The sequence below is a fragment of the Litorimonas cladophorae genome, assembly GCF_014652455.1.
In the GTDB taxonomy this organism is placed as follows: Bacteria; Pseudomonadota; Alphaproteobacteria; order Caulobacterales; family Maricaulaceae; genus Litorimonas; species Litorimonas cladophorae.
The window spans coordinates 576,717-692,059 of sequence record NZ_BMYV01000001.1 but is presented as its reverse complement, the minus strand read 5'-3'; the positions used below and the strand labels follow the sequence as shown (position 1 = coordinate 692,059).

General features: G+C 52.0%; 106 protein-coding genes, 4 tRNA genes and 1 pseudogene (2 of these 111 cut by a window edge). 71 read left to right on the top strand and 40 right to left on the bottom strand.

Going from position 1 to position 115,343, the window contains the following annotated elements:
* From IE073_RS03370 to IE073_RS03290, 17 genes are all read left to right on the top strand, one after another.
* Nucleotides 1-158: the final stretch of a beta-ketoacyl-ACP synthase III gene (locus IE073_RS03370; protein WP_189581269.1), read on the top strand. The gene continues 799 nt to the left of window position 1, outside the view; 158 of the gene's 957 nt are visible here — the last part of the coding sequence; its start codon lies beyond the left edge, outside the window; its stop codon occupies nucleotides 156-158.
* A gap of 74 nt (nucleotides 159-232) precedes the next feature.
* Nucleotides 233-556, top strand: a complete 324-nt coding sequence (locus tag IE073_RS03365; protein WP_189581265.1) for an integration host factor subunit alpha — start codon at nucleotides 233-235, stop codon at nucleotides 554-556.
* A gap of 53 nt (nucleotides 557-609) precedes the next feature.
* Entirely contained in the window at nucleotides 610-1,182 is a 573-nt protein-coding gene (locus IE073_RS03360) for a MerR family transcriptional regulator (RefSeq protein ID WP_189581262.1), read from the top strand.
* A 69-nt stretch (nucleotides 1,183-1,251) separates the two neighbouring features.
* Nucleotides 1,252-1,328, top strand: a tRNA-Pro gene (locus IE073_RS03355).
* Nucleotides 1,329-1,399: 71 nt separating this feature from the next.
* Nucleotides 1,400-2,416, top strand: a complete 1,017-nt coding sequence (locus IE073_RS03350; RefSeq protein WP_233349778.1) for a COX15/CtaA family protein — start codon at nucleotides 1,400-1,402, stop codon at nucleotides 2,414-2,416.
* A 142-nt stretch (nucleotides 2,417-2,558) separates the two neighbouring features.
* Nucleotides 2,559-3,029 (top strand): 50S ribosomal protein L13, encoded by a 471-nt coding sequence (gene rplM / locus IE073_RS03345; RefSeq protein ID WP_189581255.1) that lies wholly within the window; start codon nucleotides 2,559-2,561, stop codon nucleotides 3,027-3,029.
* 4 nt (nucleotides 3,030-3,033) lie between these two features.
* Complete coding sequence (gene rpsI / locus IE073_RS03340) at nucleotides 3,034-3,549, top strand: 30S ribosomal protein S9 (protein ID WP_189581252.1); 516 nt, start codon at nucleotides 3,034-3,036, stop codon at nucleotides 3,547-3,549.
* 79 nt (nucleotides 3,550-3,628) lie between these two features.
* A complete protein-coding gene (gene argC, locus IE073_RS03335; protein WP_189581249.1) occupies nucleotides 3,629-4,666 on the top strand; it encodes an N-acetyl-gamma-glutamyl-phosphate reductase in 1,038 nt (345 codons plus the stop codon).
* A gap of 59 nt (nucleotides 4,667-4,725) precedes the next feature.
* Nucleotides 4,726-5,115, top strand: coding sequence for a hypothetical protein (locus IE073_RS03330; RefSeq protein WP_233349776.1), 390 nt, complete (start codon nucleotides 4,726-4,728; stop codon nucleotides 5,113-5,115).
* Nucleotides 5,116-5,140: 25 nt separating this feature from the next.
* Nucleotides 5,141-6,361: an LL-diaminopimelate aminotransferase gene (locus IE073_RS03325; protein ID WP_189581243.1), complete on the top strand. Its 1,221-nt coding sequence runs from the start codon at nucleotides 5,141-5,143 to the stop codon at nucleotides 6,359-6,361.
* 108 nt (nucleotides 6,362-6,469) lie between these two features.
* Nucleotides 6,470-8,239 carry a single-stranded-DNA-specific exonuclease RecJ gene (recJ, locus tag IE073_RS03320; protein ID WP_189581240.1) on the top strand — a complete coding sequence of 590 codons (1,770 nt, stop codon included), beginning with the start codon at nucleotides 6,470-6,472 and terminating at the stop codon, nucleotides 8,237-8,239.
* 67 nt (nucleotides 8,240-8,306) lie between these two features.
* A tRNA-Glu gene (locus IE073_RS03315) sits at nucleotides 8,307-8,381 on the top strand.
* Between the two features lie 92 nt (nucleotides 8,382-8,473).
* Nucleotides 8,474-8,944, top strand: coding sequence for a DUF192 domain-containing protein (locus IE073_RS03310; RefSeq protein ID WP_189581237.1), 471 nt, complete (start codon nucleotides 8,474-8,476; stop codon nucleotides 8,942-8,944).
* A gap of 83 nt (nucleotides 8,945-9,027) precedes the next feature.
* Nucleotides 9,028-9,104, top strand: a tRNA-Pro gene (locus tag IE073_RS03305).
* A gap of 88 nt (nucleotides 9,105-9,192) precedes the next feature.
* Nucleotides 9,193-11,136, top strand: a complete 1,944-nt coding sequence (locus IE073_RS03300; protein WP_189581234.1) for an ATP-binding protein — start codon at nucleotides 9,193-9,195, stop codon at nucleotides 11,134-11,136.
* Between the two features lie 47 nt (nucleotides 11,137-11,183).
* Complete coding sequence (locus tag IE073_RS03295; RefSeq protein ID WP_189581231.1) at nucleotides 11,184-11,489, top strand: NADH dehydrogenase ubiquinone Fe-S protein 4; 306 nt, start codon at nucleotides 11,184-11,186, stop codon at nucleotides 11,487-11,489.
* 13 nt (nucleotides 11,490-11,502) lie between these two features.
* Nucleotides 11,503-11,579, top strand: a tRNA-Arg gene (locus IE073_RS03290).
* 4 nt (nucleotides 11,580-11,583) lie between these two features.
* Here the strand turns inward: IE073_RS03290 and IE073_RS03285 are convergent.
* The 3 genes from IE073_RS03285 to IE073_RS03275 are packed head-to-tail and all read right to left on the bottom strand — an operon-like array spanning nucleotide 11,584 to nucleotide 14,920.
* Nucleotides 11,584-12,777 (bottom strand): glucuronyl esterase domain-containing protein, encoded by a 1,194-nt coding sequence (locus tag IE073_RS03285; protein WP_189581228.1) that lies wholly within the window; start codon nucleotides 12,775-12,777, stop codon nucleotides 11,584-11,586.
* The gene (metC, locus tag IE073_RS03280; protein WP_189581225.1) at nucleotides 12,761-13,915 is read right to left on the bottom strand and encodes a cystathionine beta-lyase; all 1,155 of its coding nucleotides are present in this window, start codon (nucleotides 13,913-13,915) and stop codon (nucleotides 12,761-12,763) included. The genes IE073_RS03285 and metC overlap by 17 nt, the downstream gene beginning before the upstream one ends.
* A 3-nt stretch (nucleotides 13,916-13,918) precedes the next feature.
* Nucleotides 13,919-14,920 carry a cysteine synthase A gene (locus IE073_RS03275; protein ID WP_189581222.1) on the bottom strand — a complete coding sequence of 334 codons (1,002 nt, stop codon included), beginning with the start codon at nucleotides 14,918-14,920 and terminating at the stop codon, nucleotides 13,919-13,921.
* A gap of 261 nt (nucleotides 14,921-15,181) precedes the next feature.
* Between IE073_RS03275 and tkt the strand changes: the two genes are divergently transcribed.
* From tkt to IE073_RS03230, 9 genes are all read left to right on the top strand, one after another.
* Complete coding sequence (gene tkt / locus IE073_RS03270; protein ID WP_189581219.1) at nucleotides 15,182-17,173, top strand: transketolase; 1,992 nt, start codon at nucleotides 15,182-15,184, stop codon at nucleotides 17,171-17,173.
* 4 nt (nucleotides 17,174-17,177) lie between these two features.
* Nucleotides 17,178-17,606: a protein tyrosine phosphatase family protein gene (locus IE073_RS03265; RefSeq protein ID WP_189581216.1), complete on the top strand. Its 429-nt coding sequence runs from the start codon at nucleotides 17,178-17,180 to the stop codon at nucleotides 17,604-17,606.
* A 46-nt stretch (nucleotides 17,607-17,652) separates the two neighbouring features.
* Complete coding sequence (locus IE073_RS03260) at nucleotides 17,653-19,398, top strand: SulP family inorganic anion transporter (RefSeq protein WP_189581213.1); 1,746 nt, start codon at nucleotides 17,653-17,655, stop codon at nucleotides 19,396-19,398.
* 112 nt (nucleotides 19,399-19,510) lie between these two features.
* Nucleotides 19,511-20,689 (top strand): Ppx/GppA phosphatase family protein, encoded by a 1,179-nt coding sequence (locus IE073_RS03255; RefSeq protein ID WP_189581210.1) that lies wholly within the window; start codon nucleotides 19,511-19,513, stop codon nucleotides 20,687-20,689.
* Nucleotides 20,679-21,443 (top strand): RlmE family RNA methyltransferase, encoded by a 765-nt coding sequence (locus tag IE073_RS03250; RefSeq protein WP_189581207.1) that lies wholly within the window; start codon nucleotides 20,679-20,681, stop codon nucleotides 21,441-21,443. Before IE073_RS03255 ends, IE073_RS03250 begins: the two co-directional genes overlap by 11 nt.
* Before the next feature lie 100 nt (nucleotides 21,444-21,543).
* The gene (gene guaB, locus IE073_RS03245; RefSeq protein WP_189581204.1) at nucleotides 21,544-23,001 is read left to right on the top strand and encodes an IMP dehydrogenase; all 1,458 of its coding nucleotides are present in this window, start codon (nucleotides 21,544-21,546) and stop codon (nucleotides 22,999-23,001) included.
* Nucleotides 23,002-23,081: 80 nt separating this feature from the next.
* Nucleotides 23,082-24,365, top strand: a complete 1,284-nt coding sequence (locus IE073_RS03240; RefSeq protein ID WP_189581201.1) for an RsmB/NOP family class I SAM-dependent RNA methyltransferase — start codon at nucleotides 23,082-23,084, stop codon at nucleotides 24,363-24,365.
* Nucleotides 24,362-25,933, top strand: a complete 1,572-nt coding sequence (gene guaA / locus IE073_RS03235) for a glutamine-hydrolyzing GMP synthase (RefSeq protein ID WP_267905560.1) — start codon at nucleotides 24,362-24,364, stop codon at nucleotides 25,931-25,933. Before IE073_RS03240 ends, guaA begins: the two co-directional genes overlap by 4 nt.
* Nucleotides 25,924-26,331, top strand: a complete 408-nt coding sequence (locus IE073_RS03230; protein ID WP_189581198.1) for a hypothetical protein — start codon at nucleotides 25,924-25,926, stop codon at nucleotides 26,329-26,331. The genes guaA and IE073_RS03230 overlap by 10 nt, the downstream gene beginning before the upstream one ends.
* A gap of 2 nt (nucleotides 26,332-26,333) precedes the next feature.
* On the opposite strand, the gene IE073_RS03225 is transcribed toward IE073_RS03230, so the two are convergent.
* Complete coding sequence (locus tag IE073_RS03225; protein WP_189581195.1) at nucleotides 26,334-26,510, bottom strand: hypothetical protein; 177 nt, start codon at nucleotides 26,508-26,510, stop codon at nucleotides 26,334-26,336.
* A 453-nt stretch (nucleotides 26,511-26,963) separates the two neighbouring features.
* On the opposite strand from IE073_RS03225, the gene IE073_RS03220 reads away from it, so the two are divergent.
* The 3 genes from IE073_RS03220 (at nucleotide 26,964) to IE073_RS03210 (ending at nucleotide 32,032) form a co-directional block, all read left to right on the top strand.
* A complete protein-coding gene (locus tag IE073_RS03220; RefSeq protein WP_189581192.1) occupies nucleotides 26,964-30,275 on the top strand; it encodes an SdrD B-like domain-containing protein in 3,312 nt (1,103 codons plus the stop codon).
* A 69-nt stretch (nucleotides 30,276-30,344) separates the two neighbouring features.
* On the top strand, nucleotides 30,345-30,950 hold the full coding sequence (locus tag IE073_RS03215) for a glutathione S-transferase family protein (protein WP_189581189.1): 606 nt from the start codon (nucleotides 30,345-30,347) through the stop codon (nucleotides 30,948-30,950).
* Nucleotides 30,947-32,032: an alpha/beta fold hydrolase gene (locus IE073_RS03210; protein WP_189581186.1), complete on the top strand. Its 1,086-nt coding sequence runs from the start codon at nucleotides 30,947-30,949 to the stop codon at nucleotides 32,030-32,032. The genes IE073_RS03215 and IE073_RS03210 overlap by 4 nt, the downstream gene beginning before the upstream one ends.
* A gap of 5 nt (nucleotides 32,033-32,037) precedes the next feature.
* Here IE073_RS03210 and IE073_RS03205 read toward each other — a convergent pair whose 3' ends face one another.
* The 11 genes from IE073_RS03205 to IE073_RS03155 form a co-directional block, all read right to left on the bottom strand.
* On the bottom strand, nucleotides 32,038-33,924 hold the full coding sequence (locus tag IE073_RS03205) for a DEAD/DEAH box helicase (protein WP_233349775.1): 1,887 nt from the start codon (nucleotides 33,922-33,924) through the stop codon (nucleotides 32,038-32,040).
* A gap of 103 nt (nucleotides 33,925-34,027) precedes the next feature.
* Nucleotides 34,028-35,260: an amidohydrolase family protein gene (locus IE073_RS03200; RefSeq protein ID WP_189581183.1), complete on the bottom strand. Its 1,233-nt coding sequence runs from the start codon at nucleotides 35,258-35,260 to the stop codon at nucleotides 34,028-34,030.
* Nucleotides 35,257-36,612 (bottom strand): amidohydrolase, encoded by a 1,356-nt coding sequence (locus IE073_RS03195; protein WP_189581180.1) that lies wholly within the window; start codon nucleotides 36,610-36,612, stop codon nucleotides 35,257-35,259. The genes IE073_RS03200 and IE073_RS03195 overlap by 4 nt, the downstream gene beginning before the upstream one ends.
* A 31-nt stretch (nucleotides 36,613-36,643) precedes the next feature.
* On the bottom strand, nucleotides 36,644-37,171 hold the full coding sequence (gene aat / locus IE073_RS03190) for a leucyl/phenylalanyl-tRNA--protein transferase (protein ID WP_233349774.1): 528 nt from the start codon (nucleotides 37,169-37,171) through the stop codon (nucleotides 36,644-36,646).
* 65 nt (nucleotides 37,172-37,236) lie between these two features.
* Nucleotides 37,237-37,740: a sterol desaturase family protein gene (locus tag IE073_RS03185; RefSeq protein ID WP_189581177.1), complete on the bottom strand. Its 504-nt coding sequence runs from the start codon at nucleotides 37,738-37,740 to the stop codon at nucleotides 37,237-37,239.
* Complete coding sequence (locus tag IE073_RS03180) at nucleotides 37,737-38,462, bottom strand: fatty acid desaturase (RefSeq protein ID WP_233349773.1); 726 nt, start codon at nucleotides 38,460-38,462, stop codon at nucleotides 37,737-37,739. Before IE073_RS03180 ends, IE073_RS03185 begins: the two co-directional genes overlap by 4 nt.
* Nucleotides 38,463-39,557 (bottom strand): ABC transporter permease, encoded by a 1,095-nt coding sequence (locus tag IE073_RS03175; RefSeq protein WP_189581174.1) that lies wholly within the window; start codon nucleotides 39,555-39,557, stop codon nucleotides 38,463-38,465.
* Nucleotides 39,554-40,513: an ABC transporter ATP-binding protein gene (locus tag IE073_RS03170; RefSeq protein ID WP_189581171.1), complete on the bottom strand. Its 960-nt coding sequence runs from the start codon at nucleotides 40,511-40,513 to the stop codon at nucleotides 39,554-39,556. Before IE073_RS03170 ends, IE073_RS03175 begins: the two co-directional genes overlap by 4 nt.
* On the bottom strand, nucleotides 40,494-41,408 hold the full coding sequence (locus IE073_RS03165) for a polyprenyl synthetase family protein (RefSeq protein ID WP_189581168.1): 915 nt from the start codon (nucleotides 41,406-41,408) through the stop codon (nucleotides 40,494-40,496). The genes IE073_RS03170 and IE073_RS03165 overlap by 20 nt, the downstream gene beginning before the upstream one ends.
* Before the next feature lie 81 nt (nucleotides 41,409-41,489).
* Entirely contained in the window at nucleotides 41,490-43,688 is a 2,199-nt protein-coding gene (locus IE073_RS03160; protein ID WP_189581165.1) for an exonuclease domain-containing protein, read from the bottom strand.
* A 122-nt stretch (nucleotides 43,689-43,810) separates the two neighbouring features.
* Nucleotides 43,811-45,889, bottom strand: a complete 2,079-nt coding sequence (locus tag IE073_RS03155; RefSeq protein ID WP_233349772.1) for a lytic transglycosylase domain-containing protein — start codon at nucleotides 45,887-45,889, stop codon at nucleotides 43,811-43,813.
* A 114-nt stretch (nucleotides 45,890-46,003) separates the two neighbouring features.
* On the opposite strand from IE073_RS03155, the gene dapA reads away from it, so the two are divergent.
* Both dapA and smpB read left to right on the top strand, forming a co-directional pair.
* Nucleotides 46,004-46,879 carry a 4-hydroxy-tetrahydrodipicolinate synthase gene (gene dapA / locus IE073_RS03150; protein WP_189581159.1) on the top strand — a complete coding sequence of 292 codons (876 nt, stop codon included), beginning with the start codon at nucleotides 46,004-46,006 and terminating at the stop codon, nucleotides 46,877-46,879.
* A gap of 1 nt (nucleotide 46,880) precedes the next feature.
* Nucleotides 46,881-47,375: an SsrA-binding protein SmpB gene (gene smpB, locus IE073_RS03145; RefSeq protein ID WP_189581156.1), complete on the top strand. Its 495-nt coding sequence runs from the start codon at nucleotides 46,881-46,883 to the stop codon at nucleotides 47,373-47,375.
* Nucleotides 47,376-47,531: 156 nt separating this feature from the next.
* On the opposite strand, the gene IE073_RS03140 is transcribed toward smpB, so the two are convergent.
* From IE073_RS03140 to IE073_RS03130, 3 genes are all read right to left on the bottom strand, one after another.
* A complete protein-coding gene (locus tag IE073_RS03140; protein WP_189581153.1) occupies nucleotides 47,532-48,164 on the bottom strand; it encodes a hypothetical protein in 633 nt (210 codons plus the stop codon).
* A 302-nt stretch (nucleotides 48,165-48,466) separates the two neighbouring features.
* A complete protein-coding gene (locus tag IE073_RS03135; RefSeq protein WP_189581150.1) occupies nucleotides 48,467-49,111 on the bottom strand; it encodes a uracil-DNA glycosylase in 645 nt (214 codons plus the stop codon).
* Complete coding sequence (locus IE073_RS03130; protein WP_189581147.1) at nucleotides 49,101-49,658, bottom strand: LabA-like NYN domain-containing protein; 558 nt, start codon at nucleotides 49,656-49,658, stop codon at nucleotides 49,101-49,103. Before IE073_RS03130 ends, IE073_RS03135 begins: the two co-directional genes overlap by 11 nt.
* A gap of 47 nt (nucleotides 49,659-49,705) precedes the next feature.
* Between IE073_RS03130 and folK the strand changes: the two genes are divergently transcribed.
* The 11 genes from folK (at nucleotide 49,706) to parC (ending at nucleotide 60,229) form a co-directional block, all read left to right on the top strand.
* Entirely contained in the window at nucleotides 49,706-50,176 is a 471-nt protein-coding gene (folK, locus tag IE073_RS03125; protein WP_189581144.1) for a 2-amino-4-hydroxy-6-hydroxymethyldihydropteridine diphosphokinase, read from the top strand.
* 85 nt (nucleotides 50,177-50,261) lie between these two features.
* The gene (gene rpoZ, locus IE073_RS03120) at nucleotides 50,262-50,636 is read left to right on the top strand and encodes a DNA-directed RNA polymerase subunit omega (protein ID WP_189581141.1); all 375 of its coding nucleotides are present in this window, start codon (nucleotides 50,262-50,264) and stop codon (nucleotides 50,634-50,636) included.
* Between the two features lie 87 nt (nucleotides 50,637-50,723).
* A complete protein-coding gene (locus IE073_RS03115; RefSeq protein ID WP_189581138.1) occupies nucleotides 50,724-52,961 on the top strand; it encodes a RelA/SpoT family protein in 2,238 nt (745 codons plus the stop codon).
* A gap of 3 nt (nucleotides 52,962-52,964) precedes the next feature.
* Complete coding sequence (gene pyrE, locus IE073_RS03110) at nucleotides 52,965-53,552, top strand: orotate phosphoribosyltransferase (protein ID WP_189581135.1); 588 nt, start codon at nucleotides 52,965-52,967, stop codon at nucleotides 53,550-53,552.
* The gene (locus IE073_RS03105) at nucleotides 53,549-54,304 is read left to right on the top strand and encodes a pyridoxine 5'-phosphate synthase (protein WP_189581132.1); all 756 of its coding nucleotides are present in this window, start codon (nucleotides 53,549-53,551) and stop codon (nucleotides 54,302-54,304) included. The genes pyrE and IE073_RS03105 overlap by 4 nt, the downstream gene beginning before the upstream one ends.
* Nucleotides 54,301-54,714 carry a holo-ACP synthase gene (acpS, locus tag IE073_RS03100; RefSeq protein WP_189581129.1) on the top strand — a complete coding sequence of 138 codons (414 nt, stop codon included), beginning with the start codon at nucleotides 54,301-54,303 and terminating at the stop codon, nucleotides 54,712-54,714. Before IE073_RS03105 ends, acpS begins: the two co-directional genes overlap by 4 nt.
* On the top strand, nucleotides 54,711-55,487 hold the full coding sequence (gene lepB, locus IE073_RS03095; protein WP_189581127.1) for a signal peptidase I: 777 nt from the start codon (nucleotides 54,711-54,713) through the stop codon (nucleotides 55,485-55,487). Before acpS ends, lepB begins: the two co-directional genes overlap by 4 nt.
* Nucleotides 55,484-56,185 carry a ribonuclease III gene (rnc, locus tag IE073_RS03090; protein WP_189581124.1) on the top strand — a complete coding sequence of 234 codons (702 nt, stop codon included), beginning with the start codon at nucleotides 55,484-55,486 and terminating at the stop codon, nucleotides 56,183-56,185. The genes lepB and rnc overlap by 4 nt, the downstream gene beginning before the upstream one ends.
* The gene (gene era / locus IE073_RS03085) at nucleotides 56,182-57,135 is read left to right on the top strand and encodes a GTPase Era (RefSeq protein ID WP_308428339.1); all 954 of its coding nucleotides are present in this window, start codon (nucleotides 56,182-56,184) and stop codon (nucleotides 57,133-57,135) included. Before rnc ends, era begins: the two co-directional genes overlap by 4 nt.
* 3 nt (nucleotides 57,136-57,138) lie before the next feature.
* Complete coding sequence (gene recO / locus IE073_RS03080; protein WP_189581118.1) at nucleotides 57,139-57,879, top strand: DNA repair protein RecO; 741 nt, start codon at nucleotides 57,139-57,141, stop codon at nucleotides 57,877-57,879.
* A 76-nt stretch (nucleotides 57,880-57,955) separates the two neighbouring features.
* Nucleotides 57,956-60,229 (top strand): DNA topoisomerase IV subunit A, encoded by a 2,274-nt coding sequence (gene parC / locus IE073_RS03075; protein WP_189581115.1) that lies wholly within the window; start codon nucleotides 57,956-57,958, stop codon nucleotides 60,227-60,229.
* Nucleotides 60,230-60,318: 89 nt separating this feature from the next.
* Here parC and IE073_RS03070 read toward each other — a convergent pair whose 3' ends face one another.
* From IE073_RS03070 to IE073_RS03055, 4 genes are all read right to left on the bottom strand, one after another.
* Nucleotides 60,319-60,756 (bottom strand): bactofilin family protein, encoded by a 438-nt coding sequence (locus tag IE073_RS03070; RefSeq protein WP_189581113.1) that lies wholly within the window; start codon nucleotides 60,754-60,756, stop codon nucleotides 60,319-60,321.
* Complete coding sequence (locus IE073_RS03065) at nucleotides 60,746-61,963, bottom strand: M23 family metallopeptidase (RefSeq protein WP_189581110.1); 1,218 nt, start codon at nucleotides 61,961-61,963, stop codon at nucleotides 60,746-60,748. The genes IE073_RS03070 and IE073_RS03065 overlap by 11 nt, the downstream gene beginning before the upstream one ends.
* Before the next feature lie 135 nt (nucleotides 61,964-62,098).
* Nucleotides 62,099-62,905 (bottom strand): ferritin-like domain-containing protein, encoded by an 807-nt coding sequence (locus IE073_RS03060; RefSeq protein WP_267905558.1) that lies wholly within the window; start codon nucleotides 62,903-62,905, stop codon nucleotides 62,099-62,101.
* A gap of 1 nt (nucleotide 62,906) precedes the next feature.
* Nucleotides 62,907-63,395 (bottom strand): peroxiredoxin, encoded by a 489-nt coding sequence (locus IE073_RS03055; RefSeq protein WP_189581104.1) that lies wholly within the window; start codon nucleotides 63,393-63,395, stop codon nucleotides 62,907-62,909.
* 78 nt (nucleotides 63,396-63,473) lie between these two features.
* Here IE073_RS03055 and IE073_RS03050 point away from each other — a divergent pair, with 78 nt between their 5' ends.
* Nucleotides 63,474-66,968 carry a YhdP family protein gene (locus IE073_RS03050; RefSeq protein ID WP_189581101.1) on the top strand — a complete coding sequence of 1,165 codons (3,495 nt, stop codon included), beginning with the start codon at nucleotides 63,474-63,476 and terminating at the stop codon, nucleotides 66,966-66,968.
* Between the two features lie 13 nt (nucleotides 66,969-66,981).
* Here the strand turns inward: IE073_RS03050 and tyrS are convergent, their stop codons facing one another.
* Nucleotides 66,982-68,253, bottom strand: a complete 1,272-nt coding sequence (gene tyrS / locus IE073_RS03045) for a tyrosine--tRNA ligase (RefSeq protein ID WP_189583753.1) — start codon at nucleotides 68,251-68,253, stop codon at nucleotides 66,982-66,984.
* A 46-nt stretch (nucleotides 68,254-68,299) separates the two neighbouring features.
* Between tyrS and IE073_RS03040 the strand changes: the two genes are divergently transcribed.
* Nucleotides 68,300-69,397 carry an anhydro-N-acetylmuramic acid kinase gene (locus IE073_RS03040; protein ID WP_189581099.1) on the top strand — a complete coding sequence of 366 codons (1,098 nt, stop codon included), beginning with the start codon at nucleotides 68,300-68,302 and terminating at the stop codon, nucleotides 69,395-69,397.
* On the opposite strand, the gene IE073_RS03035 is transcribed toward IE073_RS03040, so the two are convergent.
* Complete coding sequence (locus IE073_RS03035; protein WP_189581097.1) at nucleotides 69,394-70,074, bottom strand: alpha/beta hydrolase; 681 nt, start codon at nucleotides 70,072-70,074, stop codon at nucleotides 69,394-69,396. The genes IE073_RS03040 and IE073_RS03035 overlap by 4 nt on opposite strands.
* Nucleotides 70,075-70,262: 188 nt before the next feature.
* On the opposite strand from IE073_RS03035, the gene IE073_RS03030 reads away from it, so the two are divergent.
* From IE073_RS03030 to IE073_RS02975, 12 genes are all read left to right on the top strand, one after another.
* Nucleotides 70,263-70,697 (top strand): Rrf2 family transcriptional regulator, encoded by a 435-nt coding sequence (locus tag IE073_RS03030; RefSeq protein WP_189581095.1) that lies wholly within the window; start codon nucleotides 70,263-70,265, stop codon nucleotides 70,695-70,697.
* Entirely contained in the window at nucleotides 70,694-71,830 is a 1,137-nt protein-coding gene (locus tag IE073_RS03025; protein WP_189581093.1) for a cysteine desulfurase family protein, read from the top strand. Before IE073_RS03030 ends, IE073_RS03025 begins: the two co-directional genes overlap by 4 nt.
* A gap of 11 nt (nucleotides 71,831-71,841) precedes the next feature.
* Nucleotides 71,842-73,338: a Fe-S cluster assembly protein SufB gene (sufB, locus tag IE073_RS03020; protein WP_189583750.1), complete on the top strand. Its 1,497-nt coding sequence runs from the start codon at nucleotides 71,842-71,844 to the stop codon at nucleotides 73,336-73,338.
* On the top strand, nucleotides 73,338-73,847 hold the full coding sequence (locus IE073_RS03015; protein ID WP_189581091.1) for a hypothetical protein: 510 nt from the start codon (nucleotides 73,338-73,340) through the stop codon (nucleotides 73,845-73,847). Before sufB ends, IE073_RS03015 begins: the two co-directional genes overlap by 1 nt.
* A 12-nt stretch (nucleotides 73,848-73,859) precedes the next feature.
* A complete protein-coding gene (locus IE073_RS03010) occupies nucleotides 73,860-74,255 on the top strand; it encodes a Rid family hydrolase (RefSeq protein ID WP_189581090.1) in 396 nt (131 codons plus the stop codon).
* Between the two features lie 74 nt (nucleotides 74,256-74,329).
* Complete coding sequence (locus IE073_RS03005) at nucleotides 74,330-74,701, top strand: cupin domain-containing protein (RefSeq protein WP_189581088.1); 372 nt, start codon at nucleotides 74,330-74,332, stop codon at nucleotides 74,699-74,701.
* Entirely contained in the window at nucleotides 74,701-75,051 is a 351-nt protein-coding gene (locus tag IE073_RS03000; RefSeq protein WP_189581085.1) for a hypothetical protein, read from the top strand. Before IE073_RS03005 ends, IE073_RS03000 begins: the two co-directional genes overlap by 1 nt.
* The gene (gene sufC, locus IE073_RS02995; RefSeq protein WP_189581081.1) at nucleotides 75,044-75,790 is read left to right on the top strand and encodes a Fe-S cluster assembly ATPase SufC; all 747 of its coding nucleotides are present in this window, start codon (nucleotides 75,044-75,046) and stop codon (nucleotides 75,788-75,790) included. The genes IE073_RS03000 and sufC overlap by 8 nt, the downstream gene beginning before the upstream one ends.
* The gene (gene sufD / locus IE073_RS02990) at nucleotides 75,771-76,805 is read left to right on the top strand and encodes a Fe-S cluster assembly protein SufD (RefSeq protein ID WP_189581078.1); all 1,035 of its coding nucleotides are present in this window, start codon (nucleotides 75,771-75,773) and stop codon (nucleotides 76,803-76,805) included. Before sufC ends, sufD begins: the two co-directional genes overlap by 20 nt.
* A gap of 199 nt (nucleotides 76,806-77,004) precedes the next feature.
* Nucleotides 77,005-78,222 (top strand): cysteine desulfurase, encoded by a 1,218-nt coding sequence (locus IE073_RS02985; protein WP_189581075.1) that lies wholly within the window; start codon nucleotides 77,005-77,007, stop codon nucleotides 78,220-78,222.
* Between the two features lie 36 nt (nucleotides 78,223-78,258).
* Nucleotides 78,259-78,723 carry an SUF system Fe-S cluster assembly protein gene (locus IE073_RS02980; protein ID WP_233349766.1) on the top strand — a complete coding sequence of 155 codons (465 nt, stop codon included), beginning with the start codon at nucleotides 78,259-78,261 and terminating at the stop codon, nucleotides 78,721-78,723.
* On the top strand, nucleotides 78,720-79,109 hold the full coding sequence (locus IE073_RS02975; RefSeq protein ID WP_189581068.1) for a HesB/IscA family protein: 390 nt from the start codon (nucleotides 78,720-78,722) through the stop codon (nucleotides 79,107-79,109). Before IE073_RS02980 ends, IE073_RS02975 begins: the two co-directional genes overlap by 4 nt.
* 400 nt (nucleotides 79,110-79,509) lie before the next feature.
* Here IE073_RS02975 and IE073_RS02970 read toward each other — a convergent pair whose 3' ends face one another.
* The 7 genes from IE073_RS02970 to IE073_RS02940 form a co-directional block, all read right to left on the bottom strand.
* Nucleotides 79,510-80,355 (bottom strand): hypothetical protein, encoded by an 846-nt coding sequence (locus IE073_RS02970; RefSeq protein WP_233349765.1) that lies wholly within the window; start codon nucleotides 80,353-80,355, stop codon nucleotides 79,510-79,512.
* Entirely contained in the window at nucleotides 80,342-81,178 is an 837-nt protein-coding gene (locus tag IE073_RS02965) for a COG1470 family protein (RefSeq protein WP_189581062.1), read from the bottom strand. Before IE073_RS02965 ends, IE073_RS02970 begins: the two co-directional genes overlap by 14 nt.
* A 214-nt stretch (nucleotides 81,179-81,392) precedes the next feature.
* The gene (locus IE073_RS02960) at nucleotides 81,393-81,845 is read right to left on the bottom strand and encodes a hemerythrin domain-containing protein (protein WP_189581060.1); all 453 of its coding nucleotides are present in this window, start codon (nucleotides 81,843-81,845) and stop codon (nucleotides 81,393-81,395) included.
* 58 nt (nucleotides 81,846-81,903) lie between these two features.
* Complete coding sequence (rpoH, locus tag IE073_RS02955) at nucleotides 81,904-82,791, bottom strand: RNA polymerase sigma factor RpoH (protein WP_189583747.1); 888 nt, start codon at nucleotides 82,789-82,791, stop codon at nucleotides 81,904-81,906.
* A 146-nt stretch (nucleotides 82,792-82,937) separates the two neighbouring features.
* Nucleotides 82,938-83,981: an RluA family pseudouridine synthase gene (locus IE073_RS02950; protein ID WP_189581056.1), complete on the bottom strand. Its 1,044-nt coding sequence runs from the start codon at nucleotides 83,979-83,981 to the stop codon at nucleotides 82,938-82,940.
* A 60-nt stretch (nucleotides 83,982-84,041) separates the two neighbouring features.
* Complete coding sequence (locus IE073_RS02945) at nucleotides 84,042-86,111, bottom strand: coiled-coil domain-containing protein (RefSeq protein ID WP_189581054.1); 2,070 nt, start codon at nucleotides 86,109-86,111, stop codon at nucleotides 84,042-84,044.
* 334 nt (nucleotides 86,112-86,445) lie between these two features.
* Nucleotides 86,446-87,612 carry a CPBP family intramembrane glutamic endopeptidase gene (locus IE073_RS02940; protein WP_189581052.1) on the bottom strand — a complete coding sequence of 389 codons (1,167 nt, stop codon included), beginning with the start codon at nucleotides 87,610-87,612 and terminating at the stop codon, nucleotides 86,446-86,448.
* A gap of 43 nt (nucleotides 87,613-87,655) precedes the next feature.
* Here IE073_RS02940 and IE073_RS02935 point away from each other — a divergent pair, with 43 nt between their 5' ends.
* A complete protein-coding gene (locus IE073_RS02935) occupies nucleotides 87,656-88,024 on the top strand; it encodes an Hpt domain-containing protein (RefSeq protein ID WP_189581050.1) in 369 nt (122 codons plus the stop codon).
* Nucleotides 88,025-88,119: 95 nt separating this feature from the next.
* Here the strand turns inward: IE073_RS02935 and IE073_RS02930 are convergent, their stop codons facing one another.
* Entirely contained in the window at nucleotides 88,120-88,995 is an 876-nt protein-coding gene (locus IE073_RS02930) for a hypothetical protein (protein ID WP_189581048.1), read from the bottom strand.
* 249 nt (nucleotides 88,996-89,244) lie between these two features.
* On the opposite strand from IE073_RS02930, the gene IE073_RS02925 reads away from it, so the two are divergent.
* Together IE073_RS02925 and pbpC are read left to right on the top strand one after the other, a co-directional pair.
* Complete coding sequence (locus IE073_RS02925) at nucleotides 89,245-94,161, top strand: alpha-2-macroglobulin family protein (protein WP_189581046.1); 4,917 nt, start codon at nucleotides 89,245-89,247, stop codon at nucleotides 94,159-94,161.
* Between the two features lie 5 nt (nucleotides 94,162-94,166).
* The gene (gene pbpC, locus IE073_RS02920) at nucleotides 94,167-96,212 is read left to right on the top strand and encodes a penicillin-binding protein 1C (RefSeq protein WP_189581044.1); all 2,046 of its coding nucleotides are present in this window, start codon (nucleotides 94,167-94,169) and stop codon (nucleotides 96,210-96,212) included.
* Here pbpC and IE073_RS02915 read toward each other — a convergent pair.
* The gene (locus IE073_RS02915; protein ID WP_189581042.1) at nucleotides 96,180-96,782 is read right to left on the bottom strand and encodes a uracil-DNA glycosylase family protein; all 603 of its coding nucleotides are present in this window, start codon (nucleotides 96,780-96,782) and stop codon (nucleotides 96,180-96,182) included. The two genes, pbpC and IE073_RS02915, sit on opposite strands and share 33 nt — an antisense overlap.
* 99 nt (nucleotides 96,783-96,881) lie before the next feature.
* Between IE073_RS02915 and IE073_RS02910 the strand changes: the two genes are divergently transcribed.
* From IE073_RS02910 to IE073_RS02895, 4 genes are all read left to right on the top strand, one after another.
* Nucleotides 96,882-98,075 carry a glycine C-acetyltransferase gene (locus tag IE073_RS02910; protein WP_189583745.1) on the top strand — a complete coding sequence of 398 codons (1,194 nt, stop codon included), beginning with the start codon at nucleotides 96,882-96,884 and terminating at the stop codon, nucleotides 98,073-98,075.
* An 8-nt stretch (nucleotides 98,076-98,083) separates the two neighbouring features.
* Nucleotides 98,084-99,118: an L-threonine 3-dehydrogenase gene (gene tdh / locus IE073_RS02905; RefSeq protein ID WP_189583739.1), complete on the top strand. Its 1,035-nt coding sequence runs from the start codon at nucleotides 98,084-98,086 to the stop codon at nucleotides 99,116-99,118.
* A complete protein-coding gene (locus tag IE073_RS02900; RefSeq protein ID WP_233349763.1) occupies nucleotides 99,115-99,777 on the top strand; it encodes a nitroreductase family protein in 663 nt (220 codons plus the stop codon). Before tdh ends, IE073_RS02900 begins: the two co-directional genes overlap by 4 nt.
* Before the next feature lie 134 nt (nucleotides 99,778-99,911).
* Nucleotides 99,912-101,117 carry a multidrug effflux MFS transporter gene (locus tag IE073_RS02895; protein WP_189583736.1) on the top strand — a complete coding sequence of 402 codons (1,206 nt, stop codon included), beginning with the start codon at nucleotides 99,912-99,914 and terminating at the stop codon, nucleotides 101,115-101,117.
* Here IE073_RS02895 and IE073_RS02890 read toward each other — a convergent pair whose 3' ends face one another.
* Complete coding sequence (locus IE073_RS02890; RefSeq protein ID WP_189581039.1) at nucleotides 101,118-101,741, bottom strand: trypsin-like serine peptidase; 624 nt, start codon at nucleotides 101,739-101,741, stop codon at nucleotides 101,118-101,120.
* Between the two features lie 73 nt (nucleotides 101,742-101,814).
* Entirely contained in the window at nucleotides 101,815-103,443 is a 1,629-nt protein-coding gene (locus IE073_RS02885) for a long-chain-fatty-acid--CoA ligase (RefSeq protein ID WP_189581036.1), read from the bottom strand.
* Between the two features lie 81 nt (nucleotides 103,444-103,524).
* On the opposite strand from IE073_RS02885, the gene IE073_RS02880 reads away from it, so the two are divergent.
* From IE073_RS02880 to IE073_RS02845, 8 genes and pseudogenes are all read left to right on the top strand, one after another.
* The gene (locus IE073_RS02880) at nucleotides 103,525-104,505 is read left to right on the top strand and encodes a threonine ammonia-lyase (protein WP_233349762.1); all 981 of its coding nucleotides are present in this window, start codon (nucleotides 103,525-103,527) and stop codon (nucleotides 104,503-104,505) included.
* A pseudogene (locus tag IE073_RS02875) lies at nucleotides 104,495-104,836 on the top strand (beta-galactosidase); the annotation flags it as partial. The gene IE073_RS02880 and the pseudogene IE073_RS02875, both read left to right, overlap by 11 nt.
* A gap of 335 nt (nucleotides 104,837-105,171) precedes the next feature.
* Nucleotides 105,172-106,308 (top strand): S-(hydroxymethyl)glutathione dehydrogenase/class III alcohol dehydrogenase, encoded by a 1,137-nt coding sequence (locus IE073_RS02870; RefSeq protein ID WP_189581029.1) that lies wholly within the window; start codon nucleotides 105,172-105,174, stop codon nucleotides 106,306-106,308.
* Nucleotides 106,308-107,156, top strand: coding sequence for an S-formylglutathione hydrolase (gene fghA / locus IE073_RS02865; protein WP_308428338.1), 849 nt, complete (start codon nucleotides 106,308-106,310; stop codon nucleotides 107,154-107,156). Before IE073_RS02870 ends, fghA begins: the two co-directional genes overlap by 1 nt.
* Before the next feature lie 677 nt (nucleotides 107,157-107,833).
* Nucleotides 107,834-109,465, top strand: a complete 1,632-nt coding sequence (locus tag IE073_RS02860) for an alpha-D-glucose phosphate-specific phosphoglucomutase (protein ID WP_189581026.1) — start codon at nucleotides 107,834-107,836, stop codon at nucleotides 109,463-109,465.
* A 32-nt stretch (nucleotides 109,466-109,497) separates the two neighbouring features.
* The gene (locus IE073_RS02855; RefSeq protein WP_189581023.1) at nucleotides 109,498-110,460 is read left to right on the top strand and encodes a KpsF/GutQ family sugar-phosphate isomerase; all 963 of its coding nucleotides are present in this window, start codon (nucleotides 109,498-109,500) and stop codon (nucleotides 110,458-110,460) included.
* Nucleotides 110,453-111,250, top strand: coding sequence for a 3-deoxy-manno-octulosonate cytidylyltransferase family protein (locus IE073_RS02850; RefSeq protein ID WP_189581020.1), 798 nt, complete (start codon nucleotides 110,453-110,455; stop codon nucleotides 111,248-111,250). The genes IE073_RS02855 and IE073_RS02850 overlap by 8 nt, the downstream gene beginning before the upstream one ends.
* Nucleotides 111,247-111,840, top strand: coding sequence for a histidine phosphatase family protein (locus IE073_RS02845; protein WP_233349761.1), 594 nt, complete (start codon nucleotides 111,247-111,249; stop codon nucleotides 111,838-111,840). Before IE073_RS02850 ends, IE073_RS02845 begins: the two co-directional genes overlap by 4 nt.
* Here IE073_RS02845 and IE073_RS02840 read toward each other — a convergent pair.
* The 5 genes in view from IE073_RS02840 to IE073_RS02820 are tightly spaced (at most 5 nt apart) and all read right to left on the bottom strand, a layout consistent with a single transcriptional unit that may run on beyond the window.
* Complete coding sequence (locus tag IE073_RS02840) at nucleotides 111,830-112,642, bottom strand: MBL fold metallo-hydrolase (RefSeq protein WP_233349760.1); 813 nt, start codon at nucleotides 112,640-112,642, stop codon at nucleotides 111,830-111,832. The genes IE073_RS02845 and IE073_RS02840 overlap by 11 nt on opposite strands.
* Nucleotides 112,643-112,647: 5 nt before the next feature.
* Nucleotides 112,648-113,445: a TatD family hydrolase gene (locus IE073_RS02835; protein ID WP_189581017.1), complete on the bottom strand. Its 798-nt coding sequence runs from the start codon at nucleotides 113,443-113,445 to the stop codon at nucleotides 112,648-112,650.
* Nucleotides 113,445-114,509, bottom strand: coding sequence for a DNA polymerase III subunit delta' (locus tag IE073_RS02830; RefSeq protein ID WP_189581013.1), 1,065 nt, complete (start codon nucleotides 114,507-114,509; stop codon nucleotides 113,445-113,447). Before IE073_RS02830 ends, IE073_RS02835 begins: the two co-directional genes overlap by 1 nt.
* On the bottom strand, nucleotides 114,510-115,160 hold the full coding sequence (gene tmk / locus IE073_RS02825) for a dTMP kinase (RefSeq protein WP_189581010.1): 651 nt from the start codon (nucleotides 115,158-115,160) through the stop codon (nucleotides 114,510-114,512). It lies immediately after the preceding gene.
* Between the two features lie 2 nt (nucleotides 115,161-115,162).
* Nucleotides 115,163-115,343: the end of a D-alanyl-D-alanine carboxypeptidase family protein gene (locus tag IE073_RS02820; protein WP_233349759.1), read on the bottom strand. Its footprint extends 956 nt past the window's final position; the window shows 181 of its 1,137 coding nt (coding positions 957-1,137); the start codon falls outside the window, past its right edge; the stop codon is at nucleotides 115,163-115,165.

Below are 115,343 nucleotides of genomic sequence, written 5' to 3'. Positions count from 1 at the left end.
TCTCGACAGTCGGTGACCATGCGAATACGTCCGCAGCCTCAGTGCCCCTTGCGATGGATTGCGCCGTTAAGGATGGACGCATAAAAAGAGGCAATTTGGTGATGCTGGAAGCATTTGGTGGCGGTTTCACATGGGGCGCTGCGTTGCTGCGTTATTAGGCGTCGTAAAATAATCTAACAATTATCAAAGTCTTAGCTTGCGCTATGGCGCTTAGATTTGCTTTAATGCGCGCATGGCCGGATCAACTGCAAACACACAGACCGTTACACGACAAGATTTGGCCGAGGCCGTTTATCGGGAAATCGGCTTGTCACGCTCGGAAAGTTCGACGTTGGTCGAATCTGTAATCGACCACATCGGCGACTCACTCGAAAAAGGTGAGCACGTTAAGCTAGCAGGATTCGGAACATTCTCTTTGCGAGATAAAAGCGAGCGTATTGGTCGAAACCCGAAGACAGGTGAAGAAGTTCCAATCACACCGCGCCGCGTTTTGGTCTTCAAACCTTCGCAAGTTCTGCGTGAACGCGTCGATTCGGCATTATCCACCAAATCGTGATAGCCTGCGACTCGCAGTCGAACGATTCGGCGTAGCGGGATGATGCAGCGAGAATGAGCCAAGCAAAAACAACACGAGCGTTTAGAACCATCAGCGAAGCTGGCGAAGAGCTGGGTTTGCAGCCACATGTCTTGCGTTTCTGGGAATCTAAGTTCTCCCAAATCAAACCAATAAAACGTGGGGGAGGACGTCGTTTTTACCGACCCGAAGATATCGAATTCATTCGCGGTATCAAAAAGCTCCTCCATGATGAGAAACATCCGATAAAAGATGTTCAAAAGCTAATTCAGAAAAAGGGTGCGAATCGCATCATTGAGCTTGGGCGCTCTGTTGAGAAAGCGGCTAAAGATCGACCCGTTGCAGAGACAGACCTTCTTCCGAAGCGTATTAAATCCGCCGATCGACCCGCAGCACCACTGTCAAAGCCAAGCGTCGCCACTCCTCCGAGGCCAGCGAAGGTCGTATCAGAACCCATTATACGGCAGACCGTTCAGCCTGAACGCCCGCTGGCGCCACCCGCCACCCCCAAGACCTCTGATCAAGATGCCCTTAGAGCCGCCCTCGAAAGTTTGCAGGGCCTAAAGTCGCGGTTGGCCGCTTTCCGCGAAGACGGTAAATCCTCATAACATTAGCAGGTAATCACTCCTTGCTTGCCTCATCGGTATTTTCTATAGCGCCACTCACGAGATGGACGGCGGAGTATGGCGCAGTCCGGTAGCGCACACGCCTGGGGGGCGTGGGGTCGTAGGTTCGAATCCTACTACTCCGACCATCTCGTTTTTTCTTCAGACTGCGACTGATTTGACGCGTCGACTCTGGCGTCTCTCGCGCTATATGCGTTCTATGACCGAGACACGTTCCAAATCTGTGGAGTATTGGCTCCTATTCATGATGTTTTTAGTTGCCGCGATGATTGTCGTGGGTGGCGCGACGCGACTGACAAACTCAGGTCTTTCCATCACTGAGTGGGCGCCAATTCGCGGCGCGCTGCCCCCCCTGTCAACAGAGGCGTGGAAGGCTGAATTTGAAAAATATAAACTTATTCCAGAGTTCGAAGCCGAGCATCCTGGAATGGACCTTGAGGGGTTCAAATTTATCTATTTTTGGGAGTGGGGGCATCGCCAGCTAGGTCGATTTATTGGATTGGCTTATACGCTGCCACTTTTCTTTTTCCTCCTGCGCGGGAAATTCGCGAGCGGCCATAGGTGGAAATTTTTCTCCGTCGCATTGCTAATTGGCATGCAGGGTGCAGTAGGCTGGTGGATGGTTCACAGCGGTCTTCAGGAGGGTATGGTCAGCGTCAGTCAATATCGTCTAGCGACCCATTTGGGCATCGCCTTCATTATCTTGGGTGTTCTCTATTGGCTATATAAGCGGCAGGCGAGTGGTTGGGATCGTGCCCCGAGTATGTTGGGGCGAGGGCGAACGAAACTACTTGCTGGTCTCGTTTATCTTCAGATTATCGGTGGGGCATTCATGGCGGGTACATATTCTGGCCATACTTATAATGAATGGCCGCTGATGGATGGTGACTTTATTCCGCAAGGTTACGGAATACAGACCCCATTCTGGCGCAATATGTTCGAGAACTCTGCTGCAATTCAATTCAACCACCGGACTCTGGCATATATATTACTGGCCGTCGCGATTTGGGTGGGGTGGTCGATGCGGCGAAGTCGTGCGGTTCAGCCGGCTATGGTCGTCTTTTTTGCGGTCTTGCTCTGGCAGGTAGGATTAGGAATCTGGACCTTATTGGCAGTAGCTCCTCTCAATTTGTCGCTTTTGCACCAGTTCTCTTCGATCTTCGTCTTTCTGGCTGTTATTGGCGTTAATTGGCGCTCTCGATATACGGTAAAATAATACCTATTTCTTAACCCGTTGTTTTAAAATAGCTTTTTAACAAGGGTCCCTGATTTGGCCTGTTGACGATAGGGTTTGCCTTGCGTAGGTAGCGCCATCGCAGTTCGGCCCACTTTGGGTCGTACACATTCTAAGGTTTATCATGAAAACGACAAAGTTTTTGAAAACCGCTGAGATTGAGAAGAAATGGATTCTCGTCGACGCGGAAGATGTCGTCGTCGGTCGTTTGGCTACATTTGTTGCCATGCGCCTTCGCGGAAAGCATCGCCCCGACTACACGCCACACATGGATTGCGGCGACAATGTTATTATCATCAATGCTGACAAAGTTCACCTCACAGGTAAAAAGCGCGCTGACAAAGTTTATTATCGTCACACGGGGCATCCGGGTGGTTTGAAAGAAACAACAGCTGGCAAAATCCTCGACGGGCGCTTTCCTGATCGCGTGATGCGCAAAGCTGTGCAGCGTATGCTGCCGAAAGAAAGCCCGCTTGCCCGCAAGCAGCTCTCCAACTTGCGCGTTTATGCTGGTGCGGAACATGAGCACACGGCGCAGACGCCAGAAGTTATCGATTTCGCATCGATGAGCCCTAAAAACGTGAAGCGAGGTTAAGACCATGGCTGACACAGATACAGTACAGTCCCTTGCGGACCTCAAAAACGTTGTTGACGGAACTGTTGGCACTGCCGGCGGTGACGTTAAGGCCATCGATCCTGCGACATTACCTGAGCCAAAAATTGACGAACTTGGCCGTGCTTATGCTACGGGTAAGCGTAAGAACTCCATCGCCCGCGTTTGGATCAAACCTGGCAATGGCAAGATCACGGTAAATGGCCGCGACGTCGAAGTATATTTCGCACGTCCAGTTCTACGCCTTATCATTGCTCAGGCTTTCCAAGTCTCTGATCGTGTTGACTCCTATGACGTCATGGCGACTGTCAAAGGCGGCGGTTTGTCCGGTCAAGCGGGCGCTGTGCGTCACGGCATCACAAAAGCTTTGACGTATTATGAGCCAATTCTTCGCGCGCCACTCAAGGCGGCTGGCTTTATCACACGTGACTCGCGTGTTGTTGAACGTAAGAAGTATGGTCGTGCCAAGGCGCGTAAGAGCTTCCAGTTCTCCAAGCGTTAATCGTTTACCGACCTTTTTGGTCTATGTTTTCAGGCGCTTCGGAATTCCGAGGCGCCTTTTTTTTTGTGGGTGATTTAAGATGAAAAATGCAGCTGTTTTAGGCGCGTCGGGATACACGGGCGCAGAAGCCGTGCGCCTTATTCTTGGCCATCCAAAGCTAAAACTAACGGCTTTGACGGCCTATAGTCGTGCGGGCGAAGTGTATTCGGATGTTTTTCGAAACTTTGCGGGGCAGGATTTACCCGCTTTGGTGACCGCCGATGAGGTCAATTGGGACGAGATTGATGTCGTCTTCGCCTGTTTGCCGCATGGCGCCAGTCAGGAAACGATTGCTAAGATTTATAACCGAGTTGAAACGGTCATCGACCTCTCAGCTGATTTCCGTCTGTCTGACCCAGAGCTTTATGCCGATACTTATGGGCGGCCACACGATTTCACGGAACTTCTATCGCAACGGGTTTATGGCCTGAGCGAGTTTGCACGGGACCTGCTCAAAGGTGCGAAGCTCGTGGCGTGTCCGGGGTGTTATCCAACGTGCACGATGCTGGCGCTATTGCCGGGTCTCGCAGAGGGACTCATTGACCCAGAGCGCCTCATTGTGGACGCGAAATCTGGCGTTACTGGAGCAGGGCGCAAAGCGTCCCTGAGTTTTGCTTATTCAGAAACAACGGATGGTGCGCAAGCCTATGCCATTGGAGCGCATCGTCATGCGCCAGAGATGGACCAAGCCATGAAAGACTTCGCCGGCGTTAGTGCCAAGGTCCGGTTCACGCCGCATCTTCTGCCGATGAACCGGGGTATGATCGCGACCTGCCATGTGGAGCTTTCGGACGGCGTGAGCGTGGATACGCTGCGTGCGCATTATGAAGACACATATAAGTCTGAACCGTTCGTCCATGTCCTGGCCGCAGGACAAGTTCCGCAAACACGTCACGTTCGCGGCAGTAATCATTGCCAGATCGGCGTATTCGCAGACCGCACCCCCGGATCAGCTGTCATCGTTTCTGTTATTGATAATTTGACCAAGGGGTCATCTGGTCAAGCCATTCAGAACTATAACTTGACCCAAGGTTGGGATGAAACGTTAGGCCTGACAGGTGTTGGCGTATTCCCATAAATCTGGACGATTATTAGGATGACGTTCAGGCCGCTTTGTCGCATAAGAAAAACATGATCATGCAACCAAAAAATTTTCGGATTCTTCTGGCTCCCCTTTTGGGGCTGACATTGGCGGCTTGTCAGACTGTATCAATGCCGAAAATTGACTTGATGAAGTCTTCCGAATTTAGCGAAGAAGCAAAAAACATTGAGACGAGTTATCCGAGGGTCAAAGATGCACCTTTAGCACCAGACGATATTCGTTCGGCGGAGCAATGGGATCAAGATGCCATTGCACTGCAGAGGCTACGCGATGAAAATGGCCAATATAGTTTGGTGTCTGGCCCCGATCCCGAACAATCCAAAGCAGATTTCGACGCTTTGAAAGCCAAAGTTCAGGCGTACAAGAAAGATGATCCCGCGACGGGACCCATACAGGGCTTCCCTGCATACAAACCGAGACAATAAATTCAGGCTATAGGGAAACGCCCCCATGCAGACCAATCCAAAACTTTCAGCGGACGAGTTTTATCGTATCAAGCGTTTGCCGCCTTACGTGTTTGCCGAGGTTAATAAACTAAAGGCGGAGCTGAGGGCTGAGGGTCACGATATCATAGACTTCGGGTTCGGGAACCCAGATTTGCCCACACCTAAGCATGTGATCGATAAGTTAGTCGAAACGGTTCAAAAGCCAAAGACGACAGGCTATTCGGCATCACGCGGCATCAAGGGGCTGCGTCAGGCGTGTTCACGCTACTATGACCGACGGTTTGGAGTGGAGCTTGATCCTGAAGACCAAATTATCGCGACGATCGGCTCGAAAGAAGGGTTCGCAAATTTGGCGCAGGCCATAACCGCGCCCGGCGATGTCATCTACGCTCCAGACCCATCATATCCTTTACACGCCTATGGATTCATTATTGCGGGTGCCAAAATACAGGGGATCCCAGCCATCACCGCTGATGAGTATTTGGCCGGGGTCAAAGCCGCATTGGCCACAGCGGACAAGCCGCCTATGGCTATTGTCGTTTGCTTTCCATCAAACCCAACTGGAGAGATGGCTGATCGTGCTTTCTATGAAGAGATCATTCAGATCGCGAAGGCCAATGATATTATTATCCTGTCTGACCTCGCTTATTCTGAAATCTATTTTGGCGAAGCGCCGCCCTCTATTTTTGAATTTGTCGATCCCGAGGACATTATGGCGATCGAAATGACGTCATTGTCAAAAACTTACTCTATGGCAGGTTGGCGTATGGGGTTTGCGGTTGGAAATCGTCGTTTAATCGCCGCCCTGACACGCGTAAAATCATACCTCGACTATGGTGCGTTCACGCCGATTCAAGTCGCGGCCTGTGCCGCGCTCGACGGACCTCAAGACTGTGTTGCCGAAGCGAGAGAAATCTATCGCAAGCGCCGAGACGTTTTGGTCGAGAGCTTCGGTCGCGCGGGTTGGGATATTCCATCGCCCGATGCTTCAATGTTTGCTTGGGCGCCATTGCCGCCCAAATATGCTCATTTAGGGTCAGTCGAATTTTCTAAACTCTTGATGGTCAAAGCGGGTGTCGCGGTTTCCCCGGGTGTCGGCTTCGGCGCCAATGGTGAAGGTTACGTGCGGATCGCGGTTGTTGAAAACGAACAACGTATTCGTCAGGCGGCGCGTAATATAAAGCTCATGATGCAAGAAGCGGTCGAGCCTGCTGTCGCGGAGTAATTTTTCTGCATTTCCGGCGTTGCTCTCTTTGTAACTTCTGCGCGGGAGTATTCGCACGCGTTTTTAATAAATTCGATAATGTCGCTTACGAAGCGACCTAGGCAACTCATGACTGATAGACTTTGTTTGAATGTGCGGAGCTCGATCCGTCAACGTAAGTGGACATTTCGGTATGATCCAGAGGCACTTGAGTCTTACGCGTCGGACACCGGTTTGCCTCTGCTTCAAGCGGCTCTCCTCTTGGGACGGGGTGTAACTGCCGACGAAACGGAAGTTTTTCTGTCGCCCACATTACGAAACAGTCTGCCTAATCCGTCTAGCCTCAAAGATGTCGACAAAGCTGCAGCGCTGATCCTCGATCATATCGCGGACAATAAGACCGTGACGCTATTTTCGGATTATGACGTTGATGGTGGGACGTCGGCGGCCCAATTGATTCGTTGGGGTAGGGGTTTAGGCTACAGCTTCGGCCTCTACGTTCCTGATCGCGTCAAAGAGGGATACGGTCCGTCTATTGCTGCTTTCGACCAACTGAAAGCTGAGCAAACGGACCTGGTTATCACATTGGACTGTGGTGCTGCGGCTCAGGCCGCGTTAGAACACGCTGATCAAATCGCTCTGCCCGTTATCGTGGTTGATCATCATTTGATGGGCGATACGCCGCCGCCTGCCTTGGCGCTCGTTAATCCGAATCGCCAAGATGATGGGTCTTGCCAAGGCCACCTCGCGGCTGCCGGCGTGACATTCATGTTGCTTGTTGCCTTGCAGCGTGAGGCGCGGGCGCGGGGCCTGGAGAATTCCGTCGACCTGAAATCGCTCCTAGGCCTGACGGCTTTGGGGACGATTTGCGATGTAGTGCCATTGCGCGGCTTAAATCGAGCTATTGTCCGTCAAGGATTGAAGGTTCTGTCGTCAAATAAGAACATTGGGGTGCAAGCGCTCGCAGATGTTGCCAGTGCTGAGCCCCCTTTTACGACCTATCATGCAGGATTTGTATTGGGTCCACGAATCAATGCTGGAGGCCGAATCGGACGCGCCGATATGGGTGCGCGATTGCTTTCGACTGAGGACTCTCAAGAAGCCTACGCTCACGCAGCAGAGCTAGACCGCGTCAATGCGCAGCGACGTAAAATGCAAGATCATATCCTCAATGAAGCCTTGGACGCGGCGCAGACTCAAAAAGATGAGGCTGTGATTATTGTTGCGATGGAAGATTGGCACCCAGGAATCATCGGGATTGTGGCGGGCCGGCTGAAAGACCGTTTCCGAAAACCATCAATCGTCATTGGAATTGACAATGATGCGAATCCCCCGGTCGCGAAAGGGTCTGGCCGATCCATCAATGGTGTTGATTTAGGAAGTGCGATCTCCGCAGCGGCTGAGGCCGGCTTGCTTATCTCCGGTGGTGGACACGCTATGGCGGGGGGGCTCTCTATGGACCCAGCGCAAATCGATAATCTCCGCGCCTTTATGGCTGGTGAGCTCGGTGAAGATGTAATGGAAGCCTTGAGCAAGGATTCGTCGCGGGTGGACTACGTTTTGGGTTTATCCGCCGTTAGCGAGGGGCTGATGGACCTGGTCGAACGTGTTGGTCCTTACGGTGCAGGCAATCCCCAACCTGTTTTTGCGTTCTCCGATGTGCGGGTGACATTCGCCAAACGGACGAAAGGGGATCACGTGAGATTCTCTCTAACCGATTCTGGGGGAGCAACTATATCAGGCATTTGTTTCAGGGCTGGCGAATCAAGACTGGATGAAGTCCTTCTGACGGCTGGAAATACCCGTTTTCACGCTTTGGGCCTCCTAAAACCCAACGTTTGGCAGGGTCGGACCCGTATTGATTTTCATTTGTCTGATCTGGCTGCAGTAGAAGACTGATTTTTCATATAAAAGCCACTTGCAAGGTTGGAAATCCGTCTATATATCGCGCTCCACTGACTGATGCGGTCCCTTCGTCTATCGGTTAGGACGCCAGGTTTTCAACCTGGAAAGAGGGGTTCGATTCCCCTAGGGACTGCCATTCAGTAAACAAGCGCGTGGTGCGCTTTCGGCGCTGTATATCCTTTGCATTTGTAATTTACATCCATGCCAGTCGGACTGTATGTCTGCGCCATGAAACGTCTTATCTCACTATCCATTACGTTCGCGCTATTGGCGGCACCTGTGTTTGCACAGACGTCCCGAAATGATGTTGTCGATTTTGGCGCTCCTAAACCCCTGACGATTGTAACGGAGCAGGGTGACCACGCGTTCATGGTAGATGAGGCGAAAACTCTGGCGCAACAAGCGCGCGGCATGATGTTCCGTGATTCTATGGATCCAGATACAGGAATGATATTTGAGTTCGATGAGCCGAAGATCGCAACCATTTGGATGAAAAATACATCCATTCCCTTGGATATCTTATTCGTCCGATCAAATGGCAAAATTCTGAAAATAGAACATTCTCACACGCCCTACACTCTGCGGAGCGCGTCCTCGGAGGCCGTTGTTGCGGCGGTTGTCGAATTGAAGGGCGGCGAAGCGAAGGCTCGCGGCATCCGCCCTGGCGATACAATCAAACACCCGTTTTTTGGTAACTGAGATAAATACACAAAGAACTGAATTTCCTTGAACTCTTTACTTGCCTTTTACGGCGGTCGCGCTACTTAGCGCTCCACCGTGATCGGGGCGTAGCGCAGCCTGGTAGCGCACCTGTTTTGGGAACAGGGGGTCGCAAGTTCGAATCTTGCCGCCCCGACCACGGTTTTTCCCATATATTTTGATTGAGCAACGTAAGGCTTTGATAAGCCATTTGCGTTAGATGTGTCCCTGTCGTTGGGAAAACATCTATGAGCATTTCAGATCAGTCAAAGCGCGTCGTACCGCTCGAACGTGCAAAAGCGTTCAAACAAGTCGAAATCGGCCGCATTCGTAACGTCGGCTCATCTGTTGCGACAATCTCAATAAACAAGTCCATAATTCGGAACAATCAGCTCCAACTCGCCCAAATTGGCACAATCCTAAAAATTGTGACGAGCAAATCCATTGTTGTCGCTATGGTAGGGTCGCTCAAGATTGGCGCCGCTGACGATGAAGGCATGTCGGATGGCTGTCTCGCGCAATTGAACATCATGGGCGAAATCACAACCAATGAGACAACACGTGAGACGAAGTTCTTCCGCGGAGTTCGGTCTTTCCCGGTCTTAGGCGAGGCCGTCTATAATATGTCTCCGGCTGAGCTTACTTTAATTTTTAATCGAGAAGGCGAGGCCTGTATTGAGGTTGGACGCCTTCAGCAGGACAGCTCAATTGTCGCGAAGGTCCGCGTTGATGATCTACTCTCAAAGCATTTTGCGATCATCGGCTCCACGGGGTCAGGGAAATCCTGTACGGTTGCGCTCGTTCTTCAGGCGATCCTGAAGGAAAACCCGATGGGACATGTTGTTCTGTTTGATCCGCACAATGAGTATTCAAAGAGTTTTGGTAATCGGGCGGAGGTCATTGATCAGGATTCCCTCGACCTACCTCTGTGGATCTTTGATTTTGTTGAAACGTGCGAATTGTTGTGTTCAGAAATTGAAGACCAAGCCCGCGAAGAAACCGAGATACTTCATGATGTTTTGCTGAAGGCAAAGCGTCTCTATGATCGATCTGTTCAAAATGGCGACGTCAGTAGCCAAGTGAAGTTGGATGACGTTGAATCGGAGCTTCAACGCGCGACCCATATTTCGTTGGATAGTCCAGTGCCTTACCGCATCCGCGATGTCGCTAAGCTTATCGATCATGAAATGGGGAAGTTGGAAAACTCCAATAATTTGGCACCTTATAAGCGGCTAAGACGCCGCATCGCCACATTAATTGCTGATCCTCGCTATCAGTTTGTATTTAAGAACCAAGCCTCACCGCGCCCGATCGAGGATATCGTAGGGCGGATTTTTCGCTTACCAGTGAATGGCAAGCCGATTTCATGTTTGGATTTCTCCGGCATTCCATCTGAAGCGCTGAATATCGTGGTTTCTGTGGTGAGCCGTCTCGCATTTGAACTCGCGACATGGTCAGAGCGGCAACTTCCTATTTTATTGGTCTGCGAAGAAGCGCATCGCTACATCCCGCGTGATCGGGGACTTGGGTTTAACTCGACGCGCCGGATTATTTCCAGAATTGCGAAAGAAGGCCGTAAATATGGGGTGTCTCTCGCGATTGTCTCCCAACGCCCATCCGAACTGGAACCTTCCACGCTTTCACAATGTTCGACAATTTTTTCTATGCGTCTGTCTAACGAGTTGGATCAAAATTTTGTTCGTGCTGCCGTTCCAGATGGTGCAGCAGAGTTGCTCTCATTTCTGCCCTCGCTTGGGACTGCGGAGACGATGGTGTTCGGCGAATCAGTGAATTTGCCTATGCGCGTGATCCTCAATACGTTGCCTGCTGAATATCGTCCGCATAGTTCAAGCGCCCAATTTACCGATCTGTGGAAGCGCGACGTAGCGACGCCAGAACTCATGACGCAGGTCTTTGAGCGGTGGCGGGCACGGAGTTTGACCCCTGGTGGACAAGGAAACCAGTCGGGGCCGAGAACGCCCACGGTGCAGGATACGCGCGCGGCCTTGCGCAAACGTATGCCGCAGGCGGCCCAACCACAACACATGCAGACCGCCGCCACGCAAACCAGTGCCTTAGCCGCGCAAGTGCGGGAACGCCTGCAGGCCAAATCGGCAGCGGCTCAAACGCGGCCACAATCGTTATCCGACGTTAAATCGATGCTAAATTCTGCTTTTCATAAGAACATCTAATCATTCGCTGGATTGACCCTTGGTCGGTCCAGCGCTATCGCGTCTTTATGTTTGCTAAAATCTATAAACCCGAAGCGTCAGCAATGACATCTGGTCGAGCCAATCTGGATATGTGGTGTCTCGAATACCAATCCGCTCAGCCCAGCATTATCGATCCGTTGACGGGCAATGCGCGGAATGTAGATACACGAGAGCAACTCGAGTTGAGATTCGATTCTCTTGAGGATGCTGTCGCCTATGCAAAGGCAAACGGTATTCCTCATCGGATCGTTGATCGCCCAAAAAGCAAACGCATTCCGCGGTCCTATTCGGAAAATTTCGATTATGATCGGAAGTTACCCTGGACGCATTAGCGTCAAAATATCAGGACCTATAGCTCAACTGGATAGAGCAGCCGCCTTCTAAGCGGCAGGTTGTAGGTTCGAGTCCTACTGGGTCTGCCATTTTCTATTTAAAATGCGCATCGAGGAAATCGAGGAAGGTCGCCCAGTCTTCCTTCACAACGCCATGGGTGCCGGTCCGCGTCCAAAACGCAATGTCATCTGTGGGTTGAAAGTCATCTAAACGTTGGGACGTAAATGTCTGGTCCGTATTTGCGGCGGCCCATTGCGCCGCACGAAACGCCCCCTCAGGATCTGACCAAACATCACGCCGCGCATTCCCCAACAGGATGGGTTTAGGACTGATCGCGGCGAGCAAGGCATGCGCGTCGGTCGGCAGGCTTCGGGGTGTGTCAGCATATTCGGCTGCCGCAGGACTAAGCCAGTGCGGGTAACCGCGAACGACATCTTTGATGCTCTCACCCGTCTTGTCCCGCATCAGCGACGCGCCTGCCGTCCCCGATTGATGGGATACGGCAGCGTCAATGGATTGGCCATATGCCGCCGCTAGGAGCGCTGTCTTACCATATCTGGAGTGCCCGTAAGCGATCACAGGGCGATCTGGGTTCTGTTGTTTAAGCTCTGTCGCAAGTGCAGTTGAAAGAGTCGCCCATATTGTCAATGCACCGGGACGATCAGACCTTTCCCCAAAAATCAGATTGAGCTCTTCTGTCCCTTTTTTGCTTCTGTCGGCGATATAGTCAGGCGGATGCATCGCCACGAAACTGTAGCCGCGGTCTATGATATTTTCCAAGGGTGGCTCTACAATGTGTCGGCCGAAGAAGAATTTGAACACCGGCTCCAGCAAACCCATGTTTTCGTTTTCGCCTGGGAGAGGTGATTGCTCGTCAGCCGCGATAACGGATCGGTTAGGGGAAAAATTCTGAGAGATGATGACTGGCGCGTCGGGCGAAGCATTGGGGGTTACGACGATAACTTCGAACGCTTGTGGCGTCTGTCCGTGAGACACATCATAAATACGTTGCTCAACCGTTGCTTTTCCATTTAGCCAATCCGTAGCGAGGATGTTGGAACTCGAAAGATCGAAAACTGTTGGCTGTGTGAATGGTCCGTACAAGGCCGTTTCAAGCTGTTTGAAACTCTCTGGCGGGTTATCGAGCCGCGCAGACGCAGTTCGATTAGGGGACAGATCAGCTTGCTGTAAAATTGTACGTGCTGGTGCGCATGATCCCATAGCGATGACAAGCCAGAGCAGAACTGCAAAAGCAAGAAACCGAACGATGTTAGAAAACTTTTGCAAGAGCCTGTTCTATATCATCTTTTAGGTCGGTCATGGCCTCTAATCCGCAGGCAAAGCGTATCAGCGGACCTTCAAGGGGCTTTGCGCAATTCCGCTTGAGTTGCGGATCGCAATGTATCGCGAGGCTTTCGAACCCGCCATATGAGTATCCGATTCCAAACAGATTTAAGCCATCAATAAAACGCAGAACCTCGGCTTCCGAAAGTGGCTTGAAAATGACAGAGAATATGCAGCCACCTCCCGTAAAGTCACGTTTCCATATTTCATGGTCAGGGTGGTCTGTGACGGCGGGGTGAAGAACCTGTTGAACTTCGTTTCGCGTCATCAACCATTGAGCTAAAGCGAGAGAGGTCGCTTCTTGTTGACGGAAACGCGGGAGAACAGTGCGAAAGCCACGCAAAATCTGATAGGCGTCATCAGGTGAACTCGCATTGCCTAATTGTTTTGCCGTCATTTGAGCGCGTTTGAACTTTGCGGCATCTGCAAAAATTGCTGCGCCATACAGGACATCGCTATGGCCGCCAAAATACTTGGTAGCGGCGTGGATGCTAATATCTACGCCCATCGAAAGAGGAGAAAGCGTCAGGCCTGCCGACCAAGTGTTATCGATGAGCGTGGTCACGCCCTTGGCCTTTGCAACTTTCGCAATCGCAGGAACATCTTGGATTTCGAAAGTCAGAGATCCCGGACTTTCCAGTAGTATCAATGCCGTATTGTCTCGGATCAACGCGTCTATTCCAGCCCCAATCCGTGGGTCATAGAATGTTGTTTCGATGCCCATGCGCGCGAGAAATGTAAGACAAAAGTGACGTGTCGGCCCGTAGGTTGAATCAGTCAATAGGACGTGGTCGCCAGGCTTGACGATCGATAAAATCGGGCCCGTGAGCGCCGCTAAACCAGAAGAATAGAGCAGGGTGCCAATGCCACCTTCTAATTCGGTGAACAGGTCCGCAAGGGCATCGTGAACGGCCGCGCCGTGTCGTCCATAACCTCTAACATCATTGCGATAGAGGTCTTTGGCTTTGTCGAACAAGAGCGTGGACGCACGGGTAACAGGATGGCTGACAGATGTGCCAAGACCTGCTGGGGGCCTTCCCATATGCGTAAACTTGGTATCCCGCTCAAGATCGTTTTTCATGGGCTAACAAATCCAATTTGGGACGGGCAGGCCGCGCTCACGCAGGAATTCAGGATTATATATTTTCGACTGATAGCGTTGCCCATAGTCGCAAAGAATCGTGACAATCGTATGCCCTGGGCCCATTTCGCGAGCCATATGTATCGCGCCAGCCACGTTGATGCCTGACGACCCACCAAGGCAGATACCTTCGAGTTGGTTGAGTTCAAAAATGATTTGCAGGGCCTCTGTGTCGGAAATCTGATATTGGCGGTCAATCTGGACGTCCTTCAGGTTTGCCGTGATACGGCCTTGCCCAATACCCTCGGTGATGGAGTTGCCTTCGCTTTCCAATTCCCCGCGCTCATAATAGGCGAACATTTTGGATCCATAGGGGTCGGCTAGGCCGATTTGGACCTCTGGATTTTGGGACTTTAGATACATCGAAACCCCACCAATTGTTCCACCGGAACCCACGGCGCAGATGAAGCCATCTACTTTACCTTCAGTCTGTTCCCAGATTTCTGGACCTGTGGTTTGGATATGGGCGTCACGATTGGCTGTATTGTCAAACTGATTGGCCCAAATTGCCGAATTTGGATCTTTGTCGTTCAGGTCTTTCGCCAATCGCTCAGACACATGAATATAATTCCCCGGATCGGAATAGGGCTTTGCGTCAACTTCGATCAATTCCGCGCCAAGCAGTTTGACAGAATCCTTCTTTTCCTGACTCTGCGTACGGGGCATTACGATTTTACAACGATAGCCTAAAGCTGAACAGACCATCGCGAGGCCAATACCCGTATTACCTGCGGTACCTTCAACAACGATGCCGCCGGGTTTGAGAGCCCCAGATTTTTCGGCAGCGCGAATGATCGAAAGAGCGGCGCGATCTTTTACCGATTGCCCAGGGTTTAAAAACTCTGCTTTTCCGTAAATATCACAGCCCGTCATCTTCGACGCGTCTTGCAAGTACAGCAAAGGCGTATTGCCGATCAAATCGAGGACGTTCCTGGCTTTTATCATAGTCTTTCTCGCATCAAATATTGCGATAGGTTTGCCGCAGCCAATCCGCAAAATCTACCGCTATTCGCCACATCTTAGGTGTGTGCACTGAGTCTCCGCGCAGATTTTTTCATCGGCGACGAATTTAGGCTCAAATTTCGGCGATTTTTCCATAGTTTTATTAGAAAGCTGATTCGGCTGGGTAGAGCCGCCTCCCGCTTTGTGGCAGTGACAGGTCTTAAACCACCTCGCGAGTCGTCGCCCCAACACGCTGGACACAGTATGACCAACCTGACTTTCACTGCGGAACAACACCGTGACATGGCCAATGCTATTGCCGCATTGTCAATGGATGCGGTTCAGCGCGCCAACTCGGGTCATCCGGGTATGCCTATGGGTATGGCCGATGCGGCAACCGTTTTGTTTTCGCAGTTTTTGAAGTTCGATCCAAAAGCGCCAAATTGGGCAGACCGCGATCGCTTTATTTTGTCGGCGGGTCACGGATCGATGCTGATTTACAGCCTTTTGCACCTGACAGGGTACGAAGCCGTCACAATGGATCAGATAAAGAACTTTCGTCAGCTCGGTTCAATCACAGCAGGACATCCCGAGTACGGTCATGTGCCGGGTGTTGAGACGACAACGGGTCCGTTGGGACAAGGGATTTCTAACGCTGTTGGTTTCGCCTTGGCCGAGCGCCATTTGAACGCGCGTTATGGCGATGATTTGGTAAATCACCATACATATGTGATCGCGGGCGACGGATGTTTGATGGAAGGGGTCAGTCAGGAAGCCATCGGCTTGGCTGGGCATTTAGGATTGAACCGCCTGACCGTTCTTTGGGACGACAATAATATTACCATTGATGGGCCCGTTTCTCTGTCAAGTTCAACAGACCAAATTGCGCGATTTAAGGCTGCGAATTGGAAGACGATTGCGGTCGACGGACATGACCGCGACGCCGTGGCTGACGCCCTCCGCCAAGCAAAATCGTCAGACAAGCCAACCTTGATTGCTTGCAAAACGACAATCGGGAAGGGTGCGCCCACGAAGGCAGGACTGAATAAGGCACATGGTTCGCCACTCGGTGATGAAGAAATTGCTGGCACCCGTGCTGCACGCGGATGGTCGCATGCGCCGTTCGAAATTCCAGACCATGTCTATGCGGAATGGGCTAAACCTGGAAAAGCTGGCGCCGAAGAACATTCCAAATGGGCAAAACGCCTTGCCACTGACGCAAATTCTGCTGATTTCACACGCGCCATGTCGGGCGAGCTGAATGCGGGCTGGCTCGAGGCTTTCCAGAGTTATAAAGACAGCGTTGCTACTGATATGCCAGCAATGGCTACGCGCGCGTCTTCGGGTAAAGCGCTTGCACCGCTGACCGAGTTGCTCACCGATATGATTTCAGGTTCTGCCGATTTGGAAGGATCCAATAAAACAAAGACGCCTGTGACTTCGGTTGAGATCCAAGCTGGAAATTACGGGGGTCGGTACGTCAACTGGGGCATCCGAGAACACGGCATGGCCGCTGCCATGAATGGTATGGCACTGCATGGCGGCGTTATCCCATACTCCGGCTTATTCATGGTATTCATGGATTATTGTCGTCCATCGGTTCGATTGGCTGCGCTCATGGGCATCCGCACAATTTACGTTGCCACGCATGATTCCATTGGCGTCGGTGAAGATGGCCCAACCCATCAACCTGTCGAACATCTTGCCAGCCTGCGCGCCATTCCCAATTGCTATACCTATCGCCCCGCTGACGCGCTTGAAGTTGCTGAATGTTATGAAATCGCGTTGCAAAATAAGACTGCGCCAGCGGTTATGGCGCTCACCCGTCAGGGTTTGCCGGCTTTGCGTGATGACGCCTCTCGGAATATGTCAGAACGCGGCGGTTATGTTTTGCGTCCCGGTAAAGGCGCCGATGATATCGTGTTCTTAGCGACTGGGTCTGAGGTCCATATCGCCGTAGAAGCGGCCGATCGCCTCGAAAAAGAAGACATTTCTGCGCGCGTTGTTTCAATCCCTTGTATGGATTTATTCCTCGAGCAAGACGAAAGCTATATCCGCTCCGTCATCGGAAAGGACCTTCCAAAGATTGCGGTCGAGGCCGGTATTCGCCAAGGTTGGGATGGTTTGATCGGTCGTGAAGGCGGGTTCGTCGGCATGAATGGGTTTGGGGCTTCCGCGCCTGGCGCTGAGTTGTTCAAACACTTCGGTATTACAGCTGATGCCATTGTCGAACTTGCGAAAACGAAACTTGGGTAGCGATATGAAAGAACTACCCGGTGATGTTTTTATAACAGGGCAATTATTGTCAGCTCAAATGCAGGCCTTGGCAGAGCAGGGTGTGATGGGGTTCATCAATAACCGTCCTGACATGGAAGCTCCGCTGCAACCTCTATCGCAGGAAATGGAAGCGGCGGCTCACACTATCGGCGTGGACTATCATCACATTCCAATGTCGGGCGGACTGACACCTGGGCTCATCGACGCGTCGGTGACGGCTTACGAGACGATGCCTCGGCCAATCGTTGCATTTTGCGCGTCAGGAATGCGGTCTGCGGCCCTTTGGGCTTTTGCACATGTTGAGAAGATGGGCGTCGATGGCGTCCTAGATGCCATATCAGCTATCGGCATAAATCTCGAACAGCTTCGGACGCCTTTGACTGAATTTGCCGAACAAAAAAATACTGGATGAGCCACTGCCCCCCATATCGTAGGGCAGTCGGTCGCAAGGCATATCTATGGGCCTGAAGCGCGCCATAAGATCACAATATAGCTGGCTCGAAGGCTATAAAACGTCGATTTTTGCGGATGATCTTCTGGCTGCAACTGTGGTAAGTATCTTACTGGTCCCGCAGTGTCTCGCTTACGCCTTTTTGGCGGGACTTCCTCCACAGTTGGGAATCTACGCGTCTATTTTCCCGCTCGTCGCATATGTGCTCTTTGGGTCTTCTAACTATTTAAACGTCGGGCCGACTGCCGTCATTTCTCTGATGACCGCAGCGTGTATTGCGACACTGCCTGCAGAAACACGGGTCGTGAGTGCCGGTGCCTTGGCGTTACTGACGGGCGGTCTGCTTATGATCGCGGGCGTTTTGAAGGCAGGGTTCGTTATGAACTTCGTCTCGCGACCCGTGGTATCGGCCTATATAACTGGCGCTGCGCTGCTCATCATATTTAGTCAAGCCAAACACATACTCGGTCTGCAAGTGGACTCGCGGACAGCGTTCGGCATGGTCGCTGAACTCATCCGACAGGTGCCTCAATCTAAACCACTGGCGGTTTTGACGGGTTTCATCGCAATAATGCTGTTTGTGTTAGTTCGTCGCATGCTTCCGTTTTTACTGGTCAAATCTGGCTTTCGCGCCAAAACGGCAAAGCTTTTGGCACGCATGGCGCCCATATTGATTATCGCCGCTTTCGTCGGATTAAGCACCTTGTTGAAATTTGGTGAGACGTATGGCCTGTCCATTGTCGGTTCTGTGCCCGCAGGTTTGCCGCCGGTTTCTTTTCCAGGTCTGACTTTGGTTGGGTATGAAGAGCTTCTTATCCCTGCCGTGGTGATTGCCATTGTCGCTTTTGTAGATAGCACCTCGACCGCGCAAGAGCTCGCCGCGCGGAAACGGGGTCGGGTTGATCCGAACCGCGAGCTTCTTGGATTAGGCGCTGCGAATGCTGTCGCGGGGATGACGGGGGGGTATCCGATAAACGGGTCCATGTCGCGCTCTGCTGTCAATTTTACCGCTGGTGGCAAGACCCCATTGGTGGGTTTGATGGTGGCTGGATTTATGGCGCTAACGGCTTTATTTTTGACGCCCGCGTTGAAAAATCTGCCATTATCCGTCCTATCGGCGCTTATCATTGTGGCCTGTTTGAACTTGCTCGATTTCCGAAGCATCTGGCGCACTTGGACCTATTCCCGTGCCGACGGGATTACAGCGCTTGCGACATTCTTTTCCGTGATCATTCTTGGTGTGCAGTGGGGTGTTTTGGCGGGCGTTGTGCTGGCGATGGTTCTTCATATTCGGGTTAGTCTGACGCCACATATGCCACTCGTCGGACGCTTTCCTGGAACCGAACATTACCGAGATGCGGATCGGTTCAATGTGGAAACGGATGAAACAGTTAAAACCTTGAGGATAGACGAGGGTCTTTATTATGCGAACGCACGTTTCCTAGAGGACCGCGTTGCCGAGGTTGTGTCTGAAAACTCAGATATGACCGATCTGGTTTTGATGTGTTCCGGCGTAAACCATATTGATGCGAGTGCGCTATCCAGTCTGGAAGAAATCAATCGGCGTCTAAAGGGCTTGGAAATCAAGCTTCACCTCTCAGATATGCAATCGGCCGTACGTGAACGCATGTATCGCTCCGACTTTTTGGACAAGCTAAATGGTCGGGTTTTTCTGTCACAGCATGATGCGATGACAGCCTTGCAGCCAGAGCCAGACTGGGCGCAATTTTCTGACCACATTGATATCCATTAGAGCCGACCTGAATAAGAGCTTTACGGCTATGGTCTTTTTGCCCTAGCAGTGTCGAGACGAAGCCCTGTGCGCGCGCGATTTTCGCGACCCTTGGCCAAAAGAGAGACCTATAATGCCGGATGCGCATCATTCCGGCTCCGATCAACCTGCGCCCACGGGGCGGAGTTCTCGGAGACGGCCAAGACATAAACGCGGAAGCGGAGGCGGTAATCGTGCAAACGGGCGGCAGTCTCCTAATTTTGCTGCGATTGACCTCGGAACCAATAATTGTCGCCTCTTGATCGCGCGCGACGCGGGCGAAAGTTTCCGTATTGTCGATAGCTATAGCCGTGTGGTCCGCTTGGGGCAGGGCTTGGCGGCGACAGGTCGTCTTAGCGACGAAAGTATGGATGCGGCCGTTGAAGCCATGGCCGTCTGCGCGGCCAAGATGAAAGCGAAACGTGTCAAACGTTGGCGGTGCGTCGCGACAGAAGCTTGCCGCCGTGCCAGTAATGGGGAAGAATTTCTAAACCGGGTTAAAACTGAAACAGGTATTACGCTTGAGGTGATTAGTCCGCGTGTCGAGAGCCGCCTAGCGGTCATGGGCTGCGTCAATCTTGTGGACCCGACCAAAGATGTCGCGCTGGTTATCGATATTGGCGGTGGGTCGACAGAGTTATCTTGGGTCGATGTAAGAAAGCTTCGCGATGCGCAATCAGAACATAGGCTACATCGTCCGCCTATTAGCGCCTGGGCCTCGCTTCCCATTGGTGTCGTGACTTTGTCCGAACGTGTTCCTGAAATTGATGACAAAGCCACTTGGTATGAGTCGTTGAAAACGGTGGTTCGCGACACAATCGTCGAGCAGGGCTGTGAAACGCGGTTCACCAATGTATTTCAGCAAGGCCGAGGGCATCTGATTGGGACATCTGGGACCATCACTTCATTGGCGGGCATCCATCTGAAGTTACCGTATTATCAGCGCGCAAAGGTTGATGGTCTGTGGTTGCGTTCAGCAGACGCTGTCGCGGTCGCGCGTGACATGGGATCTCGAACTTTCGCTGAACGCGCGAAGGAGCCTTGTATCGGAAAAGACCGTGCAAATCTTCTTGTGGCCGGATGCGCGATCACCGATGTTCTGTGCGAGATGTGGCCATCGAAAATGATCCGTGTTGCGGATCGCGGTTTGCGCGAAGGGATGCTGATTGGGCTTATGCAAAAAGGCCAAACACCCCAAAAACTCGAAACAGCGCAAATTAAGTCAGTCGCCCCTAAATTGCCTGAAGAATCGGAGCCACCAAATGGCGCGTAAACCCCCAACACATCGCCGCTCAACACGCAAAATGTCTGGGTCGAAAACCGAAGGCGATAAGCGTTCTCGTGTCACGGCTAAACCCGAACAAGATGACGCGACGCGCATGCTTCATCGTAAAGTTAAAACCGCGAGCGGTCGTAAAATATCTTCTAAACTTTGGATCGAGCGCCAAATCAATGATCCCTATGTCCGCAAGGCCAAAGAAAAAGGCTATCGCTCTCGCGCTGCGTTTAAATTGGAAGAACTGGACGATAAATTCGGTTTGTTGAAGCATGGCTCCTTGGTCGTTGATTTGGGATGCGCACCTGGTGGTTGGGTGCAGATCGCCATGAAGCGCGGTGCGGACCGGGTTGTCGGCATTGATCTGCTGCCCGTTGATCCAATCGCTGGCGCGGATTTGATTGAATTCGACTTTATGGACGAAACGGCGCCTGCGCGGATCAACAAGTTGTTGGGAGCGGCACCGGATATCGTCGTATCTGATCTTGCTGCGAATACCACGGGGCATCGCCAGACGGATCATTTGAAAACAGTCGCCCTTGTTGAGGCCGCGGCTGATTTTGCGTTGAAAACGCTCCGTCCCGGCGGGCATTTTGTCACGAAAGTATTTCAAGGCGGCGCAGAAAAAGTCTTGCTGGAGCGTCTGAAAAAGAATTTCCAAAAAGTGCAACATGCTAAACCAGAGAGTTCTCGGAAAGGGAGCCCGGAAATCTACTTAGTCGCCATGAATTTGCAGGGTCGCGAAGACTAGGCGGGCCACCTGTGTTAAGTGGCAGGTAGGAGCGCGGAATTTCTTTGCGCCCATGAGATATTACTGATAACCGCCGCTTGCAAAAGAGATGGAGACTCCAATGGAGATTCGTGAAGGATTGACCTTCGACGATGTCCTTTTGCAACCAAAGGCATCTGACATTTTACCTGCCGACGCGTCGTTAAAGACGCGATTGACGCGTAATATCAATATTAATGTGCCATTGGTGTCTGCTGCGATGGATACCGTTACAGAAGCGCCCCTTGCAATTGCAATGGCGCAAACTGGTGGTATCGGTGTGATTCATCGAAATTTGTCTATCGAGGAACAAGCGGAAGAAGTCCGCAAGGTGAAGCGGTTTGAGTCGGGTATGGTTGTCAATCCGATCACGATTGGACCTGAGGCGACGTTGCGGCAACTTCGCGATCTCGGGCAACATCACAACATTTCCGGTATCCCAGTTGTTGAGGTTTCAGGAAAATTAGTCGGAATTGTCACCAATCGCGATGTTCGGTTTGCGACGAATCCAGAAGAAAAAGTCTCAGACTTGATGACGACGGACCTCGTGACCGTCAAAGTAGGGGCGACAGAAGATGAAGCCCGCGCTCTGCTGCATACGCATCGTATTGAACGTTTGATCGTCGTCGATGATGATTACCGATGCGTTGGTCTGATTACCGTTAAAGATATGGATAAAGCCGCTAGCCATCCTAACGCTTGTAAAGACAGTAAGGGCCGTTTGCGCGTTGCTGCCGCTTCGACGGTTGGCGATGCGGGGTATGACCGCGCCGTCGCACTAATTTCGGCTGGCGCCGACGCTATCGTCATTGATACGGCGCATGGTCACTCGTCCAAAGTAATTGAGCAGGTGAGGCGGCTAAAGACGGATTATCCTGATGCTCAGATCATCGCGGGAAATATTGCGACTGAAGCCGCCGCTATCGCATTAATCGAGGCCGGTGCTGATGCGATTAAAGTAGGTATCGGGCCAGGCTCGATCTGCACAACACGCATTGTCGCCGGGGTTGGCGTACCTCAGCTCACGGCGATTATGGATGCTTGCAAAGCGGCCCATAAAGCGGGTGTTCCCGTGATTGCTGACGGCGGCATCAAATATTCAGGCGACATGGCCAAAGCTCTCGCTGCGGGTGCAGAGTGCGCAATGGTGGGTTCACTTCTCGCGGGCGCAGAAGAAACGCCAGGAGAAGTCTTTTTGTATCAAGGACGTAGCTACAAGTCCTACCGTGGAATGGGCTCAGTTTCCGCTATGGCGCGTGGTTCGGCGGATCGTTATTTCCAGAAGGAAGTCAACGACACAATGAAACTCGTCCCAGAAGGCATTGAAGGTCGCATTGCATTTAAAGGGCCCGTCGCCCCAATCTTGCATCAGCTGCTGGGCGGTATCCGCGCCACAATGGGGTATACGGGGTCCGCGACGATCCAAGATCTTCATAAGAATGCTGAATTCGTTAGAATCACAGGTGCTGGACTGCGCGAAAGCCATGTTCATGACGTGCATATCGCCCGCGAAGCGCCGAATTACTCGATGCCGAGCTAAGCCAAAGCGCTGACCCTCGACTAATTTTTCGTCAGAGCCATTCGCAAATCGGCTCTGACTAACTTGATTGGAATGTCTCGATGAGACTTGGTGGAAGAATACAGGCTGCGGCTGAAGTTTTAGAAGACGTCATCGAGCGACGGACGCCTGTCACGATGGCGTTGCGCGATTGGGGTAAGGCCCACCGTTTCGCCGGGTCCAAGGACAGATCAGCGATTGGAAACATCGTCTTGGATGCCCTCCGCCGTAAATCGTCAATTGGTTTCCGTATGGACGATCTCAGTCCTCGCGCTCTTGCTATAGGCGCTGCGGTTTTTTCTGGCGGGATTACGGTCGAAGACATCCTTGAGCAAACCGAAGGCGACGCCCATTTCGGGACGCCTCTAACAGAGTCCCAAATTGCGAAGCTGCGCGGACAGATCAATTTAGAGACAGCACCTGAATGGATAAGGGCCGACGTACCAGATTGGTTATGGCCAGCGTTTGAAACCAACTTTGACGAAGAGGCTGTCATTGAAGGCGAAGCCCTAACGCATCGTCCGCCGCTAGATATCCGCGCAAATGCGATCAAAGCGACCCGTGAACAATTAGACCTTCCCAATGCGATCCCTACGACTATCTCGCCCGTTGGTATGCGTTTTGCGCCTGTCGAAGGCGCAGCTCGTCATCCGAATATTCAATCGGATCCCGATTTCATGACTGGAAAGTTCGATATTCAGGACGAGGGCTCGCAGATTGTCAGTCTTTTGGTAGCAGCGAAACCCGGCGAAACGATTTTAGATTATTGCGCGGGTGGGGGCGGCAAGTCACTCGCCATCGCTGCTGATATGAATAATGAAGGCGCGGTGCACGCCTTCGATATTGATAAACGTCGTCTGGCGCCAACCTATGAACGTGCGATGCGCGCAGGTGCAACAATCATCAAAGTGACCCAACCGCCCGCCAAGAGTTTGAACCATCTGCGTGGCAAGGTGGACCGCGTTCTTGTCGATGCGCCATGTACAGGTGTGGGGACTTGGCGTCGGAAACCTGATGCGAAATGGCGTTTGACCGAGGATGCCTTGGGTCGGCGCATGCAAGAACAAGTCAAAGTTCTGGATGAAGCCAAGAACTTCGTGAAGCCTGGTGGCTTTCTGTTTTACGTGACCTGCTCAATGTTGGCCGCTGAAAATGAAGCGCAAGTCTATGCGTTTCTCGAGCGAACATCCGATTTCACCCTGCTTTCTGCTGGTGAGGTTTGGGAAGATCGCTTCGGAACAGAAGTGAACAAGCCTTGGTCTGCCGATGGCTGCACACTGACACTCAGCCCCGCATCAACCGATACGGATGGCTTCTTCTTTGCCGTGATGGAGAAATCTGCGTGAATACCTCGAACCAAGATATTGTAAAAGCACATGAAAAACTGCTGATCATTGATTTTGGATCACAGGTTACAAAACTTATTGCGCGACGTGTCCGCGAAAGTGGTGTGTATTCAGAAGTCCATCCTTTCAACAAAGTCGACGCGAGCTTCATCTCGGAATTTGCGCCGAAGGCGATCATTCTCTCAGGTGGGCCAAGCTCTGTCACAGGGACAGGAACGCCGCGTGCTGATGATGCTGTTTGGACTTACGGCGTACCCGTTCTGGGCATTTGCTATGGTCAACAGACTATGTGCGCGCAATTGGGCGGTGCGGTTGAAAGTTCTGAAGAGCAAGAATTTGGCAGAGCTTTCGTTGACACATCGGGTGACAGCCCGCTCTTTGAGGGTTTATCCGACCGCGAAGAGGTTTGGATGAGCCATGGGGATCGCGTAAGCAAGTTACCAGAAGGCTTTGAAGTTATTGGTGTTTCACCAAATGCGCCATTCGCGGCAATCGCCGATGAGGCGCGTGCTTACTATGGCGTTCAGTTCCATCCTGAAGTCGTCCACACGCCGAGCGGTGCAGCCATGCTCCGTAACTTCACGCATAAGATTGCGGGCTTCCAAGGTGATTGGACAATGGCCTCGTTCAAGGGCGAGATGATACAAGCCATCAAAGACCAAGTCGGTGATGGCCAAGTTATCTGTGGTCTCTCTGGTGGCGTTGATAGCTCCGTCGCGGCCGTTCTCATCCATGAAGCGATCGGTGACCAATTGACCTGTGTCTATGTGGACACGGGCATGATGCGCAAAGGCGAGAGCGATCAAGTCACCGCGCTTTTCCGCGATCATTACGATATTAATCTCATACATGTGGATGCCGGCGACCAATTCCTTACATTACTTAAAGGTGTCAAAGACCCTGAAAAGAAACGTAAAATTATTGGCGGAACGTTCATCGATATTTTTGAGGCGGAAGCCAAGAAGATTGGCGGCGCAAAATTCTTGGCTCAAGGAACACTCTATCCTGACGTAATTGAATCTGTTTCCTTTGACGGCGGCCCGTCTGTGACAATCAAATCCCATCACAACGTGGGTGGCTTGCCAGAGCGTATGGACCTCGAACTGGTTGAACCGCTGCGTGAGTTGTTCAAGGACGAGGTGAGAGCCTTGGGTCGAGAGCTAGGTCTACATAGTGATTTTGTCGAACGTCATCCATTCCCGGGTCCTGGCCTCGCCATTCGCTGCCCTGGTGAGATTACGAAGTCACGCTTGGACATTCTGCGAGAGGCTGATGCGGTCTATCTAGATCAAATCAAAAAACACGGTCTTTACAATGATATATGGCAAGCTTTTGCAGTGCTTTTGCCTGTGCAAACTGTCGGCGTTATGGGCGATCAGCGGACATATGATTTTGTTTTGGCGCTTCGTGCAGTGACGTCAACGGACGGTATGACAGCAGATTATTATCCTTACAGCCACGAATTCCTTGGCGAAACGGCGACACGGATCATCAACGAAGTCCGGGGTGTAAACCGCGTTGTTTATGACGTGACGTCAAAACCTCCCGGAACAATCGAATGGGAATAGGGTCTGAGGAAGAGATTTCCGGACCGATTGACCCAAGATTGCTGGCTTGGCCAAAAAACCTCTTAGTTGTCCTTTATCTGGCAATGGTTCTGTGGAGCGCGTTACTGCTCTACAGCAAGCCTATGTATGACGAAGAGTACATTATCCGCCAGATTTATATGATTATTTTGCTTCCGCTGATCGGTTTCATAGCGGCATCGCACAGATGGGCAATGTCGAGCGCTTGCGCCGTTTTCATATGCTATATCGCCGCCATGTTTTTGTTTTCGGGCGGGTCGATAACGATAGGTTTGGGGCTGTTTACCTCGTTTTTGGTCGCGCTGACTTGGCGATCTATTGTGGCGTGTGACCAGCTGGATATTATCCGGTCAGCGCCGCAAGTGGATGTTTTCGAGTAATTCTACCGCAGCGGGTTAACTTTTAACCCAATAATACCGCCATTTATGACGCTTTCGCTGAATCCCGCATATACGCGATCTAAACCATCATTCGGTAGGTTCTCACCATAAGCGGCAAAGACCGCGATTATGGTGTGAATGGTAAAAAACGACTGATTGATGAGAGTTATTGTACTCATATCACTGCTCGTCTTAGGTCTCGGCCTAAGCGGAGCAGACGCAGCGACCCCGAAAAACGGGGCGTCTGGCGCAGTTATGCTTGAAATCCTGGATGGCGATACTGCCTTCCTGGTCGAGGCGCGTACAAAGCGGGCATGGTGGGTAGTTGGCGAATGTCGCCGAAATATCCCTATAACCGCTGAATCTACGTCTCAAACCTTGATGTCCCGACCAATCGTCGAGGACGTTGAACTCGGTTCACGCCAAATCCGACTGCGTCAGCAGTTCCGCTTTGACTTGGCGTCTACCCCTCCTACTGTTTCCGTCTTCAGCTCCGTTCGGAGTGGATGGTCGCCTGTCTTAGTTAAGCGTAATGACGCTTGCCAAACACAGTCCGACTGCCGCGCCCGAATGGAGCTGCCGGAGTGTTAGGGCGGTCTTCAAAACATAAAAGCGCTCTAAAACAATGGCTAATGGCTATTGTCTTGATGTTTATCTCAGGTTCCGCCTTTGCGGCTGATGTCGATTCGCCGACGGAGGTCACTAAAACGGCGGCTGTCGCAATTCCGACCGAGGAAAGTCCTGCGAAAGCCGAGACACCTGATAAAATTCAAACCGTGAACACCAAAGTCATCGCAGAGATCGACAGCACAATCATCGTCAAACTTGATGGCGAGACCTTAAAGAGCACGGAAGTTCACCGCACTGCCGATGGCAATCTTTACGTCAATGCCATGCCGATTTTCCAGCATTTAGGAAATGACGTTGAATATGACGATGTTTCCAAAGCGCTGATCGTCCGCCGCAGCCAAGACAATGTCGTCATGGAGCTTTATACCGATACGGGCATCGTGAAGGCGGACGGTAAGACACTCGGCAAGCTAGAGCATTTTGGTGAGGTCGAACCAGAACATTTCATTCTAACGCCCAACGCCATCGCCGTCTTAGCGGGTACATCCGGCCGGTTCGATCCCGATAGTAATGAGTTCAAGTTTAAGCTTGATCCACGCCTGCGTGTGGCAACAGGTTTCGATATCTTCGTTGACGATATTCCCCTTGGTGCCGTGGAGCCAGAGCCTAAGTCGGTCGGTCCGGTTCTACTTTTGCCTTTGCGCCCGATCGCGGAAGCACTTGGAAATAGCGTCCAAATATCAGGTGATGGCTCCGTTGTTGAAATTCGACGCGTACAAGACAGCGTAACGATGTCTTTGAATTTGGCGACGGGTTTGGTGAGCACCAATGGTAAGCCGGTCGGCCTATCCAAAGATATTGCCTATATTGATCAAACCAACTTGCTTCTGCCAGTTTCCGCCGTTGAAGCTTTGACTGGAACGAACATTGACGTCGAGGGCGGCACGGACCGCATTAACGTGCGTTTGGACGATCGTTTGGCGGGCTCTATCGCGCCACGGCAGTCAATTGATGATCTTGTGAAGGACGCGCCGTTCACGCCAGAATCCCTGAGCTTCCGTCTTTCGCCTGATACAGGCGCAAGTGTTCAGTTTGATGCGCATATGGGGCGCGTCAATGGACGTTTGCGGTATGAACTTGCTGACCTTCCATCAAATGAGAAAGAATTGCGTCCGAATTGGCTGTCTGTTGATCTAGCCCATACGAGCGGTGCAACAGGGTCAATTGGCGACTATTCAGCAAATTTGCGTGAACTAGACCCAGTGAATACGCGTCGGATTATGGGCGTGTCGGCACAGCATCAAACCGAAACAGGGCGTTGGGCATTTGCGGCGGGTTCACCCGTTACTGGCGCATCGACCATATCTGAGGACCAAACCCGTAATGAGTACAATGGGTTTGTCGCAGGCCTACGCTACGCCAATATTGACGGCTGGGAAGCAGGCCTCGCGGTTGCCAATGACACGCTCACCGATGATCAACGTGCCGTACTCGAGGTTATCTCGGGACGGTTAGGTCGCGACGAGCAAAAGAAGTGGCAATGGAATGCCAATGCGGGCGCGGGCGTGTTCAAAGGGCCATCCCGAGAGAGCGCCGTTGACTTTCGTCTAAACGCTGATGTGCGGCGTCAGTTAAGTGATGAATTGCGCCTCAACATGAGCGGCGGGTACATTGGCGCAGAATTCCTACGGTCAAATTTGGTTGCTGAAGAGCAGGCGGAAGAAATCGCCCGCGTTATAGACCCCAATGCGGACTTCGAAGATCTAGAATCACCCCCCGACATCCGTCGGAAGGGATCGGATGAATTGGACGCGCGCGCCAGCTTGTCATATTTCCCCAAGGGGGATTTTGGCTTTTTGAACAATCCTGCGGCTTCGGTGTCTTCAACTTACCGCAAGGTCGGGTTCCTCAAGTCGGGTGAGCAACGATCCGAGCAAACATCACTATCTACGTCTCTAACGGCTGGAATTGGCGAGACTGGCATCAATGTCTCAGGCTCGCTATCCGCTTTCGAAATTCAGACCAAAAATGTGGGTATTGAAGAAGAAAATATAACGGGAACAAACACATCAGTTCAAGTTTTCAAGCAGTTTAACACGCTGACTGTGCGGGGCCAATATGGCCGCGCGACACGATCTGACGCCGACACACGCGAGTCGGCATCTGTGACAGTCAGTCGCTCTGCGTTTGGCTTCAGCCTGCCAAAAGAATCCAGCCTCACTGTCGGCCCAAGCATAAGTGGCGTGTGGAATGGTGATGAGTGGCGTGCCCGAGGCGGCATCAACGCCGGTTTCAATTCAGGTGAGGTCTTCGGCAAGAAAAACGTAGTAACCGCGAATTTGGGTATTCTGCAAAGTCTGTCGACACGTGGACCGGCACAGAGCGACCGTTTTCTGACCCTTTCAGCAGCGCGCCGTTTGAACGTCGGAAAGAATATGTCCTTAGGTCTTGCCTATCGCAACGACTTGCGGGGGAACCAACGCTTGGGGCTTCAGCTTGACGGTCACTTCAATTTCAATGCGAAGCGCGGAATCAAAAAGGCCAAGGATGGGCGTGGTATTTTGAAGGGACAGGTGTTCCTTGATAAGAACCGGGACGGTGTTCGCCAAGCAGCCGAACCAGGAATTCCACGCGTTATTGTCCGCGTTAAAGGAACGCCAATGGTTCTGCGTGCCGGTGCGGATGGCTTTTTCACAATTCAGAATGTGCTTGAAGGGCTTTATGAAGTGCAAATTGATGCGCGTAGCCTCCCGATTGGGTATGATCTGTCTGCCGAGATAAAGACACGGGTGACGGTTGCCGAAGGTCAAATCACGGATATCCCATTAGCCATCGTTCAGCGAGGCCAGATCCGCGGCTTCGCTTTTGAGGATGATAATGGGAACGGTGAATATGATCGTGGCGAAACACGTGTCGAAGGCGCCAAACTTCGTCTCACATCGGACGAAACGGATGTTGACGTCGAAATGATGACGACCAGCTTCGGTCAATATGCGTTTGATGATCTGCCGCAGGGTAAATACACAGTCGAAGTTTTGCCCCTAAAAGGCGCAGATATTGCGGGCGGTCAGTTTTATACCGTTGAATTGGATGCCGAGGCGGACCTCATGGCGCGTCAAAATTTAGTCATTACCCGTGGTGATGCGCCCAAATTTGTGGATGTCGAAGTGACTGTGCCGAACGTGGATGAAACAGCACCACTGAAATATCGCACGGGTACGGTGACGATCGTGGATCATGAGACACCGTCTGGACTGGAAGCTTCGGCCGAAACGTTGCCTTCAACAACGGCGCCCTTTGCGCCAATTCCTCGCTTGAAACCTTTTACCAGTGGTTCGCCTCCGGACGTCGTGTCCGGAGCCGCCCCACCATAACTTGGCGGGTCGTCGGAAATCCCGGCGGCCCGTCTTTTTTTATTCGTTGTCGGAGGCTACACTCTCGGCATGAAACTAATTTGCTCTCCTATCTCTCCATATGCGCGCAAGGTCATGATATTGGCCCGCCTATCCCATGTCGAATTGGAGGAGGTAGAGCCTCAGAAAGCGGGGGCCAACGGATATTTGGCAGGCGATAACCCTTTAGGCAAAATCCCAGCTCTAGAATGGCAGCCCGGACAATTTCTTTTCGATAGTCCTGTGATTTGCCAATATCTAGATAGTCTCAGAGAAGAACCGCTTTTACCTGAAAAGGGTCACGCCCGGTTTATTCAGTTGTGGCAGCATGCGCTTGGCGACGGATTATCCGACGCCGTTTATAATTATCGTTATGAAACCGTGCGGCCGGCGGAACTCCACTGGGATGAAATGATCGAGCGGCACGATCGGGCGATCCGCAACGCGATTGCGACACTTGAAAAAATCAGTCCATGGCTGGGGGCGAGTTGGACCTTTGGAAATATCGCGATTATCTGCGGCCTCGACTATGCAAGCTATCGTGCGTCTCATTTTAATTGGCAGCAGGCTCACCCAGATTTAGCCGCGTGGCATGCCGCTTTGACTGATGATCCTATCTGGCGCGAAACCTATGCCTATGGGATGACCAGCGGATGAAACAGATTCTCTTCGTCTTCCTTGGGCTTCTATTACTGAGCGTGATCGCCTTTTTCGCTTGGCCAGAACGCGCCTATGAGCCCTATCAGGTAAGCCCAGGATATGCGGCACAAGTTGCTGCGTTTAATATTCCAGACATGCCTGACGATTGGACATGGGATATGTTTGCTAGCGATGACGGCGTGAAGATGCGGTACGGGCAAACGGGTAACGCCGCTGCAGCCAAAGCGACCGTAGTGATTATCCCAGGCTACACCGCCACAATGGATATGTATGGTGAGCAGGTCGGCGTTATCGCAGCGCGGGGCTACCACGTCGTCGGTTTTGATCTACGCGGTCAAGGTGGATCAGAGCGTTTACGTCCGAACCAACCCGAAAAGCTTTTGATCGATAATTTTAAACGCTATTCCAACGACTTAGCTCTGTTTTTGGAGGCGATGGACGTTCCGGAAGGCCGACCTGTCATACTGATGGGCATGTCGTTCGGCGGACATGTTGCGTTTCGAATAGGCGGAGAACACGCTGACCTCGTGGATGGTCTGCTTCTGCTTGCCCCAGCCTTGCGGCCTGATAGCGGGGAACGCACATTTGCGGAGGCTCACCGTATGCTGAAGCTAGGGGATGCGCTTGGGAAAGACGTAAATTATCTTCCCGGCGCGACAGACTGGCGGCCTGCAAGCGAAGGGAATCTACTGCGTGCGGGGATAGAATATTGCGCCTCGTCGCCGATCCGACTGCCGATGCGTGACGCGATTTTCACGCGCAAGCCAGAACAGCGGGTCGGGGGCGTTACGATCAATTGGGGACGCGAATTTTACCGGAGCAGTGAATTTGTGTTGCAGGACGGTTATCCTGAATCCATCAAATTACCTGTCACGATGATCCATGCTGAGTTGGATAACTTCGTGGTGACAGACATCAATAAAGATGTCTGCGACAATCGGATGTCAAATTGTGTCGGATTTACGCCACCCAACTCAGGTCACTGCCTCATGCAAGAAACAGATCCGGTTTTGGCCGCAATCTATCAATCCTTAGATGATTTGTTGGCGCGCGTCGTGAAAACGCCCGCCAAAAGGTAAGCAAACTAAAACTTCAAGAAATCGGGAATGTCGTCGCCGAAGGGCGTTTTCCCTTTGGGCTTTTCCCGTTTAGAATCCGGTTTCTTTTCCCGGGCTCGTTTTTCTGAACGAGGTGCCTCGGACTTATCCGTCGACTGGCGACTGGACGGCTTAGACGTTGTGCTGTCACCAGAATTACGTCCGCGTCCGCCACGAGACCGACGTGGTTTCTTATCCGTCTCATCAGACTTAGGGAAAGCGGCCACGGCTTCTGATTGAGCGGATTTTTCGACACGCTCTGTTTTGGCTTCGGGTTTTTCTGCCCCAGGCTTTTTAGGAGCAGCGCGGCGGCGTGAGGAATTTCGTGGCCGCTTTGGTGCCGCGCGCTCTTCTGTGACTTCAACTTCCGAAATAGCTTCGGGTTTTGGTTTATCGCGACCCGGAGCCGCTCTTCGGCGGGGCGCTGGACGGCGTTTTTCGGCAGGCTTACGGGCCTCTTTGACAGGGGCTTCGGTTACCGCCTCTGATGGAGTCTCTTTTTTAGGCGCCTTTGGCCGTGAGGGTTTCGATACCTTCTCGGTGGAGACACTATTCTCGTGATAAGAGCCATCGGCGCGTTGACCGCGATTGCGTCCGCCGCGACTGTCATCTTTGCGCCCTCTACCCCGACCGGAGTCCCGACCACCATTGCGGCCTTTTCTGGCTTTGCCACCATCTTTGGGAAAGTCTTCAATTCCAGGAATTTCAATCTCTTCAATTGAGTCCATATTTATAAGGTCGAGAATTTCCTCGTAATTTTTCTGGTCTAGACGCGCGACCAACATGATTGCATCGCCTTTTCGTCCTGCACGACCCGTGCGGCCAATCCTATGCACATAGTCTTCGGAATGGTTTGGAACATCATAATTGAAAACATGGCTGACCGTTGGAACGTCCAAACCGCGAGCGGCCACGTCGGAGGCCACGAGATATTTTATTTCGCCATTCCTGAACCGGTTCAATGTTTCCGTACGAAGGCTCTGGGCTAGGTCCCCATGGATCGGCGCGGCGTCATGCCCATGAACATTCATCGACTTTGCGACGATATCGACATCCCGTTTCCGATTGCAGAAGATGATACCATTATCGACATTTTCCTTCTCGATAATCCAACGCAACGCAGTCCGTTTTTGTTTTGGATCGGAGGAGGGCATGCGCACGATGCGTTGGGTGACAGTTTTTGCTGTCATATTCTTCCGCGCGATTTGAATGCTAACAGGCTGATGTAGGAACTGGTCAACCAGACGCTTGATTTCAGACGGCATGGTTGCGGAGAAGAAAAGAACCTGACGCGTAAAGGGCGTCATATCGAAAATCTTCTCAATGTCGGGGATAAACCCCATATCTAACATACGGTCAGCTTCATCAACGATAAGGGTTTGAACACCCGTCATCAGAATTTTGCCGCGTTCGAATTGGTCGATTAGACGACCTGGCGTCGCAATTAAAATGTCGACACCCTTCATCAATTTACGGTCCTGTTCGGCAAAGCTAACCCCACCGATTAGAAGCGCCATCTCCAGCTTCAGATATTTACCATAAGCCTCAACATCTTTTGCGACCTGTGCGGCGAGTTCGCGCGTCGGGCAGACGATGACACAACGTGGCATGCGTGCACGGGCGCGCCCTTTGGCCAGCTTATGCATCGTGGGGAGAGTGAAGGCACCCGTTTTCCCGGTACCTGTTTGTGCAATGCCCAGCACATCACGCTGTTGCAATGCGGCAGGAATAGCTTTGGCTTGGATTGGCGTCGGTTTGACGTATCCCAAATCGCCGAGCGCTTTAAGGATTTTAGGGTCGAGTCCGAGATCCGTGAACGTCACGTTTACCTCGGCATCTGCATCAATTTCTTCAGGCGTATTGGTGTCGGTCAAGCTATATCGGCTTTTCGGTCGGTGGCGCGCGGACGGTCCGCGGGCCTTTTGTGAATTTGTCGCAACATAGGCAGAAGTGCTCCGAGGTCAAGCACAGTACGCGCTACCTATATTTGTGTGGGCGTTTATCTGTATTGGTCGGATTGTAACGGTCACGGAGAGCTTTCTGCCGAGATGTCATGGACTGAGGCGCTCCATTTATAGACATAGAAATCGGCGCGGATGTGACCTCAAGCGGATCACCGTCCCAAACAACCGTCGTCTCGTCTTCCACACCAAACCAAGAAGCTGGGATGGCGCTTATGGAGGCAAACGCGTCGGCCCAACTCAAACCTTCGACAACAGCGCCGCCGGCATGTTGGGCCAGTGTTGCGGGTTTCGTCACGCCTAGCGCACCGAGGTTGGAAAACGCGAAATCCACGCCAGCGTTTTTCAGGAACATAACATTATCAAGACGGGCGCCGACGGATTCAAATGTTTCAGGTAGGTTATGCAAGGGGTCGAGGATAACGCGGACATTATTCGCGGCGATTTCGTCAGCGACTTCCCAAGCCTCAGCCGCGCCGACGATAATGATATCTAAAGATCGGTTGTCTTTCTTTATGTCGATCACGCGCATAATATCAGCGGCGCGATCAACCCGAACGACCAAAGGGATGTCCCCGCGCGTGGCTCGGTTGAAGGCCAAAGCATCTTGGCGCGAAAGAATGTCACCGCCATCGGGCGAGTCCGCATAACGTTTGAAAAAACCATCCGCATCGTCGATCGCTGCCCGCAATTGGGCCATCGCGGCCGCGCGTGAGCCGCCCGCTCTGCGCGTACCCGTTTCGCCCAATTCAACCATCACGAAAGCGTCTGAGATCAAAACCGAATCAAATTTGCCTGTCAGTGAAACAATCGCGCCCGTACCGGCAAAGATGCTGCCGCTTCCACTGCGCGGCGCGACGAGTGCATGGGTAATGCCGCTTTGACGCACGTTATCAATGTGAATTGACCGCGGATTGAAACTATCGGCGACGCGTTCGGATACATTTGTCAAAGAATCTTCAGAGGCGGCATCATTCCCGGGACCACCAGATCCGATATCAGTTAAGCCAAGCGATGACATGGGCGCGAAGAGCCCAGATGTGACCCAAGCGCCTTCGACGGAGCTGGCACCACCAGGGGCGTTCAACGTTGCGGCTTGCTGGATGATCACGCCGTCAGTGACGATGAGGTCCGCGGTGGATTTTTCGCCTTTGGCGTCCACAACGGTTGCATCATCAAGAAATAACGTTTGCGCAAATACTGGCGTCGCGGCGAAAGCTAAGACTGAGGTCAGAAGGAGCGTTCTCATTTCGATGCCTCCGTAAAATCAGCATATCCGAGACGGAAATCGCTTTTCGGTTTAAGACCGGTTTCACGGTCAAATAGAACTGCGCCGTCCAACATAACTTTGCTGGGACGTCCATAAGTGGAGAAGGGGTCGCCTTCCCAGATAACGATATCCGCACGTTTGCCAGCTTCCAAGGTACCTGTTTCGTCTAGGATACCGAGGGCCTTGGCTGGATTTGTGGAGAGCCACTTCCAAGCTTCAGCCTTAGTGATATTCAGACCCGCTCGGTTTCCGTCAGCCCAAGTTTTTGCAACTTCCTGGTTTAAGCGCTGAATATTGTTTTGATCATCGGAATGAATCATTGCGCAGGCGCCAGCGGCGTGAACGAAGGGCACATTCTCATTAATATAGTCAAAGCTCTCCATCTTAAACGCGCCCCAGTCGGCCCACATGGCCGCACACGTATCACTGGCCGCAAGCTCAGGCGCGATTTTATAGGCTTCGACGGCGTGGTGAAAGGTCGTGACTTTATAATCGAATTCCTTGGCAATATCGAGGATTTGGATCATCTCATCCGCGCGGTAGCAATGCATTTGAATAAGAATTTTGCCGTCCAAAACATCAGCCAATGTTTCGAGTTGCAAGTCGCGGTCATAATCACCGCCCTTGTCGCGCTTTGCTTTATATTGCGTCGCTTTTATCCAATTCTTTCGGTAGCCCGAGACATTGCCCATGCGGGAGCCGGGGCCACCTTTGCTGCCGTAAACCCGCTTTGGGTTTTCACCACAGGCCATTTTCAAAGTGTAAGGCGCATCGGGAAATTTCATGCCCTGAACCGTCCGTGATGGCATGTTGCGTAAGGTGACGCCGCGTCCACCAAAAAGGTTGGCCGAGCCCGGTAAGATGTGAAGTGTTGTGACACCACCCTGTAGGGCTTCGTCAAAACCTGGGTCTTGTGGCCAGACACCGTGTTCAGCCGAAACTTCCGATGTGATCGGGCTGGTGACCTCATTCCCGTCACCATGTGCGGTTACGCCAGGCGAGGGATAGTTTCCTAAATGCGAGTGAATGTCGATGATCCCGGGTGTTACGAAACGCCCCTCAACATCAATTTCGTCAGTACCCGCGGGGACGTCTCCCGCGCCTACAAACCCAATTTTTCCACCCGAGATCAGAACATCACCTTCGCGGATTTCATTACTGACTCCGTCAATAATTTTGGCATTCCGCAACACGACATCTGCTGAAGGCTGTGGCGTGTAAGTACTGGGGAAGGCGACCGTGGCTTCATCCGAGGTCGTTTGTGGCGTGTCCTGCGCCTGACAGGCCGCTAGAACAGAGAGGGGGAGAATAAGGGGGAGAAATGTCTTCATGGGACTGTATTGTGCAATCCCGCTGCAGACGTCAATCGAAACAGGCCTCAATTTCGAGCGCGAGCTTTAATTTTTCGAGATATTCGGCTTGAGAAATTTCAATGGCGCCAAGCGAGGCTAAATGCGCGGTGAGAAATTGGGTGTCGAGCAGAACGAACCCCCTTTCTTTCAGCCGCTCAACTAAATGAATGAGGGCAAGTTTAGACGCATTGCTTCGGCGTGAAAACATGCTCTCGCCGAAAAAGGCCCCGCCTTGGGTCACGCCATATAGGCCGCCCACTAGGACGTCGTCTTCCCAAACCTCCACACTATGTGCTTCGCCCCGCCAATGTAACAATGTGTAGAGGCCCTCGATGCCCAGACTGATCCACGTATTGTCCCGCTCGAGCGCGCAGGCTTGGATGACCGATTGAAAGTCCGTGTTGACGGTCACTTTCAAAGGCGTCTTGCGCAGGAACTTCTGCATCGAGCGTGAGACGTGAAAGGCGTCCAGAGGCAAAACCCCGCGGAGTTTCGGTTCAACAAGATAGAAGAAATCGTCTTCACGATTATCTGACATAGGGAAAACACCGCGCCGATAACAGTCGATCAGATCATCAGGTCCAAACCCCTGTGCCACGTGAATTACTCCGCGATATCAGTTTGATGGGATCGGCCTTGGCGCGACAGATTCTGTTTCAATTCCGCTTTTAGCTTCCGCACATCCTGCGCCCAGATGAAACCAAAGCTGACGCAACCGTCTTTTGTGTGGGCGGCATGGTGGAGACGGTGAGCTTGCACGAGGCGTTTCATGTAGCGACCTCTGGCTTTGCGCGGAAATGGCAGGCGCCGATGGACTAAGCCATCATGCACCACAGCATAAAGAACGCCGTAAAGTGTCAGGCCAAGTCCAACATACCAAAGCCAGCTATGCCCCATCGACCCGATGATAAAACAAGCCGCTGCGATGCAGCTGAACACGACAGCATAGAGATCATTCTTTTCAAACAGGCCGTCCGTTTCCGTGTGGTGGCTTTCATGCCAGCCCCATCCTATTCCATGCATGACATATTTGTGGATAGCCCATGCGAAGATTTCCATGCCGATTACGGCCGCCAGAACGATCCCCAAATTCAACAAGATACTCATCCGCCAGCTTCTTGTTTTCGCGCAGGTAATCGCCACCAAGGCTCATGTGGGAACAAATGATGTTCGTGATGATAGCCAAAATGGAAGCAACTTATAAGCGAGGCCAGACGAGTGAAATTGTTCGTGCGGGCGTTGTGATGGTCCGGGAAGGCGTCGGACTGTCGATGCGTTAAATAGGTCCCGAAATAGAATAGCTGCACAGATGACAGGATCGCAGGGACGGCCCACATGATAATGGTGTTCGCATAACTTGCCCCGATCAAAATATAAGCCACTGTAAATCCGACGAGGATAAGAAGCTGTCGCCATCCAAAATAGGTCAGAAAGAACTTGGTGTACCACGGCCAAAATGCGTTCGGATTAGTGGCATTGAAATCTGGGTCTTTCTCCGTCCCAGAAAATTGATGATGCGCATGATGGGCTGTGCGCATCGCTTTCCAGTCGAAACCAGCATAAACAAATAAGATAGCGGTGCCGATGGCCGCATTCAATTTCTCGCGACCCGGCATGAGTGAACCATGCATCGTGTCATGGGCGACGATAAACATGCCTGTATACAGCCAGCATTGCAGAGCGATCAGGCCGAGAGTTTGCCAAAGGGGCGCGGATAAAGCGTGGAAAAACACGCTGTAGGTATGAACAATCGCCCACCCGCCGACGATCAGGGCGGCGTAGATTAAGCCCCTGTTCTGTTTCGTCTGCTGAGATACGGCGGTTTGCACTTAGACCCTCATTAATTTGTGCGACATCAACGCAGCGAGTGCGAGGCAGAGAAGACCTCCGCCGAACAATATTCCCCAAACCCCTAACAGGTCAAAAACAGACTGTCCCCGTGCCAAAACGCCATAGAAGGCTTCGATAGCCCAATAATTTGGCGTCGCTACCCCCATTTGTTGCAGCCAAGCGGGCATCATAAACCGCGGCACCATTGAACCGCCCACGGCAGATAAGAGCAGCACGGCAAAGGTGCTGACGGTATGCATTTGCGCCTGCGTATTGCAGAAAGACGCAATCAGAAGCGCAAACCCGGACGCCAGCGTCGCGGTCCCTAAACAAGCCAGCGTAACTGCGCCGAGATGCTCTAAAATCGGGACTTCAAAGAAAACCTGAGCAACCACGCAGATGATCGCGGCTTGTAGAAACCCGATCCAAGTCAGAAAGACGAATTTACCCGTTAGTATGCCCATGGCGCCCATCGGGCCGACCATCAGTCGGTCACTGATTCCGTTGCGGCGTTCGTCAATCGAAATGGCTGCGCCCTGCATAGCCGAGAACAGCAGAAACAAAATCGCCGTTGCGCCAATATAATAAGTGACCGACGGGTCTTCCATTGTCGTGGACGCGTCGGCCCCCAACGCCGATTTGGTATTGAATAATGCCGTGCTTTTGACCCCAGAGGTGGTGGCCAGCATTTGCCTGATTTGGCCCTTTAAAACTGTTGCAGCGACGGTCCGGCTTGGGTCCTCAATGATTTGAATGGAGGGGGAAGAGGCATCGGAAAAGTCACCCGTGACAATCACGCCTACATCATCTTGACCGAGTCGGACACGCTCTATCACGTCCGCTGCGCTCCACGTTTCATCATAAGTCATTGAGATCACGTCGCTTTCCGACAATTGCTGCGTAAAGGAAACAGCGGCGGGCGCATCTGAGATACTTCCCAGCGCAACACGAAGATCAAGACTGCCGCCTGAGGCATTTGAAAAAATGGCCGCGAAAACGGCGAAGATAAATCCAGGCAGAACAAAAGCTAAGACTAAAGCGCCCTTGTCGCGCCACAGACGCAGCCACATAATCCGAAAGACGGCGCCGATCATGCTGCGATCTGACCCGTTTTTTCGACCCTATGCATCAGGGCCGTTAGCCCTGGGCGACGGACGCTGATTTCACGCACAAGATCATTTTCGCCTTTTAGCGCGGTTAAAAACGCCGAAACGAAACTCACTTCATTCGCATTGGTCATAGCAACCCAAATCGTGGGCATTTCGCCGGGCGTAAAAGCGAATGGTTGCATGGCATTCAAAACTTCAGGCTCGGGAGGTGTGGCATATCTCACCATAACTTCTCGCTGGTTCTCGAAGCTTCGCTCTAGGAGGCGGGCAGGCGGTTCGAATGCCAGTCGTTTGCCTTTGCACAGCACTAGAATTTTATCACAAAGGGCCTCGGCTTGTTCTAATTCGTGGGTGATCAAAATGACCGCTTTTCCCTGATCGGCCAAGGCGCGAGCTAAGCGGTGAACTGTATCTCTGGCAGGGGCATCCACGCCAGCGGTCGGTTCATCGAAAATGACGAGTTTTGGCCCTGTCATGATGGCCGCGGCGACATTAATGCGCCGTTTCATGCCGCCTGACATTTCTGAAACTCGTGTCTTGGCATGCTGGGACATCTCAACTGTCTCTAAGGCTTGGTTGATAGCGGCTCTATCTTTTAACCCCAAAAGCCGACCAATGACGGTTAGGTTTTCGCGAGCCGTGAGGTGAGGATATAAACCTATATCTTGCGGAACGAGGGCAATATGACGCCGACGATCGGTACTGCGGCGGAGGTCTGTGCCGGCGACGTTAAGGTCACCCGTCACGCGTGTTCGTCCGCACAACGCTCTGATAAAACTCGTTTTACCCGCGCCATTTGGCCCAATGATTCCGACAAGTTCACCTTCTCGAATTTCTAAATTCAAACCGTCCAACGCTTTGTGTTGACCATAGGCCACGGTCACATCCGTGGCGCTCAATATCAGTTCACGCGTGGCTGTATCAGGTGCGGAGAAAGGCAAACTGATGATCCATGATGGCGGTGAGCATGTCGAGATTTGAGAGCTCTGCCCGTTGAAGGGCGGCAGAGGCGTGATCAAGATAATCTTGTAGCTTCCGTTTTGAAGCCTCTGACCCTGCCAGCGCTAATATCGTCGCTTTGCCGATGTCACGATTGACTGATTTTTCGGCTTCAGCATCGCTCATGACGACGTCTTTGACATCATCCAGTAATTGGAAAGCTAATCCCAAATGGTAGGAAAAATCTTTCAATGCGGCGCGTTGGGAGGCTCGCATGCCAGCCAATATCGCCGCAGCTTCAACACTGAAATCGAATAGCGCGCCTGTTTTGAGCGTGTTGAGCCGCTCAATTTCCGCGATGGTTGCGCCTTGATCGACATTGGCGAGATCGGCCATTTGTCCCGCAATCAGTCCCTTTGACCCAACCGCATAGGACAACAAATCGATCATTTCGATACGGCGTTGCGCGGGGACTTGGTCCAAGCGCGACAACACACCAAAAGCGCAATTTAGCAGCGCCGTGGCCGATAAAATGGCTGTGCTTTCGTCAAAGGCGATATGTGTCGTGGGTTGGTTCCGACGCAAATCGGCATCATCCATACAGGGCAAGTCGTCCAAAATCAGGGATGCGGCATGCACCATTTCAGCCACGCACCCCGTTGAAATGGCTGCGTCCAATTCGGCACCGGCTCTTATCCCACCGCCTTGGGCGATAAAAACGCAGAGCAGCGGTCGAAATCGCTTTCCGGGAGACAGCAAAGCGTGACGTTGGGCTTCGTGGAGACGGGCGGGCCAAGTGGTTTCAGACGGCACAAGGCTCGACAGACGGTTTTCGATCAAACCTCGCATGGTTTGGATGGCCGTCGGCGTGTCCGTAACTGAGAGAGGAATTGCCAAATTATCGTCCTAAATTGAGAGTCGGACACTGTTTGGCACAGGCAACAGCGCGGTAAAAGCCTCCTCTTGCGTCTAAGGCATTTAAGCGTCTTCAATGCGTCTTTCATTCACGAGAAACAGAAGTTCTGCGGCGGCTTTGGCATCACACAGCGCGCGATGGTGGCTCTTCAAATCAATATGAAATTCGCGGCATAAATTTTTCAGGGAATAGGACGGATAACCCGGATATAATTTCCGCATGGATGCGCAGGTGCAGATTTTTGGATGTCGGAATTTTTGGTCGATCATTTGGAATTCTGCACTGATAAACCCGTAGTCAAAATTCACATTATGAGCGGCGAAAATGGCGTCGCCCATAAATTTCGCAAAGCTCTCTGCCACTTCAGCAAAAATGGGGGCATCCGCGACCATCTCATGTGTGATGCCTGTGATGCGGGTAATATTGGGTGGGATAGAGCGCTGTGGGTTTATTAAAGAGGACCATTCATCGATAACTTTCCCGCCCTTTACCTTTACGGCACCGATTTCTGTGACGCGGTGCAGACCTGGACGTCCGCCCGTGGTTTCGACGTCAACGACGACATAGGTTTGATCGGGATCGATGGTCCATTCCACTCGAAGTATGTCTGCGCGGTATCCGGCTGCACGGAGTTGGCGCAGGCGGGTGAGCTGATTGCGGCGTATCACATCACCTGTGGCTTTGATTTCGACAAGTCGACATGTGCCATCCTGTATGACGAGGAGGTCCGGGAAACCGTCTTTGGTTCTTGTCCACTCCTGCGCCATAAGCCGAAGCATATAGGCCGCTGAACCTTTAGGAGAGTTTTCAACGAGGGCCTGAATACGATCCAAGGATTTCGACCTCCACTTCACGATGGATTGCGGTTCGCCATAATGGGCGGTCAATGTTTTGAGAAGTTTGATCAGTATGAGGTGGGGCGTGTCCAGGTCGCGCAATTTCGCCTCAATCGCGGCTTGATTATCAGCGTAAAAGTCTCCCGACTTTAATGCCATTGGCGTTCTGCGGGACACGGTATCTGGGAAAAGCTCGTCCCAAAACAAAAGACCGAACAGGTTTTTCCAAGGCGTGTTCTCGGCGCGAAAACATGTGAGCCCTTTGGCTCTATAATGTTCTGCTGCTGCGCGTTCGGGTTGGTTGCGAAAAGCTTCGTCCAATTCCAATACTTCGGAATCCCGCAATATGTCCGTGATGATCGACGTGCGTTTCTTCTTATATTTCCGCGCGTAAAAATCCCGAGCAAAGGCATGTTCGTCGTCGGACGTTGGATTCTCAATCATGGCCTCCAGACGGGTTTGCACCCAGTCTTTTTCGCCCAACTTATACTTTAGACGTACAACGCGCTCGTTGCATCGGGGTGCATCGGATTGATCATAGCAGCGTAAGGCGGCTTCGAGTTGGCCTTTGCGCTCCAATAGACCGCCAATACTCTGAACAAGCTTGTCGCGATCTCCTGTGCTTTGCGCACATAATGGTTCAGGCCATGTTTCGATACTTGCCATCAGGCGTTGAACCTCTGCGTGTTCCTCACGACGAAAGTTTTGCAAACCGCTGGCATAGAACCATGCGGTCTTTGCGGCCCTTAAAGAACCGAAGCGCGTACCAAAATGCTGCTCAGATTTTTGCATTTTGACTAAGCCAAGATCGCGAAGCGTGAGATTTTGGAGACTCTCGTCAATCCGACCTGAAAACAGGTAAAGTAGGTAGTTCAAAGCGTCTAACCGTCCCTGAACAATGACGGTGTCTGGTATGGATAGCTCATCAAACGCGATGGCTTCATAGGCGATCTCTACGAGTACGTCTTTCTTCCATGATTTCTTATATAGAGTTGGGCAAGCATGGTCTGAAAGTACGCCAACCAAATCAGGCTTTGAGAGACTGGAAAGATAGTCGCGGAAATCCCCCGGCGTCACACGCGAGGTAAATCCGGATTCTGTCAGCAGATCATATTGCGCGGGCAGGTCTTCAATCTCGTCATATTTGAATTTGTCGACGTGAAAGACTCGTCCTTTGCGGCCCGCCAGGCGCACATAAGCGCATTGAGATGCGAAGGGTAGGGACTTAAAATCATTGAGGAAAGATGTGTCGCGTGAAGCTAATAATTCCTGCAGCTCTGAAGCCACTCCATCAATGATTTCGGAAAAATTTCGGTGGTAGTAAAACTGCGGAAGGTCACGCACGGTCCAAGCTTGTCCGTTCTGTGCGCGGCGAAATCGTCGCCTCTCAGCGCGGATATGAGCCTGTGACGCTAAAGTCGACATGCCGCCGCACTTTTTCTTGCCTGATTAAACCGCACGTAGATCTCCCTGTTCCACGTGGAACAAATACGGAACGCGCGCTTAGGTCAAGTGCGATATTTGACCATTCTCAGTGCGCTGGGTCTCTAATTAAAAGCCTGCTGACCAACTCTCAAGTCGCGCTCTATCTGGTTTGGGTGATAGTTATTGTTTAAGCGGGCGCGATAGACCTGCATATTTTCTAAAACCCGCATGACGTAATTTCGCGTTTCGGAAAATGGAATTTTTTCTACCCAGTCGATAGCGTCAATTTCGCCGGTACGGGGATCGCCATATTTCTCGATCCATTGCTTTGCCCGATGAGGTCCCGCGTTATAGCTGACAGCGGCGAGGATATAGGAGCCGTCCCAGCGGTCTAGCAGGTCGTTGAGATGGAGAGCGCCCATTTTTGCGGCATAATCGCCGTCGGACGCCAAGCGATTTACATCGTAGGGTATCCTGTGCTTTCTTGCTGTCGCTTTGGCGGTCGCATTGATCATTTGCATCATACCATAAGCTCTCGCCGAACTTACGGCATTGGTAGCAAATTCACTTTCTTGCCGCGCTATTGCGTAAACAAAGGCGTGTTCAAATTCAGTTTTCGAGAGGGAGTCGATGGCTGAAACGGTCGGGTAACCGCTTTCAGTCAACATGGATTGAAACCGTCCTGCTTGCTTTGCGGCGCGCAGTGACGGACGCATAAACCCGTAATCAGCGGAGAGTTTCGATAGCAGGGAAAGTTTCGACAAGCTGTCGACTTCGTCGTCTAGATGAAAAGCGATCTGAGAAAAATATCGCTGCTCGCCAGCTTCGCCAAGAAGGTGCAGGGCGCGTACACGGTTATCCGCTGCGAATGAGGCCGTGTCTTCTGGCGAAATATACTCCTGGGGAAGAGCGATCGCGTGGCTCGCCCCGTCAACTTCCAGTCCAGCGAGCATGCCGTAATAGGTGTTTCGATATTGTGCGGCGGCGCGGTAATGGATGTCTTGTTGTCCGTCCCGCAAAGTCTCGTGCGAGCGGCCGATCCAGTAATGGGCGCGCGCAAGCGAAATGGGAGAGCCAACGCCGTCACGTAAACGGGTGAAATGCCGTAATGCTCGCTTTGGTTCCCGCATCTGCGTGAGCGCGAGCCAGCCACCCAAAAACTCCGCTTCCGCGAATCCCGTACCGCGTTCAAATCCATGATGGAGGGTCAGCTGATAGGCCTCCTTCATGTCGTTTTCAGCGATGGCCCAATAGGCCATGAGCTTTTTCTCACGCCACATAGCAGACTTACCGATGTCGGACACCGGCGCTGTTCTGGCGGCCATATAGATCGGAAGCGCATATTCTTTCGTTTTTCTCTTCCGCCGCCAGCGCGCGCGTTCGTAGAGAAGGCCAGGATCAGACAATTTATCGTCTGGGATCAAACGCAAAGCCGCGTCCATGCCAGACCCATTTTGCCGAAGCTTCATTCGGGCATTCATCAGTCGTCGGTCGGTGCGGCTCATATGGGGTAAAAGCGCGCGGGCTTTATCAAAATGACCCGTACCGGACCAAATGAGATGATCCGCCCGCGCGGCATGATCTGTTTTCGTTAGCCTTTTGCTGTAGCGTCCAAATATCTTTTTTTGACGATCGCGCGTAAGCTTGCTTTCCGTCCAAGCTAAACGCAGATATTTTTCGGCATTGGCTTGATCACCGGTCGCGAAATATGCGCGGGCGAGGGCGGCGCGACCTTCGCCTGAGACAGGTTCCGTCCCCGCAAACCAATTCAGAACCTTTTGCGTCGTCCAATCCTCATCAAACATTCGCCGCTCAGTTTCCGCTCTTACGGTTGTGAGCCGAGGCCAGTCAGGCATATTTTTGTGAACATAGGTCAAGGTGTCAATCGGGGCGTTCCGATCTCGCGTCGCGCGCAACCAACGCAAAGTATCCTTCGCAACTGGATCATTTGTTCGCAGAATCGATCGCTCCAGCTCAGCCCAACGATTGGCTTTGGCTGCGCTCAGGCCAGCCCTGAATATTTTTGCATCAGGTTCGCTTAAAAATGCGGACATCGCGGGCGGGGTCGGCTTTAATCTAGGCGTTGGTGCGGCGGCAAAACTCGCGGAAGATGCGGCAACTGTGCAGACAAATACGAAAATCGCCTTCTTTAAGCCAATTTTTTGGCGTGTTGCGACTTTACGACTGGCCCACATATACATTCTTCCAATAGAGTAGTGTAACTGGGTCAAACCATTTCTTGAACCCGAGTCTAAATCGACGCTATCAGGCGGCGATATATTGAGGCCTACACAACCGCATCGCGAAAGACAAACATGATAAAAGGGTCGATTACAGCTCTCGTCACGCCATTCAAAGATGATCGGATCGATGAACAGGCCTTCCAAGATTTTGTCGAATGGCAAATCGATAGTGGGACGCACGGTCTTGTCCCGTGTGGGACGACGGGAGAGAGCGCCACGCTGACGGACGAAGAGCATCAACGCGTCATCCGTCTCACCTCTGAGGCCGCAAATGGTCGCGTTCCAGTCATTGCAGGGGCGGGGTCGAATGAGACGCGCGTGTCAATCAAATACGCGCAACACGCCAAAGCCATGGGCGCCGACGCGGCACTGGTTGTCACACCATATTACAATAAGCCGTCGCAAGAAGGTATTTTTCAGCATTTCAAGGCAATTTCGGAAGCCGTCGATATTCCGATCGTTGTCTATAATATTCCAGGGCGGAGTGTCGTTGATATTGAACAAGACACAATGGAACGCCTCTCCAAACTCCCCACCGTAATCGGCTGTAAAGATGCGACGGGCGACATTGCCCGTGTGGCCGGTCTGACCGTACGTTGCGGTGAAGACTTTATTCAATTGTCTGGGGATGACCCAACTTCATTAGGTCATAGCGCACATGGCGGCCACGGGGCCATTTCGGTTGGCTCTAACATTGCACCTGCGGCTTACGCGGCGTTTCATAATGCGCTCCTTGCGGGAGATTATATCTCAGCCCGCGCAATGAATGGAACGCTCGACCGGCTGCACAAAGACCTATTTGTCGATCCAAGCCCGGGACCCGCGAAATATGCGTTGTCCCTGATGGGGAAAATGCAGCCTGACGTCCGTCTACCGATTACGCTTTGCCGCGAGAGCACCAAAGATATTGTGAAGGCCGCAATGGCCCAAGCAGGTGTGACCTACTGATATGTCGAGCGCAGCTGGAGGCAGGAAAAAGAAGGCAGGTGTCCACGATCAGGTCCTCGCGGAAAACCGGAAAGCGCGCTACGATTACGCCGTCGAAGACACGATGGAAGCTGGCATCATGTTGGTCGGGACCGAGGTCAAAGCTCTGCGCGAAGGCCGAGGCAATATTGCAGAGAGCTACATCTCCATAGAGAACAATGAAGCTTGGCTCATTAACGCCAACATTCCAATTTATGCGCCCGCGAGCCAGTTTAATCACCTGCCCACGCGCCCACGCAAACTTCTACTAAAGCGCAAACAAATCAATCAGTTGCTGGGTGAAACGCAACGTAAGGGCCGCACAATTGTCGCATTGAAAATGTATTTCAATGAAAAGGGCAAAGCCAAACTCCTGATCGCGACAGCGACAGGTAAGCAAAATTACGACAAGCGCCAAACCGAAAAGAACCGCGATTGGCAAAAGCAAAAATCCCGCCTAATGCGTGAAAGAGGGTAGCGCGGAGCGTTTTAGGCGCTGGTTTGTGCTACGAGCTTCTACCCGTCACTGTCTGCTATGCGGGTAAAAGTCTATCCTAGAGTATTGAAGTCGCCAGTTTATCTCCCTGATGGCAGATATCGGCAATACAATTTATAGAATGTTTTGAATGAGTCTTTACTCCTCAAGATAGCACGGAATGACGTATTTTTTTTGCGCAGCGACCAAACGCCTATTTCTATTTTCGCTCGACTGAACTCTCAATCTTTCATCGGCCTTTTCGGTGCTCAAAATGACACCGAATATCAAACCAATTGCGTAGCTAAGCGTCAAAGCGATTAGATGAACAGGCTCGTATTTTTTGTAGTAGACGATGCAAGCGATGAGAAAAATAGTGGCAAAAATATTAAATGATACACCCAAATTCTTTTCAAAATTCATGCGCATTTGCATGAGATTTTGCGTCACCACAAATGCAACATCCCGTTTGTCGCGCGGATGAAACATCAGCTCTATGCTAGAATTTATCGGGTATTCATCAATATCGCAGCTTTGACCTTCGGCCCAAAGGAGGTGCCCATCATCAGTTTTGTATTCGAAAATCGGATAGTATTGGCCTATGCTTTCGGAATCATATCTGCGCTTTGTGTATCCAACGACGCGCCCCGAGGAATGCTTTGCTTCCGAGATTAGAGACTTGATTTCCCTCCTATTACGAAGGGCTCGTGATAAGTTCATGCCTATCGCAAATGGAATGGCCAGAAGTACCGCAACAAAAACAAAGGTGAATATGGCTTCCGGATTTATCATGCGGTACTGGTTTTAGTGTCCATTATTAAGAAAACGCTTTTAAATAAATTATTGAACTAAGCCTTTATAAAAATAAAACATGAATTTCGTTTTAGGCAAATTTATGGTGATCCCTCGAAAGCTAAACTGGCCGCACTTTGCTTTTTTAACCGGCCGCAATTTAGTGTTTTAACATATCTCGTCGTCCGCTTTGCCTCTGAGGGAGAAATAGGCGCGCCGTCTTTATCGAGAGCTCTGCGACACACAGCGTTGCCTGCTTTCGGTAAGAATTAGACGCATTTTACTACCAAGGCATAACCTCGCTATCCGTCACAAATCTCCCGCGCGCGCGCGAATATCTCAAAGAACATGGGTTCGGTTAGGCGGTTGGTGTTCGTATTGTAGCGAGAGCAATGATAGCTGGATAAGATTGTTCGCCCCAAATCGTCTACATACTCTGTCCCGTGTCCGAATTTGTGCGTTGCAAGCCGCATTCCCAACGACCGCAAAGTGCTGTCATGGCTGATCTTTCCGAGGCACAACATCACCTTTAGATTTGGCAGGGCCTGCAATTGCGGGGTGTGGTAATTGTCTCGACAGGTGTTGATTTCAGCCGCGACGGGCTTGTTCTGGGGTGGAACACATCGAACAACATTGGTGATCATGGCCGAATTGAGCTGAAGCCCATCATTTTTATGTTTGTCATAAGTGCCCGTCGAAAACCCATATTTTTCAAGAGCCGCGTAGAGCAGGTCGCCAGCAGCATCACCTGTGAACGGACGCCCCGTTTGATTCGCCCCATGCAAGCCAGGCGCGAGGCCAACAATGAGGAGTTTCGGGTCAGGCGAATAAAAGTTCGGCACAGGTCCATTGAAATAGCCGGGCAAAGCAATGCGCTGCGCGTCTAAGAACCTCGCGAGGCGAGGGCATTTGCGACAGCCATAGGGGGCGTTGATATCAGTCATCATCGTGATCCGCATAGTCGCGGCGCGGGCGTCCGATGAGGTCAGCCATATCCGCTACTTCTATGACCGCATTGGCCTGCCGCCGCAGGTCGTCGGAGAGCATTGGGGGACGGGTCTTCAGTGATGAGACAACGGAAACGCGCGTGCCCTTGCGCTGAACCGCTTGCACGGCAGCGCGAAAATCACCGTCACCCGTACAGAGAATAATGTGGTCAACGTGGTCTGCCAGTTGAATCATATCGACCACCATTTCGATATCCATATTCCCCTTGATGCGGCTACGGCCATCGCGATCAATCTGGGTTTTTGCGGGCTTTGTGACGACATTAAAGCCGTTATAGTCCAGCCAATCGATCAGCGGGCGTATGGGGGAATAGTCGTCATTTTCGAGAAGGGCTGTGTAATAATTTGCACCAACTAATCGACCTTTGGTCTTAAAAAGTTCAAGCATCTTCTTGTAATCAATGTCAAAATCGAGTGATTTTCCGGTGGAGTGAAAATTTGCTCCGTCGACAAATAGCGCGATGCGCTCATCTGGGTAAAAGGCCATATATGTGTTCTCGATCAAATATCAGTCTATGTGGGATATCATAGGTGATGACGGAGTGCCTTATTGCATTTGGCGGCAATCTATCCAGTCCAAAAGTCACGTTTCAGATTGCACTGGCCATGCTGTCGACCCGCGGATTTGAATTCACGGCGAAATCTGGTTTGTGGCAATCACCCGCCTGGCCTGCGGGAAAGGGCTATCCAGATTACCTAAATGCCGTTGTTTCGGGGCGATATTCTGGCGAGCCAGAAGAATTGATGACGGAACTGCTCTCCGTTGAGGCAGCGCTTGGGCGCGAGAGAAGTGTGGCCAATGCTCCGCGTACGCTAGACCTTGATCTTTTGATCTTCGGGGATGAGACCCGGAACAGCGATCACCTGATCTTGCCGCATCCTCGCATGCTGACGCGTAGTTTTGTTCTCATTCCCGCGTCGGAAATTGACGAGAACTGGCTGCAATATGCCGACGCATTGCCAGAGGCCGAGGTGCGTGCGATGCGTTATGTCGAGCAGTGGTAAATATGGTTGATTAGGCGGGTTTTTTTGCCTAAAAGGCTTCCGACCTTAGGCCGTTTCGATACGGCCTTTTTGTATTGGAGTGAACATGGCCCGCGTTACTGTCGAAGATTGCGTCGAAAAAGTCCCTAATCGTTTTGACCTTGTGCTTCTTGCATCTCATCGTTCGCGCAACATCGCCGCAGGTTCGCCTCTGACGATTGACCGTGACAACGACAAGACCCCTGTTGTGTCTTTGCGTGAACTTGCAGACGAAACACTTGATTTGGCTGATTTGCGCGAATCTCTAGTGGTTGGTCTCCAACGCGTCATTCAGGACGACGATCTGCCAGATGAGGAAAGTGATGCACCTGTCTTGGCGCTTGGTCATGGCGACGCAGAGCCACAGGCTGAAATGTCTGAAGCTGACGTGCTTCGCGCCCTGCAAGGTGATCGCGACAACGACAGTTCCTCACGTTTTTAAGCGAAAACGAAATATAGTGAAAATGCCGCCCTTCGAGGCGGCTTTTTTATTGGCTGTTATTGGCCGCTCCCTCTATATCGGTGGTTCGTGAGTACACTTGTCGAAATATCACAGGCGCATAAGCCACAGCGTTTTCTGCGTCAGTACGAGTTGGTTGATCTCGTCAAAAAATATGACCCCTCTGCGGATGAGGCTTTGCTGAATAAGGCTTACGTCTATTCGGTCCAAGCCCACGGCCAACAATTGCGTCATTCAGGGGATCCGTATTACGCGCATCCGATTGAAGTGGCGGGGATCGTCGCGTCCTTACATCTGGATGTGGCCACGATTTGTACCGCGCTCTTGCATGATGTTCTGGAAGATACTGACGTCACCGTTGAGGAACTCGCAAAAGAATTTACGCCAGAGATCGCCGAATTAGTCGATGGGGTTACAAAGCTGGGTCAAGTGGAGATGTCACGGCCCAACTTATCGCGCGAAAGTGCGCAAGCCGAGAATTTTCAAAAGTTCATCCTCGCGGTTTCCAAGGACGTTAGAGTGCTACTGGTCAAACTCTGCGACCGCCTGCACAATATGCGCACGCTCGAGTTTCACCCGAAGCAATCCTCTCGGGAACGTATCGCGCGCGAAACGCTTGAGATCTTCGCACCGCTAGCGAGGCGTATCGGTGTCGACAAAATCTGTTCAGAGCTCGAGGATCTGTCTTTTTGCCATATCAACCCGGCCGCTTACGAGAGTATTGAAAAGCGTCTTGAGGTCTGGCGATCCACGCAAGGCGAGGCCATCAGCCAAGTTTTCACCGCCCTCAAGGACGTTCTGGCAGCAGGCGGCGTTGAGGCTCGGGTTTATGGTCGAGAAAAGCGGGCTTATGCGATATGGCGCAAGTTACAGCGTCAAAACATCAGTTTTGATGACGTCGCTGATATCTACGCGTTTCGGATCATCGTCGAACGTCGGGAGACCTGCTATCAGGTTTTAGGTGTTCTTCATGGCGCGTTCCGTGCGATGCCGGCCCGTTTCCGAGACTTCATCTCAGTGCCAAAACCGAACGGATATCAATCGCTTCACACGACAATCCAGACGTCTGAAAACCGTCGCGTGGAAATCCAAATACGAACAGAACGCATGGAAGACGTCGCCGTGCGCGGCGTTGCGGCGCATTGGGCCTATAAGGACGAAAGCTACGGCTATGACCCGGACCGCGCTAACGCTTCAGGCGGGGATCCTTTAAAACGCATTCGGCCACTTGTCGAGATGATGGAACATAGCGGTAACGCGGATGAATTCCTCGACAATGTAAAGCTGGAGATGTTTACCGATCAGGTTTTCACTTTCACACCCAAGGGCGACCTAATTGCTTTGCCGCGCGGCGCATCCCCGATCGACTTTGCCTATGCGGTGCACACGAAAGTGGGAGACACTTGCATTGGGGCCATCGTGAATGGCCGCGAGGTTCCCCTTCGGACGCGACTGGAAAATGGAGACGTTGTCAAAGTAATCCGGGGTGGCGCGCCAGAGCCGCAACATGGCTGGGAGAATATCGCAATCACTGGCCGCGCCCGTCAGGCCCTCAGACGTTTGACGCGAACAGGTGAATCGGAAGAGTTCCGACGCATAGGCGAAACATTGGCTCTTCACGCGTTCAAACGCGAAGGCAAATCTTTGGATGTCGCCATTCTTACGGATGCGTTGAAACGTCTTAAAATTACAGATGAAGCCACGCTCTACGAAACGCTAGGCCGCGGCGAGTTGTCGATGAACCGCTTTATCGAAGCGGTCTTCCCGGGACAGTCCACTGCGAAACGAGAAGGCGGGGTGCAAGACCTCGACCTTATCGATGATGAAAGCGCAGCGCTTTATATCAAAGGTGACGGCTTAAACCCTGGCCACGGTCTGCATCTTGCGCCTTGTTGTTCACCTCTCCCAGGGGATCGGATTATCGGACTTCAGGAAGCGGGACGCGGCATTGATATTCATACAATCGACTGCGACGAGTTGGCCGCAAAGGAAGACCGTATTGAAAGCTGGATCGATCTAGCGTGGCGTCGCGCGGCCAATCAAGCTGCCTCAATGGGACGCATCGTCGCCACGGTGCAACATGTGCCAGGAGCCTTGGCCGACGTCACCAAAATCATTGGCGAGTCTCAAGGCAACCTGACCAATATTAAAACGATGCGGCGCAGTCCGACCTTCTTTGACATGATTATTGATATCGAAGTGCGCGATAACCGCCATTTGATGTCCATTATCGCCGCGTTGCGCGCGTCGGCTTTCGTTGTCAAAGTCAACAGAACTCGCGCGCTTCCTGCTCATTTGAAAGTCTGACCAATGAATACTGACGACGTACTTGATGTCTTCCGCGAAGCAGGAGCCTTACTCGAGGGACATTTCATTTTGTCCTCGGGACGCCGCAGTTCTGTGTTTTTGCAAAAGGCACTCATATTTCAAAATCCGCGTTTAACGGAAAAAGTCTGCAAAGCCCTTGCGGAGAAAGTCCAAGCCACCCTCGATGTGCAACCTGATGTCATCATTGCCCCCGCAATGGGCGGGGTTATTCCAGGATATGAGACCGCCCGCCATTTGGGAATTGACTCTTTGTTTGTCGAACGTGTCGATGGCAAGTTCACTTTGCGTCGTGGCTTCACGATTAAGCCAGGTGCAAAGGTGTTGATGGTAGAAGATATCGTCACAACGGGCCTGTCTTCGCGTGAGTGTATTGCGGCCATCACGGCCGAAACTGGCGCTGATATTATCGCGGGGGCGTGTATTTTTGATCGCTCCAATGGCGAAGCTGATATTGGCGTTCCACTCGTCAGCCTCGCCGCCAAAAGGTTCCCTGACTACGATCCTAATGATCTTCCTGAAGAGCTGTCAAAACTTCCGGCCGTGAAACCTGGCAGTCGAGGGCTGTCGTGAAAACTCTGCCGCGCCTAGGCGTCAACATTGATCACATCGCGACGATCCGGAACGCCCGTGGTGGTGAACACCCTGATCCGGTCGCGGGGGCTTATGCCGCCATCCAAGCGGGGGCGGATGGTATAACTGCCCATTTGCGTGAAGATCGTCGCCATATGCGCGATGAGGATATGACACGTCTTCAAATGCTGTGCGAGAGCCAGAACATCCCATTGAACATGGAAATGGCCGCCACACCTGACATGTTGGCGATTGCCTTGAATCTGAAACCTAAAGCCATTTGCATCGTGCCAGAACGCCGGGAAGAGCGCACGACCGAAGGCGGTCTGGACGTCGCATCAGGTCATAATCAGATTGAGCCCATTACGCGCGCTCTCAAAGAAAACGGATCTCGGGTCTCTCTGTTTATCGAAGCGACCGAGGTTCAGATACGCGCCGCTGCCAGCACTGCGGCTGAAGTTGTCGAGTTTCACACTGGGGCTTATGCGCATGCGCTAGATGACGGAGATCAAGCCAAAGCCGATGCATATATCGAAGCCTTCAAAAAGAGCGCTAAACTGGCGGACGAACTCGGCTTAGAAGTTCACTTTGGTCACGGTCTCACCTTTGACAACGTGGCGGCCATCGCGGTGATCCCTGAATGTATGGAGCTCAACATCGGCCATTTCATTATCGGGGAAGCCGTTTTTATGGGATTAGAGGCTGCGATCACTGAAATGCGACGTGTTGTGACGGATGCGCGTGCGTCGTGATTTTAGGTATCGGCACGGATATATGCGATATTCGTAGGATTGAACAATCCATTGATCGATTTGGTGCGCGGTTTTTGAATAAGACCTTCACCCAGCATGAGCAGGCCTATTGTGAAAGCAAAGCACGTCCTGGAATGAGTTATGCAAAGCGATTTGCAGCGAAGGAAGCTGTGGCAAAGGCCATTGCGGGGCCTGAGACAGGGAGCCTAAGCTGGTTATCAGTCGAAATAGAGAATGACCTATCGGGGCGTCCCATAATTACTTTACACAACGAAGCCTTGAAGCGTGCAGACGCGCTCTCTCCTGAGGACCACATCACGGCCATTCACCTGTCGCTTTCCGATGATTATCCTTATGCCACTGCATTTGCGATTGCCGAAGCCGTACCAGACGTTAGACAGGGCGCATGAGTAAAACCGCCAAAACAACAGACGATGACAAAACCGACGTAAAGGGTGGCATCGTTGAAACCCTGTCGACGATCCTGTGGGCTGTGGGGATTGCCTTGGTTTTGCGGACTTTTGTTTTCCAACCTTTCCATATTCCCTCGGGCTCCATGGTACCAGGTTTGGTCAAAGGTGATTATATCATCACCTCAAAGTTCACAGTTGGTTTCGGTAAACATGCGGCGACGCCATTTCCGTTTCCGGTTAAAAAGGGCCGACTTTTCGAACGAGAGTTGAACCGCGGCGACGTGATTGTTTTCAGGCCCGAAGGCGATGATAAGAATTTCATCAAGCGCGTCGTTGGATTACCCGGCGACCAAATCCAGATGAAGCAGGGTCTTTTATACATCAATGGTGAACGCGTGGCCGTTGAGACTGCGGGTACACAGGAATATACAAATCAGTTCGGCAATGTGGAAACAGGCGATCTTTTAATCGAAACATTTTCTAACGGGAACGCCCATGAAATTCTCGATGCTCAAAAGAATAGCCCTCTCGATAGGACAGAGCTGCGGACCGTTCCGTCCGGATATTATTTCATGATGGGCGACAATCGGGATCACTCCTATGACAGTCGTGTGTCGGTGGCCCAAGGCGGAGCAGGCATTGTTCCGAAGGAGAATATTATCGGCAAAGCTGAAATCGTTTTGCTGTCTGTGAATGAGGACTTTGTTCTATTTAAACCTTGGACGTGGTTCAACATGCGCGGCGACCGATGGTTCAAGGGTATCAAATGACCGCGATTGGTGAAGGTCGGTATCCGCGCTTAAGCGGTCTGGAGTCTCGGATTGGCTACACATTCGAGAACATCAGTCTACTTGTTCGTGCAATGACCCATAGCTCCTATGGCGATGGTCAGCGGGTGACGCCAGACAATGAGCGCCTAGAGTTTTTGGGTGACCGTGTTTTGGGGCTTATGACGGCCGATGCGCTTTTCCATCATTCAAAAGATGCCGAAGGCACGCTTGCGCGTCAGTTAAACGCTTTAGTTCGCAAAGAAACCTGTGCTCAGGTGGCCAGACAAATTAGCTTAGGCGATGCGATTTTGGTGTCGTCAGCAGAAGACCGCCAAGGCGGCCGTGAGAAGACCTCCATTCTAGGAGACGCGTGTGAAGCGCTGATCGCGGCGATCTATCTGGATGGTGGTTATAAAAACGCGAAGAAATTCTTTGATAAATTCTGGCAACCTATATTGGCTGAAGTCGTCCAGAAATCCGCCAAGGATCCGAAAACGGAATTGCAAGAACGAGCAATGGCCGTAGGACAGAATCTGCCAAAATATGAGATCATTGAACGAAGCGGTCCGGATCATCGACCACTATTCGTTATTGAAGTCACCGTTGATGGCATTGGCAATGCTCGAGGGACTGGAAAATCAAAGCGTGACGCTGAACGTTTCGCCGCCTTACATCTCCTCGAAGGATGGCCATCATGACACGTGCAGGTTTCGCAGCAATCGTTGGCGCCCCGAATGCGGGGAAGTCGACCCTGACGAACGCTTTGGTGGGGGAGAAAGTCTCAATTGTAACCCACAAGGTCCAAACGACCCGTTTCCAAATTCGTGCGATTGCGATGCTTGAAACGCGCGAAGGCCAAGAGGCGCAGGTTGTCCTCGTCGATACGCCAGGAATTTTCTCGCCCAATGAATCCGATCGCCTTGCAAAGTCCATGGTCCACGCCGCGTGGACAGGGGCAGACGATAGTAACCTCATCGTTCACGTCGTCGACGCGCCGGCTTGGCTAAGACAGCAAGATAACGCAGGCAGTTCGCAGGATCGCTTGTCCGTCGATGATACGAAGAACGTGGCGGCTGGTTTGAAAAAACGTCGGGCCAACGCTTATCTTGTGTTGAACAAGATCGACGAAATTGCTCATGATAAGGTCCTACCGTTGATCGAAGAATTCAACGCGATGGAGGTTTACTCGCAGATATTTATGACGTCGGCTCGTAATGGGGAGGGCGTTGAAAATCTTGCCTTCGCTCTTGCGGATGCGATGCCAGAAAGCCCGCTGCTTTACCCGACCGATCAAGCTGCCGATATTCCGTCGCGCCTTATGGCGGCAGAGATTACACGCGAAAAACTCTTCCTGCGTCTCCATGATGAACTACCCTATATGAGCATGGTCGAAACAGAAGCTTGGAAAGAACTCAAAGGCGGCGACGTCCGCATTGAGCAAGTGATCTATGTGCGTCGTTCCTCACAAAAGCCGATTGTACTGGGTAAGGGTGGCAAGACCATCAAGGATATTGGTGCCGCTGCGCGCCGCGACATGCAGGATTGGTTAGGTCGCAAGGTGCATCTGTTCCTCTTCGTGAAAGTTCGCGACAAGTGGAAAGACGACCAAGCTCGCTATACGGGCATGGGATTGGAATTCGACGTCTAATCAATGGATTGGTCCGCAGACGGATATATTCTGAGCAGCCGCAAACACGGTGAGACGTCTGCAATTATTGAAGTCTTCACGCGCGAAAAAGGGCGTCATCCGGGATTGGTCAGAGGTGGCACAGGTCGGCGTATGCGACCCGTCCTGCAACCCGGGAATCGGGTCACTGTAGACTGGCACGGTCGACTAGAAGAACATCTCGGATATTATACGTTGGAAGCCATCGACAGTCGTTCAGCCGAATTGATGGATGACCGCCTGAGTCTCGCGGGCTTAAACGCACTCTGCATCATGACGCGCGATCTCTTGCCAGAACGGGAGGCTTATCCGCCTCTGCATGATGTCTTTTCGATTGTTGTGTCGCAATTGGATAATCCTGACGTCTGGCCTGCGCTCTATGTGCGTTGGGAAGCGGGGCTTTTGGCGGCTCTTGGCTATGGCTTGGACCTGTCCACTTGCGCAGCAACGGGGGGTTCGGAAAATCTGACTCATGTTTCCCCGCGCTCAGGGCGGGCGGTTTGTACGGAAGCGGCCGCACCTTACGGAGATAAAATGTTGCGTTTGCCAGGTTTTATGCGCGGTGAGGGGCAGGCGACACCTGAAGATATTTGGGATGGTTTGCGGCTGACAGGCTATTTTTTGGAAACACGGGTTCAATGGGAGGTCAATCGAACCTTACCCGAAGCCCGCGCGACCATGATTGAGCGCCTAACCTCTGAAGGTTTTGCCGCTAATCCCCAATAAAACTGAAGTTTAGTGCACAGTCCGTCGCTTGGTTTGGTAGCGTAAAGCAACTGATTCGAAAGGCGCGTCTGTTTCCATGGCGAAGACACCTAAAACCAAATCTAAGAACGGCGATAAGGGCGTACCCGCAAACGCGATTATCGAAGAACATTTCGATACGGCGTTATCGAGCCGCTATCTCGCCTATGCGCTGTCGACCATTACGCAGCGCGCTCTGCCGGATGTTCGCGACGGTATGAAACCTGTTCATCGACGTATTCTCTATGCAATGCGCCAGTTGAAGCTAAACCCAGAAAACTCTCACAAAAAATCCGCGCGGATCGTGGGTGATGTGATGGGCCAATATCATCCCCATGGCGACGCGTCGATCTATGACGCTCTCGTGAAACTCTCACAATCCTTCGCAACGCGATATCCGCTTGTCGACGGGCAGGGTAACTTCGGGAATATCGACGGGGATAGCCCAGCCGCTATGCGCTATACCGAGGCTAAGATGACAGCTGCGGGTGTCGCCCTTTTGGCGGGCTTAGATGAAGACGCTGTCGATTTCATCCCGACCTATAATGAGGAAGACGAAGAGCCCTTAGTGCTTCCAGCGGGTTTCCCGAACCTTCTTGCCAATGGCTCCCAAGGCATTGCGGTGGGTATGGCGACCTCAATTCCGCCGCATAATGCGGCCGAGGTTTGCAACGCAGCGCTCCACTTGATCAAAACACCCAATGCTCGGGTTGAAACATTGATGAATTACGTATTGGGGCCTGACCTGCCGACGGGCGGCATTATCGTTGAGCCGCAAGAGTCGATGCTGGAAAGCTATAAGACAGGCAAAGGCGGCTTCAAAGTACGCGCAAGATGGCATGTCGAGGATACAGGTCGCGGCCAATATCAAATCATTGTCACCGAAATTCCATATCAGGTTCAGAAGTCCCGCCTGATTGAAAAATTGGCTGAAGTGATTGAGCTGAAGAAATCTCCGGGTCTCATTGATGTGCGCGATGAAAGCGCGGAAGATATTCGTATCGTTCTCGAGCCTCGCAGCAAAAACATCGACGCTGCGCTGCTGATGGAAAGTCTGTTCAAGATATCTGAGCTCGAAAGTCGCGTTAGCTTGAACATGAACGTCTTGGATGCAACCCGCACGCCGCGCGTGATGGATTTACGGGAAGTTCTTCAGGCTTGGTTGGATCATCGCCGTGAAGTGCTTCTGCGTCGCTCTAATCAACGCTTAGCCAAAATCGCGGACCGATTGGAAGTCCTCGACGGCTATATGATCGCGTTTCTCAACTTGGATGAAGTCATTCGGATCATCCGATTTGAAGACCATCCTAAACAGGAACTGATTAACACGTTCAACTTAACTGAACGCCAAGCCGACGCCATTTTGAACATGCGTTTGCGGGCCCTGAACAAGCTGCAAGAAATCGAGATTAAAACTGAACACGACAAATTATCCGCCGAGCGGGATAAGCTGAACGAATTGGTTTCGACGGAAAGCCTGCAATGGGACGCGATTGCTGATCAAGTTCGAGAGATTCGCGATATTTACGGACCGAAGACAGAACTCGGGAAACGCCGTACAACCTTTGATATTGCGCCAGAAATTGATGTGGATTTGGCAACAGCCTTCATCACGAAAGAGCCGATTACGGTTGTTATGTCTGAAAAGGGTTGGATCAGGACCCTAAAAGGCAAGGTCGACGATTTATCGACATTGAAGTTCAAAGAGGGCGATCAGTTGAGTTTCGCAGTGCATGCGGAGACGACGGACAAAATTATTGTCTTCGCCACTAATGGTAAATTTTACACGCTGACGGCTGACAAGTTGCCGGGTGGTCGAGGCAATGGTGAGCCGATCAGGCTTTTGGTTGATCTCGAAAATGACCATGATCCAATCGGGATGTTTGTGCATGACCCGAAAAGAGAACTCATTGTGGCCAGTAGTGACGGATATGGGTTCCGGGTCGCAGAATCCGATATTATCGCAAGCACGCGGGGTGGACGTAAAACGCTCAACGTCAAAGGTGATGTTGAAGCCATTCGCGTTATTGAAGCCAAAGGTGACCGTATCGCGACGATTGGGGAAAACCGTAAGATTCTGGTTTTTGACCTTGCCGATCTTCCTGTAATGGCGCGCGGTAAAGGTGTGCGGTTGCAGAAATATAAAGATGGTGGCCTAGCTGATATCACTACATTTAGTGCGGACGACGGGCTAACTTTCTTGGACACCTCAGCGCGGCGAAATGAAGTGTCGGACTGGAGCTTGCTGGTTGGAAAACGCGCTCAGGCTGGGCGACTTGCGCCACGTGGCTTCTCTCGGAAATCAAGTTTTGACCCATCTAGAGGTCTTTAGGTTCGCGGCCTTCTATTGAGCCCCATCAAGTGACAAAAAAGCCGCCCAGAGAGGCGGCTTTTCTATTTGAATTAATTTGGTAGAAAAATCTAAGCCGATTTTTTTGCCGCTGCCTTGATTGGGGTTGGGCTGGCCGACTTACGGGCGCATTTTCCGTCAAAGAAAGCGCCATTTGCGATCATAAGCTGATCTTGAACAAGGTCGGCTTGCACATTCGCGGTTTCAGAAAGTTCAACAACAAGGCTTTCGACCTTGCCAGTAACCTTGCCGCGAATATGGACGTTCTGAGCGACGATTTTGCCGTTCACTGCACCCTGCTCACCAATCGTGACAGTTCCCGCCGTGATGTTTCCGTCAAGGCGACCATCAATTTGCACGTCGCCATCCGTTTTAATGTCGCCTGTGATCACAATGTCGCGGCCGAGAATAGAAGGGGCATTGTTAGAGGACATACGAGGAGCTGCCGCTGGAGCTTGAGCTTTGGAGGCGGACGGCGTGCCAGACGGGCTATTTGTTTTATTGAACATAGAGACCTGCTTTCAGAAACTTGTTCGGGTCATATGCCCGGCCTTGGAAATGTACTTCGTAATGTAGATGCGTCGCGGTGCTGCGTCCAGTCGTTCCCATACCGCCGATCTTTGTCCCCTTTTCTACGGTCTGCCCGCGTTTGACAAAGGTCTTATGCATGTGGGCATAGCGGGTCTTGAATCCGTAACCGTGATCGATCTCGACGAATTTTCCATAAGCGCCATTTCGCCCTGCACGAATGACAACCCCATCGGCTGTCGCCACGATAGGTGTGTTGCGTTGGCCGCCAAAGTCTAAGCCGTGATGCATGGTTGGCCGTTTTGTGAAAGGATCTTGCCGCAAACCGAAGGTAGATGTCCGATAGGTCTCTGCGCCCACCGGATGACCAAGAGGGAGCGATACAATAGCAGAATTCAAAGCTTCCGCCTCTGCTGCACGCGCTTGAATGGCGGATACGCGAGAGACGAAGCCCGTTGTGTCAGTGATTAATCCTTCAACTGGGATATAGGGTCCGCCCTTACCAAAGCCGGCTTCTGAAAGAACAGTTTCAACATCCATGTCTGTGGACTGGATGAGTGCGCGATTTCGCTCAATACGGTCAAGTGTTTCACGCTCGGCAGAAATCAGGTAAGCGTCTTGAGTTTCACCTAATGTGTTTAGGGAATTATCTAAATCTAGACCGAGACCAGTGGAAAGTGATGCTGTCTTCACAATGTTACGTCTAGACTGGCGGGGGGTGGCATCACGGGCGGTTGGAGACATAAGTACCCGTCCGTCCGCATATTCCACTGCATCGGGGCCTGCAGGCACGACGGGGAAGGATTGATTACCCATCATTTGCGCCAGCGTTTGATGTTTCTCTTCAATTTGACGCGCCATCGTCTCAAAGTTGGTACGCTGTTCCGCCAGCATCAACCGCGTATTTTCTTCTTTAGCTCTTGAGTCGGCGAGCATGCGCTCAAAATTTGCTTTGTCCAAATTCATTTGTTGACTGGAACTGCGAAGCGGATTGTGGCCAACCACCAAATTAATCATGGTGAAAAGGCACCAGAGTGCCATCACGGTCAGTCCTGACACTACCGCCAATTGCAGGCGGGTCGACAGAACGTAATATTTTACTTCTCCGCCAGAGCGAAGATAAATTTGCCGTTCTGGAAAATGGCGGAGGACATACGAGCGCACGTCACCGATCATATCGTTAATCATAATTCCCCGAAATTCGTTTTTCCCTAAACGCGTAGACCATAACCCGCCCTACGGTTTCAAGTGTGATTGGGTGTGTTAAGAGTTAAAATTCGCTTAGTTTTACAGTTCTCAAGTAATTTAAGGCCCTAAAACAGCTTAGTTTACTGACAATGGCTCGTAATATGTGCGCGCAAGGCCTGCTAACGTGCGCGCTTTCTCATTGAATGGAGACTTAATTTGGCCCTTAAAGTGGGTGCGAACAAGTTCGTGAAAGTACGATTCGGCGGAATCGGCTTGCTGTGCGGCGAGGTATTTAAACCACCGTGCCCCCGTTGCGACATGGCCGATTTCTTCGTCATAGATCACCTGCAACATCTGGGCACTTTTATGATCACCAGCTCCATTTAGCCGGTTAATCATGTTTGGCGTGACATCCAAGCCGCGCGCTTCGAGGACCAAAGGCGCGATTGCGACCCGGGCGGGGAAATTGTCCCGCGTCGAGTGGGCCGCTTCCCATAATCCATTATGAGCGGGATAATCGCCATAGGAGAGCCCAAGCGCTTCCAACCGATCAGCAAGCATTAAGAAGTGCCTCGCTTCATCGTCGCAGACGCTCGTCCAGTCAGCGGCAAACCGCTTCCGGTCACTTTCTCTCAAGGCAGGATGCAGGGTGAAACGGGCAATCATGTCAGCTGCCAGGTCAATGGCATTTAGCTCTATATGTGCGACGGCGTGCAAGAGCGCGCCGCGTCCTTGTGATGACCCAAGCCGACGACGGGGCACATCCATCGGGGACACAAGCTCCGGCTTTGCGGGCCGGGCAGGTTGATCGGGAAGGGTGGTCGGTGACTTTCCGACCAGTTGCGTGTCCCGCCACGCAGACGTCATTTCGCGCGCGCGGGCGGCCTTGGCTCGCGGATCGGCGGTTGAGAGAACCCTTATTGCATCAGAAATAAGGGGCAATTTAAGCGGAGATGGCTTGTAAACGCGCGAGGACGTCTTCGACGTGTCCTTTGACCCGAACTTTCGGCCAGACTTCTACAATCGTACCGTCAGGGCCGATCAAAAATGTCGCCCGCTGTATTCCCATATAGGTTTTTCCGTACATGCTCTTCTCAACCCAAACACCATACGCGTCGGTCACATCGCCGGTGTGGTCAGAACCCAAAGCAATTCCGAGGTCTTTCTTTGCAATGAACTTGTTGTGTTTCTCAATCGTGTCGCGCGATACGCCCAATATATCTGCATTTAAGCTTGCGAAAACCGCTTTATGAGCCGTGAAACCAAGGGCTTCTGTTGTACACCCTGGCGTGTCGTCTTTTGGGTAAAAATATAAAACCAAATAGCGACCAGAATATGTGCTGAGTGTCGCAGGCTCATCCATGCCAGTGACATCCATCGAGAAATCCGGGGCGGATTGACCCGCTTTCAAATCTGTAAGTTTTGTTGGCATCGGTTTTAATCTCTCTGCAAGTTAATCAGTGTGCTATATGGATTTATAAGCATTGAGCCTATAGGCGGAGCCCAGATTATGAGCTCATCATTAAACACGTCTGAAGAGTTAGCGGCAACCCCTACGCGGGGATTACGCGACGTGTGGTATTCCAAGACTGGAACTCGTATTCGCCGAATTATAGGCGCCGTATTTTACCGAATTTTCCGACTCGGTGGAGAGTTCACGGCGGTTGTATTGGGCCTTGGTATCTTGTTGCTTTGGATCGCAGGGTCAGTCTTAGATCGACAGTCTACCGATCTGACGATGTTGCGTCCGAATCTTAAGATCTGGTTCGCCGATGCTTTTGACGGACAAAGCGCTGAATTTGGGCGTTTGGACCTCGCTTGGCTACCGGCCGGTAACCATTTGGTCGTGACCGTAGAGGACGCGGCGATTTTTGACGACGACGGACGAATTCTGGAAAAGTTTGAGCTCATCAAGACCACAGTGGCTCAAAACGAACAAATGTCTTGGCGTCCGAGGTTCATCAGCGCCCAGATCAAAGGCGGCGTTGTCAGTTATGTCGAGGATGAGGCAGGCGGCGTTATCATCGGCTTGGGTCCTCCGGAAACAGTGGGGAGTGTCGGGCCATCCTACCGAAATGATGAAACGATGCAGCGAGGCTCTCCGCTTCCGCTCGATTTCATTCAGTTTGTGCAAATATCGGACGCATCTGTGTATGTGCGAAATGCCGTGTCAGATGTCGACCTGAAGGCTGACGTCGAACAATTGACGGCTTCTTTTTCGGGCGATGGAAGCGTTATATTATCGGCGAAAGGGGCTATAGATCAACCGACCCGCCCCGCGCCATTTTTGATTGATACGATCGCTAAAACCGATCTGAGCGAGATCAAACTTGCTGTCACCGTCACTCAGGCGCGTTTAGACGAAATTGCCCCAAAAAAGGGCCGATTTTGGGAATTGCAAGGCGTCGCTGCGCCGCTGGACCTAAAAGCAGATATCGACTTTTCCAGGCGTGAAGGCTTACGATCCGCTAAGGTCAATTTGACCGTTGGTGCTGGTGATATCGTTGGCCTTAGAAGTACTCCGCCTGCGACCTATAAAATTCAGGGTTTAAGTGCCTTGGGTACGCTGGAACCAGGCGCTGAACGCATGCAAATTGAGAAGCTAGCCCTCACGTCGCCAAGACTTACTTTTCAAAGCTCAGGCTTCCTGACCGAATTGGGAAACCTAAGCGATGGGGACCCAAATACCTCGCCGATCTTCGATCTGACATTTCCAAAATTTACTGTGGATATTACGCCTACTTTCGCAACTCCATTGACCTTAAATCAGGTCAAGTTGCGCGGACAAGCGGACATGGACGGACGAGTTTTAAATATCGATCAGGGCGAACTTGGGTTTTTCCAATCAAAACATGAGTTTACAGCTGATTTTGCATTCGGTGACGGTGATGAACTTCGGCGTCTCGTTTTGAAATCAAACATGTCTGGGGCGATTTCACCTCAGGAGTTCATAACGCTCTGGCCAATAGACGCCATTGGCGGGGCGAGACGATGGCTAGAACGTTCAATATTGGCGGCTGAAATCGATAAACTCGATATTGATGTGAACCTCGATGCGGATTTCTTTGAAAACCCGGTTCTCACGCCCGATCGTCTGCAGGTGCAATTTGGCGGACGTGAGGTTGTCCTAAAATTCATGGAGACGATGCCCGAAGCGGATCAACTTATTGGCCAAGGCTCCATTCGCGGAAATCAGCTGGAAGTCACGATGGATAGCGGCCGCTTGCTCGGACTCTCACTCACGGGTGGACTCGTAGAGATTCCGCAGCTGGTTCCACGCGGAGGAGACCTGATCGTCACTGTCGAGGGTAGCGGTGAGGTCGCCGAAATGTTGGCCATTGCCGATAATGACCCATTTCGGTTTGCGACCCGATATGGCGTTGATCCAAAAAATTTAACGGGTCGAGGCGAGGTTCAGTTACAAGTGACGCGGCCATTATTAGAGTTTTTCCCTGCCGAAAGAATTTCTTATCAGGTCAATGGTGACTTTACAGAGGCCTCCGCGCCATTCTCATTTGGTCGTTTCGATGTCAAAAATGGAGACATAAAGCTTGATGTCAATCGAGACAGAATGCTCTTATCTGGACCTGTTGATATCGGTCCTTGGCGCGCAGACATGCAATGGCGAGAAACCTTTGGCGAGAACAGTCCACCCACCCAATATAGCCTTTCTGGAAGAATTGGGTCTGACGAATTGGATGGACTAGGTGTTGCGTCTCGGGGCTGGTTTGATGGAACCGCCGACGTGGCTGTCGAAGCAGAGGGGCGAGGCCTAAATGTCACGGACGCGACCCTTAATGTTGATCTCACAAATTCTGCGCTTTCGTTAGAACGCATTTGGATGAAACCGGCTGGCGAAGCCGCCAACTTGAATGGCGCTGTGAACCGCCGAGACGACGGCAGCATCACAGTCGACAAGGCGCGCTTGTCTGGTACTGGTATTTCAGTCGGGGGGCGTATTGAAATTGAACCTGATTTCCGACTGAGATCTCTGCAATTGAGCGAAGTCGAAATTGCAGGTCTGATCAAAGGGGAATTAGGTCTTGTACCCGATACTTCCAACGGGCGTCTCGATTTGTCCATGAGCGGACCTTGGCTCGACTTAAGCCCCTGGACACAAGACCTATTTCAGGAGCGGCAATCGACGTTAGACGTCCCGTTGCTTCTGACGGGGAAGTTCGAAACGCTTTTTCTCGATCCTGAGTATACCGTCACGGATGCGGAGTTACTGTTTTCTCATACGGGGGACGTTATTGATGCCGCGCAATTGACGGGTCGCTCTGGTGGGGCAGATCTATCCGTTCGTCTTGAAACGCTGGAAGATACAACCCGAGAATTGCAAGCTCGCGTTCCTGATGCCTCCAATGCCATCAACGCGTTTCTCGCTCTGTCGAACACGTCGGGTGGGGAGCTCCGATTGAACGCAACTCTGCCGCCAGCTGGCGAAGTTGGCGCCTTTGTCGGCGAGGCCCAGATGCGGGACTTCAAACTTAAAGAAGCTCCCGCACTCGCGCAGTTGCTGTCTCTTGCGTCACTCACAGGCCTGGCCGACACGCTTTCGAGTGGAAGTATGCAGTTTGATCAATTCAGAATACCCTTCACTATCCTCGGGGACGACATTGCGATCCGAGACGCCCGTCTTTACGGCCCCGCATTGGGAATGACAGGGGACGGCGATATTGATCTAAAACTAAGGGTGCTCGATTTCGATGGCACAATTGTGCCAGCCTATACGGCGAACTCTATTTTGGGCGACATTCCGATCTTAGGCGACATTTTTGTGCAAGAGAAGGATGGTGGATTATTCGCGCTGACCTACACGGTGAGCGGGCCATTTGAGCAAACCCAGATCGCAGTAAATCCGCTATCCGCGCTCACGCCAGGCTTTCTGCGGCAGATCTTTAAGCGCGACCGAACAGATGTCGACGAAGAGCTTAAACGCAAGATCGAAGATATTGCGCCTAAGCCATCGGAAACAGAGACTGAACCGTCGCCTGATCCTTAGAAACAGACGGTATTTAAGCGTCAGTTACCTTCAGAAGTGCATGTTTCTTTTTGCCGACGGAAATTTTTACAACACCGTCAATGATGTCGGATGCTGAAAGCGATAATTCGTGAGAGTCTATTTTCACATCGTTCAGCTTTAACGCGCCCTGCTTGATATGACGACGTGCTTCTCCGTTGGAACCCGCTAGCCCAACAGTCGTGGCCGCTGTCAGAATTCCCATAGCTTCAAGTTCAGCTTTTGTGACATCTACCGAAGGCAGTCCTGCCGCAGTTTGACCTGACACAAAAGTCTGCTGAGCCGTAGATTCTGACGCCTTCGCAGCGGCTTCACCGTGGAGCAGGGCCGTCGCAGCATTTGCGAGCGCAATCTTTGCTTTGTTGATGTCCGCACCTTTAAGCGCCTCAAGGTTCAAGACCTCATCCTCTGTCAGATCGGTGAAGAGGCGCAGGAACTTTCCGACATCGGCATCTTCGGTGTTTCTCCAAAACTGCCAGTATTCGTAAGGGCTACGCGTGAAGTTTTCGCCGAGCGACGGATCGCCGTTCAGCCAGACGGCGCCATCGGCCGTTTTGCCCATCTTACCGCCAGACGCCGTAGTGATGAGGGGCGTCGTGAAGCCATAACACTCGCCGCCTTCTAAACGACGCGTCAGATCAACTCCGGTCGTGATATTGCCCCATTGGTCGGAACCACCAAGTTGAAGCCGACAATTATGACGTCGGAATAACTCAACAAAGTCGTAGCTTTGAAGAAGTGGGTAGTTGAATTCGAGGAAGGTCATCGGCTGCTCATTTTCCAAGCGGCGTTTGACAGTTTCCATTGTGACCATGCGGTTGATCGTAAATTCCGTTCCGACGAGGCGCAGAAATTCTAAATACCCAAGCTTTGCTAGCCAGTCATCATTATCGACCATGATTGCTGCATTCTCGCCCTCAAAGGACAGGAACTGCGCGAAGACACGGCGAATGCCAGCTTTGTTGGCGTCGATCTGCTCTTGCGTCAGCATCTGGCGGGACTTGTCTTTACCAGACGGGTCGCCGATTTTTGTGGTGCCACCGCCGAGCAACACGATGGGTGTGCCACCACTTTGCTGAAGATGACGCAGCATCATGATTTGGACAAGAGAGCCGACATGCAGGCTGGGTGCCGTACAATCGAAGCCGATATATCCCGTCAATTTATTCGTCGCAGCCAGCTTGTCCAAGCCAGCCTCATCCGTACATTGATAAAGGAAACCGCGCCCGACGAGGGTTTGCATGAATTTGGAAGCGTAATTGGTCATATTTTCGGCTTCTAACGAGCGGGAGAGTCGTGTCAAAGCCTATCCTATGGATAAAGACAGATACATCGCACTTGGCCTGATGAGCGGTACATCGCTCGACGGCGTAGATGTGGCTATTATTGAAACAGATGGCTTTGAGATTTTCGGTTTTGGCGACACCGCAGAGAGCAATTTTTCCAAAGACGACAAGACTATATTGCAAGCCGCGACCCAAGACGCACTTGATTGGGGATTTGCGGGTCCGCCGCCAAATAGCTTTGCGCGCGCTGAAGATGTCGTTGACCGTGTTCATGTTGATGCGATTGGCGCGCTTACTGCCGATATCATTGGCTATCATGGACAGACGATCCTCCACCACCCACCCCTAAACAGCCAAGATGGACAGACTTTGCAATTGGGACGGGGGAGAACACTCGCAGATGAACTGGGCGTGCCTGTCGTCTATGATTTCCGCACCGCCGATGTATCCGCTGGTGGACAAGGTGCACCGCTCGCGCCCATCTATCATGAAGCGTTGTGTCGATATTCAGGGCTTTCCGGTAGGAATGCCGTTCTTAATATCGGTGGGGTTTCTAATGTCAGCTTAATTGAAGATGGCCAATTGCAATGGGCCACCGATTGCGGACCAGGGAATGGTCCTTTGGACAGTTGGATCGTATCGAATAGTGCGGGGTCATTCGACCGCGATGGCCTGCTATCGTTCGAAGGTGTCGTTGATCATGCTATGATAAATCAATGGCTTGAGCAGAGTTTCTTCGCGCGACCTATTCCCCGTAGCGCAGACCGATATGATTTTGATGTGTTAGACGATTTGCAAGGATATTCACTTGAAGACGGCGCAGCGACGCTTGCGGCATTCTGCGCTCAATCAATCGCTACCGTTCTTGAAGCTGGAAACGTCGATCGGGTTATCGTTTGTGGCGGCGGACGCAGGAACCCTGCCATTGTGACGATGCTTGATATTCACACGGATGCAGAGGTTATTCGAGCAGAGGATGTTGGATGGGATGGTGATATGTTAGAGGCCCAAGCCTTTGCATATCTCGCCGTTCGGTCACTTAAAAATCTACCGATCAGTTTCCCGTCAACCACGGGCGCACCCGCCCCAAAGACGGGCGGGCGAATTATTTATCCGAAGGCTTAGCCTTCGAGTAATTTTTGCTCACGCGGCGGCGAATAACGTGGGTCAAGCGTATCATCGAGATAATCTTCGATCACGTCCATCGCGAGTTCGAGGTGGTTCGAATAGAAGTGATCCGCGCCTTCGATACGCACGGTGTCAATCTCATGACCCTTTTGAACGCGAATTTTGGAGACAACACGATCAACATCATCTGCCGGAACGATTGGATCTTCACTGCCATAGGTTACCAGACCAGAAGCTGGGCAGGGTGCGAGGAATGCGAAATCATATGTGTTTGTCGGGAGGCTCATTGAAATAAAGCCAGCGATTTCAGGTCGGCGCATTAAAAGCTGCATCCCAATCCAAGCGCCGAAGCTGTAGCCAGATACCCAGCTGAACGGGGCGTTCTGGTTGAAGCTTTGCATGTAATCCAACGCATAGGCTGCATCTTGCAATTCGCCCTGCCCATTGTCGTAGACACCCATTGAACGCCCAACGCCACGGAAGTTAAAACGTAGGACTGAGAACCCACGGCGCTTATATTGCTCATACATCGCAACTGGAATGCGATGATCCATGTGTCCACCGGCTTTAGGATGCGGAGGAAGGATTAGCGCGCAGGGGGCTTGCGGATCATCAGATGGATGATAACGGCCTTCAAGACGGCCTTCGGGGCCGTTAAAAATCACTTCTGGCATAACTGCAGCCTTTTACTTTGGGTCGAGTTTGCCGCAGATTTATGCGGCATTTCAATCTTGACTAAATCAGTCGGAATAACTACCTCCCGCCTGATGATTTGGATTTCGTGCGCGCTCTATCAAGAGCCTGCGCAAAAATCCAACGAAACCTGCACGTTATGTAGGGAATTGGGAGTAAAAGTCGCGCTGTGAAACTAACGGCTAAAGGACGATACGCGGTTATGGCTGTGGCTGACTTGGCTGCACAGGGCGAGGGCGCGTGCGAGTCGCTCTCTGCGATTGGCGCGCGGCAAGCCATTTCCGTAACTTTCTTAGAGCAAATTTTCGCCAAATTGCGGAAGGCGGGCTACGTGGAATCGGTCCGGGGCGCGCAGGGCGGGTATTCCCTTGCTAGATCAGCACATTTGATTTCCCTAGATGGTGTCATCCGCGCCGTTGATGCGGCGCCAAAAGCCCATGGTTGCACACCAGAGAGCAAAATTGCCTGCACGGGTCGCACGGACCGCTGTCTGACCCATGATCTTTGGGGCGCTTTGGAAACACATATCGAAGGTTTTCTGTCTTCGATCTCGGTGCAAGATGTTGTCGATGGTCGCTTGCCAATTTTGGAGGCAGCCGAATGACGAAGCGCCTTTATCTCGATCACAATGCGACAACGATTACCTCTCCTGACGTGGTTGAGGCAATGATGGCGGCGTTGGCCTTAGACGGTAATCCGTCGGCGCAACATGCAGACGGTCGGGCAGCCAATGCGATTGTTTCCCGCGCGCGTGAGACCGTAAGTCTAGCTATGGGCGTTTGCTCGCAAGATTTGATTTTCACGAGCGGCGGCACGGAAGGCTGCAACACGGCGATTTGGTCCGGACTGAAGGCGGGATGCCGGCGCTTGTTGATCTCGCCGATGGATCATCCGGCAACCATCAATGCAGCTGAGAATTTCTGCGAGATTTTTGGTGCGCGCACGGAGATGATCCCTGTCGATGCGCAAGGTCGGACAGATATGGTTTGGTTGAAAGATAGCCTCGCAAATTGGGAGCAGGCAGATGGCCGTCCATTTGTATCCATAGTCGCCGCAAATTCCGAGACTGGCGTTATTCAAGACATCGAAACGGCCACTGATTTGGTGGAGGCCGCAGGCGGATTGTTGTTGGTCGATGCAACGCAGGCCTTCGGTAAAATCCCGATGACCTTTCAGGCTGATTATCTTGCCGTATCCGCACATAAAGTTGGCGGCCCTAAAGGTGTCGGCGCACTCTATGTGTCCGCAGATGCGCCATTTGCACCTTTGCTGAGCGGCGGTGGGCAGGAACGCCGCAGACGCTCTGGCACCCATAATGTTGCGGGCATAGCCGGGTTCGGGAAGGCCTGCGAAAAGTTGATGGATTTGGGTCATTCGCAATCGTGCCGCGACAGACTGGAAGCTGAACTAACGGCTATCGAGCCCAACATCGTATTCTTTGGGGCAGAGGCAGCGCGCTTGCCCAATACCTCATTTTTTGCGGTCCCCGATGCGTCGTCGATGACGTTGATGATGGGATTGGATTTGCAAGGAATATCCGTTTCAACGGGTACAGCTTGCTCATCTGGAAAGACAGGCGAAAGCCGCGCCATTCGCGCAATGGGCCGAACTGCGGAGGCGCCCAAAGGGGCGATCCGTGTCAGTTTCGGCGAAAATGCAAATGTAAATGAAGTTGAGGATTTCCTCACCGCCTGGATGAAGATCAGACGTATCAAGTCCAAGAGCGAAGCCGCATGACCGAGGATGCTATGAACGAAGATGTAAAAGTAAAAGACAGTATTGATGAGAGCACCGTTGAAGGTGTGCGTTCACTCGAAGCTGACAAATATAAATATGGGTTTGATTCCGATATCGAACAGGAGTTCGCGCCCAAAGGCCTGAACGAAGACATTGTTCGGTATATTTCGGAAAAGAAGGATGAGCCGCAGTGGTTGTTAGACTGGCGTCTTGAGGCTTACCGTCGTTGGCTCACTTTGGAAGAACCAGAATGGGCTATGGTGGATTATCCGAAAATCGATTTTCAGGACATGTATTACTACGCGTCACCGGTGAAAAAGAAGGAATTGAACTCCCTCGACGAAGTCGACCCTGAGATTCTGGAAATCTACAAAAAACTCGGTATCTCGCTGAAAGAACAAGAGGTTTTAGCGGGGGTGAAAGGTGCGCCTAAGGTCGCCGTGGATGCTGTCTTTGATTCCGTATCCGTTATTACCACGTTCAAAGATGAGCTGGCGAAGCATGGCGTGATTTTCTGCAGCTTCTCCGAAGCCGTCAAAAACCACCCTGACCTTGTGCGGAAATATATGGGCTCTGTGGTACCAGTTACTGACAACTATTATGCGACGCTTAACAATGCGGTCTTTTCCGATGGGTCTTTCGTCTACATCCCGCCGGGTGTGCGGTGCCCTATGGAGCTCTCGACCTATTTCCGGATGAACGCGCAAGGCACAGGGCAATTTGAGCGGACATTGATCATCGCCGACAAAGGCTCCTACGTGTCCTATCTAGAGGGCTGTACGGCGCCGATGCGGGATGAAAATCAGCTCCATGCGGCGATTGTCGAGATCATCGTCCATGACGATGCCGAAGTGAAATATTCGACAGTCCAAAACTGGTGGCCGGGTGACAAGGACGGCAATGGCGGCGTCTATAATTTTGTGACGAAGCGCGCAGATTGCCGTGGCACGAATTCCAAAGTCAGTTGGACGCAGGTCGAAACGGGATCTGCCGTGACATGGAAATATCCGAGCTGTATTTTACGCGGCGATAACTCCCAAGGCGAATTTTATTCCATCGCGATCACTAACGGCCATCAACAAGCCGATACCGGCACAAAGATGATTCATTTGGGCAAAAACACGAAATCACGGGTGATTTCCAAAGGGATTAGCGCGGGCAAATCAAATTCAACTTATCGTGGTTTGGTGAGCGCCCATAAAAAGGCCACGGGTGCGCGAAACTTCACCCAATGTGACTCCTTGCTGATCGGTGACCAATGCGGTGCGCATACTGTGCCTTATATTGAGAGCAATACGCCAAGTGCGCAATTTGAGCACGAAGCGACGACCTCAAAGCTTTCTGACGATCAACTCTTTTATTGTCGTCAGCGCGGCCTGTCCGAAGAAGACGCTGTTGCACTCTTGGTGAACGGTTTCTGTCGTGACGTTTTGCAAGAACTTCCCATGGAATTTGCGGTTGAAGCGCAGAAGCTAGTTGCGATTTCGCTAGAAGGTAGCGTCGGATAATGAAACGTCTCGTCCTCCTTTCTTGCGTTGCTCTAGCGGCGTGTTCTGCAGAGGTTCAGCCGCCGGAGCCGCCAGTTGTGCCCGTGTCTGCTGAATCGCCCATGCCAAAAGTGCGAAATATGCCCGCCGTCCCGACGATAGGCGCGTCTAATGTTTCAGATATCGACTTCGATCAATACTCGCCCGCGCTCGCAGGCGTCATTGGGTTGACGGAAGGCGAAACCCGTTTAGAGGCCGTTGACAAAATACGGCTCTTCTTCGCGCCTGAGGCGGGCAGCACAATCCTCAGCACAGCTTCCGCGACCTTTGAAGGTGACGACAATGCAGTCATGCTTTTCAGTGTCAAAGGCTTGCCCGACGATTCTGTAAAGGCGCAGGAAGTTTACGCAGTTTTCACAGGTCCCGGTGGGGCCAACAAATTCAATCAATCGCTCGCGGCATATGGCATGCGTATCAAATGCTATCGCGGTTCAAACACAACGGAATGGCAGACCGATCTCTGCCCTTAAGGGAAATTTCTAATGGCTACTAAAAAACCAACACGTCAGTTTATCCAGCTTTCCGAAGGTGAGCTGAACTACGCTATGTCTCGTGCCGTCGTTCAAGGCGATTGGTGCTTTGTCTCCGGCACAATGGGCTATGATTATAAGAAACAGGAATTACCTGAAAGCGCAGCGCAGCAGGCAATGAACACCTTCACAAATATTCGCCAAGCGCTCGACGCGGCAGGGTTCGAACTGGGTCATACCGTACGTGTTCAATACACGGTCTCCGATCGGAAATATGTCAAAGAGGTTCTACCTATCATCAAAGCGCATTTCGATAAAATCTTACCTGCGGCAACAATGGTCTTGGCTGAAATGGTTGATCCAAAAGGCAAGATCGAAATCGAAGTGACGTGTTTTAAGGGCGCGTAACGCCCGAATTTGATCCAGTGGATCAAATTCAGTGAACCGCCGAACCCACATGGGTTCGGGACTCTAAGGTAAATATGACGCACCCCATCAACATAGATGAGAAGTTCTCGAAGTTCAGCGAGCACTGGCGACCAAAGATCGTCGCGCAGCTGAATGGACAGGACTTCAAACTCGCCAAGATCAAAGGCGAATATCCGTTTCATGCCCATCAGGGTGAAGACGAGATGTTCTTCTGTTGGAAAGGCGAGTTTATTTTGGATTTTGAGGCGGGCGAAAGCGTCCCTGTCAAAGCCGGAGAATGTATCGTCGTTCCCAAGGGCATCCGCCATCGTCCTCGCGCCGACGAAGAATGCCATATCTTCCTAATTGAACCGCAAGGCGTGAAGAATAATGGCGATGCGGTGGTCGATGCCGTTTACGATGCGCCCATGGGGGAGTGGGTTTGATGGCGTATAAGCTCTCCGACAGACCTAAGTGGTGGCTACCTCGCTTATTTAAGTTCCTTGGCTTACCCGTCGCAGCAATCGGTATTCTTTCCTATCTCGCTAGTTTGTCCTTTTACGCTTCAGCTGACGCCCTCCATGGGGAATCTGAAGAGTGGCAAGAGTCTAGAGAGGTCCTGCTGGGATCACTTATGGAAGATACCGCGACCCTGGCCATTGATGCATTGTTTGCGCTGGCGTTTTTGTGGTTACTGGCCATCGGATTAGACAAATTAGACCAACTTGTTTGGTTGAATGCCTCGGATGAGGATCGCGAAGATATTCTCGCGAAAAGAAAGAAGAAAAATGCTTAAAATCAACAATCTACACGTCTCCGTTGATGACGGACAGAAACCTATCCTGACGGGTCTTTCGCTTGAGGTTCCCAAGGGGGAGGTTCATGCGATTATGGGGCCGAATGGGGCGGGGAAATCGACCTTGTCCTACGCGCTGACAGGGCGTGATGGGTATGAAATCACCGACGGAACCGTCACATTGGACGGTAAAGACCTGTTGGATATGGAGCCAGAGGAACGCGCTGCGGCGGGTGTGTTTTTGTCGTTCCAATATCCGCTGGAAATCCCCGGCGTGCCGACCATGACCTTCCTCAAAACCGCGCTGAATGCGCAACGCAAAGCGCGCGGTGAAGAAGAAATGAAAGCACCTGAGTTTCTCAAAACAGCCCGCGCGCTTGCCGCCGAGCTAAAGATGAAACCTGAGATGTTGAAGCGTCCGCTCAATGTCGGCTTTTCGGGCGGCGAGAAGAAGCGCATGGAGATTTTCCAGATGATGATGATGGAGCCTAGTTTCATTGTCATGGACGAAACAGATTCTGGCCTAGACGTTGATGCCCTACGCATCGTTGCCGATGGCGTGAACAAGCTGCGGTCGCCAGATCGCGGTATGCTCATCATCACCCATTACCAGCGCTTGCTCGATTATATCGTGCCGGACCGCGTACATGTCCTTGCCAATGGTGGGATTGCGGCCAGTGGCGATGCCGAGTTTGCGAAGAAACTCGAACGCGAAGGCTATGACGCATATGCTGCATAAACTTCCCAATCGCCGAGACGAAGCTTGGAAATGGTCTGACGTCAGTCGGGTCGTCTCTGACGACGCCAAGGGTGCGGAAACCGCCGCTCCGTTGCAGATTTTCGTTCCAGAAGGCGTCACCGTCACGCGCACCGATGGCGAAACCGCCGCGAATGATACGACACTCCTGAAGCTTGTTTCTGAGTATGCAGGACAAGTTTGGAATATCGTTGTGCCCGACGGACTCGCATCTGAGAATCCGATCCAAATCGAAGGCCTCACCCACGGTCATGCGCAAATTTCCCTAACCATCGGAAAGGGCGCGAAGATTCAACTCGTCGAGCATTATGACGGGCAGGCTGGCGCGTTTGTGAACTCTCACATGAATATCAAACTGGGTGAAACTGCCGTCTTGGACCGCGTCATCGTACAAACCGATCCAGAGGATTGTGTGCGAATCGCGACGACACATGTGACAGCGTGGGCAAATTCAGAAATACGTCAGCACACTTTGGCCTTTGGCGGTAAACTTTCGCGGCTCGAAACGCGCATGGCGGGCATGGGCGACGCGGTAAAAGCCACTATTAACGGGGCTTACCTTTTGGACGGCAAACGTCATTGCGACATGACGAGCTATATCGACTTGGCTTGCCCGAATGGACATATCCGCCAATCGGTCAAAGGCGTCACAGCCGGTAAATCACGAGGTGTGTTCCAAGGCAAATTCCACGTCCGCCGCCCCGCGCAACATACAGATGCAGAAATGCGGCATGACTCGATTATGCTGTCTGACACATCAGAAATTCGGTCCAAGCCCGAGCTTGAAATTTACGCGGATGATGTGGCCTGCGCGCATGGCAACACGATTGGCGCGCTCGATGAAAGCGCCCTGTTCTACATGCGTCAGCGCGGTATACCTCTCGCGCAAGCGCGAGCTATACTAACAGAAGCCTTTCTCGGAAGCGTATTTGACACATTGGAAGATGAAGTCATGCGTGAGAGTTTGTTGGACAAGTTGCGCGGTTGGTTGGCTTAGTCGTGAATATTGAAGGATTATTCCTGATCGCTGCTGGTATTGTCATCAGTATAACCTTCTTTTCGGCTTCATATTGGGGGTTGAGAACATTGACCCATAGAAAGAATTTCAGTGAAAAGTCTGAGGATAGAAGTCAGTTTATCGCTTTTTTTGGCGCCGTAATCCTCACCAGCATCTTCGTTTATATATTAGTGAATCTATGACCTTCGACGTTCAACAAATCCGTAGCCAATTCCCCGTGCTTGCACGTGAAATCAACGACTACCCGCTCACTTATCTCGATAATGCAGCCTCGGCGCAGAAGCCGACGGCGGTCATGGATGCCATGACGTCCCAGACAGAGCGGGCCTATGCCAATGTACATCGCGGCCTGCATACAATGGCGAATGAGACCACAGAGGCGTTTGAAGCGGCGCGCGGCAAAGTCGCGTCATTTCTCGGCGCGCCATCCGATAAAAACATCGTCTTCACTCGAGGCGCGACAGAGGCGTTGAACCTTTGCGCCTATGGTCTGGCCCATATGATCGAACCGGGTGACGAAATCATTATCACGCAGATGGAGCATCATTCCAACATTGTCCCTTGGCATTTCCTGCGCGAGCGTCATGGCGCCGTAATCAAATTTGTGCCCGTCACAGACGAGGGCGCACTCGACCTTGGTGCCTATAAAGCCATGCTGGGCGAGAAAACGAAAATCGTTTCTATCGTTCATATGTCCAATGTTCTCGGAACCGTGAACCCGATCAAAGATATGGCGACGTGGGCCCATGCGGCTGGTGCTATCTTCATTTCCGACGGCACTCAGGCTGCTGTCCATATGGATATTGATGTTCAGGACTTGGGCGTCGACCTCTATTGTATGACAGGGCATAAGCTCTACGGGCCGACCGCAATCGGCGCGCTCTACGGGACATCGGCAACCCTCGATAAAATGCAGCCCTTCAACGGCGGCGGCGAAATGATCGAAGATGTGTTCGAAGACCGCGTGACCTATAACGACGCGCCCTATAAATTCGAAGCTGGCACACCGCCTATCTTGGAAGCGATTGGACTAGGCGCAGCCATTGATTGGGTGCGGCAGTTTTCGTCTGAAGATATTCGTCAACATGAAATGGCGCTCTATCACGCCGCGAGAGACGGTCTGGCCGATATGAACTCCATTCAAGTCGTCGGCACAACGGCCGACAAAGGGCCTGTATTGTCGTTTAACCTAAAGGGCGCGCACGCCCATGACCTCGCGCAAATTCTGGACAAATATGGTGTGGCCGTTCGGGCAGGGCAACATTGTACGCAACCCCTAATGGCGCGCTTTGGTATTCACTCGACGGCTCGAGCCAGTTTCGGAATTTATAACACACTGGATGAAGCCGAGCGTTTTGTGGAAGCTGTGCGCAAAGCCGCACGTTTCCTCGCCTAGCTTTAAATCTCGGGGCAAAAGGACTATATAAGAGCCATGGATAACACGATGACAGATCGAGCAAGACAAGCCGAAGCTTTGGCGAACGCACAGATTCCGGGCTTAGAAAGCCATAAGGAGCCCGTCGCCGCCGAGGCTACGCGCGATATTGTAGACGTCTCTGGCGCTCCCATTGAAGCGCCGACAGAGGAAGAAATCGAACGGATCACGACCGACGTCGTTGGGCAGCTGAAATCTGTCTATGATCCAGAAATTCCGACTGATATCTATGAGTTAGGGCTGATTTATAAAGTCGAATTGGAAGACGATCGCACGTTAAAAGTCCTGATGACACTCACCGCGCCAGGTTGTCCTGTTGCGGGCGAAATGCCTGTTTGGGTTCAAGAAGCCTGCGAAGTTGTGGCAGGCGTCCGTCGCGTAAAAGTCGACATGACATTCGATCCGCCATGGACACCTGACCGCATGAGCGACGAAGCTCGGCTTGAATTGAACATGCTATGACCCCAGTCACCGAAACGAAAACCACCACACGAACACGTCGTCCACGACCCAAGCTTGTCACCCTAACAGATGATGCGGCTGCCCGTGTGCGGGAGATATTGGACGAGCGTGGTGAGGGTTACTTGCGCGTGGGCGTCACCAATGGCGGTTGCGCAGGTATGGAATATCTCATGGATTATGTGGCAGAGCCTGAAAAATTTGACGAGGTTGTCGAGGATAAGGGCGTGCAGATCGTTGTGGACTCAAAAGCTGTTTTGTTTCTTTTGGGTTCCGTGGTGGATTACGAAACAACCCTGCTGCACAGCCGTTTCACCTTCACCAATCCGAACCAAACCGATGCGTGCGGATGCGGCGAGAGCGTGACGATCGTTCCAGCTGTTCTGTGAAACAAGACTATTTTAGAGTTGGCGTTTTTCAATGCGTAATGGCGGGAGTTTGCTTCCTGCTCGTATTTTCAGGAATTACTGGAACGGTGCCATTATTTACGGTGATTGGGGTAAGCATATTTGGATCGCGCTTCATTCTTAGTCAGGGGGCAACACTGCAAATGCACAAGGAACAACGCCGGGAGGTTTTCAGGAAGAATCCGGCGCTAGTTTGGAAATTTTTCGCTGTTTCATTAGTAGTCCCAGTGGCGCTCGCGATATTCTCTTTTTACCAAATGGGCATTGATTATGATGCGAGTTTACTCGTATTTTTGGGGCTAAACTACTTGGGACTAGTTCTTACAAATCAGATGATACTGCCATACTTGCAGAAAGTTGTACCAGACACATTCGACTGACCTTAGTCCTCGCGGTAGAAATCAAACGCGACATCGACGTTCAAACTACCCGTACCCATACTGAAATCATAAGCAGGCATTTCGTAGAGGAAATCTAGGCGGATCGTTTGTTCATCAATATCGCCATTTCGTTGACGAATGCCTTGCCGACGACCAAAGTTCATAATTTGTGTCGGGATACCTGTGAGATCACCTAAATCGTCAACGCCGCTTACGATTTGGATGTTGGACGTGTTGGCTCTAGATCCATATTGAAACCCGCCATCATTGCCAGATTCCGATACGCTGGGCGTGAGTTTGATGTCACCGAGTTGAAGCGTATTGGCGAAATCTCCCGTCGCGTTATTGATTGACGCTAAAGCACGGAGGCTAAATCGCGTACCCCGTGAGCTTATGAAGAAGCTATGGGAATAAGATCGTCCCGGTCCATCTAGTAATATATCGGTATTTGGGTTGAGCGAAAATGCGCCAAAGCTGTCGCTCGCATCCAAAAATCCGTCACCATCATCGAAAGCCGATTGGCTAATATTGGCGCCATCTTGGGATATTCCGAACATGAAGCCCTGACCGTCGTTTGGGTTGATGGCGCCATTACCACCAATTTGTCCCGTGACATTCGTGTTTTCAGCACGAACGTAGAAGTCAATCATCTGCCCGCCAACAGGCACGCAGCAAGAATTGCTCGCGAATAGATAGTTGTCGTAAATATCGTAGTTCTGACCGTCATGAACGACGGCACAGCCATAGGTCCGACACCAGAAATCAGTATCCAAAAAACTGGCTTGCGCGTTGGATGCCACGCAGGCGAGGGCGACCCCCGCCAAAAATATGTGCTTAGTTCGCGACATAATCCAATGTGTCGACAGGGACATCCGCCGCACGGAATTTATTCTGCGGAACGAACGTATTGCTGAGATCAAAATCAATGGTGTAATTGCCAGCTTCGACCGTTGTCATATCGCTCATCGTGACATTATAAGTCCGAGTGCCTCCGTCTAGAACAACAGCATTTAGCGGTGTTTCAGAAACAATTTCACCTTCTTTGTCTTTCAAAAACGCAGTGCCTTGCAGACGCGCATGCGCATCGCCTTCATTCTTGATTTGCATGGTCACAGTGCCAGGTTGTGCCGCGTTGAGGGCGACACTGGTGACCTTGGGTAGGCTTTTTGAGGGCGTGAGCGTGAGGTAGAATAAGGACGCCAGCTGATATCGATTCCAAACGCCCGAAACTTCGCCTCTTTCATCAAGTTCTGGCAACATGGTTGTGGCAAGGAGTGCAAAACGGTGGTCACCCTTTTCCCCAATCTTGTAGGGAGCGGAGATCTCAACTGTAATATCCTGAGAAGTTTCAGGTTTCAGCGTCACGGCCGCAGGCGAAAAGCGTACCCATTCGGCCGCGGAACGACGGGTGTCACCGGGTGCATCGAGGATAAGTTTGCCGTCTTTGTCCAAAGTCCAATCTGCAAGACCCATTGTAAGGCTGATGGTCTTAGTCTTGTGCACATTGCCGACTGTAACGATCTGGCGTTGCTGATCGCCTGGTTTGATTGTCATCTCCACTGTGGACGGCTGCACACCGACGCCAAAGGCCTTCGCCATTGGGGCATAGGCAACCGACAGTAATAATGCGGAGCTGCAGGCTAAAGCCAGTAAAGTGCGAGAACGGAGCATATGATCATCCCAAAATAACCGAGGTATTCTGACCATATGGTGTCAAAAAAGGCTTTCGGGTCAGTTAATTTTGAGATGCCATATGAATAACGATTCCGTCATTCATATTCAGTTTGGATTAGGGTCTTTTTATCATTAGGTGTTCGCTCAGAACAAATAATCCCGCCAAAGCGGGATTATATACGACATTCAGATCAGGTCGTTTCGACAGACCTTAATTAGCTTTTTGTTTTTTGACTTCTGCTGGTTTGCGCTCAGCGAACTTTTCGCCCATCGCTTTTTCTTCCGCTTCCGAGAACAGCTTTTTCGCTTTCGGGAAAAATTCTGCCTCTTCTTCATCGACGTGATGAACTACTTTATGTGCTAGCTCGTCAAATTTGTCTGCCCAAACGTCGGCGTCCATGTCGAGATTGTCTAACACCTCAATCATCTCTGTCATGAGCTGATGTTCCTCAACTGCGTGACGTGTTTCGTCAGTGCCGTCTGGGTCCTTCATCAGTTCGGAATAAAACGATTGTTCTTCTGCAGACGCATGCGCTTCCAGCTCAATCCTGAGCTTTTTCCAAAGACGGTTGCGATTTTCGGAGTCGCCCCGGGTATGTTTGAGATCCTCGCATAACTGACGTTGAGTCTCATGATCTTTTTCTAAAAGCGTGTAGATGTCCATTTTCTATGTCCCTGTGAATGTCTCAGGAACAACGTCGTTATGAAAATATAGTTCCCGATTAGCCCTCGATTAGGCCCGGGCCTTTAGCAGCGGCGGCGATCATGGCCGCTTGAAGTTTCTCAAACGCGCGTGCCTCGATCTGTCGAATACGTTCCCGAGAGACACCGTAAATTTTCGCAAGTTCTTCTAACGTCATGGGCTTTTCGGCCAGCCGACGTTTAGAAATAATATCCTGCTCACGTTCATTGAGATCAGACATGGCGTCCTTCAACAAATCCATGCGGGCTTCGTGTTCTTGGCTTTGACCCAGAAGTTCTTCCTGTGACTCAGAATCGTCGGTCAACCAATCCTGCCATTGCGCGGACCCATCTTCGCCGCCAATAGTGACGTTCAGGGAGCTGTCGCCACCGCCTGACATCCGCCGGTTCATTGACGTGACCTCGGATTCTTTTACCCCAAGATCCGTCGCAATCTTGGTCAGGTGTTCTGGACGCAGATCGCCGTCTTCCAATGCCTTCATTTCGCCTTTCATGCGGCGAAGATTGAAAAACAATTTTTTCTGAGCCGCAGTCGTGCCCATTTTTACTAAGGACCATGAACGCAGGACGTATTCCTGAATAGCGGCGCGAATCCACCACATGGCATAGGTCGAGACGCGGAATCCCTTATCGGGATCAAATTTCTTAACCGCCTGCATCAGACCCACATTGCCTTCTGAAATGACTTCGCCAATTGGCAGGCCGTAGCCACGATAGCCCATGGCAATTTTTGCGACGAGGCGCAGGTGAGATGTCACCATCTTTTCTGCCGCTGCCGTGTCGCCATCTTCGACCCAGCGTTTGGCCAGACGAAACTCCTCGTCTTTCTCGAGCATAGGGAACTTTCGAATTTCTTGGAGATAGGCATTCAAACCCTGCTCAGGCGAAAGCGTCAGGGACAATTTCATATTGCCTGAGTAAGACGCATCTCTCGCAGATGGGGTCGTTGTTAGTGTTTTTGTTTCAGCCATGTGTAAATGCTCCTCCAAGCGGGTACATATGGGGTACGTATATCAGGTTTAAAAGGTTGCTGACCCTGAATTCTTTTTAATGCCTAAGTGACGGGAAGGTCAGTCAGCACATCTAAGAGATGTTGCATGTCCGGCGGAAGCGGAGCGTCAAAACTCATATGCTCTTTCGTCACGGGATGTATGAAACCAAGATGCCGCGCGTGCAAAGCCTGACGCTTAAAAGCCGCCACGGCGATCCTCACCGCTTCTTCTGCAGGATGATTAGACAAAGCGTAAGCGCGCTGTTTGCCGTAAAGGGGATCGCCCAAAAGGGGGCAGGCAATATGAGCAAGGTGCACACGAATTTGATGCGTCCGGCCCGTCTCTAGCTGGCAATCCAACTGGCTTACCTTTGGTGTGCCAATGCTTGTGTGCTTCGCTCTGCCAAACCCTTTGACGTAGCGATAATGCGTGATCGCATGTCGGCCAACTTCCGAGGCATCAATATCGCCATAGGTACCGCGAACAACGGATTGTTTTTTCCGATCATTAGGTGAACGCGCAAGGCGAGAGGCAATGCTGCCCGAACGCGGTTTTGGCATGCCGCGCACAAGACAAGTATAAATGCGGTCGATCGAATGTTTTGCAAATTGTTTGGACAGGCCTTGATGGGCCTTATCAGATTTCGCCGCGACCATGACACCAGATGTGTCTTTGTCTAAACGATGGACGATACCTGGACGCATAACCCCACCAATGCCGGACAGGCTTCCCGCGCAATGGAAAAGCAAGGCATTGACCAATGTCGCGCTTCTGGAACCGGGGGCAGGGTGTACCGTCATGCCCGCTGGTTTGTTCAACACGATCAGATGGTCATCTTCAAATAAGATATCCAGCGGTATGTTTTCGGGTAATGGTGTGTCGTCCACGGGCGGTGGAACACGGACCGCATATTCCACATCAGCGCGGACTTTGGCCGTGACTTTTCCAAGCAAGTCACCGTCTGCGCGCACGTGCCCTGTCTCGACCAGGTCTTTTATCCGAGAACGAGATAGACCCGTCCAAGTGGCAAGCCATTTGTCCAAACGTTGACCGCCATCGGCGATTTCAGCGGTTCGCGCGTCCCATTTTCCAATTTCATCACTCATGGCGCGGCCTTAGGCATTGATGAAGGGCAGGGCAACATCATTGGGCCGATGATGATGCGTTCACCCCAGCAAGGCGGCAGTACAGAGCAAGTAGGCGCGGCCATCGGGAGAGCCTAAGGCTGCGCGCAACGCCGGCGCCGACGGCGGCGTATTTCCAATGGTTTTGGAAAAAGCACTGTGAAAACGCTTCACGTCTTCTGCAAGCTGCTCATCAGAAAAAATATGCTGACGGAGATGCGCGACCGCATCGGGGAGTTGTTTCGTAACAGCTGCGGCAATGCCCGCTTCACCACTATTAATCCTGGCCTGGGTTGCATCAACGACCATGCCTTCATCCACAAAGGCAGAGGGGGATAATTTTATAGTGCTCAACAGACTGACAATATCGACGCTCGGTAAATCGACATCGGCTATGTTTTTCGGTGAGAGCGGTTGGCTTGAAACCCGTTCTATCTCAAGGTCGGGGCGTTCCAAGCCACCTAACATATCGCGCCAACGCCATCCGTTCGTCTCCTTCTCAGATTTTCGGCCAAACCCTTTTTTCGGTGCAGAAGGTTGACCAGGCCGCGTCACGACATCGGGTTCGAAGTTGCTGATTTCGGATAAGGGGGACTCGATCTCTAAATCCATACCAAGATTAAAAGGCGTCTCGCCAATCTCTTCAGGTTTCTGCGCAAGTTCCGTATTTATGTGAGGCGGTTCGACAGGTGGGAAATCGGTATCTAAAGGTTTCAGATTGAGGCGCGAGGGCAGAAAACTGGGTTCTTGGGTGAATTGGAGCGTCGCATCCGCAGAGTCTCGAAGCCTGTTGATTTTAATCTGTAGCGACTTCAGTTCGGTTTCCATGCTTCCAAAGTCTCGCCGCATTTGCGCAAGGTTCGCCTCTACCACTCGCGCTGTGTTGCCTTGGGTGGAAAGCGTGTCATTCTCGGATTTCTTCAACTGGGCTGACAACCGATCATATAGAGATTTCAGCTCTGTTTCGCGCGTATTGGCTGCCTCTTGCAGATCGTTGAGCAACTTATTGCCCTCCTGAACCGTCGCTTGCAGGTCACCTATTTTGGTTTGTGTGCCTGAATTGAGGGTGTCGAGTTCGGTAATGCGTTCGGCTAATTTCGCTTCGAGCGCGATAAGTTGTTGGGCCGATGAACCCAGGTCGGAGGTGAGGGCTTCACCGGAGTCATCAAGCTTACGACTGACATCTCCAAGTTCTAAAATTTTGCCCTGAATTTGGTCTGTGCCCTTTGAGATTTGGGTTTCAGTATTGGTGGTGGCTTCGGATAAACGCGCGCCCGCTTGGGTTAAACGGGACTCTGCGTCGACACAGACGTTCTGAAGCTCTGAACTCGTTTCGGCAATTTTGGCTGATAGTGTTCCCATGTGTGCATCGAAAGTTCCCGAAATACTTTCAAGGGCTTGGCGTTGCAAGGTGAGGCTCCGTCCGACGTCTTCCGAACGTTCTGACAGCTTCAGTCCCGCCGTATCTAGTGCCTGCCTTTCTAGGGAAACCGCAGTTTGTACGCCTTGCAAAGCCGTCACCGTATCTTTGAGCTGTCCGTTAAATTTTGAGATTTCCGCCTGAATACCGCGAGCCAAAGTTTGAGTGCGGCCGAGCGCTTCGGTCTCTGGTGAGACGAGCAGGTCTGCCGCTCGCGCGAGGTTTTGACTTTCGTCGTTTAACTTTACGAGGCGCTTGAGCGCTGTGCCCAAAAGAAGCAGAAGGATCACGGGCAACATGATCAACACTGCCAAGCCAGAATATTGAAACAATGTTCCGCTTTCCTTTAGCAAAGGCGGGACAAGCAATAGGTTGACCCCAATCACATATAGAAGCGAAAACCCAACTAAGGTCCAGGTGATCCAACCGGTTCCTGAAGCGGATACTTGCGGGTATGCCGAGGAAGAGGGAGGAGTTTGCAAGGGGTGTACCGCTTGGCGGGTGACGAAGTCTGGAACTTTCTCGGTTTTGACGGCCTCCTTTTCGGAACGAATATCTGATTTCTGATCTACGGCTTTCTCACCCTTGGGGGAGACGCTGATAGGACGGATAATATCCGACGCGTTGGGTTCTTGGTTTGACGTAACCCCTTCTGGTTCAATCGAGAAAATCTTTTTGGTAATATCTGACACGCTCATTCCCTCCCTGTTTCCAACGTCGCCGAAAAAGTGGGGTCGCTTAACAGGATATTTTATCCTTTGCACTATCAGAGCCTTACGCAAGGGGAAAGTGGCGAAGACCGCATCCACCCCTGCGTTGTGAATGGGCTGGGAATAGACATGAAAACTCAACAATCGCGCTCGGCTGGGCGTGTCTCTGAACGTGAAATGCGGCAGTGGCTGTCTGGTGGACTGATAAGACCTGAAAGCCGATTGGCACTTTTTGATCAATTTGGGGAACCGATTGATCGGGCATTGGTTCGCGAAGCCATCAGGCTTGGGTATGCGGAACCTTGGTTTGCTAACCCTATGCGTCCAGAATGGATGGTGTGTCGGTTAACCGCTCGCGGGCGCGCTGCTTTGGGCCGCCACGACGCCACCAGATAGTCGCGACAAGTGTCGCCAGAACCAATATTGTCGATAATGAATCCTTGATCGGGTCCGTTCCGGTCAGGAACACCGAGGGTGTCGGGAGAACTGAATTTTCGTAGTTCATAATAACGGCTGCGAAACAGTTGTTGCCTGCATGGATGCCGATGGCTGTCTCTAGACCGTCATCCAGCCAAACGATTAAACACATCGCGAAACCAAAAAAGAAATACCCACTCATCACTATGGGCAGCGTGCCCAAAGCTGCTCCCTCAAGAGCTTCGGGGTTAGAGAGATGTAGCGCCATAAACGCGGCCGATGTCACAAAAAACGCGAACCACTTGTTTTTCAACACATGAGTTAGACCCTGATTGAAATATCCACGAAAGACGATTTCTTCGGCCGCGGCCTGAAAAGGTATGAATAAAAGCGAGACCAGCGCGTATATCCAAAATTTTCCACCCGCGAAGATGTATTTCACCTCAATAATACCCAATGCGTTCGCTGCGATAGAGAATGCGCCCAATACAACCCAAGTCAGAAAAAATCCTTCGACAACGCGCGGAATTCTAAATTTCTTCGCCGCCGTGTGGAGTGACGTGATGGTCCGTTTGTGTACTTTTCTCTGACAGACAAAGAGCACGATAAGGCCAGCTGGAAAGGTTAAAAGGAAGAGGGCGAAGGCAAGAGGTGATGCCCCCATGATTTGCCCGACGACATCCATGATCGCGGAGCTGTCTGACCCTTGAGAACTAAGAACAGACGTCACGACGCAAATCAACATGCCAATAATCGAAAGATTGCGCGCCGTCGTCTTTGCCGATCCCGCCACCATAAGAGAGAGTATTATTCCGCCGGTCGCACCGAGGCCGCTCAAGACTGAAATTGTGCCAAGTTGTGACGACGCTTCAGAGGATGGATTGCTGGCGACTGCTGCCATAAAACTGTCAAATAAGGGTGGCGTTGTAAAATTTGCGATGATCGGTAGCGGCATAAGTAAGATGGTTTGCAAGACAAGCCATCCGACAAAAGCTAACCACGAAACCGCGATCCATGACCACCAATGGGATTGTCCGTGTTTTGTTTGCTCAAAATAATCCATCATAAAGCGCTAACATATGCGCGTGGGATGTCTAGTATCGCAAACCATGACTGATTCACCTGAAATAGATTTTGATCACCTCAATCGTTATGTCGGCGGCGATGCCGATCTGACACGCGAAGTTTTTGGACTATTCCGAAATCAAGTTGAAATGTGGGGTCGAGGCTTGCGCGCCGATTCTGATGACGAGGTTTGGTCCAGCGTCGCACATTCCCTGAAAGGCTCAGCTCGTGCTGTCGGTGCGATGGAACTCGCGAATTTGTGTGAGGGCGCAGAAACTCTTATTGGCGATGACCGACGCCCGGGCGCACGCGAAGTCGCCGTCGAGAAGCTAGAACATCGGATCTCGCAAGTTTTGGACGAGATCGCGCGATGGGAATATAAGGACGACATGCGTCGATTGAAATCCCAATAATCGCATTCGAGTAACGCGCAGAGAAAAGGCCACTCCCGAGGGAGCGGCCAATCCTGGAAACAAAGCGTGCGTGAATACGCTCGTTTAGTTTTCGCCTATGGGACGAAGATCGTGTAGGTGACCTGAGCGGAAATTGTACCCGAACCCATGGAGAGATCGTAGCCGCTGGCTCCACCGAAGTCATAAACGTTGTCGAAACGAACAGACTGATCAGCCAATGAACCTGGTGTCGCGGCAGTGCGCTGCGTTCCGTCAAAGACTTTCAGACCAGTTGCACCTGCAGCGGCAACAACGGAAAGATCAGTACCTGTTGCAGTTTCAACACCACCGACAAATGCGCCTGGATCTTGTGAATTTGCGCCATAAGTAAGGCCACCAACAGTGTTTGCAACACCTGTTGTGTCAAAGCTCATTTTCAAAGAAATGTCTTCAAGGCCAATGTCAGTATCTGCGGCAAAGTCACCAGTTTTAGCAAGACCACCAGCAACAGCATTAATGTCGAAGGCCGCGTTTGAAGCCACAAAGAAGCTGCTTGTGTGTGAAGACGTGAGACCTGAAACGTCAGTGCTTCCGTCGATGCCGAAAGCTGACAAGGAATCAGAGGCGTCCAGAATACCTGCGCCAACGCCAGCTGCGTCAGTCAATGCGCCACCGCTAGTCGCGCCAGTTACAGGGTTCGTTGCCGTACCGGAAGCGGCTGGGCCTGTGCCATCAACAGGTGTCAAGGACCCTGTGATAACAGTATTTACGTTTTGACCACCGATAAGGTCAGCACCCGCACTGCCTGAAGCAGGGGTGAGCAACACAAAGTCGGAGACGACAGGTGCAGCAGTTGCCGCATCATCTGCGCCCCATACGACGACGACGCCGAGGACTTGAAAGAAAGGACGGTCGATAACGGACGCATAAGCCGTTCCAGCCATCAGCGAAGCGGCGACACCGCCCGCAAGAGCAATTTTTTTGATAGACATTTAAATAGTTCCCAAAGTTGAGCCGGATCATCCTCCCGGTTGACATTGGAATAAACGACCTATCTTTCGATCAAGTAAGGGAACACGGTCAACCAAATTTGAAAATTCACGGTTAAAAAAGAACTTATAACCGGCCAATGGACTCAGCTTGGCCGCAGAACAAGCGTCAGAAGGTCCAAGATAAGCCCCAATCTCGACACGAATCATATATACCCCAGAAGCTATCAAGACAGCGGTTCGGGGTTCGTAATGCAACATTCAGTCATCAAGGCCTTTGTAGGCGTCGTTTTGTTTCTTGCAGCGGGCGTGGCGGGATTTCATTTCTTTCCTGAAGGTGACAATCAAGTTGAGCCGCAGTCACCTGCAACGCTCGAAGCTGTCATTGACGACGCCATTTCCGCAAAGGCACAGACAGGTGATGTAGAACCTGCAGATGTTGCAGACGCGACAGATGCGGTGCGAGACCCGTTGCCAAAGGCGCTTCGCTTTTTATCTATCGACTCTCAAGAACAGAATGGGGACATGCGTGCGTGCTTGTCTTTCGACGCGAATTTCTCGCGGGTAAACGAATCCGAGTTGAAACCCTTTTTCAGAGTTTACCCTGATGTGCAGTTCTCTCTGGATGGACAAGATTCCCGCATTTGTATTCTGGGCCTAGACTATGGGCAAAGTTATTCCATTGATGTCTTGAAAGGCCTCACGTCTGACGAAGAGACAATACTCAAGACGACCCGAAAACTTAGCTTCACCTTTGAAGACAAGCCATCATTTGTTGGGTTCGCGGGTGAGGGGATCATCTTGCCAGAAACAAAAGGCGCGCGAGTTGTACTTAAAACCGTCAATGTAGATCGCCTAGCTTTGACGCTATTCCGGGTCAATGATCGGATTTTATCACAACATTCGCCAGATGCGGGTGAGAGTGGAACCGCCGAGGACTATGTCAGCACTTATGAAGCCAGCTCCCGTCGTGTCGAAGTCTGGTCCGACGAGATCGATGTGACGGAAAACAAAAACGCGATTGTTGAAACGCCTTTCGACTTGCAAGACAAAATTTCGGGAAAAGGGCCGGGCGCCTATATTCTGATTGCTGAGCATATTGTTGAGGGTGAGCCTGAATACCGAAGGGCCAAAGCCATACGCTGGCTCATCTCGACAGATCTCGCACTGTCCAGTTACCGCGGGTCGGATGCTCTGCACGTCGCTGTTCGGTCTATTAAAGCAGCCCGACTAAAAGCTGGCGTGCGGCTTGACCTAGTTGCGAGTAATAATGAGCAACTCGCAGAAGTCATTACAGACAGCCAAGGCCGTGCCGTTTTCGACAATGCAATCCTGTCGGGAACTGGTCCGCTGAAACCTCGCATGATTATGGCATATGGGGATGATGGCGATTACGCGGTATTGGACCTCTCTCGCGCGCCCCTCGATCTTTCTGCTATGGACGTGCAGGGCCGAGAAATCACGGGACCTTTCGATCTCTACGCCTTCACAGATCGCGGCATTTACCGCCCTGGACAAACCATTCGTCTGACAACGCTCCTACGGGACGGCGATGCGCGCGCTATCGAAGACCGTGTCTTGGCTCTCACGCTCACCCGTCCTGATGGGTCAGCAGAATTATCCCGCGTGTTGAAAGATGAAGATGCGGGCGGTTATGTCACCGATCTAACAATCCCAGCTCAAGCGGCCCGGGGAATGTGGACCATCGAATTGGCAGTAGAAGGCACAGATGCGCGTATTTTCAAAACGGTTTCAGTGGAAGACTTTGTTCCCCAACGTTTGAAGCTCACCTTGAAACCCGAAAAGCAGCCCGTTCTTCGTGCGGAAGAAACACGTGATATCACCCTTGATGCACAATTCTACTATGGCGCGCCTGGGTCTAATTTAGAAACCGAAGCCGAGGTCCGTTTACAAAGAGACCCAAATCCGTTTGGTCAATTTAAAGCTTATAGTTTTGGCGACGTGAGTGAAGATTTTCGCGAGCGTATGATTGATGTCAAAGTCCCCGCAACAGGCGAAGACGGTACGGCTCTCGTCCAATTGAGGTTGAGTGAAGAGGAGGCGAAGTCCTCTCACCCGCTGCGGGCATCCTTCATTGCTGGCGTTTCGGAACCAGGTGGTCGTTATGTACGGGAGAACCTATTCATTCCCGTCAGAGGGCAAGAAACCTACATCGGGTTCAAGTCCCAATTTGGTGAGCGTGCAGAACGCAACAAGCCCGCGAAAATCGATCTGGTCGCATTGGCCGCCAGCGGTGAGCGCCGAGGCGCAAAGGTGTCATGGACGCTTAATGAGGAAGATCGTGACTATAATTGGTATCGCTATCGCAATCGCTGGCAATATCGTGTCCGGACTACGGATATCTTCATTGATCAGGGTGAGATTGACATCACGGCCGCTGCACCCGCCGTTTGGTCGAAATCCCTGAACTGGGGTCGCTATCGTCTCGATGTGAAAACGGAAGCGGGAGACACCGCTTCCTATAGATTTGGCGTCGGCTGGTCCAATTGGGGTGACAGTGATTCAGACGCCCCTGACCGCATTTTGGTCGGCGCAACGGACCTTCCGACAAAACCGGGTGGCGCGGTCACGCTTAACCTGAATGCGCCTTATGCAGGTCGCGGTGACATCGTAATTGCAGATTATACTGTGCGCTCCATTCGGACCATTGATGTCCCCCAAGGTGCCTCCTCAGTGCGCATTCCCTATGATCCGTCATGGGGCCACGATGTTTATGCGATGGTGACGCTATATACGCCGTTGGATTCGGCAAAGCGAGATGGCGTGAAACGCGCAGTCGGGTTGACCCACATCGCGCTGGACCGCGGCCCACAAACACTGGAACTGGCAATCAATACCCCAGATCGCGTATCGCCTCGCACGAATTTGCAAATCCCAATTGAGCTCTCGGGCGCGTCCGCCCAAGAAACGGCCTGGATCAGTTTGGCGGCTGTCGACGAAGGGATTTTGGCCCTAACCAAATTCCAGTCACCCGATGCACCCGCGGCCTTCTTCGCAAAGAAGGCATTCACGCTGGACATTCGTGACGACTATAGCCGTATTCTCAATCCATTCCTCGCCAATGGTCCGACGCGCAGTGGTGGCGACAGTATTGGAGGCGCAGGCCTATCCGTCGTGCCGACCAAGACTGTTGCGCTCTATGAGGGACCTGTTTTGGTGAAAGACGGCAAGGCTGTGATCTCGCTTGATCTACCCGACTTCAATGGCGAGTTGCGGATAATGGCGACAGCTTGGACAAAGTCCGCGATCGGGAGCGCGTCTACGCCGATCAAAGTTCGAGATGCTGTTCCAGCCAATCTAGCTTTACCCCGCTTTCTCGCACCGGGAGATAAGGCGGTCGCGACATTGTCTTTGGATAATATTGACGGTGAGGGTGGCGCATATCGGACCATAGTGTCTGGTGAGGGGCTATTAAGTCCAAAGCAGACCGTGTTTGATTTAACACCCGGAACGCGGGATCAAACCGGCATTAACTTGAGCGCGGAAGATGTCGGAATCTATAGCCTGACGTCAGACATTTCAGGGCCAAAGAATTACAGCATTCAGTCAACCTACCCAATTGAGGTTCGGTCTCCTTACCGTCCGATCACGCGGCGTCTCATTAGGGGGATTGATCCGGGTGAAACCTATACGCTGACATCTGATATTTTAGATGGCTATAGCGTCGCAGGTGCTGATCTAGAGCTTAGCGTGTCTCGGCTACCGGGCCTATCTGTGAAACCTTATCTCGCCGCTCTAAATCGGTATCCTTATGGTTGTACCGAGCAAACTGTGAGCAAGGCGATGCCCTTACTCTTCGTAAAATCTCTTGGCGGCTTTAAGGACACATCAGAACGTGAACTACGCGACCGCATCCAAGCTGCTATTGCGAAAGTGGCCTCGCGACAAGACGTCACCGGTGAATTTGGCTTGTGGCGGCAAGGCGACGGGAATTTATCACCTTGGCTTCAGCTTTATGTTTCGGAGTTTTTGGTTGAAGCGGATCGCGAGGGATATGACGTCGCGTCTAGCAGTCTGACATCTGCGATTAACGCGGCTAAGATGTTGTCTCGCATGGAAGATTATTCCTCTCTAAATCTGGACTTTCCGAATACAGAATCCCGCAAGGACGGGGAGCGACAACGTGCAGAACGCGCCGCCTATGCGCATTATGTCATGGCACTTGCTGGCGAAGCCGATGCGTCAGGCATCCGATATTTGGACAAGGCCTTTGGAGATAAGCTGACAGACCCGCTGGCAATGTCGTATCTGGGCGCGGCCTTGGAGCGAATTGGAGATGAAGCCCGTGCGGATAAAATGTTTGCGCGCGCCTATGCGGCACTGGGCGAGCAGGACAGCTATAATTACTACAGTTCGGCAGAACGCGACGCCGCCGCACTATTGGCGATTGGCGGTTCGAGCTTAGATGACGAAATTACCGAAAAGGTCCTGCTTGGATTGATTGATTTAGATCCGACCAAAACTTCCACACAAGAGAAAAGCTACATTGTGCGTGCGATGTCGAAGCTCAATGCGAACTCCGGCGAAGTTAAGGTGGAAACTAAAAATCTGACGCTAGAAAACAAAGCCACAAGCTTTTTGGGAACCGATCTTGTTCGGTCGCCCTCTGTTAAAAATACAGGTGACGCGAAAGCTTTCGTGACGCTTGATATAACCTCAACCCCTGAAACGGCCACGGAAACTGTCTCGGCTGGGTTTGCCGTCACGAAAACACTCTATACGCCAAAGGGCACGGAGATTAGTCCGTCAGGCTTGAAGAAGGGAGATCGCGCGATCGTTCTTGTGACGGCCAAGTCAAAGTTCACCGCCGACAGCATGGTCGTCATTGCCGACCTTTTACCTGCGGGACTGGAAATCGAAACCCTGCTGAGCCCATCAGATGCAGGCAAGGAAGGCGCCTTTGCCTTCCTCGGTGAGTTATCGGATTTTGACATGCAAGAAGCTCGTGATGACAGGTTCATCGCATCTGACCGACGCACACGCTATGATCGCGAAGGCAGCACATTCCGTGCGGCCTATGTGGTGCGAGCCGTGACAACGGGATCCTTTGCTTTCCCTGGTGCTGTGGTTGAAGACATGTATCGTCCCGCACGCGTCGGTACCTCGGAGTATGGTCAGCTAGACATTACGGATAGCGGGGCCCTGTAAAGGCGATGCGTTCCACCGTTCGTCGTCGATTGGGGTTTGCCACTCTCGCTGCCACAGCTGCTTTCGGGCTCTGGTTTGCGCAAGCGCCTGTGTCACAAGCTCAGTTGCGTGCGACCTCACCCATTTTGACCGATCGGCATGGGGCGCGGTTAAATGTCCGCACGGTTGAAAATGGCACATGGCGGGTTCAGGCTGATCTGGACAATATTGATCCTGCTTTCGTTGAGGCTTTGATAGAAATAGAAGATCGCCGATATTACAGCCACGCGGGTGTCGACGGGGCGGCGATCCTACGTGCATTGCGGACATGGCAGAAAAGCGGTGTAGCGTCGTCAGGCGCATCTACCCTGACCATGCAGTTGGTTCGACAATATAAACCTAGACCCCGCACATTGCGGTCTAAGGTTATTGAAAGCTTTGAAGCGCTTCGGTTTGAACTCCATTTTTCGAAACGAGAAATTTTAGAGCAATATCTGACCCGTGTGAGTTACGGCGGGAATATTGAAGGCATTGATGCGGCCAGCCAGATTTATTTCGGTAAATCTCCGCGCTATCTGTCCACGGATGAGATCGCTTTGCTGATCGCTTTGCCCCAAGCGCCTGAAGCCCGTCGCCCAGACCGAAACGCACAAGCGGCAAAGGTCGGGCGAGAACGTATTCTCAAACGATTATTGGCAGCTGACCTCATTACACTTCGCGAGTTTTCCAATGCAAATACGGCCCCTGTTCCGCTTGAAAAGAGTCGCCAACCTGATCAAGCGTGGCTGACCGCCCAGAAACTGGCAAGGTCCGGCGATCTGACCAAATCTTGGTTGGACCCACGATTGCAGCGACGACTTCAGAATCAGCTTTCGCTTGCGGTGGATCGTTTGCCCTACGCAGTGAATGCGTCCGCGATCCTTGTTCACGCGCCGACTCGCGAAGTCAGGGCTCATGCCGCGATCGGGCGACGCGATCATGACGGGGGGTGGCTGGATATGACAGCCGCCATCCGCTCGCCTGGTTCGACTTTAAAGCCCTTCGTCTATGGTCTGGGCATGGATGACGGTTTGATCGGGACGCAAACGCGTTTACGCGACGCGCCCAGCCGCTTTGGTAGCTATCGCCCCGAAAATTTTGATCGCCGTTACTATGGGGATGTCACCATGGCGCAGGCGCTTCAGCACAGTCTAAACATTCCTGCGGTAGGCGTATTGGACCATGTTGGGGGAAGACGGTTAGATTCGGCCTTGCGGGCGGCGGGGGCGTCGCCGTCTCAATCTGGGCCGAATGAGGACGGGAATGAGGCTGGGTTGTCGCTAGCATTGGGTGGCACAGGTTTGCGTGCCACTGATCTTGCCATGCTTTACACGGCTATCGCCAATGACGGCATTGCGGCGCCTTTGAAATGGACGCAAACTGATACTCCCGAAGATCACGGATTTGAATTGCTTCAAGCTGATACAGCACGGTCACTACGCCGCGTCATGTCAGCGGCGCCCAGACCCACTGGCGTGATGCCTGCGCATTTGAATAAGCATGCACCTGACGTCGCCTATAAAACCGGGACCTCTTACGGGTTCCGAGACAGCTGGGCCGCAGGGATCAGTGGCGACTATGTCATTGTCGTTTGGATGGGGCGCCCCGATGGCGGCCCGCGACCCGGTGTGACAGGTCGAGAAGCCGCAGCGCCGCTCTTGTTTCAAATTGCCGATAGTCTGGCCCGTGATGACAGAGCGCCTGCACTGCACCGCTCCCAAAAAACGGCCGAGCGGTTGAAGTCCCCAGAGGAAATCGCGCCCGTCATCCTGTTTCCAATGAACGATACCGAAATTGCGATGAACGCCTTTGGCGAAGCCTCTGAAGGCATTGACCTTTTGGTTCAAGCCGAGGGCAGCGACGTGCGGCTCTATGTCGACGCGGAGCCCATAAGAAAAGGGCGAAACGGATATCGGTTTAAACCAACGTCTCCGGGTTTTTACGACCTTACTGTTATTGACGAGGTTGGACGAAAATCTGAGGGCAGGTTCCGTGTCGTTTCATTGCAAGATACTCGCCACCCGGGCCTTTAACGCGATCAATTCTTCGGCGAACCAGTCATGCCGTTTGATCCATCCATTATTCCGCCAACTCGGGTGCGGAAGCGGCATGATAGACGGCCCCAAATCCCTCCAATGTCGAACTGTGTCAGTCAGGTTACGGTAACCGTGATGACCTAAATGCCATTTGACCGCATACATTCCCACGACCAAGGTCAATTGAACATTCGGAAGCGCCTGATCCAATTGTTCCTGCCAAAGCGGAGCGCATTCCGGTCTTGGTGGCAAATCGCCACCTTTGTTATCCTGCCCAGGGAAACAAAACCCCATCGGTGTTATGGCGAATTTATCGGCATCATAAAATGTTGGCTCATCCACGCCCAACCACTCACGCAATCGCACGCCTGAAGGATCGGTAAAGGGTTGGGAACTGGCGTGCGCTAGGGTGCCGGGGGCTTGCCCGATGATCCTTATTTTCGACTGTGCGCTGGCTTGGAGAATGGGATTTGGGTTTACGGGTAAGGGCGGCGTGGCGCTTGCGCAAACCTGACAGCCACGAATGTTCGATAAGAGGGGCTTTAATTGGCAATTTATATCGGACATGGGGAAGACTTCGGGTTTTCAATGCGCGTTGATGAATTTATAGCGAAAGACGTTTCGCAAGCGAACCTGCATGACGTAAGAAGACGCACGGAGAACACAATGTCCAATGACTTTTACAATGAGATTGCAGATACCCTCGACGAAATTCGAAATGAGGGACTGTATAAGACTGAACGCCTGATCTCCGGCGAACAAGACGCAACTATCGATGTCGATGGGCAAATTGTTTTGAATTTCTGTGCAAACAATTACCTCGGCTTAGCTGATAGTCCAGAACTTGTGTCGGCGGCCAAAACAGCCCTAGATAAATATGGGTTCGGCATGGCTTCGGTTCGGTTCATTTGCGGGACGCAGGGCCAACATCGTGAGTTAGAAATGGCGCTCGCAAATTGGCTCGGTTTTGAAGACAGCATTCTCTACGCGGCTTGCTTTGATGCCAATGGCGGCGTGTTTGAACCCTTATTGGGGCCTGAGGACGCAATCATTTCCGACGCGTTGAACCATGCTTCCATCATTGACGGAATCCGTCTGTGCAAAGCCAAGCGTTTTCGTTATGCCAATAACGATATGGCTGACCTTGAAGCGAAGCTGAAAGACGCGAAAACTGCGGGGGCGCGGCGCATTATGATTGCCACAGATGGCGTATTTTCCATGGATGGCACGATCGCGAACCTGGCGGGTATTTGTGACCTTAAAGACAAATATGACGCCCTGCTGATGGTCGATGACTGTCACGCGACGGGGTTTGTAGGCGCGGGCGGTCGCGGTTCGCCCGAACATTGCGGTGTTGAAGGGCGGGTCGATATTCTAACAGGGACTTTGGGGAAAGCCCTTGGCGGCGCGATGGGTGGCTTCACCTGCGCTCGGAAACCCGTTGTGGACCTATTGCGTCAACGTTCGCGGCCGTATCTATTTTCAAACAGTCTCGCTCCGCCCATCGTGGGCGCGAGCTTAAAGGCGATTGAACTTGCCAAGGCTGGCGATGACCTGCGTCGCCAAATCCAAGCCAATGCCAAACAATTCCGAACTGGGATGGAAGCCGCTGGTTTCACGCTAAAACCTGGGGATCACTCTATTATTCCTGTCATGCTGGGCGATGCAAAGTTGGCGCAGGAGATGGCCACGAAACTTATGGACGAGGGCATTTATGTCATCGGGTTCTTTTTCCCCGTCGTCCCCAAAGGCCAAGCGCGGATTCGGACTCAAATGAGCGCCGCCCATACATCTGAACATATTAAAACCGCCATTGCCGCCTTCACCAAAGTCGGTCGCGAGTTGGGAGTGATTTCATGACACAGATGATGAAAGCACTGGTCAAAGCCAAAGCAGAAAAAGGGCTCTGGATGCAGGATGTTCCCGTTCCCACCATAGCGCCCGACGAAGTTCTCATCCGCATCGAACGCACGGCAATTTGCGGAACGGATATGCATATTTACGGGTGGGATGAATGGGCCCAGAAAAACGTACCTGTTCCGATGGTCGTTGGTCACGAATATGGCGGCACCGTTGCGGCGGTCGGGTCTACAGTCAAACGCGTTAGCGTTGGCGACCGCGTCACTGGCGAGGGCCACGTTGTGGGACGACGCTCTCGTAACGCGCGCGCAGGAAAATTTCATCTTGATCCTGACACAAAAGGAATTGGCGTGAACCTGCCCGGTGCCTTTGCGGAATATCTGCCCCTGCCTGAATTCAATGTCATCCCTTTGCCCGAGACGCTTTCATTGGATATTGCGGCAATCATGGACCCTTTAGGGAATGCCGTACACACAGCCTTGGCTTTCGATTTGGTCGGCGAAGACGTGTTGATCACGGGCGCAGGTCCGATTGGAATTATGGCAGCGGCGGTTGCAGAGCGCGCAGGCGCAAGACGGGTTGTTCTGACCGATATTGAAGATTGGCGTCTGGATTTCGCTAAGAAAATCACGACCCGCACGCGCATGGTCAATACCATGAATGAAAACTTGCGCGACGTGATGTCGGAAATTGGCATGAATGAAGGATTCGATGTCGGCCTTGAGATGAGCGGAGCTAAACCCGCATTCGAGCAAATGCTGGACACGATGTTGATGGGCGGGAACATCGCCATGCTTGGAATCCCTGCCGTGCCATACCCCGTCGATCTCTCCAAAATAGTGGGTAAGGCTCTGACCGTGAAAGGCATTTACGGCCGCCAAATGTATGAAACATGGTATAAGATGTTGGCGCTTCTCGATAGCGGATTAGATATGTCGGAAATGATCACCCACCGTTTTGCGGCGCGAGATTGGCAGAAGGCATTTGACCTGATGGAAACCCGAAAAGCTGGGAAAGTTGTGTTGGACTGGACCCAATTGTGAGCGAACCGCACGTCCCGCTTACTGGCTACCCACCCGTGGACGATGGCGACATGCGTCGCCGCGCGGACGCCATGTTGAAGGTGCTGAGCACGCGCCGTACGGTTCGAGACTTCTCTTATCGAGCCGTCCCGAGGCAGGTTATCGAAACGGCAATTAAAGCCGCCGCTACGGCGCCCAATGGGGCAAATCAGCAACCTTGGCATTTTGCCGCAATTTCAAATCCCGAGATGAAGCGCCGCATTCGCGAAGCCGCCGAAGAGGAAGAGCGGGCATTTTATGGCGGCCGCGCCTCGGACGAATGGCTGGACGCGCTCGCACCTCTGGGTACGGATGCATCTAAGCCATTTCTGGAGACCGCGCCCTGGTTGATCGCGATTTTTGCGGAGAAAAAAGGACCGAAGGGCGAGAAGCATTATTATGTCACCGAAAGCGTCGGTATTGCCATCGGGATGTTGATCACCACCTTGCACAATGCGGGTCTGGCGACGCTAACGCATACACCTGCGCCAATGAATTTCCTGCGTGAGATTTGTGGGCGTCCCGCCAATGAAAAACCTTTGGTTTTGTTAGTTGTCGGACACCCAGCCGACGGTGCCACTGTCCCAGCACATGCGTTAGATAAGAAGACCTTTGATCAAATCGCCAAGGTCTGGGATTAAAATTTTAGACGTCTGCGGCAGATCAGTCTTTGTGGAGTTTCTTGGGTTGCCTGACTCTGCAGGCGGGCGCATAGCGCGTGCCCAAGGAGATCGCAGTGAGCGTCGAACAATCATTCAGTAAGTCTAGTCCGCCGATGCCCATTCCCCGATGGGAATTTGTTGCAATGATGGCGGCGATTTTTGGCCTTCAAGCTATGGGCATCGACGTGATGTTGCCGGCCCTCGAGATCATTGGCGATCATTACAATCTCCAAAACGAGAACGACCAACAACTTATAATTTTCGCATTTATTCTGGGTTTCGGTTTTCCCCAGCTTGTCTTTGGCCCGATATCAGATCGGTTTGGGCGCAAAATTTTACTTCAACTTAGCTTGGTCGGATATTTCATCACAGGTTTCGCCTGTATGGTTGCGCCAAGTTTCGGCAGCCTATTAGCTTTGCGCTTGCTGCAGGGGATTTGCTGTGCCGGGACTCGTGTCTCCGCCGGTGCGATCATTCGGGATCTCTCAAAAGGACGATCCATGGCAAGCATCTTGTCACTTGTTTATACGGTTTTCATGATCGTTCCCATTATCGCACCCGCGATTGGAACCGCAATTATGGCGGTCGCAGACTGGCGTTGGGTATTTGGGATGTTGGGAGTTTTCTCGGGGTTGGTGTTCATCTGGACACAGTTTCGTTTGCCATCAACTTTGCGGGTCGAAGATCGTCGCCCCTTTTCTGCCGAGAAAATCATAGGTGGGTTCAAACAGGTTCTCACCCACCGCATCACGATCGGCTATATGTTGGCCAGCGGTCTGATCTTTGGGTGCTTGTTCGCCTTCATCGGTGCCAGTGAGCAAGTCTTTGATGAAGTCTTTGGACGGGGTGAAAAGTTCTACCTCTATTTCGCCGGCATCGCGGGCCTATTGGCGGTGATGAACTACTCGAATAGTCGTTTTGTCGGGCGATTTGGGATGAGGCGTATCAGCCACGTCGTTGTCTTCACTTTCATTTTTCTCTCCCTGATCAATTTGGCTTATATGCAATTCTTCGGGCAGAATTTCTGGGTGTTTTACATCCTATTCGTGCTGACATTTGGGTGCTTCGGGATGATGGGCGCGAACTTCTCAAGTCTGGCACTGGAATATATGGGCGATATCGCGGGCACGGCCAATGCGATTTATGGCTTCGTCACAATGACACTTTCGAGCTTCCTTGGGTTCTTGGTGGCCCGTAGTTTTGACGGGACCATCCGACCCCTTTTGATCGCCTATGTATTATTGGGCGTCAGTAGCTTGATCGTCATCTTGATCACGGAAAAGGGAAAGCTATTCGGCGTCGGGCAGGGCAAGGAATAGTCAGGTTTCAGAGCCCTGTATTTCCGCAATCAAATCTCCGATGTCCTCAATGATCCGTTGATCGAACAGATTGATATAGCCCTTTCTGTCGGGCCGTCCTGTCTGCGGTGACTCAAACATCCAAATCCGCCCGACATTTATTCCAACTAATCGATGTTCACCCCCAACGATGCGGGTCACAGGAGAGCCAGATTGGCCAGGAACACCGCGACAGTCATGCGCGACTTTTTGATCCGTCTCGCTAAACCGTAAGAGTGTTAGCCTGCATTTTTGACTGTTTTCTGACAGCCCTAAAGCCTTCGCAAACCTGACTTCGACACCTTCCAAATTTTCAAGATCGGCGAGCGGCTCTAGACGATATCTGACGAGGTTTGGGTTATCTATCCGCGGAAAACGAATAACCGCCCAGTCGGATTTTTCACCCGCGCGATAGTTTGGTGGAAAGCGAATGATGTCAACGCGTTCACTAACACCATTAAAGTCCTGTGCATCACATGGACGGTCTTCGGGCACAGCGTGACCCGCCGCCAAAGCATAATCATATTTTGGGTCGGCAATATCCAAAACGGCAATACGGGATTGTAGCGAGATATTGACTTGATAGGCGCATCGCAAACGCAACATGTGCGTCTGCTGAGAATTTATCGAGGTTGATTGGCAAGCCGCCCCCACAAGGAGAGCGAAGCCAATCCCGGCGCTAGGACGCCGCTTCGAGGTCAAAGTCTTTGTACTGAATCTTAAGTTCCCGCTTGAGGATTTTACCTGTCGCGCCAAGAGGGAGTTCTTCAACGAAGACAATCGCATCAGGCATCCACCATTTTGCGCATTTTGCTTCGATGCAGGATTTAATCTCATCAATGTTGGGCTCTTTGCCTGGCACGGATTGCACGATCAACATTGGACGCTCTTGCCATTTCTCGTGACGCACACCGATACAGGCCGCCATCTGAACATCAGGATGGTCACAGGCCGCATTTTCAACTTCAATTGAGCTGACCCATTCGCCGCCCGATTTGATCACATCTTTCGACCGATCCGTGATTTCCATGTAACCACGCGGATGGATCGCCGCGACATCGCCTGTCGCGAACCATCCATCATCTGTGAAGCTGTCGGAGCCGACGCCTTTGAAATACCCAGACGCAATCCATGGGCCACGTACATGCAAATGTCCTGTGGCTTCACCGTCTTGTGGCAGAACATTGCCTTCATCATCGACGATGCGCATGTCTACGCCAAAGATGCGACGACCCGCATATAGCTTGTCTTTGACCGTCGCGTCATAGTCGGACAAATCATCACCAGGGTAGGGCGAGTAGGTTGTGCCCAGCGGGGAGGTCTCAGTCATGCCCCAACCTTGCTGCATCGGAATATCAAGTTCCAACTCATAAGCGCGAAGCAGGCTTTCTGGCAGAGCCGAGCCGCCGACAAGCGCCTTCTTCACCGTTGGTAAGCTCAAGCCATTGGCTTTGACATGGTTGTAAATGCCAAGCCACACCGTCGGGACACCCGCCATTAGCGTAACTTTTTCTTGGTTGATCATTTTGGTCAAGTTTGGACCATCAAGGCCTGGGCCTGGCATAACCAATTTCGCGCCGACCATCGCAGCCGAATAGACCAAGCCCCAAGCCGAGACATGGAACATGGGTACTACGGCCAAAATCGTGTCGTTTGATCCCCCGCCGATGACGTCTTGGAAGCTACCCGCCATCGCGTGCAGAATTGTGGAGCGATGAGAATATAGGACGCCTTTAGGATCGCCAGTTGTGCCGGAGGTGTAACAGAGCGTACACGCGGTGTTCTCGTCAAAACGTTCCCACGTGATTTGGTCGGACTGATCGGCGATGAAGCTCTCATAGTCTTCAACGTCGGTTTTATAATCGGGCTTACCCTCCGCATCCGTGAGACAAATCCATTTTTCGACTGTTGGGCACATGGCCCCGACACCTTCGATAATAGGGCCAAAGGTCGTGTCGAACATAACGAACTTGTCTTCGGCGTGATTGACCATCCAAGCGATTTGGGCAGGTTTCAAACGCGGGTTGATTGTATGCACGACCGCGCCAATGGAACTCACGGCATAGTAGATTTCGATGTGGCGGTAATTATTCCAAGCGATCGTCGCAACGCGGTCGCCTTTTTTAACGCCAGCCGCCAGAAGCGCATTTGCCAGCTTACGCACGCGCACAGCACATTCGGCCCATGTATAGCGATGCTCTTTCATATCGGTGGTCAGCGTGTAGATTTCGCGGTCCTTGTGGACCGTAGCCGCGTGCTCGATCAGATCACTGATCATGAGCTCGTGTTTCATCATGAGGCCTAACATGGCATCTCCCCGGAGTTAGATTTAGTCTTGTTGCGGGGAGTATTTTCATTATTCCCCGACAGGGTCAACAAAGGAGCGAGGATGATCGCGAATATGTCAGAGGTGCCGACGTTTCAGGATGTTGTCGACGCTGTCGTCCGTTTGGACGGTCACGCCGTAAAAACCCCGCTTTTACGGTCTGATACACTCGATAAGATGACGGGCAAAAAACTTTGGTTCAAAGCTGAATGCCTGCAGAAGAAAAATGCATTCAAATATCGCGGCGCATTTAATCGCTTATCGGCGTTGACCGAGACGGAACGCGCCAAAGGCGTCGTGGCCTTTTCGTCTGGAAACCATGCTCAGGGTGTCTCTTGCGCTGCCAAGGAACTTGGCATTGATGCCATCATTGTTATGCCCACTGACGCGCCAAAGGTAAAAGTTGCGGGCGTTCTTGCCGACGGCGCGACAATCATAACTTATGACCGCCTTAGCGAAAGCCGAGAAGATATAGCGGCAGACATTGCGGCGCGAGATGGACGAATTATTGTGCCTAGCTATGATGATGCGTTCGTGATTGCGGGACAAGGCACAATTGGCGTCGAACTTGCCGAAGCGGAACCTCGTTTTGACGCGATGATCACATGTCTGGGCGGGGGCGGAATGTGTGCTGGAATTTCTTTGGCGCTAAAGGCGCTTTCGCCGCAGACCAAAATATTTGGCGCAGAACCGACCGCCTATAATGATCACCAGCAGAGCCTACGCTCGGGACAGCGGGCAAAGCTGTCCGAGACGCCACCGACACTCTGCGATGCGATCATGACACCTATGCCGGGCGAAATCACTTGGGCCATAAATGGCCAATCCCTCAGTGACGTATTTACCGTCTCCGATGAAGAGTGCCTAAACGCCATGCGTTTGGCGCATGAACACCTTGGCGTCGTTTTAGAGCCGGGCGGGGCAGCCGCAATAGCCGCGACACTTGGAGGCAATTTTCCAGACGAAGTCACAACGATTGCTGTGGTGTTGTCCGGCGGAAACGTCGATCCCCAGCTATGGGAGCGCGCCATTAATGGTAGCTAAGTCTAACCGCCCCCCCGAACTTGGGGTGTGCTATTACCCCGAACATTGGCCTGATGAGATTTGGGCCGATGACGCGCGCCGCATGGTCGAAATGGGACTGTCTTGGGTGCGCATCGGAGAGTTCGCATGGAGCCGTTTAGAGGCGGAACCCGATTTACTGACCTTCGACTGGTTAGATCGCGCAATCAATACTTTGGCCGCCGCAGGGCTCAAAATTGTTATGTGCACGCCTACAGCAACCCCGCCACGCTGGATGGTCGATAAATATCCTGATATGTTGGCCTGGGACGCGGACGGACGACCTCGCGGTTTTGGAGGGGCTAAAGGTTACGGCCGTCGATACGCTACGGAGCGATACGCCGATTGCCTTAAAGTCTGGTGGCCATTTGCAAATCTGGCGCGAAGACATCGAAACAAGCTGGACGGTGATTGATGAAACGATGGAGGGCAAACCCGCGCGTGTTAAGTCGGGGCCTGTAACCTATTGGGCAGGATGGCCCGACAGTGAAGCTTTGGATAAGTGGCTGGCCTGTCTTGCCCCAGAGAAACACCAAAATTAATAGCTGATATTAGCCTTAAAAAGACCCCTTGAATAATGTTAGTCGGTAGGAAAAACTCAGCCGCGAATAAGAACACAAACGATAGATCGGATATGATATGAAAACGATGCGCACCAGAGCCGCCGTTGCCCTCGAAGCTGGTAAACCGCTTACTGTTATGGACGTGAACTTGGAATTGCCGAAAGCGGGTGAAGTCCTCGTCGAGATCAAAGCGACAGGCGTTTGCCATACCGATGAGTACACGCGATCTGGTGCGGACTCCGAAGGTGTTTTCCCCTCCATTTTGGGTCACGAAGGCGCAGGCATTGTTCTGCAAGTGGGTGAGGGCGTGACCACCCTAAAACCTGGCGATCATGTGATCCCGCTCTACACCCCTGAATGTCGCGAGTGTTACGCGTGTACGTCTGGCAAAACGAACTTGTGTACCGCTATCCGCGGCACCCAAGGGAAAGGCTTGATGCCGGATGGTACGAGCCGTTTCTCCATGCTCGATGGTACACCGATTTTCCATTACATGGGCTGCTCAACTTTTGCCAATCATACGGTCATGCCTGAAATCGCCCTCGCGAAAGTTCGGGAAGACGCACCGTTCGAAAGCATTTGTTACATCGGATGCGGTGTCACGACAGGTATCGGCGCGGTCATCAACACGGCAGGCGTGGAAATCGGCTCCACTGCGGCTGTATTCGGTTTGGGCGGCATCGGACTAAACGTTATTCAAGGTCTGCGCATGGCAGGGGCTGACATCATCATCGGTGTCGATCTGAACGAAAATAAGCGCGAAATGGCTGAAAAATTCGGCATGACCCATTTCGTCAATCCGAAAGACCTCAAAGCAGGTCAAACCGTGGTTGAAGCGATCATTGAGATTACGAAGACTGAGAAAGACGAATTTGGCGGCGTAGACTATTCCTTTGACGCGACGGGCAATGTCCAAGTCATGCGTGACGCGTTAGAATGTTCCCATCGCGGTTGGGGCGTTTCCGTAATCATCGGCGTGGCGCCAGCGGGCGCTGAAATTTCAACTCGTCCTTTCCAACTGGTCACGGGACGTGTTTGGAAAGGCACAGCTTTCGGCGGTGCTAAAGGCCGTACAGATGTGCCGAAGTTCGTCGACTGGTACATGGATAAGAAAATCGAGATTGATTCCATGATCACCCACACAATGCCGCTCGATGACATCAATGACGCTTTTGACCTGATGCATAAGGGTGAAAGCATTCGCGCTGTGGTCACGTTCTAATGGCATTGGAAACACTGTCAGAGGTTCGCGCGCATGACGGCGTACAAGGCGTCTATCGACACGATTCCACAGCGACGAAAACGCCTATGGAGTTTTCGGTTTTTGTCCCACCACACGCGGCTGGCGAGAAACTGCCTGTCGTTTGGTATTTATCGGGCCTGACCTGCACGCATGCGAATGTCACAGAGAAGGGCGAGTTCCGTGAAATGTGCGCTAAACGCGGTCTGATTTTCATTGCGCCCGACACATCACCACGGGGTGAGGGCGTCGCAGATGATTCGGATGGGGCCTATGATTTTGGTCTGGGTGCAGGATTTTACGTCAACGCAACCAAAACGCCTTTCGCGCAGCATTACCAAATGCGGGATTACATCGAAACGGAATTGCCTCACGTCATCGCGAAGAATTTTCCATCCGCGGATATGTCGCGTCAATCCATCATGGGGCATTCCATGGGTGGTCATGGGGCCTTGACGATTGGCCTACGCAATCCTGAGCGTTATCGCGCCGTGTCGGCCTTTGCACCTATTGTTGCGCCAACGGATGTTCCCTGGGGTCAAAAAGCACTCTCGGGTTATCTAGGTGAAGATCAATCGGCTTGGTCTGAATATGACGCCTGTGCGCTTGTCAGAGGCGGAGCGCGACTGCCCGATATTCTCATTGACCAAGGCACAGCCGACAACTTCCTCGCCGAACAGCTGAAACCGCATCTTTTTCAGAAAGTTTGTGACGATGCGGGACAATCTCTGACTTTGCGCATGCAGGACGGCTATGATCACAGCTATTACTTCATCTCATCGTTTATGGCTGACCATTTGGCTTGGCACGCAGATAGACTGAAGTCTTAGACCGACAGCGATTCAACAGGACGTTCCTCGTAGTTTGAAAATATAAAGCAAGTCATTTCAGTGACTTACTAATCAATTCGGGAGATTGATCCTCCGTCTCAAAACCTATGGCATACTACACAGGTTCTTTCGGACATGGGACAGGCGGGGCCTCGCTTGCCGGTTCGAGAGACGGTGGGCCTGAGCATTGAATGGTGAGACATTCGACTGTGCCGGGGCTTTTGGAGTGAGAGGCGACCCGTCAGTCCAAGTGTCTGAACTCGGGGGTTTATGACTGGCCGCTTCTTCAAAAACCGCCGCTGCGTGGCGAGTTGGCATGACAACCCAACTCCTGATTTTCGCGTAAAACAACATTTCTATTCTGGTATTCCATCGCGAATATCGACCACGCGGACAGTCCCATTTCTTCGGACACGCAATTGGCAGACTCCTCGATGGGCTGCAGACCAGGGCGCTCGCGTGACGTACAACGCCATCTCTTGAATGCGCGCGGCTCAAAACCAGAAACAACGAATCCTTACATGGATCACGCTCAAACCTGAGGACTTCCACCTTTGCTACGTTGTTGTTCGAGTGATACGAAGTGTGGTGATCAAGGTGGTAAGAAGCCTCGTCTATAAATCGCATAATGAAGATTATGAGAAATAATATATATAGGAAATCAGGCTCTCACGCATATGGACGCATTCCACACAATCCCAACGACGCCCTATGAAGATCAGAAGCCTGGCACGTCTGGGCTACGCAAGCGCGTTACGGACTTCAAGCAACCACATTATCTCGAGAATTTTGTACAATCGATATTTGATACCGTGCGCGACTTCCGCGGCGGGAAAATTCTGCTGGGCGGTGATGGGCGATATTTTAACGACGAAGCGGTTCAAATCATTCTTCGGATGTCGTCAGCCAATGGCGTCTCAGAGGTCATTCTTGGGAAAAATGCAATTTTATCAACGCCTGCCGCGTCTCACTTAATTCGAAAATATCACCTAAATGGTGGCTTGGTACTCTCCGCCAGCCATAACCCCGCGGGCCAAAACGGTGATTTCGGTGTCAAGCTTAATCTCGAAACTGGCGGTCCAGCACCGACGTCAGTCACGGATGCCATTTTCGCGCGGAGCCAAACGCTCAGCCATTACAGGATCGCAGATGGAAACATCGATACTTCGCGGATCGGCACACAAAATTTGGGCGATATGCGTGTCACTGTCGTCGATCCTGTCGAAGATTTCGCAGAGTTTATGGAAGAATTGTTTGATTTCAGTGCTATAAAAGCTCTCATTGAAAGTGGATTTTCTATAGCCTTTGACGCTATGAGCGCTGTCACGGGGCCTTACGCGACTGAAATTTTCGGCAATCGCCTCGGCGTTTCACACGATCAGCTTTACAATACGCGCCCCCTTCCCGATTTTGGTGGGGCTCACCCAGACCCTAATCCTGTTCACGCCAACGCCTTATTCGACCGTATGTTTGGCCCCAATCCGCCAGATTTCGGCGCAGCCTCTGATGGGGATGGCGATCGATACATTGCGCTTGGGCCGCATTTCTACGTCAGCCCTTCCGATTGCCTCGCTGTCATCGCGGCCAATGCGCATCTCGCGCCCGGCTACAAGGATGGCATCAAAGGGATCGCGCGCTCTATGCCTACGGGGCGCGCGGCCGATAATGTCGCTGCACATCTCAATATCCCAATTTATGAGACCCCAACCGGCTGGAAATATTTTGGAAATCTCATGGATGCGGGCCGCATTACGATTTGTGGCGAGGAAAGCGCCAGCACATCATCGGATCATATTCGTGAAAAAGATGGCCTATGGGGCGTCCTTATGTGGCTAAACATTATCGCGGCGAAAGGCGAAAGTGTTGAGGCGATCGTCCGCGCACATTGGCGACAGTTTGGCCGCCATTATTACACGCGCCATGATTATGAAGAGGTCGACAAAGCGTCCGCTGAGTCGATCATCGCGACCCTACACGGTCAGCTTGAGACCCTCACCGGTCGGAGCTTGCAGGGCGAGACGATAGAGGTCGCAGATAGTTTCACTTACACCGACCCAGTTGACGGAACTGTCACTAAAAATCAGGGGCTTCGTGTCTTTTTCGAAAGCGGCTCCCGACTCGTCATGCGTCTTTCTGGGACGGGCACAAAAGGCGCAACTTTACGGATTTATCTGGAGCGTTATGTCGGACCCGAGGGCGATCACGATATTGATTTGGCTGAAGCCACCGCCGGCCTCGCAATGATTGCAGACACTCTTACCGATCTGAAACAGACATTAAATCGGGATGCGCCCTCGGTGATCTCGTGACATGCCCCCTCACTTCACGCTAACAGGCCACTATGAGTTCTAATAAAGACAGTCTTGGTATTGGTCGAAACGTCATTCGCGTGGAAGCGGATGGCTTGCTCGCCTTGGAGAAGTCCTTGGACCAAAGTTTCATCAAGGCCGTGGACTTAATCCTCGCCTCTGACCAACATCTTATCGTCGTTGGCATTGGTAAGTCAGGACATATTGGACGAAAGATAGCCGCCAGCTTCGCCTCCATGGGAACACCCGCTTTTTTTGTGCACCCGTCCGAAGCCGCACATGGCGATCTCGGCATGATTACAAAAGGCGCAGTTGTTTTAGGGCTGTCCAACAGCGGTGAAAGCGCCGAGGTCAATGGTGTGATCGAATATGCGAAATCCCTTGGAAATGAAACTTTGGCCATAACGGCAGGCGCCCAATCCACCCTCGCAAAGTGCGTCGACATCGCCCTCCTTTTACCTGACGTGCCAGAGGCGTGTCCGAACCGTTTGGCCCCGACAACATCAACAACTTTGACCCTCGCCTTGGGAGATGCTCTGGGCGTTGCGGTGATGGAGGCGCGCGGGTTTACGGCAGAAGATTTTGGCCGACGTCACCCTGCTGGAAAACTAGGCTTTGGTTTGAAACGAGTCGCGGAATATTTGGCGGGCCAGTCCGACGCCGTGCCGTTCATTTCTCCTAACGCAGAGATGGCTGATGTGATTCTCGCGATCACGGGCGGCGGTAAAGGCTGTGTCGCCGTCGTGGAAAACCAACACCTCATTGGCATCGTCACAGATGGTGATCTTCGTCGCGCGATGGGCCCTGACATCATGTCCCAAACGGCCCAAATGATTATGACAAAAGATCCCTTCACGCTCTCTCCCGAGATGCGCATAAAAGATGCAGTCACCGCTTTTACGGAACGTAAAATCGGAAATGCTTTCGTGCTTGAAGGCCAAGAGATTCTCGGCCTCATTGATCTAAAAACATTGTTGGCGACGGGTTATGTCTAAGCCACTTATCGTCATACCCGCGCGAATGGCGTCCAAACGCTTTCCGGGTAAACCCTTGGCAGAGATTGCGGGCATCAGCATGCTGCGCCGTACGGCGAATGTTGCCGCCAATGTGGCCGGATCGGAATTTGTGGTCGCCACTGATCACGCAGAGATCGCCCAACATTGCGACGAGCACAGTCTGCCTGTCGTCATGACAGCCCCTGACTTGCCATCGGGAAGCGACAGGGCTTTGGCCGCATCGCAAGCTTTTCGTCCAGAGGCTGACATCATCATCAATCTGCAAGGCGACGCGCCCTTTTCTGACCCCGCCCATATTGCCGCAGTTATTGACCGCTTGAAAGACGATGCATTGGACATTGCAACACCTGCGATCGAGTTGTCGTGGGCCGAATTAGACGTGCTGCGCGCGACCAAGGTGTCCACGCCGTTTTCAGGCACAACCGTCGTTGAAAAAGATGGACGCGCATTTTGGTTTTCAAAGACAATTATTCCCGCAATGCGTAAGGAAGCTGAGCTGCGGGGGGCGACCTCTGTCTCGCCCATTCTTCGGCACGTCGGGCTATATGGTTTTAAACGCGCCGCCCTCGAACGGTTTAATGCGCTACCCGAAAGTCACTATGAAACCTTGGAGGGGCTTGAACAGTTGCGCGCAATAGAAGCCGGCATGCACGTCGCGATTGTGCGGGTTTCGACGCCGCAAATTTCTTCCCCGGGAATTGATACGCCAGAAGACTTGGCGCGAGCCGAAGCATTGATCCAGAAACTTGGCGACCCATTTTTATCATGATACTTATGAAGACTGGTCGCGTCTATATCGTGCGTCACGGAAACACTTTCGACAAGGGCGAGACTTTATTGCGCGTCGGCGGCAAGACGGATTTACCGTTGTCCATATCAGGGCGGGAACAAGCGAAGGCTTTGGCGACTCACTTTGCGGGCGTGAGCTTTCAGCAAGCCTATTCCTCGGATTTGAACCGCACACGTCAAACGGCAGAGGCCATTCTGGATGGACAAGCATTTGAACTCGCCCATTTCCTTACAGAGATTGATTATGGTCCTGATGAGGGCCAGCCCGAAGACAAGGTGATTGCCCGCCTCGGACAGTCGGCTCTAGACGAATGGGATCAGCACGCCGTGCCGCCCAAAGATTGGCATGTCGACCCCGACGCGTTGCGGACAGCTTGGCAAGCGTTTTTAGCGAACTGTTCCCCTGGCACCAACACTCTGGTCGTCACTTCTAATGGTGTGGCGCGGTTCCTACTAGACGTCGTTGAAGTTAATCAAGACGTGCCGCGTAAGTTACGAACGGGCGCATACGGCACGATCGACTTAACACCAAAAGGGCCAGTTTTAACGTCCTGGGACGTCAGACCCTAACTTCCATGCGATCATAAGCGGGCACCGCGATTGGCGGCAATTCAGCCTTCAATGTAGCGTAATCCATATCGATATGAAGGTTCGTCAGAACAGCAGATTTTACCCGCGACTGCGCCAACCACGACATCGTTTTATCCGCATGCGCATGGGTGGGATGCTGGCTGTACCTGAGCGAATCGACGATCCAACATTCGAGCTCGCTCATGCGTTCAAGCGTCTCTTCTTCAATCCCCCAAACGTCAGGCATATAGGCTATTTTGTTGTCGAAAATGAAACCTAGCGACGGTGTCGGTCCATGACTAACTTCCATTGTCTCGACTTTAACAACGCCGCCAGGCCCCTCAATCTCGGTAACGCTGTGATCAGAGATCAAATCTTGCAGCGCGAGAATGGGCGGGTGGACACGTCCTTCAGGCATCTCAAAACAATAATTGAAACGCTCAAAAACATGGGTCTTCGTATGTTCATCCATATAGGTCGGGATTTGCCCGCGCATCCGATAGGCAATGGCCCGAAGGTCATCAATCCCGTGAGATTGATCTGCGTGATCATGGGTATAAAAAACCGCGTCTAAGTGACGAATATCTTCGCGAAGTAACTGAACACGCAAGTCAGGCGACGTGTCGACCAAAATATTGGTGCAGTCTTTCGAATCAGGGTTACCGTTGCCATGCCACTTTTGAACCAAAATTGAACTTCGCGTCCGCTCATTTTTGGGTTCGTTAGGATCGCAAATCCCCCAATCTCCACCAATCCTCGGGACACCGCCAGAGGAACCGCATCCCAATATAATTGCCCGCATTCCCATTATTCTGACGTCATCTCATTGGGCCTCTGGGCTTTGTTGAACAAATTGAAAAAGGCATCCGTTGTTTTCTGCGCGGTTTCCTCGATGGTCCAATCGAATAACGCCGCGAGAGATTTACAGACTTCAACAACATAGGCGGGTTCATTCCGTCGTCCCCGATAAGGTACAGGCGCAAGATAAGGGCAATCGGTTTCCAGCATGATGCGGTCCTTTGGCATCGTCAGAATGCGTTCACGTACTTCATGTGCGCTTTTGAAAGTCATGATACCTGACACGGAAAAGTAAAATCCCATCTCAGTCGCAGCATCTGCCAAACGCTGGCCAGAGGTGTAACAATGCATGATCGCTGAAAACGGCTTTTTGGCATAGGCGGTCTGGAGCATTTCCAGCATGTCGTCATCCGCTTCGCGTGTGTGAACAACCAGTGGGAGCCCTGTCTCTTGCACAGCTTCGATGTGTGCTTGAAAGTTAGCTTTCTGCACATCACGCGGCGACCAGTCATAATGGTAATCCAAACCCGTTTCGCCAATCGCAACCACTTTTGGATGTCGCGTGAGCGCCGAAATCTCTTCGGCTGTCACATCAGGGTTATCTTTGGCATCATGCGGATGCGTTCCGACAGTGGCCCAGATATCGGCGTCCATTTGCGCCACATCCAAGACAGCTTTGGCGTCCTTCAAATGGCAACAAATATTGAGCATCGGTCCCACCCCAGCAGCCCGGGCGCGTAAGATCGTCTCCGCAAGATCGTCTGCAAACTTCTCGTCATGGAGATTCACGTGGCTATCGACGATCATCACGCAGCCCTAATCGAAGACAAGAGTTCAAACATCGTTGCGGTTTTGTCCAAGTTGATTGCCTCTTCTGCGCGACGAACATCTCGTAATCGGGCATGGTTCTCTTGCCATGCTTTCGCAGACCGATTGACTTTTGCCGGCGCAAATGGGCCTTCATATTGTCCTGTCGCTGCGAATAGTGCGTGTGCATGGATTGTGTCATCCAAACTATCCCAGAACAAGCCGCGTGAAATCTGATGCCGCTTCTCCGCCATGCGCTTTGCGATCGTCATATCGACGCCCAACGCAGGGGCACCCAAAGAGTTCAAATAATCCGAGATGGATCGCAAAACCACGTCTGCGTTTTGGACCAATGCCAGGGCTTTCCCTGGTGCGCCGCGCGAAAGTTTAACGGCTGCCTTTAGGAGATCAGATGATCCTGAGCCTTGATCTGACAGCCAGCTTAGAATTTGGTTATCTGGCACAGCGCGCAGTTCAAGTGCCATACACCGCGAGCGAATGGTTGGGAGCAATCGACCGGGCGCCGATGAAATTAAAATGAAAAGCGTATTGGACGGCGGCTCTTCAAGAAGTTTGAGAATAGCGTTTTCAGAGTTCCGGTTCAGCTCGTCCGCGCTGTCAATGATACACACACGCCATGTGCCAGTTTCGGCCGCCGTTTCTTGAAAGAACCCCGAGACCTCACGCACGCGGTCCACTGGGATATCTTGTCTAAATCGCTTAAGTTTAGTGTCGTAAGGACGACGTAGGACGAACAGATTTCCGTGTGTCAGCGCCTCAACGCGTTGTGCAATCGCATCGGACTCTGGGATATCAAGAGATGACGAAAGGAGCGATTCACCCCCCAAGAGTTTGCGCGCCATGCGATAGGCCAGCGTCGCTTTCCCGATCCCCTTGGGCCCAGAGAGCAACCATGCGTGGTGCATTCGCCCAGATCGCATTGCCTTTAAGAAGCGAGATTCAGCGGTCTGATGTCCCAGCAGAGAATATACTTCTCGCGGATGGGGACATCCATCCGCGCGGTCGGCTTCGGGTAGAGCCTCAGCATTCTCAATGGTGCGCAATTAAGCCCCCACTTTTCCTGCGAGGTCTGGAAACTGTTTTGTGAGGGCGAAAAGAATGCGATTCTGAACATTTCCTCGCGCGCCATCTGCGTCAACCGTGTGAACGCGGTTCGGATTTTCATCCGCAATTGCGAGAAAAGCCGATCGCAAGGTTTTGTGAAACTCCAGACCCTCAGCATCAAACCGCGTCAGATCTTCACCGCGCGTCTCGACTCGTTTTTGGGCGAGCACCGGATCCATATCAAACAAGATTGTGAGATCAGGTTCAAACCCACCCATTACGGCCTCATGGACGGCTTTGACGCGATCAGCACCTAAACCACGCGCATAACCTTGATAAGCTAAGCTTGAGTCAGCGAAGCGATCCGAAATCACCCAAACACCGCGATGTAAGGCGGGCTTGATCAGTTTTTCAACGTGATCCAATCGCGCGGCATACATCAATAATAATTCGGTCATACCGGACCAGCGATCAGACGTCCCCTCAAGGACCAAATCTCTTATAGCTTCAGCGCCAAATGTTCCGCCAGGTTCGCGTGTGAGCAAAGTTTCAACACCCGCTTTTTCCAACGCCTCAGCCAAGAGTTTAGCTTGAGTCGTTTTACCTGCGCCCTCGCCACCTTCAAACGTAATGAATTTACCAAGTTCCATGATTAGCCTCTGATTTTCGTCAATAACCCAGTCCAAGCTCTTGAGAACAAGCCTTTTCGGGCAACATCTTCCATGGCAACCAAATCATAAGTCTCTTTTGGTCGACCTGGAATACTGACCTCTAATTCAGCAACCTTATCGCCTTTTGAAATAGGGGCTTTCGCAGTGGTAAACCGTACTGAC

What these genes read in the sequence shown, in the direction of transcription:
- IE073_RS03365 (WP_189581265.1), top strand. Translation starts at nt 233, where the DNA reads ATGGCCGGATCAACTGCAAACACACAGACCGTTACACGACAAGATTTG.
- IE073_RS03360 (WP_189581262.1), top strand. Translation starts at nt 610, where the DNA reads ATGAGCCAAGCAAAAACAACACGAGCGTTTAGAACCATCAGCGAAGCT.
- IE073_RS03350 (WP_233349778.1), top strand. Translation starts at nt 1,400, where the DNA reads ATGACCGAGACACGTTCCAAATCTGTGGAGTATTGGCTCCTATTCATG.
- rplM (WP_189581255.1), top strand. Translation starts at nt 2,559, where the DNA reads ATGAAAACGACAAAGTTTTTGAAAACCGCTGAGATTGAGAAGAAATGG.
- rpsI (WP_189581252.1), top strand. Translation starts at nt 3,034, where the DNA reads ATGGCTGACACAGATACAGTACAGTCCCTTGCGGACCTCAAAAACGTT.
- argC (WP_189581249.1), top strand. Translation starts at nt 3,629, where the DNA reads ATGAAAAATGCAGCTGTTTTAGGCGCGTCGGGATACACGGGCGCAGAA.
- IE073_RS03330 (WP_233349776.1), top strand. Translation starts at nt 4,726, where the DNA reads ATGCAACCAAAAAATTTTCGGATTCTTCTGGCTCCCCTTTTGGGGCTG.
- IE073_RS03325 (WP_189581243.1), top strand. Translation starts at nt 5,141, where the DNA reads ATGCAGACCAATCCAAAACTTTCAGCGGACGAGTTTTATCGTATCAAG.
- recJ (WP_189581240.1), top strand. Translation starts at nt 6,470, where the DNA reads ATGACTGATAGACTTTGTTTGAATGTGCGGAGCTCGATCCGTCAACGT.
- IE073_RS03310 (WP_189581237.1), top strand. Translation starts at nt 8,474, where the DNA reads ATGAAACGTCTTATCTCACTATCCATTACGTTCGCGCTATTGGCGGCA.
- IE073_RS03300 (WP_189581234.1), top strand. Translation starts at nt 9,193, where the DNA reads ATGAGCATTTCAGATCAGTCAAAGCGCGTCGTACCGCTCGAACGTGCA.
- IE073_RS03295 (WP_189581231.1), top strand. Translation starts at nt 11,184, where the DNA reads ATGTTTGCTAAAATCTATAAACCCGAAGCGTCAGCAATGACATCTGGT.
- metC (WP_189581225.1), bottom strand. Translation starts at nt 13,915, where the DNA reads ATGAAAAACGATCTTGAGCGGGATACCAAGTTTACGCATATGGGAAGG.
- IE073_RS03275 (WP_189581222.1), bottom strand. Translation starts at nt 14,920, where the DNA reads ATGATAAAAGCCAGGAACGTCCTCGATTTGATCGGCAATACGCCTTTG.
- tkt (WP_189581219.1), top strand. Translation starts at nt 15,182, where the DNA reads ATGACCAACCTGACTTTCACTGCGGAACAACACCGTGACATGGCCAAT.
- IE073_RS03265 (WP_189581216.1), top strand. Translation starts at nt 17,178, where the DNA reads ATGAAAGAACTACCCGGTGATGTTTTTATAACAGGGCAATTATTGTCA.
- IE073_RS03260 (WP_189581213.1), top strand. Translation starts at nt 17,653, where the DNA reads ATGGGCCTGAAGCGCGCCATAAGATCACAATATAGCTGGCTCGAAGGC.
- IE073_RS03255 (WP_189581210.1), top strand. Translation starts at nt 19,511, where the DNA reads ATGCCGGATGCGCATCATTCCGGCTCCGATCAACCTGCGCCCACGGGG.
- IE073_RS03250 (WP_189581207.1), top strand. Translation starts at nt 20,679, where the DNA reads ATGGCGCGTAAACCCCCAACACATCGCCGCTCAACACGCAAAATGTCT.
- guaB (WP_189581204.1), top strand. Translation starts at nt 21,544, where the DNA reads ATGGAGATTCGTGAAGGATTGACCTTCGACGATGTCCTTTTGCAACCA.
- IE073_RS03240 (WP_189581201.1), top strand. Translation starts at nt 23,082, where the DNA reads ATGAGACTTGGTGGAAGAATACAGGCTGCGGCTGAAGTTTTAGAAGAC.
- IE073_RS03230 (WP_189581198.1), top strand. Translation starts at nt 25,924, where the DNA reads ATGGGAATAGGGTCTGAGGAAGAGATTTCCGGACCGATTGACCCAAGA.
- IE073_RS03225 (WP_189581195.1), bottom strand. Translation starts at nt 26,510, where the DNA reads ATGAGTACAATAACTCTCATCAATCAGTCGTTTTTTACCATTCACACC.
- IE073_RS03220 (WP_189581192.1), top strand. Translation starts at nt 26,964, where the DNA reads ATGGCTATTGTCTTGATGTTTATCTCAGGTTCCGCCTTTGCGGCTGAT.
- IE073_RS03215 (WP_189581189.1), top strand. Translation starts at nt 30,345, where the DNA reads ATGAAACTAATTTGCTCTCCTATCTCTCCATATGCGCGCAAGGTCATG.
- IE073_RS03210 (WP_189581186.1), top strand. Translation starts at nt 30,947, where the DNA reads ATGAAACAGATTCTCTTCGTCTTCCTTGGGCTTCTATTACTGAGCGTG.
- IE073_RS03200 (WP_189581183.1), bottom strand. Translation starts at nt 35,260, where the DNA reads ATGAGAACGCTCCTTCTGACCTCAGTCTTAGCTTTCGCCGCGACGCCA.
- IE073_RS03195 (WP_189581180.1), bottom strand. Translation starts at nt 36,612, where the DNA reads ATGAAGACATTTCTCCCCCTTATTCTCCCCCTCTCTGTTCTAGCGGCC.
- aat (WP_233349774.1), bottom strand. Translation starts at nt 37,171, where the DNA reads ATGTCAGATAATCGTGAAGACGATTTCTTCTATCTTGTTGAACCGAAA.
- IE073_RS03185 (WP_189581177.1), bottom strand. Translation starts at nt 37,740, where the DNA reads ATGAGTATCTTGTTGAATTTGGGGATCGTTCTGGCGGCCGTAATCGGC.
- IE073_RS03175 (WP_189581174.1), bottom strand. Translation starts at nt 39,557, where the DNA reads ATGATCGGCGCCGTCTTTCGGATTATGTGGCTGCGTCTGTGGCGCGAC.
- IE073_RS03160 (WP_189581165.1), bottom strand. Translation starts at nt 43,688, where the DNA reads ATGTCGACTTTAGCGTCACAGGCTCATATCCGCGCTGAGAGGCGACGA.
- IE073_RS03155 (WP_233349772.1), bottom strand. Translation starts at nt 45,889, where the DNA reads ATGTATATGTGGGCCAGTCGTAAAGTCGCAACACGCCAAAAAATTGGC.
- dapA (WP_189581159.1), top strand. Translation starts at nt 46,004, where the DNA reads ATGATAAAAGGGTCGATTACAGCTCTCGTCACGCCATTCAAAGATGAT.
- smpB (WP_189581156.1), top strand. Translation starts at nt 46,881, where the DNA reads ATGTCGAGCGCAGCTGGAGGCAGGAAAAAGAAGGCAGGTGTCCACGAT.
- IE073_RS03140 (WP_189581153.1), bottom strand. Translation starts at nt 48,164, where the DNA reads ATGATAAATCCGGAAGCCATATTCACCTTTGTTTTTGTTGCGGTACTT.
- IE073_RS03135 (WP_189581150.1), bottom strand. Translation starts at nt 49,111, where the DNA reads ATGATGACTGATATCAACGCCCCCTATGGCTGTCGCAAATGCCCTCGC.
- IE073_RS03130 (WP_189581147.1), bottom strand. Translation starts at nt 49,658, where the DNA reads ATGGCCTTTTACCCAGATGAGCGCATCGCGCTATTTGTCGACGGAGCA.
- folK (WP_189581144.1), top strand. Translation starts at nt 49,706, where the DNA reads ATGACGGAGTGCCTTATTGCATTTGGCGGCAATCTATCCAGTCCAAAA.
- rpoZ (WP_189581141.1), top strand. Translation starts at nt 50,262, where the DNA reads ATGGCCCGCGTTACTGTCGAAGATTGCGTCGAAAAAGTCCCTAATCGT.
- pyrE (WP_189581135.1), top strand. Translation starts at nt 52,965, where the DNA reads ATGAATACTGACGACGTACTTGATGTCTTCCGCGAAGCAGGAGCCTTA.
- lepB (WP_189581127.1), top strand. Translation starts at nt 54,711, where the DNA reads ATGAGTAAAACCGCCAAAACAACAGACGATGACAAAACCGACGTAAAG.
- rnc (WP_189581124.1), top strand. Translation starts at nt 55,484, where the DNA reads ATGACCGCGATTGGTGAAGGTCGGTATCCGCGCTTAAGCGGTCTGGAG.
- era (WP_308428339.1), top strand. Translation starts at nt 56,182, where the DNA reads ATGACACGTGCAGGTTTCGCAGCAATCGTTGGCGCCCCGAATGCGGGG.
- recO (WP_189581118.1), top strand. Translation starts at nt 57,139, where the DNA reads ATGGATTGGTCCGCAGACGGATATATTCTGAGCAGCCGCAAACACGGT.
- parC (WP_189581115.1), top strand. Translation starts at nt 57,956, where the DNA reads ATGGCGAAGACACCTAAAACCAAATCTAAGAACGGCGATAAGGGCGTA.
- IE073_RS03070 (WP_189581113.1), bottom strand. Translation starts at nt 60,756, where the DNA reads ATGTTCAATAAAACAAATAGCCCGTCTGGCACGCCGTCCGCCTCCAAA.
- IE073_RS03065 (WP_189581110.1), bottom strand. Translation starts at nt 61,963, where the DNA reads ATGATTAACGATATGATCGGTGACGTGCGCTCGTATGTCCTCCGCCAT.
- IE073_RS03055 (WP_189581104.1), bottom strand. Translation starts at nt 63,395, where the DNA reads ATGCCAACAAAACTTACAGATTTGAAAGCGGGTCAATCCGCCCCGGAT.
- IE073_RS03050 (WP_189581101.1), top strand. Translation starts at nt 63,474, where the DNA reads ATGAGCTCATCATTAAACACGTCTGAAGAGTTAGCGGCAACCCCTACG.
- tyrS (WP_189583753.1), bottom strand. Translation starts at nt 68,253, where the DNA reads ATGACCAATTACGCTTCCAAATTCATGCAAACCCTCGTCGGGCGCGGT.
- IE073_RS03040 (WP_189581099.1), top strand. Translation starts at nt 68,300, where the DNA reads ATGGATAAAGACAGATACATCGCACTTGGCCTGATGAGCGGTACATCG.
- IE073_RS03035 (WP_189581097.1), bottom strand. Translation starts at nt 70,074, where the DNA reads ATGCCAGAAGTGATTTTTAACGGCCCCGAAGGCCGTCTTGAAGGCCGT.
- IE073_RS03025 (WP_189581093.1), top strand. Translation starts at nt 70,694, where the DNA reads ATGACGAAGCGCCTTTATCTCGATCACAATGCGACAACGATTACCTCT.
- sufB (WP_189583750.1), top strand. Translation starts at nt 71,842, where the DNA reads ATGAACGAAGATGTAAAAGTAAAAGACAGTATTGATGAGAGCACCGTT.
- IE073_RS03015 (WP_189581091.1), top strand. Translation starts at nt 73,338, where the DNA reads ATGAAACGTCTCGTCCTCCTTTCTTGCGTTGCTCTAGCGGCGTGTTCT.
- IE073_RS03010 (WP_189581090.1), top strand. Translation starts at nt 73,860, where the DNA reads ATGGCTACTAAAAAACCAACACGTCAGTTTATCCAGCTTTCCGAAGGT.
- IE073_RS03005 (WP_189581088.1), top strand. Translation starts at nt 74,330, where the DNA reads ATGACGCACCCCATCAACATAGATGAGAAGTTCTCGAAGTTCAGCGAG.
- IE073_RS03000 (WP_189581085.1), top strand. Translation starts at nt 74,701, where the DNA reads ATGGCGTATAAGCTCTCCGACAGACCTAAGTGGTGGCTACCTCGCTTA.
- sufC (WP_189581081.1), top strand. Translation starts at nt 75,044, where the DNA reads ATGCTTAAAATCAACAATCTACACGTCTCCGTTGATGACGGACAGAAA.
- sufD (WP_189581078.1), top strand. Translation starts at nt 75,771, where the DNA reads ATGACGCATATGCTGCATAAACTTCCCAATCGCCGAGACGAAGCTTGG.
- IE073_RS02985 (WP_189581075.1), top strand. Translation starts at nt 77,005, where the DNA reads ATGACCTTCGACGTTCAACAAATCCGTAGCCAATTCCCCGTGCTTGCA.
- IE073_RS02980 (WP_233349766.1), top strand. Translation starts at nt 78,259, where the DNA reads ATGGATAACACGATGACAGATCGAGCAAGACAAGCCGAAGCTTTGGCG.
- IE073_RS02975 (WP_189581068.1), top strand. Translation starts at nt 78,720, where the DNA reads ATGACCCCAGTCACCGAAACGAAAACCACCACACGAACACGTCGTCCA.
- IE073_RS02970 (WP_233349765.1), bottom strand. Translation starts at nt 80,355, where the DNA reads ATGTCGCGAACTAAGCACATATTTTTGGCGGGGGTCGCCCTCGCCTGC.
- IE073_RS02965 (WP_189581062.1), bottom strand. Translation starts at nt 81,178, where the DNA reads ATGCTCCGTTCTCGCACTTTACTGGCTTTAGCCTGCAGCTCCGCATTA.
- IE073_RS02960 (WP_189581060.1), bottom strand. Translation starts at nt 81,845, where the DNA reads ATGGACATCTACACGCTTTTAGAAAAAGATCATGAGACTCAACGTCAG.
- rpoH (WP_189583747.1), bottom strand. Translation starts at nt 82,791, where the DNA reads ATGAAATTGTCCCTGACGCTTTCGCCTGAGCAGGGTTTGAATGCCTAT.
- IE073_RS02950 (WP_189581056.1), bottom strand. Translation starts at nt 83,981, where the DNA reads ATGAGTGATGAAATTGGAAAATGGGACGCGCGAACCGCTGAAATCGCC.
- IE073_RS02940 (WP_189581052.1), bottom strand. Translation starts at nt 87,612, where the DNA reads ATGATGGATTATTTTGAGCAAACAAAACACGGACAATCCCATTGGTGG.
- IE073_RS02935 (WP_189581050.1), top strand. Translation starts at nt 87,656, where the DNA reads ATGACTGATTCACCTGAAATAGATTTTGATCACCTCAATCGTTATGTC.
- IE073_RS02930 (WP_189581048.1), bottom strand. Translation starts at nt 88,995, where the DNA reads ATGTCTATCAAAAAAATTGCTCTTGCGGGCGGTGTCGCCGCTTCGCTG.
- IE073_RS02925 (WP_189581046.1), top strand. Translation starts at nt 89,245, where the DNA reads ATGCAACATTCAGTCATCAAGGCCTTTGTAGGCGTCGTTTTGTTTCTT.
- pbpC (WP_189581044.1), top strand. Translation starts at nt 94,167, where the DNA reads ATGCGTTCCACCGTTCGTCGTCGATTGGGGTTTGCCACTCTCGCTGCC.
- IE073_RS02915 (WP_189581042.1), bottom strand. Translation starts at nt 96,782, where the DNA reads ATGTCCGATATAAATTGCCAATTAAAGCCCCTCTTATCGAACATTCGT.
- IE073_RS02910 (WP_189583745.1), top strand. Translation starts at nt 96,882, where the DNA reads ATGTCCAATGACTTTTACAATGAGATTGCAGATACCCTCGACGAAATT.
- tdh (WP_189583739.1), top strand. Translation starts at nt 98,084, where the DNA reads ATGAAAGCACTGGTCAAAGCCAAAGCAGAAAAAGGGCTCTGGATGCAG.
- IE073_RS02895 (WP_189583736.1), top strand. Translation starts at nt 99,912, where the DNA reads ATGCCCATTCCCCGATGGGAATTTGTTGCAATGATGGCGGCGATTTTT.
- IE073_RS02890 (WP_189581039.1), bottom strand. Translation starts at nt 101,741, where the DNA reads ATGTTGCGTTTGCGATGCGCCTATCAAGTCAATATCTCGCTACAATCC.
- IE073_RS02885 (WP_189581036.1), bottom strand. Translation starts at nt 103,443, where the DNA reads ATGTTAGGCCTCATGATGAAACACGAGCTCATGATCAGTGATCTGATC.
- IE073_RS02880 (WP_233349762.1), top strand. Translation starts at nt 103,525, where the DNA reads ATGATCGCGAATATGTCAGAGGTGCCGACGTTTCAGGATGTTGTCGAC.
- IE073_RS02870 (WP_189581029.1), top strand. Translation starts at nt 105,172, where the DNA reads ATGCGCACCAGAGCCGCCGTTGCCCTCGAAGCTGGTAAACCGCTTACT.
- fghA (WP_308428338.1), top strand. Translation starts at nt 106,308, where the DNA reads ATGGCATTGGAAACACTGTCAGAGGTTCGCGCGCATGACGGCGTACAA.
- IE073_RS02860 (WP_189581026.1), top strand. Translation starts at nt 107,834, where the DNA reads ATGGACGCATTCCACACAATCCCAACGACGCCCTATGAAGATCAGAAG.
- IE073_RS02855 (WP_189581023.1), top strand. Translation starts at nt 109,498, where the DNA reads ATGAGTTCTAATAAAGACAGTCTTGGTATTGGTCGAAACGTCATTCGC.
- IE073_RS02850 (WP_189581020.1), top strand. Translation starts at nt 110,453, where the DNA reads ATGTCTAAGCCACTTATCGTCATACCCGCGCGAATGGCGTCCAAACGC.
- IE073_RS02845 (WP_233349761.1), top strand. Translation starts at nt 111,247, where the DNA reads ATGATACTTATGAAGACTGGTCGCGTCTATATCGTGCGTCACGGAAAC.
- IE073_RS02840 (WP_233349760.1), bottom strand. Translation starts at nt 112,642, where the DNA reads ATGCGGGCAATTATATTGGGATGCGGTTCCTCTGGCGGTGTCCCGAGG.
- IE073_RS02835 (WP_189581017.1), bottom strand. Translation starts at nt 113,445, where the DNA reads ATGATCGTCGATAGCCACGTGAATCTCCATGACGAGAAGTTTGCAGAC.
- tmk (WP_189581010.1), bottom strand. Translation starts at nt 115,160, where the DNA reads ATGGAACTTGGTAAATTCATTACGTTTGAAGGTGGCGAGGGCGCAGGT.